Genomic DNA, 114,417 nt, shown 5'->3' on the forward strand with positions numbered 1-114,417 from the left:
CGAAAACGGGCGGTGCAAACGCAGAAACTGCGTTGAATTCGCTGATTCCGAGTCGCGCTGTTTCATGTCGTGGCAAGCCGCCCGCTATCGGCTGGCGCTAAACGTGTTTTGAACACCATCCCTTGGCCTTGAGGAATTCGATCAGCTCGACCGCGGCCGGCGTGGCAATGACTTTCTCGACCATGACTGTCTCCTTGCGCAAACGGAAAACGCCGGAACGGCAAAAACCGTTCCGGCGCGAAATGCCTGAACCCAGAACGCTTTGGGCCTGGCTTTGCCAGGCCGCACCGCGTTGCCCCCTTGAGGGGGTGACGCGCCGCAGGCGCGGCGCGGGGGTGGTCAGAAGAAGCCGAGCTTTTGCTCGCTGTAGGACACCAGCAGGTTCTTGGTCTGCTGGTAGTGACCCAGCATGTCCTTGTGGTTCTCGCGGCCGATGCCCGACTCCTTGTAGCCACCGAAGGCCGCGTGCGCCGGGTAGGCGTGGTAGCAGTTGGTCCACACACGACCGGCCTTGATGGCGCGGCCCATGCGGTAGGCCACGTTGCCATTGCGGCTCCACACACCGGCGCCCAGGCCGTACAGCGTGTCGTTGGCGATGGCCAGGGCTTCGGCTTCGTCCTTGAAGGTGGTCACGGCCAGCACCGGGCCAAAGATCTCTTCCTGGAAGATGCGCATCTTGTTGTGGCCCTTGAACAGGGTCGGCTGCACGTAGTAGCCACCGTCCAGGTCACCGCCCAGCGTTGCCTGTGCACCGCCGCACAGCACTTGCGCGCCTTCCTGCTTGCCCAGGTCGAGGTACGACAGGATCTTGGTCAGTTGTTCCTTGGAAGCCTGCGCACCCATCATGGTGTCGGTGTCCAGCGGGTTGCCCTGCTTGATCGCGGCCACGCGCTTGAGCACGCGCTCCATGAACTTGTCGTAGATGCTTTCGTGGATCAGCGCGCGGCTGGGGCAGGTGCAGACCTCACCCTGGTTGAACGCGAACAGCACCAGGCCTTCGATCGCCTTGTCGAGGTACCCATCGTCCTTGTCCATCACGTCGGCAAAGAAGATGTTGGGCGACTTGCCGCCCAGTTCCAGCGTGGCGGGGATCAGGTTGTTGGCGGCGGCCTGGGCGATCACACGGCCGGTGGAGGTCGAACCGGTGAAGGCGATCTTGGCGATGCGCTTGCTGCTGGCCAGCGGCATGCCGGCTTCGCGGCCGAAACCGTTGACCACGTTCAGCACGCCCGGGGGCAGCAGGTCGGCGATCAGTTCGATCAGGATCAGCAGGCTGATGGGGGTCGACTCGGCGGGCTTGAGCACGATGCAGTTGCCGGCGCCCAGTGCCGGCGGGATCTTCCACGCGGCCATCAGGATCGGGAAGTTCCAGGGAATGATCTGGCCCACGACGCCCAGCGGCTCGTGGATGTGGTACGCCACGGTGTTCTCGTCGATCTCGGAGATGCCACCTTCCTGGGCGCGCAGGGCGCCGGCGAAGTAGCGGAAGTGGTCGATCGCCAGCGGGATGTCGGCGTTCAGGGTTTCGCGGATCGGCTTGCCGTTGTCGATGGTTTCGGCGTAGGCCAGCAGCTCGAGGTTGGCTTCCAGGCGGTCGGCGATCTTGAGCAGGATGTTCGAACGCGTGGTGGCGTCGGTCTTGCCCCACTTGTCGGCGGCGGCGTGCGCGGCGTCCAGCGCCAGCTCGACGTCTTCGGCCGTGGAGCGTGCGGCCTGGGTGTAGACCTTGCCGGTGGTCGGCGTGACCACGTCAAAGTACTGGCCCTTGACCGGAGCAACCCACTTGCCGCCAATGAAGTTGTCGTAGCGCTGCTTGTAGGCAATCTTGGCGCCTTCGGTGCCGGGAGCTGCGTAGATCGTCATGTGTCTTCCTCTGAAAGGGTGGTTGGAAAGAGAAGCCAGATCGGCTGGTCTCTCTGTTCACAACATCCGTGCCACCGGCCAGAAGCGACTCAAACTGAGACGACTGCTCTCTTTTTTGACACTTGGGTGATCCATCCGGCGCGGCGTGCGTGACACTGCGCCAGCGCGGTACGGCACCGCCGTGCATAAGTGACGGTCCGCCCGCGCTCAGCCCGCGAGACCCACCACCAGCGCCGACCCCCCCATCGAAGCCCAGGCCCTCTGCCCCTTGCGCGCCACAAACGGATGCCCGGCAAAGCCCACCCACTGACCGCCGCCGTCCAGCGCCAGCACGACTTCGTCGCGTCCCTGCCCGCGCGCCAGCCGCTCGATGCGGCCCGGCAGCACACTGTGACCGGGTGCGTCTTCCACCGCCCCCCGGCCGATGCGCACCGCCGTCGCCTTGCACAGCACCAGCACCGCCAGCCCCGCGCGCAGCCCCAGCAGGTCGGCGCTCTCGCGTGTCACGCTCGAGGTCAGCAGCGCCTGCCCGGGCGTGCGCAGCCGCACCAGCACCGTCGGGTCGCCCTGCCCCAGCGGCTCCACCGCTTCGACGTCGCACGGCAGCTGGTTGCGCATGCTCGTGCGCAGCCCCAGGCCGAACGACAGCGAAGAACCGCCGGCAAAGCGGGACAGCACCGCCTCGCGCGCCAGCGCCAGCTCGTCCGCCAGAGAAAGCAGTTGCTGCCCCTGCGGCGTGATGACCGCACCACCACCGCCCGAGCCGCCCACGGTGCGCGCCACCAGGAGCTGCCCGCTCAGGTTGCTCAGCGTGTCGATCGCCTGCCAGGCCGCCTTGTAGCTGATGCCCGCGTCGCGCGCGGCCTGCGAGATCGATCCGGTTTCGGCGACGCGGCGCAGCACCTCCAGCCGCTTGTCGCTGGGGGCGTGGCCGAGGGCGTCGGAGAGGGCGGCGTGCGACGGCGCCTTCAGGGCTGGCTTCATGGCTTGAGGCACTCTCAGGCCCGCCATGCGGGCAGGTCCTCAAAGCGCCAGACCCCCAGGTGCTTGTCCGCATAGATGCCGCCGGTGTGGTGGCAGCGTTCATCAATCAGCGAGAGGGGCTCTGGAAAATTGAAGGGCGGACGCTGCATGTTGAGCGGGCGCCACGCTCCGGTCGGAATGTCCTCGTTGCCGCGGTCGCCCACGAAGGTCGTTGCCACCAGGTACCTCGCGCCCGTGCGCCGGAGATTGGCGACCGCACGCATGACGTCTTCTTCGCAGAGGTGCACCAGGGCATCGCGAGACAACACCAGGTCGGCCGCCGGCAGACGCTGGCGAACCATGTCGCGGCAGAGGAATTGCCGGCGGGGAGAGGCCCAGCGCTTCTCGTTGTCACTGACGAGCGCCGGAACCACATCCACCCCGACATAACGATCCACCGCATCGGCCAGCGGCGCCGCCCAGTTGAAGTCGCCACACGGCACATCCAGCAGGCATCTGGTGCCCAGCGACCGCACCAGCGCGATGAGATCCGGGAGAAACTGGGCCGCACGCTCCCGCGTCGAGCCAGGCCCCGAACTCGATTCACAGTCGCCCCAGGTTCTGTTGGAATGGATGGCACCGAAGACCCGCCGCATTTCGCGGGTCTTGCTGGAAAGCGGGGGCAGATCAAAAAGAGACATCTGAATGGCTGGCGTCCGGACCTTGCGTGTGCCGACAGATTAACGCAGTCACGCGGGCGGCCCAGGCACCGCGTGGCACTGCATCCCGGGTCCACACCCGCTACACTCGCTATTCCAATTCGGGATAACGAACTCCGTCGCGTGTCCCGCCCCACACCGAGGTCACCATGCACATCCCTGCTCACCGCCTGGCCGCCCTGCTCTTCGTCACCGTCGCCCACGGCGCCACCCAGGCCGCCGAAGCCCAGGTCGCTGTCGCCGCCAACTTCGCCGAGCCGATCAGGGCGATTGCCGCGGTGCTGCAGAAAACCACCGGCCACACGCTGAAGATCTCGACCGGCGCATCGGGGGCGTTCTACACGCAGATCCGGAACGGCGCGCCGTTCGACATCTTTCTCTCGGCCGACAACGAGCGGCCCGAGCTGCTGGAGAAGGACGGGCTGGCGCAGCCGGGCACGCGCTTCACCTACGCCACCGGCAAGCTGGTGCTGTGGTCGGCCGACGCGAACAGGGTCGATGCGAAGGGCGAGGTGCTGAAGTCGGCGGCGCTGGGCAAGGTGGCCTACGCCAACCCCAAGACCGCGCCCTATGGCGCCGCGGCGGTGCAGGTGATGGAGCGGCTGGGCCTGGCGCCTTCGCTCACGCCGAAGCTGGTGCAGGGCGAGAGCATCGGGCAGACCTACAGCTTCGTGAAGACCGGCAATGCGGACGTGGGCTTCGTGGCACTGTCGCAGGTGCTCGACGGCGGCCGGCTCAAGGAGGGTTCGGTCTGGATGATCCCGCAGGCGCACTACGACCCGATCCGCCAGGACGCCGTGGTCCTGAAGAAAGGTGCTGGCAACGAGGCGGCGCAGGCGCTGGTCAAGCTGTTGCAGAGCACGAACATCAGGGACCTGATCCGCTCTTACGGCTATGACATTTGAAACACCCCCGCGCCGCTTCGCGTCACCCCCTCCAGGGGGCAACCCGTTGCGCCCCGGCCAAGCCGGTTGCGCCGGGTTCTGGACCTGAAACCCCATGCTTCTTACTCCCGACAACTGGCAAGCGCTCTGGCTGACCTTCCAGGTCGCGGCGCTGACCACGCTGATCCTCTTGCTGCTGGGCACGCCGCTGGCCTGGTGGCTGGCGCGCTCGCGCAGTTGGGTCGCGCGGCCGGTGGGTGCGCTGGTGGCGCTGCCGCTGGTGCTGCCGCCATCGGTGCTGGGCTTCTATCTGCTGGTGGCGCTCGGACCGAAGGGGCCGGTGGGCGAATGGATGCTGGCGCTGGGCCTGCCCACCCTGCCCTTCACCTTCGCCGGGCTGGTGGTGGCGTCGGTGTTCTATTCGCTGCCGTTCATGGTGCAGCCCATCTTCAACAGCATGCAGGCGCTGGGCGAGCGTCCACTCGAAGCCGCGGCCACGCTGCGCGCCTCGCCGCTGGACCGCTTCCTGCACGTGGTGCTGCCGCTGTGCCGGCCGGGTATCGTGACGGGCTGCATCATGAGCTTCGCGCACACGGTGGGCGAGTTCGGCGTGGTGCTGATGGTGGGCGGCAACATCCCGGGCGTGACGCGCGTGGTGTCGGTACAGATCTTCGACCACGTCGAGGCACTCGAATACGCCGACGCGCACCGGCTGGCCGCCGTCATGCTGGTGTTCGCGTTTGTGGTGCTGCTGGCGCTGCAGGTCTACAACGGCCGGCAGGCGCGGGGGGTCAGAGCATGAGCGACGCGCCGCTGATCCTCAAGGCACAACTCGCGCGCCAGGACTTCGCGCTCGACGTCGCGCTCGAACTGCCCGCGCACGGCATCACCGCCCTCTTCGGCCCCTCGGGCTCGGGCAAGACCACCTGCCTGCGCGTGCTCGCCGGGCTGGAACGGCAGGCGCGCGGCGCGGTGGTTGTCGACGGCCAGACCTGGCAGGACAGCGCGCGCGGCGTGTTCCTGCCCACGCACCGCCGCGCCGTCGGCTACGTGTTCCAGGAAGCCAGCCTGTTCGACCACCTCACGGTTGAGGGCAACCTGCGCTTCGGTTTCGACCGCACGCCTGCGGCCGAGCGCCGCCACGGCTGGGACCACGGGCTGGACCTGCTGGGCATCCGCCCGCTGCTGCCACGCCGCCCGCGCGAACTCTCCGGCGGCGAGCGCCAGCGCGTGGCCATCGCGCGCGCGCTCGCCACCAGCCCGCGGCTGCTGCTGATGGACGAGCCGCTGGCGGCGCTGGACGCTGCGCGCAAGGCCGAGATCCTGCCCTGGCTGGAGCAGTTGCACGAAGCGCTGGACCTGCCGGTGGTGTACGTGACCCACGCGACCGACGAGGTGGCGCGGCTGGCCGACCACGTGGTGCTGCTGGACCAGGGGCGCGTGCAGGCCCAGGGTGCGCTGACGGAGGTGCTGACCCGCACCGACCTGCCGCTCTCGCGCGGCGACGCCGCCGTGTCGGTGATCGTGGCGAAGGCCAGCGGCTACTCGCCAGAGGACCAGCTGCAGGTGCTCGATTTCGACGGCGGCCAGCTGATGCTGCCCCGGGCGCGGCAGCAACGTCTCGCGACCGGCACGCGGGTGCGGCTGCACATCCAGGCACGCGACGTGAGTCTGTCTCTGTTGAAACCGGAGCAGACCAGCGTGCTCAACGTGCTGCCCTGCACCGTGGTGCAGGTGGTGGACGACGCCCCCGGCCAGGTGCTGGTGAGCCTGCGACCCGGGGACGACACCCAACTGCTCTCACGCATCAGCCACCTCTCCGCCCGCCGGCTTGGCATTGCACCAGGCCTGCGGGTCTACGCCCAGATCAAGGGCGTGGCGATGGTGCGCTGAAGGCCTGCGCGTCCGGCGCGAGGTGCCTGATCCAGAGGTGCGGTGGAACCGGCTTCGCCGGGCCACTCGCGCCGTCCCCCTGGGGGGAAGACGCGAAGCGGCGCAGGGGGGCATCACTTGCTAGCGTTGGGGAAAAACAGCTGCTCGCCGCCGATCTTGTAGTCGGCGATCACCTTCTGGCCAGCGGCGCCGGTCACCCAGTCGACAAACTTCTGGCCTTCAGCGGCCTTGACGTTCGGGAACTTGGCCGGGCTCACCAGCATGACGCCGTACTGGTTGAACAGGCGCTTGTCGCCCTCGACCAGCACCGCCAGATCGGCGCGGTTCTTGAAGTTCAGCCAGGTGCCGCGGTCGGCCAGCACATAGCCGCCGGTCGAGGCCGCCATGTTCAGCGCCGGGCCCATGCCGCAACCGCACTCCTTGTAGCCGCTGCCCTTGGCGGCTTCGTTGTCGGTCATCTTCCAGAAACGCAGCTCGGCCGCGTGCGTGCCGCTCTTGTCGCCGCGCGAGACGAAGGGCGCATTGCCGGCGGACAGCTTCTTGAAGGCGGCCACGATGTCGTTGCCCTTGGTGGCGGCCGGATCGGCCTTGGGCCCGACCAGGATGAAGTCGTTGTACATGACCTCGAAGCGCTTGGCCGCGAAGCCGTCGGCGACGAACTTCTCTTCGGCCGGCTTGTCGTGCACGAACAGCACATCGGCGTCGCCGCGGCGCGCCATGTCGATGGCCTGGCCGGTGCCCAGCGCCACCACCTTGACGTCGATGCCGGAGGCCTTCTTGAACTCGGGCAGCAGGTGCGCGAACAGGCCCGACTGTTCGGTCGAGGTGGTCGAGGCAATCACGATGCTGGATTGCGCCATTGCAGCGGTGCTGACCAGCAATCCGGTCGCGAAGGCCGCCACGAGCGAAGCTGCCCGAACCAGGGCTGCGCCGGGCCGGCTTTGCCGGACGGCCAGTGCCGCCCCCTTGAGGGGGTCGCGCGCAGCGCGGCAGGGGTGATTCATCTGATTTTTCATGCGGTTTCTCCTTTGACAAAAGCACTGGCCTGCGGGAAGCGGGCTTCCAGCAGGGACTGATCGAAAAACTGGAGCACCGGCAGGTCGGCGAGCACCTGGCCCTGCTCCATGTAGATGACGCGGCTGGCCAGTCGCTTGACCTGGCCCAGGTTGTGGCTGGCGAACACCAGCGTGGGCGCGGGCCGGCCGGTGGGCGCGGGCTCGGACGCGAAGTCGGCGATCAGGGCTTCGACATCGCGCTTGGCGTGCGGGTCCAGGCTCGCGGTGGGCTCGTCGAGCAGCCACACGTCGGGCCGCAGCGCCCAGGCCCGCGCCAGCGCCAGCCGTTGCTGCTGGCCACCGGACAGCGCACGGCCGTTGCGCTCGGCCAGGTGCGCCAGCTGCACGCGCTCCATCGCCTCGGCGGCCCGCGCACCGGTCTGCGCCCAAGGCACACCGGACAGCCACAGCCCCAGCTGCAGGTTGCGCCGCACCGACATGCGCAGCATGTGTGGCCGCTGGAACAGCATCGCCAGCCGCACGCCCGGCGCGCACACCAGTTCGCCGCCGCTCAGTGGCAACAGGCCGTGCAGCGTGCGCAGCAACGTGCTCTTGCCGCAACCGTTGGGCCCGACCAGCGCCACCCGCTCGCCGGCCTTCACCTGCAGCGCCATGCCACGCAGGGCTTCGACCTGCGCGGCCGGGCCGAGGCTGACGTTCACGTCCCGCAGCGCCAGCACGACGCTGCTCACCATCGACGCGCTCATGTCGTGGCCATCCGCAGATCCCCACCATCGAGGTGTTCGCGCCAGCGCCGCAGCAGCGACACCGCGGTGTTGAGCGCCAGCACCACCATCAGCAGCACGATGCCCAGACCGAGCGCCAGCGGCAGGTCGCCCTTGCTGGTTTCCAGCGCGATCGCCGTGGTCATGACGCGTGTGAAGCCGTCGATGTTGCCGCCGACGATCATCACCGCGCCGACCTCGGAAACCGCTCGGCCGAATGCCGTGATCAGCACCGTGAGCAACGCATAGCGCTCATCCCAGGCCATCAGCAGGCTGCGCAGGCCGGTGCGCGCGCCCAGCGAGGTCAGCTGCTCGCCGTGCTGCCGGTCGGCGTCCTCGACCACCTGGCGCGTCAGCGCCGTCACCAGCGGCAGCACCAGGATCGACTGCGCCACCACCATGGCCTTGAAGCTGAACAGCCAGCCGAGAAACCCCAGCGGACCCGAGCGCGACAGCAGCAGGTAGATCACCAGACCCACCACCACCGAAGGGATCGCCAGAAAGGTGTTGAGCAGCGTCAGCAGCGCCGGGCGGCCCGGAAAACGCGCAACCGCCAGCCAGGCCCCCAGCAGCAGCCCCAGGCTGCAGGCCAGCAGGCAGGCGGTGGCGCTCACCGACAGCGAGCGCAGCACGATGGCCCAAAGGGCCGCATCTCCGGAGACGATGAGTTGCAGCGCTGTGGCCGCGCTGTCGGAAAACGTGTTCATAGGTTCTCTTGAGCTTAAGCGACGCGGGACCCGCCATTTCTCGGGACACACCATGTATGAAGACCATTTCATAAGCATCGATGACGTGTCCTTCCGGCTTTGGCACACTCGCTCGATGCGAAAGATTCAGCTGTCCTATTCGATCACCCAGCAACGCGCCAGCGGCCCCGCTCTCGGGGCGGCACTGCTGCGCAATCCCCTGATCGACATGCTGCAGGCCGTGCGCAACCAGGGTTCGATTTCCGGCGCGGCGCGACTGATCGGCTTGTCCTACCGTCACGTGTGGGGACAACTCAAGGAATGGGAGCAGGAACTGGGCCAGCCGCTGATCCTCTGGGAACGTGGTCAGGCGGCGCAACTCAGCCCTTTTGGTCAGCGCCTGCTGATGGCCGAGCGGCTGGCGCAGGCCCGGCTGGGCCCGCAGACCGAAGCGCTGCGTGCCGAGCTGGAACGGGCCTTTGCCCTGGCCTTCGAGGACAGCGAAGCCGCGCCCAGCGACCTGCTCACGCTCTACGCGAGCCACGACCACGCGCTGACCGTGCTGCAGGAAGTGGCCGCCGGCATGACGCCGGCCAAGCTGCCGTCGCGCCCGAACCTGCATCTGGACATCCGGTTCACCGGCAGCGTGGACGCGATCCGCGCCCTCAACGAAGGGCGTTGCCAACTGGCGGCGTTCCACACCCAGCCGTTCGCGGCCGCCGGCAGCCTCAGCGCCCGCACCTACCGCCCGCTGCTCAAGCCCGGCACCCACAAGATCATCGGTTTCGCACGCCGTGCGCAAGGCCTGATGGTTGCGCCGGGCAATCCGCTGCGGCTCAACGAACTGCGCGACGTGATCGCCACCCGGGCGCGTTTCGTCAACCGTTCCCGTGGCACCGGCACGCGGCTGCTGCTCGATGAACTGCTGGCGCAGGGCGGTCTGGCGGCCGGGGCCCTGCAGGGCTACGACCGCGACGAAGCCTCACACGCCGCCGTGGCGCAGGCGATCGCCGCCGGCGAAGCCGACGTCGGCCTGGGCACGCTGTACGCGGCGCGCGACTACGGACTGGGTTTCGTGCCGCTGACCGACGAGCGCTACCTGCTGGTGAGTCTGAAGTCCGCGCTGGAACAGCCGGCGATGCTCAAGCTGCTGGCCCTGCTGCGCAGCCGCGCCTGGCAGGACACGCTCAACGCCCTGCCCGGTTATGCCACCGACCACTGCGGCGAGGTGGCCGCGATGAAGCGGCTGCTGCCCTGGTGGGATTGATGGTTTCCGGCCGCGGCCGGATTCAGGCGGTCACCGGAGCGACCGGAGCCGCGGGCGCCTGCACCGGCAGCGGCGAAGGGTTGGGCAGCCGGCGCGCGATCTCGGCCACCAGCTGACGCGCCAGGTCCAGCTTCGAGGCCCGCGGCAGCTCGGCGCTGCCCTGGTCGTCGATCAGCAGCAGTGCGTTGTCGTCCTGACCGAAGGTGTCCGGACCGATGTTGCCCACCAGCAGCGGCACGCCCTTGCGCACGCGCTTGGCCTGCGCGTGGGCCAGCAGGTCTTCGCTTTCGGCGGCAAAGCCGACGCAGTACAGCGACTTGTTCAGGGCGCGCGGGCTGTTGGCAATGCCGCTGAGGATGTCGGGGTTCTCGACAAAAGTCAGCGGCGGCACCTGCCCGGTGCCGTCCTTCTTGATCTTCTGCACCGCCGATTCGGCCGGACGCCAGTCGGCGACCGCCGCCGCTGAGATGAAGACCGTCGCGTTCTGGCTCAGCACGTTGAGGGTCTTCTGCATGTTCAGCGCGGTCTTGACGTTGATGCGCCCGACCCCGCGCGGCGTGGCCAGGCTGACCGGGCCGGCGACCAGCGTCACGTTGGCCCCCGCCTCGTGGGCCGCACGGGCAATGGCAAAACCCATCTTGCCGCTGGAAAGATTGGTGATGCCACGCACCGGATCGATCGCTTCGAAGGTGGGACCGGCGCTGACCAGCACATGCTGCCCCGCCAGCAGCTTGGGCGTGAAGAAGCGAATCAGCTCGTACAGCAGTTCGTCGGGTTCGAGCATGCGGCCGTCGCCCGTCTCGCCACAGGCCTGCTCGCCGATGCCCACGTCCAGCACGGTCGCGCCGTCGGTGCGCAGCTGCGCCACATTGCGCTGCGTGGCCGGGTGGGCCCACATCTCGCGGTTCATGGCCGGTGCCAGGATCAGCGGCACCCTCTCCAGCGGGCGGGCCAGGCACATCAGGCTCAGCAAGTCGTCGGCCCGGCCGTGCAGCAGCTTGGCCATGAAATCGGCGCTGGCGGGCGCGATCACGATGGCGTCGGCGTCGCGGCTGAGGTTGATGTGGGGCATGTTGTTGTCCACACCCGCCGCGCTGCGGTCGTCCCACTGGGAAGAAAACACCGGGCGTCCCGACAGCGCCTGCATGGTCACCGGCGTGATGAACTGGCCGGCCGCCTCGGTCATCACGACCTGCACCGTCGCACCGGCCTTGATCAGGGTGCGACAGAATTCGGCCGCCTTGTAGCAGGCAATGCCGCCCGACAGACCGAGGACGATGTGTTTTCCGGAGAGCTCGTTCATGGGAGGGCAATGTATCAGGTGGATACGAATTTCTACACCAAAAACCGGAGCCCGGAAGGTTCCCGGGCGGTGGGTGGACCGGGGGGTGCCGCCTATAATCGGCATTTCCACCTCCTGCGAGCTAACGGCTCGCCCGAGACATGACCAAATTCGTGTTCGTCACCGGCGGTGTGGTGTCCTCCCTCGGCAAGGGCATTGCTTCTGCTTCCTTGGCTGCGATCCTTGAATCGCGCGGCCTCAAAGTCACCCTCATCAAGCTCGACCCGTACATCAACGTGGACCCGGGCACCATGTCGCCGTTCCAGCACGGCGAGGTGTTCGTCACCGACGACGGTGCCGAAACCGACCTGGACCTTGGTCACTATGAGCGTTTCATCGAAACGCGCATGAAGAAGACCAACAACTTCACCACCGGCAAGATCTACCAGTCGGTGCTGGAGAAGGAACGCCGCGGCGACTACCTCGGCAAGACGGTGCAGGTCATTCCTCACGTCACCAACGAGATCCAGGAATTCATCAAGCGCGGCGCCGGCATCGGCACCCCCGACGCGGTGGACGTGGCCATCGTCGAGATCGGCGGCACGGTGGGCGACATCGAGTCCCTGCCCTTCCTCGAGGCCGTGCGCCAGATGAGCCTGCGCATGGGCCCGAATAACTCGGCCTTCGTGCACCTGACCTACCTGCCGTGGATCGCCGCGGCCGGCGAACTCAAGACCAAGCCGACCCAGCACACGGTGCAGAAGCTGCGCGAGATCGGCATTTCGGCCGACGCCCTGCTGTGCCGCGCCGACCGCCGCATTCCCGAAGAGGAACGCGCCAAGATCTCGCTGTTCACCAACGTGCCCGAATGGGGCGTGATCAGCATGTGGGACGTGGACACCATCTACAAGGTGCCGCGCATGCTGCACGAGCAGGGCCTGGACGGCCTGATCTGCGACAAGCTGCGCCTGAACACGCCGCCCACCAGCCTCAAGCGCTGGGACGATCTGGTCTACGAGACCGAGCACCCGCAAGGTGAAGTCAGGATCGCCATGGTCGGCAAGTACGTCGACCTGTCGGACAGCTACAAGTCGGTCAACGAGGCCCTGCGCCACGCCGGCATGCGCAACCATGTGCGCGTCAAGATCGACCACGTCGATTCCGAGACCATGGAAGGCGCCGACGCCGCCCAGAAGCTGGCGCAGTACGACGCGATCCTCGTGCCCGGCGGCTTCGGCCAGCGCGGCGTGGAAGGCAAGATCAACACCGCCCGCTTCGCCCGCGAGCACAAGGTGCCGTACCTGGGCATCTGCCTGGGCATGCAGGTCGCGACCATCGAATACGCGCGCCACGTGGCCGGCCTCGAAGGCGCCAACAGCACCGAGTTCGACGCGGCCTGCCAGCACCCGGTGATCGCGCTGATCGAGGAGTGGAAAGACGCCGACGGCAGCATCCAGAAACGCGACGCCAGCTCCGACCTCGGCGGCACCATGCGCCTGGGTGCCCAGAGCTCCGACGTGGCCAAGGACACCCTGGCCCACAGCATCTACGGCGACGTCGTGACCGAGCGCCACCGCCACCGCTACGAAGCCAACGTGAACTACCTCGACCAGCTGCGCAAGGCGGGTCTGGTGATCTCGGCGCTGACGCAGCGCGAGCAGCTGACCGAGATCGTCGAGCTGCCCAAGGCCGTGCACCCCTGGTTCATCGGCGTGCAGTTCCACCCCGAGTTCAAGTCCACCCCGTGGAACGGCCATCCGCTGTTCAACGCGTTCATCAAGGCCGCGGTGGAGCACCACGGTCGCCAGAAACTCAAGGCCGTGGCCTGATCGGCTGAGCGTCCCATGCCCATGCAACTCTGCGGATTCGACGTCGGCCTCGACAAGCGCTTTTTCCTGATCGCGGGCACCTGCTCGATCGAGGGGCTGCAGATGTCCCTGGACGTCGCCGGCCAGCTCAAGGAAATCTGCTCGGCGCTGGGCATTCCGCTGATCTACAAGGGCTCGTTCGACAAGGCCAACCGCTCGTCGGGCACCAGCCAGCGCGGTGTCGGCATCGACGCCGGCCTGAAGATCCTCGATGAAGTGCGCCGGCAACTGGGTCTCCCCGTCCTGACCGACGTACACGACGAAGCCCAGGTGGCCGATGTCGCGAGCGTCGTGGACGTGCTGCAGACCCCGGCCTTCCTCTGCCGCCAGACCGATTTCATCCGCGCGGTGGCCCAGTCGGGCAAGCCGGTGAACATCAAGAAGGGCCAGTTCCTCGCGCCCTGGGACATGAAGAACGTGATCGACAAGGCCCGCGCCGCCGCCAAGGACGCCGGCCTGTCGGAAGACCGCTTCCTGGCCTGCGAACGCGGCGTGAGCTTTGGCTACAACAACCTCGTGGCCGACATGACCAGCCTGGCCGAGATGCGCAAGTCCGGCGCGCCGGTGGTGTTCGACGTGACCCATTCGGTGCAGAAGCCTGGTGGACTCGGCTCAGTCAGCGGCGGCGCCCGCGAGATGGTGCCGGTGCTGGCCCGTGCCGGCGTCGCCGCGGGTGTGGCTGGCCTGTTCATGGAAACCCACCCCAAGCCGGCCGAGGCCTGGTCCGACGGACCCAACGCCGTGCCGCTGGGCCGCATGAAGGCGCTGCTGGAAACCCTGGTGGCCCTGGATTCCGTAACCAAAACAAACCCGCTGCTGGAGAACGATTTCCAATGAGCGGGTACATCATTGCGGACGTGACCGTCACCGACGAAGCGCAGATGAAGGTCTACCGCGAGTGGAGCACGCGCGCCATGCAGCAGTTCGGCGCCGAGGTGCTGGTGCGCGGTGGCCGCGTCGAGCCGCTCGAAGGCGACTGGAACCCGCAACGGGTCGTGGTGCTGAAGTTCCGGGACCTCGCCACCGCGCAGGCCTATTACCGCTCCGAGACCTACACCCATGCGCGCACGCTGCGTGAGGGTGCGGGCTCGATCCGCATGTTTGCTGTCGAGGGCGCGTGAGCGCCTTCCCCTGTTTTCTTGTTTGACTTGTTCCAAAGGTAGAAAAGATGAGTGCAATCGTTGATATCGTCGGCCGCGAAGTCCTGGACAGCCGTGGCAACCCCACCGTCGAATGCGACGTGCTGCTGGAATCGGGCGTGATGGGCCGTGCGGCCGTGCCCTCCGGCGCCTCCACCGGCTCGCGCGAAGCCATCGAACTGCGCGACGGCGACAAGAAGCGCTACCTGGGCAAGGGCGTGCTCAAGGCCGTTGAAAACATCAACACCGAAATCAGCGAAGCCGTGCTGGGCCTGGACGCCTCCGAGCAGGCCTTCCTGGACAAGACCCTGATCGACCTCGACGGCACCGAGAACAAGGGCCGCCTGGGCGCCAACGCCATGCTGGCCGTGTCGATGGCCGTGGCCCGTGCCGCGGCCGAAGAAGCCGGCCTGCCGCTGTACCGCTACTTCGGCGGCATGAGCGCGGTGCAGATGCCCGTGCCGATGATGAACATCATCAACGGCGGCGCGCACGCCAACAACTCGCTCGACCTGCAAGAGCTGATGATCATCCCCGTGGGCGCTCCATCGTTCCGCGAAGCCCTGCGCTGGGGTGCCGAGGTGTTCCACGCGCTCAAGGCCATCCTGCACGACAAGCACATCAGCACCGCCGTCGGCGACGAGGGCGGTTTTGCCCCGTCGGTCGAGAACCACGAAGCCGCGCTGCAACTGATCCTGCAGGCCATCGACAAGGCCGGCTACACCGCCGGTGAACAGATCGCCCTGGGCCTGGACTGCGCCGCCAGCGAGTTCTACAAGGACGGCAAGTACGTGCTCGAAGGCGAAGGCGGCATCGCGCTGACGGCCGAGCAGTGGACCGACATGCTGGCCACCTGGGCCGACAAGTACCCCATCATCTCGATCGAAGACGGCATGGCCGAAGGCGACTGGGACGGCTGGAAGGTGCTGACCGAGCGCCTGGGCAAGAAGGTGCAGCTGGTGGGCGATGACCTGTACGTCACCAACACCAAGATCCTGAAAGAAGGCATCGACAAGGGCATCGCCAACTCGATCCTGATCAAGATCAACCAGATCGGCACCCTGACCGAGACCTTCGCCGCCATCGAGATGGCCAAGCGCGCCGGCTACACCGCCGTGATCTCGCACCGCTCGGGCGAAACCGAAGACAGCACCATCTCCGACATCGCGGTGGGCACCAACGCCGGCCAGATCAAGACCGGTTCGCTGTCGCGCTCGGACCGCATGGCCAAGTACAACCAGCTGCTGCGCATCGAGGAAGACCTGGGCGACGTGGCCGTCTACCCCGGCCGCGCTGCGTTCTACAACCTCAAGTGAAGCCCTGCTGAGCGCTAAACTCCGCCCATGGCAAACCGCTTCGTCCCCGGCCTCCTGATCACGCTGCTGCTCGTCGTGCACGCGCAGCTGTGGTTTGGCCGGGGCAGCGTGCCCCAGGTGTCGCGCATGAAGGCCGAACTGGCGCTGCTCGAATCGGTCAACCGGCAGGCCCAGTGGCGCAACGACCGCCTGGCCAACGAAGTGCGCGACCTGCACGAAGGGCTGGGCATGGTCGAAGAGATGGCCCGTCAGGATCTGGGCATGGTCCGGCCCAACGAGATCTTCGTCCAGATCGCCCACAAGAAGCCCTGAGCGAGGCCGTGGCACTGGTTGTCACGCTGCTCGGCGGCGAATCCACCGGCAAGACCACGCTTGCGCACGCCCTGTGCGCCCAGCTTGCAGCGCGAGGTCTGTCCACCCTCCTGGTTTCCGAACACCTGCGCCACTGGTGCGAGGCGCATGGCCGCGCGCCCCGTGCCGACGAACAGGCCGACCTGGCCCGCGAACAGGCCCGGCGGATCGACGATGCGGCCCGCCAGGCGTCCCCGCAGATCGTGATCGCCGACACCGCCCCGCTGGTGATCGCAGCATACAGCGAGCTGTACTTCAATGACGGTTCACTGCTGCCCGATGCCCTGCGCTGGCAGCAAACCGTCGGTCTGACACTGCTCATGGGACTGGACCTGCCCTGGGTGTCGGACGGGTTCTTTCGCGACAGCCCGGCGGTGCGGGACGCCACCGACGCGGTGCTGCGGCGCGAGCTGCAGTCTGCCGGCCTGCCGTTCCAGACGGTCTATGGCCAGGGAAAAGCCCGCGAACAGCAGGCACTGCGCGCCATCGGTCGTGCACTCGGCCCCGCTCTCGGCCGCGACCTGCTGGCCAGCGATCCCGACTGGGCGTCAGGCCGCCGCCCCTGGAGCTGCGAGAAGTGCAGCGACCCCGGATGCGAACACCGGCTGTTCAGCGCCCTGCTCGCGCGTGGTGCCGGCAACAGTTCGACACACTGAGATTTCTTAAATTTGGGATTAATTCCCAAATCATGATCCAATAGCGGCCTTGCCACCCCACGGAGAGCCGCCATGCGCGTTCGGTCACGTGGCTGGACATTGCGCCTGCTCGGCGCCCTGTTCGGCCTGTTTGCCCTGTCTGGATCTGTCCTTGCCGAGGACTTCCTGCCGCCCGAGCAGGCCTTTGTCCTGACGACCACACCACAGCCGGACCAGACCGTCCGCGTGCACTGGCAGGTGGCGCCCGGTTACCACCTCTACCGCGACCGGATCTCCTTCCAGGGCGAAGGACCGGCGACCGAATGGAAGGCCGTCGCCCTGCCGAAGGCCAAGGAGGTTTTCGACAGCAACTTCAACCGTTCGATGGCGGTCTACACGGCTCCGGTGGACATCGACGTGCGCCTGGTCCGCGGCACCAGCCGCAGCCTGACCATTGGCTGGCAGGGGTGTGCCGACGACGGCCTGTGTTACCCGCCCGAGTCGCGCGAACTGAAGCTGGAAGCGGCTTACACCGCCAGGCCCGCGGCGGCGGCCACCCCAGACGACGGCAACAACGCAATCGCCCGCGCTCTGGCTTCGGGCAGCCTGCTCAAGGTGGCCGGTGCTTTCCTCGTGGCGGGGCTGCTGCTGGCCTTCACGCCCTGTGTGTTGCCAATGGTGCCCATCCTCTCGTCATTGATCGCCGGCCAGGGCGCTCCCGTGGGACGCGCCAGGGGCTTTCTGCTGTCGCTCTCGTATTCGGTTGGCATGGCCTTGGTCTACGCAGCGTTTGGCGTGGCCGCCGGGCTGGCCGGCGAAGGGCTGGCCGCCTTCCTGCAGAACCCCTGGGTGCTGGGTGCCTTCGCGGTCCTGCTCAGCGCGATGGCGCTGTCGATGTTCGGCGTGTACGAATTGCAGATGCCCAGTTTTGTCCAGACCCGCGCCACCCAGTGGTCCAACCGCTTTTCAGGTGGTTCCTTCATCGGCGTGTTCCTGATGGGTGGCGTGTCGGCGCTGGTCGTGGGGCCTTGCGTGGCGGCGCCGCTGGCGGGTGCGCTGGTCTACATCAGCCAGACCAAGGACGTCGTGATGGGCGGTGTTGCGCTGTTCGTGATGGCCATGGGCATGAGCGTGCCGCTGTTGCTGGTCGGGCTGTCGGCCGGCAGCCTGTTGCCCCGCGCGGGCACCTGGATGGAACAGGTCAAGAAGGTCTTTGGCATGGTGCTGTTCGGCGTCGCCATCTGGCTGGTTTCGCCGGTGCTTCCGCCGTCGGTGCACATGCTGCTGTGGGCGGCCTGGGCACTGGCGGGCGCCGCGCTGCTGGGCCTGTTCGGTCACCATCCGGACCGCCATGCCACCCGCCCGGCGGCACGGGCTGTTGCCGTCGCCCTTGGCGGCATCGCGGCCATCCTGCTCGTTGGTGCCGCATCCGGCGGCAACTCGGTGCTGCAGCCGCTGGCCCATCTGCGGCCCGGCAACGGCACCGGATCGGCCACCGCCACCGAAGCCAGCCTGCCGTTCCAGCGCATCAAGGACCTGCGCGAACTCGACGCGACGCTGGCCAAGGCGGGCCAGGAAGGTCAGCGCGTGATGCTCGATTTCTACGCCGACTGGTGCGTCGCGTGCAAGGAATTCGAGACCCTGACCTTCAGCCAGCCGGAGGTCCGCCAGCGTCTGTCGCCGGTCAAGCTGCTGCAGGTGGACGTCACCGCCAACAACAGCGCCGACCGGGAACTGCTCAAGCGCTACGGCCTGTTCGGTCCGCCGGGCGTGCTCTTTTTCAACCCGTCCAGGACCGACGGTGTTGTGCACAAGGTCATCGGTTTCCAGAACGCCCAGGCGTTCCAGGCCAGTCTGGACCGTGCCCTGACGCCCTGACGCCCTGACGCCGGGGCAGGGCCGCGAGGACCTCAGTCGTGGTCCTCGTTCTCGATCTTGGTCGCCACCAGGACCGAGCCCTGCCAGCTGCCATAGACCTCGATCTCCTGCCCGACCTGCAAGGCCGCCGCCGCACCGGCCACCGCCGAGGCGTCGACCTGCACCGAGCCCAGCATGAAGTAGGCGCCGGACAGCGCAGAGGTCACCACGCCCTCGATTTCCACGACCTTGCCGGAACCGGTGTCGCCGCGCACATCGATGCGCCGCACCGCACCGACTTCCAGCTGCTGCTTCTCGGCGTCCCATTCCCCCGTCAGGCGGTAAAGACCACTGCCGAGACCGGACGCCTTGTCGCCGGTCAGGCGGATCCCGTTGACCGAGCGGTTCTCGCCCGAACCTTCGACGCGGCCGGTCACCGTCGCCCGATGGCCTGATGCGGCATCCACCCGCGTGGCCACCCACTGGCGACCGTCGGCGTCGGCCTGCAGCCCCCACACCACGACCGTCTGGCCCACGGAGGGAGCCACGTCGGCAAAGGTCGAGGCCTTCAGCGCGATGTTCATGCCCATCACGGTGAAGCTGTCACCGCTGGCGCCGGTCACGGTGCCTTGCGCGATCGACCAGATGTCGATCGCCTGCGCCACACCGGTCAGGCCGTCGGGGGAGCGTGTGCCACTGATGCCGGCCACCATGCCCAGCCGCAAGGCTCCACTGCTGGCGCCCGCGCCGTCGATCGTGATCCGGGCGCCGCTCTCGTCGTAATGCACGCCGTTGATGATCACGCTGCCGAAACCCGAGATCGCGCCGAGCACCGAAATGCCGGTGCCACCCGTACCTGGGGTGCCGGCCGTCTGCGTGGAACCATCGTTGCCTGTCGGGCCGGCAGAAGCGGTCGACCCAGAACCGCCCGACGCAGCGCCGCCAGTGGCCGCACCGTCGCCAGAGGTGTTCGAACTGCCGCCGCAACCCGTCAGCGCAGCCACCGCCAGCGCGATCCAGTGACGGCGACTGACCGTGGCGGCGGGAGTGGAAACCTCTCTCATGGCTTGCTCTTTCTTTTGTGACGCCGGGCGGTGGACTTCGGCGCAGCTTCCGCACCGACCTCCTCCTGGTCCACCTGGCTGAAATAGACACCAAACCGGACCCGCACCTTGGGAGCGTCCTGCGCCTGGCTGCGCTGCTCGGCCACGGTGGCCGAGACCAGAAACTGCTGCAGCACGTCGGCCCACAGCCGACGGGCAGCCTGCTGCAGGGCGGCGGCCTGCTCCACCGTCAGGCCATCGGAAAACGCGCTTTGTTCGAGCAGCGGTGGTCCCACGCGGTGCGGGGAGAGGTTGTGCGCGGCGGTGGACAGGTGGTCACCCACGTTGTTGGCCAGGAAGTGGAAGGAGTCATTCAACCCCTCCTTGGGCACAAAAGCGGTGTCATTGAGTTGCACCATGCCGTCCTCCTGCACCGTGGCCACGCCCAGCCGCTGCAGCTCTTCCAGCACGGCCCGGGCACCCACGTCGCGGCTGACCTCGGCGATCAGCATGGAGAAGTCCGGCTCGCCCGGATGGCCAAGACGCGGGGTGCGCGCCAGCGGCAAGGGCGTGCGGTCGGCGCGCAGAAAGCGCGGGTCGCTGATCCAGCGGGCGACCACCGCGGTGGCGATCGGAACCATGGGCGGCGTCAGGCCGGAGTCGTCGGGCACCTGCTCGCGCAGGCGCCGCACATCCTTGCGGTGCACACCAGTCTGGATCGCGATGCGCGAATCGGAGTTGCTGCGGTCGGTCGGACCGTAACTCGCCACGGCCTCATCGACCAGGGCTTTCTTGAGCAGTTCCACCATCGAAGGCAGCTGCAGGCCGTGGTCGATCATGAGCCGCGCCAGCGGCCGCAGCAGGCGCAACACCGCCGCAGCCGCCAGTTCGGGCTGGGGCAATCCGGCGCCTGGCGAAGCGCTGTCGGGATCGGGTGGCTGGCTCATGACCGGGGTGTTCTGCGCCCTGAGGCGTTTCTGGCGCGGACGCCGAATGACACAAGTTTATGGGTTTATTTACCAAATTTCCAGGCGAAACCTTGACATCACCGGGAGCGAGGTTAACATTTAAGGGAAATTTTCCCAAATTTAAAAGTTGTCTGGAATCACATGCGCCAAAGACCCCGCCTCCTGAGGGACATCGCCTCCCTTTCCCTGACCGGCCTGCTGACCTGCAGCGCCTTCGCCATCGAGGTCGGGCAACCGGCGCCCGCTTTTGAACTGCCCGGCCCGCAGGGCTCGGTGCAGCTCGCCGCCTACAAAGGCAAGACGGTGTACCTCGATTTCTGGGCTTCCTGGTGTGGCCCCTGCAAGCAGTCGTTTCCGTGGATGAACGACATGCAGAAGCGCTACGGCGCCAAGGGCCTGCGTGTGGTTGGCGTGAACCTCGACCAGAAACCCGAGGACGCCAGGGCCTTCCTGGCCGCCACCCCGGCCCAGTTCGACATCGCCTTCGACAGCGCGGGCCAGGCGCCCAAGCAGTACGGGGTCAAGGGCATGCCCACCTCGATGCTGATCGGTCCCGACGGCAAGGTCCTGATGGTCCACCAGGGCTTCAAGGCCGAAAACCGGGACGAACTCGAAGCACAGATCAAGCAAGCCCTCCACATCAAGGAATGACGATGCGCACCCAACTTTTGATCGCACTGGCGGCCGGCGTGACCCTGCTGACCGGCTGCTCCAGCCTCGGCCAGGTGCAGGCCTGGGAAAAGGGCCAGCTGGCCAAGCCGGCCATGACCTTTGAAGCCGATCCGCTGGACCAGCGCTTCATGCAACACATCTACGGCAGCAAAGAAGCCGCCAGCGGCGGCTACGGCGTGGGCGGCGGCGGCTGCGGCTGCAACTGAGGACCGGAACATGAATGAACAAGCACAACACAACACCGCCGGCAGCGTCCTGCTCGCCTCGCTGATGCTGCCGGGTCTGGCGACCCTCGCGCTGGCCCTTCCCTCCGAAGCCCGGGCGGAATCGCCACCGGAAAAATCCACGCTGTCGCTGAAATACGGCAACTACCAGGACAGCGAGTCCGGCTGGACCCGCGTCACCGTCAACGCGCCGCAGGTCTACCTGATGACCCCCATCGGCGAGCAGTGGTCGGTCGAAGCCTCCGGCGTGGTTGACAGCGTCTCGGGCGCGTCGCCGCGCATGCACACCTCGCGCTCGGGCGCCAGTCGCATGGAAGACGACCGCAAGGCCGGCGACGTCAAGGTCACGCGCTACTTCAGCCGCGCGGCCGTCTCGGCCAGCTTCGCGCTGTCGGACGAACACGACTACAACTCCAGGGCGCTCGGACTGCAGACCCGCTGGTCGAGCGACGACAACAACCGCACCTGGACCATCGGCACCGGCTTCTCGCGCGACCGCATCGACAACCAGTCCAACGGCGTCAACACCGCCATCAACCAGCGCAAGCGCGTCAACGAAATCATGGGTGGCGTCACGCAGGTGCTGACTGCGTCGGACATCGTGCAGTTCAACCTGACGCGCTCCATGGGATCGGGTTACTTCAACGACCCCTACAAGCTGTTCGACAACCGCCCGGACAAGCGCAACAGCTGGATCGGCCTGGCGCGCTGGAACCACCACATCGCGTCGCTGGACACCACGGCCCGCACCAGCTACCGCTATTTCTCGGATTCCTTCGGGGTTCGTGCCCACACCGTGGATCTGGAGCTGGTCAAAGCGGTCGGCCCCTGGACCTTCACGCCCGGGGTGCGCTACTACATGCAAAGCGCGGCCTCGTTCTACTTCGACCCCGTGCTCGACAGCAACGGCAACTACAACACGGCGGCCACCATGCAGCGCGCGGCGGCGATCTCGGGCTACCGGTCCGCGGACCAGCGGCTGTCGGCCTTTGGCGCCTGGAACTGGTCGATGAAGGTCGCCTATGCACTGTCCAAGGACACCACGGCCGACGTCAAGCTCGACCTGTACCGGCAGTCCTCCAGCCTGCGCATGGGAGGCGGCAGTCCCGGCCTGACGCCGATGAACGCCCGCACCATCCAGGTCGGCGTGACCCACCAGTTCTGACCGGAACGCTGCCGCCATGCAGACCCTGCTGTTCGAGTTCCGCGCCATGGGAGGCCCCTGCAGCTTCCACCTGCGCGGAACCACCGGCTCGCATGCGGAGCTGGCGGCGCGCAAGGCCATCGCCGAGGTGCAGCGCATCGAAGCGAAGTTCTCGCGTTACCTCAAAGACAGCGTGGTCTCGCGCATCAACCGCGCGGCTGGCCAGAGCGCGGTCGAGGTGGACGACGAGACCCGGCAGCTGCTGATGTTCGCGGACCAGTTGTGGAGACAAAGTGATGGCCTGTTCGACATCACTTCCGGTGTGCTGCGCAGGGCCTGGGATTTTTCGGCCGGAGCGCTGCCTTCGCCACAACAGCTGGCCGAGGCCCGGTCGCGCATCGGCTGGGAGCGGGTGCAGTTCGACGGTGAGCGCGTCCGCCTTGTGGAGACCGGCATGGAGATCGACTTCGGCGGCTTCGGCAAGGAATACGCGGCCGACCGCGCGGCGTTCGTGCTGCGTGAGGCGGGTGTCCAGAGCGCGCTGGTGAACCTCGGTGGTGACCTGCATGCCCTGGATGTCCCGTCGGGGGAGCAAAGGCCACCATGGTCCATCGACATCCAGCACCCGCGCCCGCCGGCCACCCAGCCACTGGCCCGCATCGCCCATGCATCGCTCAAGCAAGGGGGCCTGGCCACCAGCGGCGACTACGAACGCTTCATCGAAGTCGATGGCCGCCGCTACTGCCACATCCTCAACCCGCTGACTGGCTGGCCGGTCAGTGTCCACCAGTCCATCAGCGTGCTGGCGCCCAACGCCACCGCAGGCGGCGCCCTGACCACCATCGCCATGCTCAAAGAAGAAGGCGCCATCGACTGGCTGCAGAGCCAGGGCGCCAGCTACCTCGCCGTCGGTCGCGACGGGCAGGTCTCCACCAACACCCCCCGGTTTCACCTCACCGCGCCACAACCATCCACCGCCACGAGCCCACTGCCATGAACACCAGTCTCCAACGCCTGACCCTGATCGCCCTGACCGCCAGTCTGGCCACCCTCACCGCCTGCGGCGGCGGTGGCGGAAGCGACACCACCACGCCCGCGGCCACGACCACGGCCAGCACCGACACCGCGGCCGCTCCTGCAGCCGCTCCCGCACCGGCACCCGCCGCCGCGCCTGCCGCGTCGTCGTCGGCCCTCAACGGCAAGTCGCTGTACCAGGCCAACTGCGCCTCCTGCCACGGTGGCAACCCGGCGCAGAACATCAGCAAGGTGCTCAAGGGAAGCTCTGCAGGGAACACGCTCAATGCCATCGCCGGCAACACGGGCGGCATGGGCTACCTCGGCGGCACCATCGGTGCGGCACAGGCCAACGACATCGCGGCCTATCTGACCCAGCCCAACATCTGACGCCACCAGGAGCACACCATGTCATCCGCCACCAGCCTGCACCTTTGCGCCCTGACTCTTGCCATTGCCACCCTCAGCGCCTGCGGCGGTGGCGGCGACACCACCGTGACCGAAAACGAATGCAGCACCAGCGCGCCCGCGCCGGCCGCTGCAGCGACGCCGGTCGCAACGCCGGCGGCCGCGCCCGCCAGCCATGGCGACGATGACAACGACGACGAACACGAGAGCGAGCGCGAGCACGACAAGCGCGTGCTGACCAGGGCCAGCAGTTGCCCGGCACCGTCGACCGGGACCACCACCGCCGCTGCGCCGGCAGATGCCGGCTCCACCACACCGGGCTCACCGGCACCGGCTCCCTCCCCCGCTCCGGCTCCGGCGCCTGCCCCGGCACCGGCGGCCAGCGCTTCGGCGCTCAACGGCAAGAGCCTCTACGCCGGCAACTGCGCCTCTTGCCACGGCGGTGATCCGACGCAGAACATCAGCAAGATCCTGCGAGGCACGTCTGCGTCCAACACGCTCGGCGCCATTGCCAGCAACAAGGGCGGCATGGGCTTCCTCGGCGGCTCCATCGGCGCCGCCGAAGCCAACGACATCGCGGCCTACCTCGCCCAGCCAGGAATCTGAGAATGCCCCCCACGCTCCACCGTGCACGGGTCGCTGCCCCCCGAGGGCGCTGATCCGGCTTGGGGCGGCCCTGCGCCGGATCGCCGGTTCAGTGCACGCCGGGGGAACCTGGCGGCTGGCTGGCGGCCTGCAGGAACACCTGCGCGGCATCGACCGGGTCGAAGCGGTATTGCGCTCCGCAGAAATCGCAGCCGACCTCCACCTGGCCCTGCTCCGCGATGATCGATTCGATCTCGTCGCGACCCAGCGAACGCAGCATGCCGCCCACCCGCTCGCGCGAGCAGGTGCAGGCAAAACGGGGCCCTTCGGCACCGGCCAGCGGCTCGAAACGGCGCACGTCTTCTTCCCAGAACAGGCGGTGCAGGATGGTCTCGGCGTCCAGCGTCAGCAGCTCTTCGCGTTGGAGGCTGGCGGCCAGAATCGCGATGCGGTTGTAGTCCTCGTTCTGGCCGATCTGGTCTTCGTCGCGCGCCACGGCGCCCGCGCCCGACAGGTTGTCCTGGCCCTGCAGCGGCAGGCGCTGGATCAGCAGGCCGGCAGCGACCTGGTCGTTGGCGGCCAGCACCAGGCGTGTGTCCAGCTGTTCGCTCTGCAGCATGTAGTGCTCGATCACCTCGCTGAGCTTTTCCAGCTTCTCGCGTTTGTCGCCGAACAGTGGCACCACGCCCTGGTAGGGCTGCTGGCCGGGCAGGCGGTCCTTGGGATCGAGCGTGATCGCGCAGCGGCCCTGGTTGTTCACGTTGACCATGTGCGAGAGCGGCGCGTCCTCGGCCACCTCGCCCATCACGTTGGCGGTGGCGCGCAGCGTGAGGTCGGGCTGCACCTCGGCCACGGCCAGCTTCACCGGGCCGTCGCCCTGCACCTGCAGGATCAGCGCGCCGTTGAACTTGATGTTGGCCTGCATCAGCGTGGCGGCGGCGGTCATCTCGCCCAGCAGTTCGGTCACGGCCGCGGGATAACCGCCGGCCTGCTGGCGGCGGCGCAGGATTTCCTGCCAGCCATCGGTCAGGCGCACCAGCATGCCGCGCACCGGCAGGCCTTCAAACATGAATTTGTGGAGTTCGGACACGCGGGTCTTTCTGCGAAACAAAAGCCGACAGCTGCGGCTCAACCGATCTTTTTCAAGCCCTGGCGGTACTGCCGGGCGTTGTCCATGTAGTGCTGCGCGCTCTTGCGCAGCCCCTCGATCTGCTCGGGCGTGAGCTGGCGCACCACCCTGGCCGGGCTGCCCATGATCATCGCCCCGTCGGGAAACTCCTTGCCCTCGGTGACCAGCGAGCCGGCGCCGACCAGGCAGTTTCTGCCGATCTTCACGCCGTTGAGCACGATGGCGCCAATGCCGATCAGCGACTCGTCGCCGATGGTGCAGCCGTGCAGCATGACCTGGTGGCCCACCGTCACGCGCTCGCCCACCACCAGCGGCAGGCCGTCGTCGGCGTGCAGCACGCAGCCGTCCTGGATGTTGCTGCCCGCGCCGACCACGATGCGGTCGGAATCGCCGCGCGCGATGGCGCCGAACCAGACGCTGGCCCCCTCGCCCAGCGTGACGTCGCCCATCACCTGCGCGCTGTCGGCCACCCAGGCCGATTCCGCGATGTCGGGTTTGCGTCCGTCGAGTTCGTAAATCGCCATCCGTGTCTCCGTCGGGTGCGCGCCTGGGGCGCAGGTTGCAAACCTAGAATTGTAGGGATGCCCTCCCGTGACGCCTCCACCGCTCCGCTTTCCCCTTTGCCCGGCCTGCCCGGCCTGCGCGGGCGCGCGCTCGCGGCGCTGTGCCTGCCCGATCCGCAGGCCAAGATGGAGGCCACCCACGCACTCTGGAGCGCACTGTCCGCCCTGCCCGACGAGGCCCGACGCGAACAGGCCCTGTCGCCCGGTGCGGCGATTGCCGCTCCCATGCAAGTGCTGCCGGGCCGGCCGGAGCGCCCGGTGCTGGTGCCGCCGACCGAGGTGCCGCACCGCTCTCCCTTCACCGACGAAGGCCTGGCCGCGCTGCTGCACGCGGTCTGCCACATCGAGTTCAACGCCATCAACCTCGCGCTCGACGCGGTCTGGCGCTTTGCCGGCATGCCGGCCGACTTCTACCGCGACTGGCTGCGCGTGGCCGACGAGGAAGCCACGCACTTCGGCCTGCTGCGCACCCACCTGCGCAGCCTGGGCCACGACTACGGCGACTGTCCGGCCCACGACGGCCTGTGGGAGATGTGCGTCAAGACACAGCACGACATCACCGCACGCATGGCGCTGGTGCCACGCACCCTCGAAGCGCGCGGGCTGGACGCGACGCCACTGATCCAGGCCCGGCTGCGCAAGGTCGGCACACCGGCCGCGCTGCAGGCGGTCGAGATCCTGGACCTCATCCTGCGCGACGAGATCGGCCACGTCGCGATCGGCAACCACTGGTACGGCTGGCTCTGCGAGCGCCAGCAGCTCGACCCGGTCGCGCACTACCGGCACCTCGCACGCACCCACAGCGCACCGCGCCTGAAGCCGCCGTTCAACGACGCCGCGCGCCGTGCCGCCGGCTTCAGCCAGCTGGAACTGGACTATCTGCTGACCGCGTGACGGCGCCATGAGGTGCTTGGTACTACCCGGTCTCGCAGTTCGCCGGCCGAGGGAGTTTTTCACGTGCATGCACCCTGAATCCGGCTTAGTATTTTGTGGATGAGCCAACAGCACATCCGGCTGGACGAATACCTCGGTCAGGCGTTTGACAGAATTCCCGTGGCGATGGTGGTCGTCAACCAGCAAGGAATCATCACCCGCCTGAACCGCCTGGCCGAGACCACATTCGGTTATCCGAGCGAAGAGCTGCTGGGTCAACCGGTGGAAGTGCTCGTGCCCGAACGCTACCGCCACGCACACCCCGGCTACCGCCGGGGTTTCCAGAAAGAGGCCACCGCGCGTCCCATGGGGGCCGGCCGCGACCTCAGCGGCCTGCGCAAGGACGGCAGCGAATTCCCGGTCGAGATCGGCATCAACCCGGTGGACACCGGCGAGGGGCCGATGATCCTGTCGGTGATCCTGGACCTGAGCGAGCGCAAGCTGAGCGAACGGCGCATCCATGAGGCGCTGCGCGAGAAGGAGCTGCTGCTCGAAGAAGTTCATCACCGCGTGAAGAACAACATGCAGGTCATTCACAGCCTGCTCGATCTGCAGGTGCTCAAGATCAAAGACCCGGACGTGGTGACCATGCTGCGCGACAGCCAGAACCGCATCCGGTCGATGTCGATGATCCACCAGACGCTCTACCAGTCGCACGACTTCGCCCAGGTCGACTTCCACCAGTTCCTCGGCGATCTGCTGCCGACCCTGATGGACTCCTACGGCATGGTGGCCGGCCATGTGCGCATCGAGATCTCGGCCAACAACGTCAAGCTGCCGATCAATGAAGCGATCCCCTGCGGCCTGATCGTCAACGAGCTGGTGAGCAATGCGCTCAAGCATGGCTTTCCGGGCGGGCGGCGTGGCACCATCCAGGTGGACCTGCGGCAGGCGCCGAATGGCGACGTCGAACTGTCGATCAGCAACGACGGCATCGACATCCCGACCGACCAGAACCTTGACCGCTGCGGCTCCCTGGGCCTGCAGCTCGTGCAGCTGCTGACCCGGCAATTGCAAGGCTCGCTGGACATCCGGCGCGCCGATCCGACCCGCTTCACCCTGCGCTTTTCCCTAGGACATCGCCCATGAAAAATCCCGCCCGCATCCTGGTGGTGGAAGACGAGAGCATCGTTGCCTTCAACCTGCAACAGCGCCTGTCCCAGCTGGGCTATGACGTGCCGGCCATTGCCGTCTCGGGCCAGGAGAGTTTCGATCTGGTGACACAGACCCTGCCCGATCTGGTGCTGATGGACATCCACATCCAGGGCGACATGGACGGCATCGAGGTGGCCGCCCGGCTGCAGGAAACCCATGCGATCCCCGTCATCTACCTGACCGCCTACTCGGAAGACTCGACCCTGGAACGGGCCCGGAAGACCCGTCCCTACGGCTACCTGCTCAAGCCCTTCTCCGAACGCGAACTGCACGCCACGATCCAGATGGCCTTCGAGCGGCACAAGCTGGAAACCGAGCTGAGCGACAACCGGCGCCTGCTGCAGCAGGCGCTGGATGCGGCCAGCATGGGCGTGCTGGAACTGGACACCGGCAGCCAGGCCATCACCACCTCGCCGCGCTCCGCCGACCTGATCGGCTGGCAGCAGGACCAGCCCCACACCGTGGCCGACCTGCTGGCGCGCGTGGATGCCGGCGAACGGGCCACGGTCCAGTCCAGACTCACGGAAAGCCTGGACGCGCTCAAGCACTTCAGCGAGGAGTTCCGTGTGCTGGCCGAAGGACTGCCTCCGCGCTGGATCAAGCTCGATGCCGGCCACGCCTCCCAACAGCGCATGACCGGCGTGGTCCAGGACATCTCGGAACGCAAGCAGAGCGAAATCCGGCTCAGGATGCTCAACGAAGGGCTCGAGAACCTGGTCACCGAACGCACCTCCGAGCTGCACCAGAGCCTCAAGGAGCTCGAATCGTTCAGCTATTCGGTGGCGCACGACCTGCGGTCACCGGTCCGCGTCATCGTGAGCTTCTGCCAGGAGCTGATCCGCAACCATCCCGAGACACTGGGACAGGACGGACTGGACCTGATCCACCGGATCGCCACCTCCGGCCAGCGCATGGGCGCCCTGATCGATGCCCTGCTGCACATGTCGCGCCTGAACCAGGTGCCGATGCAGCTGCGGGTGGTCGACATCAGTGCCATCGCCAGCGAGATCGCCGCACAACTCCTGGAGTCGGACCCCAAGCGGGTTGCCCAGGTGCGGGTTTCGCCCAAGCTGGAAGCCATGGCCGACCCTGCCCTGATGCACAGCCTGCTCGACAACCTGATGCGCAATGCCTGGAAGTTCTCTGCGCGCAGCGAGATCACGCGCATCGATGTTGGCGCCAAAAGCGTCAACGGCGAAACCGTCTTCTTCGTGCGGGACAACGGCTGCGGCTTCGACATGGCATCGGCCAACCGGCTTTTCGGGCCGTTCCAGCGCCTGCACCGCGACGACGAATACGCCGGTACCGGCATCGGCCTGACCATCGTGCAACGCATCGTGATGCGCCATGGGGGAAAGGTCTGGGCGTTCTCCGAACCCGGGCTGGGCGCCGCGTTTCACTTCACCCTGGGCTCCTGAGCCGTGCCCGCGGAGGTGCTGCGCCGATAATCGGGGATGACCTCAGCCTCCCCCGCAGCCCCCCGCCCCTCCAGCACCGACTTCGGCAGCCTTGCGCTGCCGCCCGCCACCCTGGCCAACCTGCAGCAGCTGGGTTACCTGGCCATGACGCCGATCCAGGCGGCCTGCCTGCCACCCGCCCTGCTGGGCAAGGACCTGATCGCGCAGGCCAAGACCGGCAGCGGCAAGACCGCCGCCTTCGGCCTGGCCCTGCTGGCCAACCTCAATCCCCGCCGCTTCGCCGTGCAGACCATGGTGCTCTGCCCCACGCGCGAACTGGCCGACCAGGTGACCACCGAGATCCGCCGCCTGGCGCGCGCCGAAGACAACATCAAGGTCGTCACGCTCTGCGGCGGCGTGCCGCTGCGCGGGCAGCTGGCCACGCTGGAGCACGGCGCGCACATCGTGGTCGGCACACCGGGCCGCCTCATGGACCACCTGGAGCGCGGCAGCCTGCAGCTCGATGCGCTCAATACCCTGGTGCTCGACGAGGCCGACCGCATGCTGGACATGGGCTTCTTCGACGACATCGTGAAGGTCGCGAAGCAGTGCCCCAAAGAACGCCAGACCCTGCTGTTCTCGGCCACCTACCCCGAAGGCATCGGCAAGCTGGCCGCGCAGTTCATGCGCGAGCCGCTGACCATCAAGGTCGAGGCGCAGCACAGCGGCGGACAGATCGAACAGCGCTGGTACGAAGTCAGCGAGAAGGAGCGCCTGCACGTGGTCAGCCAGTTGCTGCTGCACTTCCGCCCCGCCAGCACGCTGGCCTTCTGCAACACCAAGGCGCAGTGCCGCGACCTGGTGGCCGTGCTGCAGGCGCAGGGATTCAGCGCGCTGGCGCTGTTCGGCGAGCTGGAGCAACGCGAACGCGATCAGGTGCTGGTGCGTTTCGCCAACCGCAGCTGCTCGGTGCTGGTGGCGACCGACGTGGCCGCCCGCGGGCTCGACATCGCCAGCCTGGCCGCGGTCATCAACGTGGACGTGACGCCCGACCCCGAAGTGCACATCCACCGCATCGGCCGCACCGGCCGTGCCGGCGAGAGCGGCCTGGCGCTGAACCTCGCGAGCATGAACGAGATGGGCTACGTGGGCCGCATCGAACAGCTGCAGGGACGCGAGTCCGCGTGGCATCCGGTCAGCGAACTCACCCCCGCGAGCAAAGAGCCGCTGCAGCCGCCCATGGTCACGCTGCACATCCAGGGCGGGCGCAAGGAGAAAATCCGCCCCGGCGACGTGCTGGGCGCGCTCACCGCCGACCTGGGCTACACGCGCGAGCAGATCGGCAAGATCAACGTCAACGAATGGTCCACCTATGTCGCGGTGGACCGCGGCATCGCCGAACAGGCCGCCAGCCGGCTCAACGCCGGCCGCATCAAGGGCAAGAGCGTCAAGGTACGGGTGCTTACAGATTGAGGCCGCGGCCCCGCGGCGCCTCACTACACTGACCCATTCGGACGACACGGAGGTTTTACATGCGCACCCAGATCCGCCTTTTCTCGCTGCTGCTCGGCGCCCTCGCGCTGACCTCGGCCAGCGCCCGCGACAACGATGCAGCCGAGTGGGTGCCCTGCGCCCGCGAAGGACAGACCTGCTTCGTGCCTGGCCTGGCGCAGGTCCGGTTCGGCGCCAACAACCAGTTCGCCGTGAAGAACGTCGACGGCCGCATCGAATGCGACACCAGCGTGTTCGGCGACCCGTCGCGCCGGCAGGCCAAGTACTGCGAATACCGCCTGGGCTGGGACCGCAGCCTGCCGCGCCCCGACCGCGAAGACCGCGAGCGCGGCTGGGAAGATTGCGCACGCGAAGGCGAGGTCTGCCGCTTCCGCGGCGCGCGCGTGGTGCGCTTCGGGGCCGAAGGCGCCTACAACTTCCGCCGCGAGGTCGGCCAGATCGAATGCAGCATCGACGAGTTCGGCGACCCGGTGTACGGCGTGCGCAAGAAGTGCCAGGTCCGCAACGAGCCCGACCGTCCGGGCTATGGCGGCCGCCCTGACGACAACCTTCCGGGCGGCGTCGCCGTTGCCGGCGGCGACCGGCCCGACTTCGGCCGTCCCGCCAACCGCTGGGCCTACTGCGCCGACGAGGGCAAGACCTGCACCACGTCCATGCCGACGGTGATCCGCTACGGCGTGCCCGGCAACTACCACTACCGGCAGGTGAGCGGCACCGTGCGCTGCGATGGCCACCTGTTCGGCGACCCCCAGCAGGGTGTACAAAAAACCTGCGAGGCCAACACCGTGCCGGTGAACCGGGCCGTGTCCCGCCAGCCCGACGCCGACGAGATCCCGCCGCTGGACGACCGCTTCTGGACCGAATGCGCGCGCGAGACGCAGGATTGCCGCTTCCGCGGCCCGGCGCACGTGCGCTTCGGCGCCAACGGGCTCTACCGCGTCATGCCGGCCCGCGACGGACTGGCCTGCGACACCCGCAGCTTCGGCGGCGACCCGACACCCAATGTGCGCAAGACCTGCTCGGTCTACCGGCCCTGAGGCGGAGACAATAGAGGCATGAACGACACCACCTCCAAACCCGCCCTGCCCGACCGGCTGGCCATCGACCCGCGCAGCCCCTTCCATGTCCGTGCCGTGTTCGAGCACGAGATCGGCATCCGCTACAACGACAAGGAACGCTTCGACGTCGCCGAGTACTGCATCAGCGAAGGCTGGATCAAGGTCCAGTCGGCCAAGACCGTCGACCGCCGTGGACAGCCGGTGCTGATCCAGCTCAAGGGCCGGGTCGAGGTGTTCTACAAGTAAGCCCACGGCATGCAACGGCGGCACCTTGTCTGCTCCGGCCTGCTGTTGGGCGCGGGCGTGGCCTCCGCCCAAACGGCCGCAACACCGGCAGCGCCCGCCGAAAACGGCACAACGGCCGCGCTGCCGCGTTTCACCGTGCCGCTGGACCTGCTGCAGGCGGAAGTGGCCAAACGCTTTCCGTTGCGCTACCCGGTGGCCGGACTGGTCAACCTCGATCTGTCCGCGCCGCACCTGGGCCTGCTGCCCGAGCAGAACCGCATGCGGGCACAGATGCCCGTGACCGCGGCCGGCCCGGCGCTGGCGCGCACGCAACAGGGCAGCTTCACTGTCGACTTCGGGCTGCGCTACGAACACAGCGACCGCTCGCTGCGCGCCCACCAGCTCAAGGTCTACCGCTTCCGCTTTCCCGGCCTGCCGGCGGAGGCGCTGGACATGCTCAACACCTACGCGCCCGCACTGGCCGAGCAGGCCTTGCGCGAGGTCGTGCTCTACCAGTTGCAGCCGCGCGAGACGGCGATGGCCGACCTGCTGGGGCTGCGCCCCGGGCGCATCAGCGTGACCGAACAAGGGCTGCTGGTCGAACTGGCGATCAAGTCACCGTCCTGAGCCAGCCCGCGCTGGGTCAGTCTGTTCGACGGACCGCGCCGAAGCGGCGCATGAGCTGACCCTGGACATTGGCCGGCGACAGGCCCAGTGGCGCGAACTCGGCAGCAAACGCCATGGAAGCGGCTTCGTCCGGGTCGAACTTCAGATACAGGCGCCGCAACTGTTCTTCGTCGCACAGGCCCAGCTCCACGCGCTCGTCGATGCGGCCGGCGCGGATCAGCGCCTCGTCCAGCCGGTCGGCGTGGTTGGTGGTCATGAACAGCACATTGCCTTCCTGCGTGGCCACGCCGTCCAGCGCGTTGAGGAAGCCCGAGAACGACAGCCTGACCTGCGCATGCGCCGCGTCGCGCTGGCGGAAGAAGGCGTCGACGTCCTCGATCAGCAGCAGCGAACGCTGCGGCACGGCCGCCAGCAGGGTGTGGATCTTCTCGTCCGTCACGATGGGCGAGGCCAGGCTGAGCGTGCACACATTCAGGTGCAACTCGGACGCCAGCGCCGTGACCAGCGAGGTCTTGCCGGTGCCCGGCGGGCCGTACAGCAGATAACCACGCCGCCAGGGAATGCCCAACTCGGCGTAGCGCTCGTGCGCGCCGTAGAAGCGTTGCAGGTCCCCCAGCAGGGCCTCGGCCTGCCCGGCCTTGAGCACGACGGACGACAGCGGCCGGCGCGAGCCCAGACGTGCGCGCATCCAGTCGCCGCCGTGGAACGGGTTGGGGATGTAGACCGAGAGCGTGTCGCTCTCGCGGTTGGCGCGCGCCTGGATCGCGCGTTGCAGGAATGCGGCCAGCCAGTCGCCCGAGCGGCCGAAGTGCGACAGGCTGATGCGCTCGAACACGCTCTGTGTCACCTGCAGATCGCGCCGGATCCAGACCAGCCGGCCATCGATCCAGAGGATGTGCAGGCCTTCACCGGGCGAGAGATAGGCGCGCGGGGCCTGGCCGGCGCGCAGGTCTTCTTCCAGGCTCTGGTAGGCCGTGCCCTGGCGCACGCTGCGCGCGGTGAACTGGTTGACCTGGCGCAGCGAAGGGTGGGCGTCCATGTATTCGACCAGCGCCGAGAACAGGAACTCGTCGCGCGAATCGATGCTGAGGGTCGAGATGAAGAAGCGCTTGCCCCAGGACACCAGCAGGCCCGGCACGTCCTTGAGCCAGAACGCGAGGGCACCCGCGGCAGCGATCAGGGCGGCCTGGGCGACGGATGACTGAAAGAGCGGGTCCATGACGCTTTATACCCCCCGGGCCATCGCGGTCAGCCGCGCGGATGGTGCTGCGCCACGATGCTTTTAAGCCGCTCGCGCGCGACGTGGGTGTAGATGGTGGTGGTCGAGATGTCGGCGTGCCCCAGCAGCATCTGCACCGCGCGCAGGTCGGCGCCATGGTTCAGCAGATGGGTCGCGAAGGCGTGGCGCAGCGTGTGCGGCGACAGCGGCGAGGTGATGCCGGCGGCCAGCGCATAGCGCTTGACCAGGTTCCAGAACATCACCCGGCTCATGGCCTCGCCCGCCTTGGGGCCGCGCGCGGTCACGAACAGGTCCTCGCTGGCGTGCGCGCCGAGGATCTCGGGCCGGGCATCCTTGAGGTAACGCCGCAACCAGTCGCCCGCGATCTGGCCGAAAGGCACCAGCCGTTCCTTGTTGCCCTTGCCGGTCACGCGCAGCACATGCTCCTGGTGGCCGACGTGAAAGGTGCGCAGGTTCACCAGTTCGCTCACTCGCAGGCCGCTGGCGTACATCAGTTCCAGCATCGCGCGGTCGCGGATGCCCAGCGGGGTGGACGTGTCGGGCGCGTTGAGCAAGGCCTCAACCTGGGCTTCGGACAGCGTCTTGGGCACCCGCATCGGCTGGCGCGCGGCCAGCAGGCGCAGGGTCGGGTCGGCGTCGATCAGGCGCTCGCGCAGCGCCCATCGGAAGTAGCGCTTGAACACCGTCAGGCGCCGGTTGGCGGTGGTGGCGCGGGTCTGGGCATGGCGGCTGGCGAAGTAGCCGTGGATGGCCGTTTCGTCGGCCTGCAGCAGCGAACGTGCACCGTTTTCCGCCAGCCATTGCCCGAACAGCACCAGATCGCGCCGGTAGGCGTCGAGCGTGTTGCGCGAGAGCCCTTCTTCCAGCCAGAGGGCATCGACGAAGGCGCCCGCGCTGTCCTCGCTGCGCGCGAGCGCCGCCGCGTCCATCACTCCAGCGAGAGCTTCTGCTTGGTGACCACGTCCTTGTAGACCTCGAATTCGGCCTTGATCTGGGTCGTGAACTGCTCGGGCGTGTTGGCGACGATCAGCGAGCCGGTGTCTTCGATGCGCTTGCGCACGGCCGGGTCAGCGAGCGCCGTCTTGGTCGCGTTGTAGATCTTGTCGACCACGTCCTTGGGCATGCCCTTGGGGCCGATGAAGCCGTAGTAGGCCATGCGGTTGACCGGCTCCAGACCCACTTCCTTGAAGGTCGGCACGTCGGGCAGCACCGGCAGGCGCTGGGGCGCGGCCACCACGATGGCGATCAGGCGGCCGGCCTTGATGTGCGGCAGTGCCGAAGGCAGGTTGTCGAAAATGATCGGCACCTGGCCGCCGACGGTGTCGTTCAGCGCCGGGCCGGCGCCGCGGTAGGGAATGTGGGTGATGAAGGTGCCGGTCAGGCTCTTGAACAGCTCGGTCTGCAGGTGGCCGATGCCGCCGGTGCCGGAACTGGAGTAGCTGTACTTGCCCGGGTTCTTCTTGATTTCTGCAATGAAGCCCTTGTAGTCCTTGGCCGGGAAGCTGGGGTGCACCGCGATCACGTTGGGCGTGGCGGCGATGTTGATGATCGGCGTGAAATCGGTGAGCGTGTTGTACGGGATCTTGGGGTTGATCGCCGGGTTCGCGGCCGTGGTCGAGACCGTCGCCATGCCGATCACGTAGCCGTCGGGCGCGGTGCGCGCCAGCTCGGTCGCGCCAACCACGCCGCCGCCGCCGGCCTTGTTTTCCACCACCACGCCCTGCCCCAGGGTCTTGCCCAGCGGCTCGGACATCACGCGCGCAATGATGTCGGTCGTGCCACCCGGCGCGAACGGCACCTGCAGACGGATGACCTTGTTCGGGTAGGCCTGCGCCCACAACGGCCCTGCGGCGCCCAGCGACGCGGCAGCCAGACCCAGTGCAAACAGACGACGGCGATCAACCATGGCAATCACTCCTTGTGTGGTCAACAAAACGATAGCAACAGGCATGTTACCCCTGCCCACCTCGCCGCGAATGTAGAGAGCACCCGCCGGCTTGAACAGCGGGAGACTACATAAGTACAAACCCCGGGAAGGGACATGCCGGCCGCGCTATGCTGCCCGCGTGAACTTCGCCCAACTGCTCTTTCCCGACTTCTCGCTGATCCTCTGCGGCTACCTGGTTTGCCGCTTCACGGCCCTGAACCGATCGGTCTGGGAGCCGCTGGAAAGCCTGGTGTATTTCTTCCTGTTCCCGGTGCTGCTGTTTCACTCGATCGTGAAGAGCCCGCTGGACCTGCATGCGGCGTCCAGCCTGATGGCCGCCGGCCTGACCCTGGGCGTGGCGGGCATTGCCCTGTCGTACTCGCTGCCGCACTGGCCCTGGCTGGGGCGCCGGCTGGATGTGCGGCTGCATGCGGCCAGCGCGCAGGTCGGGTTCCGGTTCAACTCCTTCATTGCCCTGGCGCTGGCCGACAAGCTGGCCGGCCCGCAAGGTCTGCTGATGATCGCGGTGCTGATCGGCTGCTGCGTGCCGCTGTTCAACGTCGGTGCGGTCTGGCCGATGGCGCGCCACGCCAAGCGCGGCTTTGCCCGCGAACTGCTGCGCAACCCGCTGATCCTGGCTACGGTCGGCGGCCTGGTGGCGAACCTGCTGGGCTTTCACATCCCGGTCTGGCTGGAGCCGACCGTCAACCGCATCGGCCAGGCTTCGCTGGCGCTGGGCCTGATGGCCGCCGGGGCCGGCATGCAGCTGGGCACCCTGTCCAAGGCCAAGACCCTGGGGCTGGCGGTGCTGACGGCCAAGCACCTGGGCATGCCGCTGCTGGCCTTCGGCGTGGCCCACCTGTTCCGGCTGGACCCGGCCCAGACGCTCATCCTCCTGATGTTCTCTGCCGTGCCCACCGCCTCCAGCTGCTACGTGCTGGCCGCCCGCATGGGTTACGACGGCCCCTACGTCGCCGGGCTGGTGACACTGTCGACGCTGGCCGGCATGCTGAGCCTGCCCTTTGCACTGGGTCTGCTTTCCTGAGTGGTTCCTGACGGGTCCGCCAGGGGCCTTGTGGCAAAATCCTCGGGTTTTACCTCGCGCGAATAAGGGTTTTTCATGAAGATTGCGGTTGCTGGCACCGGCTATGTCGGTCTGTCCAACGCCGTGCTGCTGTCCCAGCACCACGAAGTCGTCGCCCTGGACATCCTCCCCGAGAAGGTGGCCCTGATCAATGCTCGCAAGAGCCCGATCGTCGATGAGGAAATCGAGGATTTCCTGGCCAACCAGCCGCTGAACCTGCGCGCGACGCTGGACAAGCACGATGCCTACGAAGGCGCGGACTTCGTCATCGTCGCCACCCCCACCGACTACGACCCCGAGACCAACTACTTCAACACGAAGTCGGTCGAGGCCGTGATCCGCGACGTGATGCAGATCAATCCCAAGGCGGTGATGGTCATCAAGTCGACCGTGCCGGTGGGCTACACCGCCAAGGTCCGCCAGGACACCGGCAGCCCCAACCTGCTGTTCTCGCCCGAATTCCTGCGCGAAGGCAAGGCGCTCTACGACAACCTGCACCCCTCGCGCATCATCGTCGGCGAGCGCTCGGAGCGCGCCCGCGTGTTCGCCGGCCTGCTGGCCGAAGGCGCACGCAAGAAGGACATCCCGACGCTGTTCGTCGACTCGACCGAAGCCGAAGCGGTCAAGCTGTTCTCCAACACCTACCTCGCGATGCGCGTCGCGTTCTTCAACGAGCTGGACACCTACGCCGCCGCCCACCATCTGGACACCCGCCAGATCATCGAAGGCGTGGGTCTGGACCCGCGCATCGGCAGCCACTACAACAACCCGTCCTTCGGCTATGGCGGCTACTGCCTGCCCAAGGACACCAAGCAGATGCTGGCCAACTACCAGGATGTGCCGCAGAACCTGATCCACGCGATCGTGCAGTCGAACTCGACGCGCAAGGACTTCATCGCCGACGACATCCTGCGCCAGGGCGCGAAGACCGTCGGCTTCTACCGCCTGATCATGAAGACCGGTTCGGACAACATCCGCCTGTCCAGCATCCAGGGCGTGCTCAAGCGCATCAAGGCCAAGGGCGTGAAGACGGTGATCTACGAACCGCTGATCGATGGCGACGAGTTCTACGGCTCGCCCGTGGTCAAGGATCTGGACGCGTTCATGAACAGCGTCGACCTGGTGGTGACCAACCGCAAGTCGCCCGAGCTGGACCACTACGGCAAGCCGCAGTACTCGCGCGACCTGTTCACCAAAGACCTCTGAAAGCACCGCGCGATGACGGTTCGATCGGGTCGCCTGCCCACGGTGCATGTCCTGCTGGCCAGCTACCGGGGTGAGCGTTACATCGGCGAACAGCTGGCATCGATCGCGGCCCAGACGCACCCCGACTGGAACCTGCTGATCAGCGACGACGGCTCCAACGACGCCACGATCGCGATCTGCCAGGCCTTCGTGGCCAGCCAGCCGCAACACCGCGTGCGGCTGATTGCCGGCCCGAAGCGCCGCTCCACGGCCAACTTCTTCCACCTGATCAACACCATCGACGGCTTTGAGGAAGGTGACCTGTTCGCCTTCTGCGACCAGGACGATGTCTGGCTGCCCGAGAAGCTCGCGCGCGCCGTGGCCGTGCTGCAGGAAGCACCGCTGCACGACGGCCAGGCCGCCCTGTACGGCGCCCGCACCCGGCTGGTGGACCACAAGCTGCAGCCCATCGGCATCAGCCGGCTGCCGGCACGTGCCCTGGGCTTTGGCAATGCGCTGCTGCAGAACATCGCCAGCGGCAACACCATGGTGTTCAACACCGCCCTGCTGCGGCTGCTGCGCCGCATCGACCCGGCGCACGCCGTGCTGCACGACTGGACGGCCTACCAGGCCGTGACCGGCTGCGGCGGCTGGATGCACTTCGATCCGGAGCCCTGCCTGCTGTACCGCCAGCACGACCACAACCTGATCGGCTCGCAGGGCCGCTCCCGCGACCAGGTGCAGCGCGTGCGCATGCTGCTGCGCGGCCAGTACCGCGCCTGGGGCGACCTGACCGAAGCCGCGATGAACGACATCAGGGACCACCTCACGCCGGAGGCCACGCGCCTGCTGCGCAACTACCAGCACATGCGCCACCAGCCGCATGTCGCTGCGCGGCTGCGCGCCGGTGCCGGCAGCGGCCTGTGGCGCCAGACCCGGGCCGGGCGGGCCAGCTTCTGGCTGGGTCTCGCGCTCAACCGGATGTGAGCCAGGGCCCTGGCCCGCTTGCGATGAACGTTCCGCCGTCTCCCTCCTCCTCTGCCGCCGACGCATCCCTGCCATGGGTGCTGGTGCTGCTGCCGGTCTACAACGGTGCGACCTATCTGGCCGAGCAGGTGGAATCCATCCTGCGCCAGGACGGTGTGCACGCGCTGGTGCTGTGCCGCGACGATGGCTCGACCGACGACTCGGTCCGCGTGCTGGAAGACCTCCGGGCCCGCTGGCCAGGCCGCATCGAACTCGTGGCAGACGGCCTGGGCAACCTGGGCGCCAGCGGCAACTTCTCGCGCCTGATGGACCTGGCGCTGGCCTTTGCCGCGCCTGCTCCATGGACCGGACCGGTGCGCTACGTGGCCCTGTCGGACCAGGACGACCTCTGGCACGCCGACAAGCTGAGTTCCTGCCTGACCGCCATGCGCCAGCTGGAACAGGCACGACCCGGACAACCTGCCCTGGTGCACAGCGACCTGCGGGTGATTGCCGACGACGGGCGCGAAATTGCACCGTCGATGGCGCGCTACCAGGGCCTGCAGGTGGGACGCCCCAGCCTGGCGGCACAGGCGCTGAGCAACACACTCACCGGCTGCACCAGCCTGATGAACCGCGAACTGCTTGAACTCGGTCTGCCGGTGCCGCCGGAGGCCATCATGCACGACTGGTGGCTTTCCCTGGTGGCCAGCGCGCTGGGCTCCCGGACCTACCTGGACCGCGCCCTGATCGACTACCGGCAGCACGAACGCAACGCCATCGGCGCCAAGGCCAAGGACGACAACCCGCGGGAAAAACGCTTCCTCAAGCGGCTGGCCGGCTTCTTCGACCAGCGCCACCGCCAGATCTTCGGCCTCAATGCCCGCCAGGCCGGCGCCTTCCTGCGCCGCTACCGCCGCCAGCTGGGCCTGAAACAGACCATGGCACTGCGCTGCGTCCAGCTGCTGGCCTGGCCGATCCCGCCCATGCAGCGGTCGATCTTCCTCATCCTGAGGCGCCTGTGAGCCCGGACATGAGCCTGCGCCTGTCCATGGTCAGCCACGGCCAGTCCCTGCTGGCCAACCGGTTCCTGCAGGACCTGCGGCAGACGCCGGAGGTCGACGAACTGGTGGTGACGGAAAACATTCCCGACGCGCCGCTGGCATTGCCCCCCGGAATGCCCGCCCGGCGGCACGCCAATGCGGCGCCGACCGGTTTCGCCGACAACCACAACCGCGCCTTCGAGGGCAGCCAGAAGCGCTTCTTCTGCGTCGCCAATCCGGACATCCGGCTGACATCCAATCCGTTTCCCGGCCTGCTGGCCGCCATGGACGATCCGCGGGTCGGGCTGGTCGCTCCGCTGGTGTTGTCGCCCGACGGCCTGCCCGAAGACAATGCGCGGCGCTTTCCGACCCCCTGGAACCTGGGACTGAAACTGGCCGGACTGGACGACGGCCGCTACCACCTGGCGCCAACCCCGCAGCCATCGCCCCGACCGGTGGAATGGACGGCCGGCATGTTTCTGCTGTTCCGGGCGGAGGCCTTTCGGGATGTGGGAGGCTTTGATGCTAAATTCCACCTCTACTACGAGGATGTGGACATCTGCGCCCGGCTGTGGAAAGCGGGCTGGAAGGTGGTCTGCGACCCGGGGGTCACGGTGGTGCACGAAGCCCAGCGTGCCAGCCGGCACAACCCGCGTTACATGAGATGGCACGCCGCGAGCATGGCCCGCTACTTCTTCAAACACCTGGGCCGACTGCCGCCCGTGCCCGCCGAGGCGCACGGGAGCATTTCCCCTTGAAACACCCATTGCAACCATCAGGGTTGAACCGCGGGTGCGCCCTGGGTGCACCCCCACATTCCAAGCAGGAGCAAAGATGATTCTGGTTACCGGCGCCGCGGGCTTCATTGGCGCGAATTTCGTGCTTGACTGGCTGGCCCAGTCCGACGAGCCCGTGGTCAATCTGGACAAGCTGACCTACGCAGGCAATCTGCAGAACCTGGCCAGCCTGCAGGGCAATCCGGCGCACCTGTTCGTGCAGGGCGACATCGGCGACCGTGCGCTGGTCGACAGGCTGCTGGCCGAACACCGCCCGCGCGCGGTGGTCAACTTCGCAGCCGAGAGCCACGTCGACCGTTCCATCCACGGCCCGGAAGACTTCATCCAGACCAACGTGGTCGGCACCTTCCACCTGCTGGAGTCGGTGCGTGCGTACTGGGGCTCGCTCGAAGGCGAGGCCAAGGATTCGTTCCGCTTCCTGCACGTCTCCACCGACGAGGTCTACGGCACGCTGGGCCCGAAGGACGCACCCTTCACCGAGACCACGCCCTACACCCCCAACAGCCCGTACTCGGCCTCCAAGGCCGCCAGCGACCATCTGGTGCGCGCCTACCACCACACCTACGGCCTGCCGGTGCTGACCACCAACTGCAGCAACAACTACGGCCCGTACCACTTCCCCGAGAAGCTGATCCCGCTGATGATCGTCAACGCCCTGGCCGGCAAGCCGCTGCCGGTGTACGGCGACGGCATGCAGGTGCGCGACTGGCTGTTCGTCAAGGACCACTGCAGCGCGATCCGTCGCGTGCTTGAAGCCGGCCGTGTGGGCGAGACCTACAACGTGGGCGGCTGGAACGAGAAGCCCAACATCGAGATCGTCAAGACCGTCTGCGCCCTGCTGGGCGAGTTGCGCCCGCGCGCCGACGGCCAGAGCTACGAGACGCAGATCACCTACGTCAAGGACCGCCCCGGCCACGACCGCCGCTACGCCATCGACGCCACCAAGATCCACCGCGAGCTGGGCTGGAAGCCGGCCGAGACCTTCGACACAGGCATCCGCAAGACCGTGCAGTGGTACCTGGAGAACGCCGACTGGGTGACCAGCGTGCAAAGCGGCGACTACCGCAACTGGATCGGCCAGCAATACGGGGCGCTTGCATGAAGATTCTCCTGACCGGCAGGAACGGCCAGGTCGGATTCGAATTGCAGCGGGCACTGGCGCCGCTGGGACAGGTGCACGCGGTCGACTCGGGCGACTGCAACCTGGCCGATGCGGACGCCCTGCGCGCGCTGGTGCGCAAGCTGCAGCCGCAGGTCATCGTCAACCCCGCCGCCTACACCGCGGTGGACCGCGCCGAAAGCGATGCGCAGCAGGCGATGGCGGTCAACGCCGTGGCGCCGGGTGTGCTGGGCGAAGAAGCCGAGCGCCTGGGCGCCAGCGTCATCCACTACTCCACCGACTACGTGTTCGATGGCAGCAAGGCCACACCCTATGTCGAGAGCGATGCCCCGGCCCCCCTGGGGGCCTATGGCCGCAGCAAGCTCGACGGCGAGCGCGCGCTGGCCCAGTCCACGGCGCGCCACCTGATCCTGCGCACCAGCTGGGTGGTCGGCGCCCACGGCAGCAACTTCGCCAAGACCATGCTGCGTCTGGCGGCCGAGCGCGACGAACTGCGCGTGGTCAGCGACCAGCTGGGCGCGCCCACCTCGGCCGCGCTGATCGCCGACCTGACGGCGCATCTGGTGCGTCAGCTGCAGCGGCCGGGCACCGAGCCGTTTCCCTACGGCCTGTACCACGCGACGGCCAGCGGCGAGACCAACTGGTGCGAGTACGCCCGCTTCGTGATCGGGTACGCCCTGCGCACCGGGCACGCCCTGCGCGTCACGCCCAACGAGGTGCATCCCATCGGCTCCGACCAGTACCCCACGGCCGCCCGGCGCCCGGCGAATTCGCGCCTGGACACCGCGCTGTTTCGCTCCACCTTCGGGCTTGAGCTGCCGCACTGGCAGGAAGGCCTGGGACATGTCCTGCAACAGATCCTGAGAACGCCATGAACAGAAAAGGCATCATCCTCGCCGGCGGTTCCGGCACCCGGCTCTACCCCGTGACCCAGGCCGTGAGCAAGCAGCTCATGCCGGTGTACGACAAGCCGATGATCTATTACCCGCTGACCACGCTGATGCTGGCCGGCATCCGGGACATCCTGATCATCTCGACGCCGCAGGACACGCCGCGCTTTGCCGAGCTGCTGGGCGATGGCAGCCAGTGGGGCCTGAACCTGCAGTACGCGGTGCAGCCCAGCCCCGACGGTCTGGCGCAGGCCTTCATCATCGGCGAGCAGTTCATCGGCAACGATCCGTCGTCGCTGGTGCTGGGCGACAACATCTTCTACGGCCACGACTTCGCGACGCTGCTGGGCAATGCCTCGGCCCGTCCGGACGGCGCGACCGTGTTCGCCTACCACGTCAACGATCCGCACCGCTATGGCGTCGCGGAGTTCGACCCCCATGGCAAGGTGCTCAGCCTGGAAGAGAAGCCCGCACAGCCCAAGAGCAACTACGCGGTGACCGGCCTGTACTTCTACGACAACCAGGTCGCCGCCCTGGCCAAGGACCTCAAGCCCTCGCCGCGCGGGGAACTGGAGATCACCGACCTGAACCGGCTGTATCTGGAAGCGGGCAGGTTGCAGGTCGAGGTGATGGGCCGCGGCTACGCCTGGCTGGACACCGGCACGCACGACAGCCTGCTCGAAGCCGGCCAGTTCATCGCCACGCTGGAAAAGCGCCAGGGCCTCAAGGTCGCCTGCCCCGAAGAGATCGCCTTCCGCAGCAAGTGGATCGACGCCGAGCGCCTGAACGCCCTGGCCAGACCGCTGGCCAAGAACGGCTATGGCCAGTACCTCCTGCAGCTTCTGAAAGAAGCGTGACCGTCGCTGGCGGTCCAGCGCCATGCCCGTCCCGGGCATGGCCTTTTGTTTTGTCTGCCTGAACGCATGTCGACAACACCCCATCTGGACAACTACCGCCCCGACATCGACGGCCTGCGCGCCATCGCGGTGTCGGCCGTGGTGCTTCACCACGCCTTCCCGCAGTTCATCCACGGGGGCTTCATTGGCGTCGACATCTTCTTCGTCATCTCGGGTTACCTGATCAGCTCGATCCTGCTGGACAACCTGGCCAAGGACCGGTTCAGCTTCGCCGACTTCTACGCACGGCGGGTCAAGCGGATCTTCCCGGCGCTGTTCCTGGTGCTGGCCTTCACGCTCGGTTTCGGCTGGTATGCACTGACGCCCAACGAATACCAGGCGCTGGGCAAGCACACGGTGGCGGGCAGCTTCTTCCTGTCCAACTTCGCGTTCTGGTCCGAAGCCGGTTACTTCGATGCCTCTGCGGTCGAGAAGCCGCTGCTGCACCTGTGGTCGCTGGCGATCGAGGAGCAGTTCTACATCTTCTGGCCGCTGATCCTGTTCGCATTGCACCGCTTCGGCCAGGCCAAGCGGATCTGGATCCTGGGTCTGCTGCTGCTGTCGCTCGGCTTCAATCTCTGGCTGGTGCGCCACGACCTGAACGCCGCCTTCTACAACCCGCTGGGACGCTTCTGGGAAATGATGATGGGCGCCTTCCTGGCGGCCAGCCGCCCTGCCCCTGGCAGCACCGAACCGACATCAACCACCCGGGCGCAATGGCTATCGACCCTGGGTGCCTTGCTGATGGCGGTGGTTCTGGTCAAACTGACCCCGGAGCGGCGCTTCCCGGGCGGATGGGCCTTCGTTGGTACCCTGGCCACCTGCCTGCTGATCGCGGCCGGACCCCGGGGCTGGTTCAACCGTTTTGTGCTGTCGAGCAAACCCATGGTCTGGATCGGATTGATCAGCTACCCCCTCTACCTCTGGCACTGGCCGCTGCTGTCCTACGCCCACATCGACATTGGTTCGATGCCCCGCATCCGCGAGCAGATCGGCTGGGTGTTGCTCGCCGTCGCACTGTCCTGGCTGACCTACCAGCTGGTCGAGAAGCCGATCCGGTTCGGCCAGTGGCGCAAGCACCGGTTCATGACCGTCGTCCTGTGCGCCACCGTGGCGATGACGGGTCTGACGGGTTTCGCCATCCTCAAGAAAGATGGCGTGCCCGAACGCTTCCCCGAGCTGCTGTCCAACCTGACCACCAAGGGCGGCCGCGCCGCCATCGTCGAAGGCTGGCGCGATGGCGACTGCGTGCTGGACTACGACCTGCCGCCCAGCAACTACAAGCCCTTCTGCGTCGAAAAGAAGCGCCCGCTGATCTTCTTCTGGGGCGACTCGCACGCCGGTTCGCTCTACCCGGGTTTCAAGGCCCTGCAGGACAGCGGCAAGTACAACTTCGGTATCGGTCAGCGCGCTGGTGCGATCTGCCCGCCGATCCTGGGCATCGAACCACGCCCGCTGTGCAAGAGCCTGAACGACGACACCATCCGCGTGATCCGCGAGACCAGACCCGACGTGGTGGTGCTCTACGCGTGGTGGCACGAAGGCAAGGTGCATGGCCGCTACACGGACATTTCCGGCCTGGAAGCGACGGTTGCGGAGATCAAGAAGGCGGGCGTGCCGCGCGTGATCCTGCTGGGCGCCGTGCCGTACTGGAAGGAAGACCTGCCGCAGCTGCTGCTCAAGGTCTGGAAGGACAAGAAGACCATTCCGCTGCGGCTGGGCGACGAATATCTCGATCCGCTGGTGCGCACGACCACCGCCGAGATGCGGCAGCGCGCCAAGGCCATGGGCATCGAGTTCATTTCGGGCATGGACTACTTCTGCAACCAGGAAGGCTGTCTGACCCGCATGACGCCCAAGTCCACCGAACCGCTGAGCTACGACTACGGCCACCTGTCGATTCCGGCGGTGAAGTACTACGCCGAACAGATCGCCCCGATCGTCCTCGGCAAACCCTGAACCCGATCGCTCCGACATGGCCCTGCACGTTTTTCTGTTCCCGCACCAGGACGACGAAGTTCCGGTCCTTCTGGAAATCGAACGCCTGCTGAAGGCCGGGGAGCCGATGGCCCTGGTCTACCTGACCTCGGGTGCGCGCAGCGGCGAGCCCGAGCTGCGCCGCACGGCGGAGAGCCTGTCGGTGCTGGGAGACCTCGGCGTGCCGCGCGACGCGATCCATTTCGTGGGCTCGGACATGCGGGTGCCCGACGGCGACCTGATGTCGCACCTGGAGGCCCTGCACGGCTGGCTGAACGGGCTGATCGCCCGCAACGGGGGTCTGGCCAGCCTGCACATGCCGGCCTGGGAAGGCGGCCACCAGGACCACGACGCGGCGCACCTGCTGGGCGTGGCGCTCGCGGCCGAACACCAGGCCCTGCCCCGCGCCCGCCAGTTCCCCTACTACCACGGGCGCAACCTGCCGGGCATCCTGTTCCGCACGCTCAGCCCGCTGGCGCCCAACGGCCCGGTGCAGCACGACCGCATCGGCCTCGGGCAGCGACTGCGCTACCTCGGCTACCTGACCCGCTACAAATCCCAGCTCACCACCTGGGTCGGGCTGGGTCCGTTCTTCGTGCTGCACTACCTGTTCCGCGGCACCCAGGTGCGCCAGCCGGTCAGCACGGCGCGCGTGTTCGAGCGGCCGCACGAAGGGCCGATGCTGTACGAGCGCCGCAACTTCAGCGACTACCAGCGCTTCCAGGACAAGGCCGACACCTACCGCCGGCAACACCTGGCGCAGAACTGAAACGGGGCCCATCGGGCCCCGTTCTTCATGCTGCGCTGCTCGCCGGGTCCGACACCCAGGTGTGCCGGGTCCGCGGTGGCCAGGCGATGCCGAAGTCTTCCGCATCCAGCGTCAGGTTCGGGCTGTAGTACGGGTCGTTGGCCATCAGCTTGGGCCAGCGCTTCCACATGTAGGCCACTTCCTTCGCGAAACGCTCCTTCTTCTCGGGCGTGTCTTCAAAACCGCGGGTGGCCGACTCGTGGTGATACAGCGAGGCGAACGGCGTGTAGAGGTTGCGCAGGCCCAGCTCGGTGAGCTTCAGGCACAGGTCCACGTCGTTGCAGGCCACGCGCAGGTTGACTTCGTCGAAGCCACCGACCTGCATGAAGTAGGTCTTCTGGACCGCCATGCAGGCGCCCGTCACCGCGCTGAAGTTGTTCTGCAACGTGAGGCGGCCGACGTAGCCGTGAGCCAGCGACGAGAACGACTTGTGCGCATGGCCGGCCCAGCCGCCGATGCCCAGCACGATGCCGGCGTGCTGGATCGTGCCGTTGGGGTAGATCAGGCGCGCGCCGACCGCACCGATGCCCGGACGGCAGGCGTGGCTGATCAGCTCGTCCAGCCACTCGGGGTTGATGACCTCGATGTCGTTGTTGAGGAAGACCAGGATCTCACCCTTGGCCTGCTCGGCCGCGCGGTTGTTGATCGCCGAATAGCAGAACGGCTGCTCGTCGCGGATCACGCGGATGTTGTCGAGCTTGTTGATCTCGGCAAAGTAGGCCAGTGCCGCAGGATCGTCCGAACCGTTGTCCACGAGGATGACCTCGTAGTTGCGGTAGCGTGTCATGTCGCGGATGCTCTTGATGCAGACCTCGACCAGCTTCAGCGCGTTGCGCGTCGGGATGATGATGCTGGCCATCGGCGGCTCGTCCGGCAGGCGGAAGCGGGCCCGGAAGCCGTGGCCCACGAACTGGGCGCGCGCGCCGTTGCCGATGCGGCGGAAGTGGTCGTTGAGCGCGCGCTCGCCAGCGAGCATGGCGTAGGGCTTGATGGTCAGGTCGGCCTTGGCCGTGCTGGCCGCGTGGGCGCGCCAGTGATAGAGCAGGAACGGCACGTGCACGATCTGGTCGGCCGAGATCTTCTCGATCACGCGCAGCACCAGGTCGTAGTCCTGCGCGCCGGCGTAGGCGTCGCGCAGACCGCCCACCTGGTCCATCACCTCGCGGTGGTAGAAGGCCAGGTGCGTCACCAGGTTGTGGGCGTAGAACAGGTCCGGGTTCCAGTCGGACTTGAAGTACGGGTCGTGGCGGCGGCCCTGCTCGTCGACCTTGTCTTCGTCCGAGTAGATCATCCGCGCCCGAGGGTTCTCGATCGCGGCCTTGACCATGTAGTACAGCGCCTGCGGCGGCAGCAGGTCGTCGTGGTCGAGGAAGGTGATCCATTCGCCGGTGGCGACTTCCAGCGCGCTGTTGGTCGCGGCCGAGATGTGGCCGTTGGTCGGGCGGAACACGACCTTGAGGCGCGCGTCCGCGGCGGCCATCTTTTCGAGGAAGGGGCGCACCTCGGCACTGGTGGATGCATCGTCGGCAATGCACAGCTCCCAGTCGCCGTAGACCTGGTTCTGCACCGAGACGATCGCCTCTTCCAGCCAGACGAGGTTGGCGTTGTAGGTCGGCATCACCACCGACACCCGCGGGCGCCGGGGCATGGCCGCCACCTGGGCGCGCATCACCTCGACCGCCTTCGCGTCTGGCGTGTCGTACAGACGCACCCAGGTCTGGTAGTTGCGCTGCTCCAGCGAGGAGGTCTCCGCGCCTTCCTGTGGCGCCGCGGGCTGGTGGCGGTTGCCGGCTCGCCGTGCATCACCCAGCGCGCGACCGAAGCCGTGGCCCGCCCGCATGCCCTGGCGGAACACGCCGATCGAGTGGCTCAGGTCCTGCACCGCCTGGCTCACCGCGCGCATCGGCGCCGTGACGCGCCAGCTGGTGGACTGGTAGACCTTCTCGAGCTCCTTGAGCTCCAGAATTTCCTTGTTCTGCCGCGCCAGCGCCTGGTAGGCGTGCACCAGCTGCTGGCTGCGCTCCTGGTAGTCGTTGAGCAGGTCCAGCAGGTGCTCGTCGCGCGCCTTGAGCTCCTCGATCAGCAGCTGCGGGTCCGAGGGGTATTTCTCGGGCTTGGAAAACAGGGGCGGGGTCGCGTTGTCGGTGGTCATGGTGTTTCTTGGCGAGATGTTCAGATCGTTCCGGCCGCGCGCAGCTCGCGCAGACGCTGCCCGTAGGCCTTGGCCACTGCCTGGATCGAATAGTCGTTCTGGATCAGCTGCTGGGCCTGGCTGGCGGTGCGCCGCGCCAGCGCGCGGTCGTCGACCACCCGGCGCATCTGCGCCACGGCCTGCGGCACGTCCGGGTCGCACCAGTACTGGCCCTCGTGCAGGATGTAATCGTCGGCGGTCAGCGGCACCATCGGCCCGTGCACCAGGAAGCTGGTGTCCTCGCGGCAGAAGTCGGCATTGCCCGAGAAGGCGGTGGTGATGGTCGGCAGCCCCAGCAGCATCGACTCCGCGATGATGCGGCCGAAGCCCTCGGAGCGGTGCAGCGAGACATAGGCGTCGCACGACGCCATCAGCTGCACCAGCTCGACCCGGCCCAGCGTCTTGTCGATCACCGTCACGCGGTCGTCACCTTGCAGCTCCTGCTCGACCGCCTGCCAACCCGCCGACTGCCGGTCCAGGCTGATCGCCTTGATCACCAGACCCACATTCGGATCACTGGGGAACGCCTGCTTGAACGCGCGCACGGCCGCGATCGGGTTCTTGCGCGACAGCCAGGAATTGCCGTCGAACATGATCAGAAAGTGGAAACGTTTCGGGGACAGTCCGAAGCGTTCCCGGGCGGGCGCCGGACGTGCCGGCAGTTCCACCGCCAGCGGCATCTTGCGCACCGGCTTGTCGGTCTTGCCGTCGAAGGCGTGCCGCACGAATTCGCTGAACACCCAGATTTCGTCCACCGAACCGATCACCCCCATCAGGTGTTCTGGCCACACCGGCAGCTCCCAGTGCCAGGCGCCCACGATGTGGTTGCCGCCGTCGAGCAGCTGGCGCCCGCCCTCCATGCCCAGGCGGATGATTTCCGTCGGCGGCAGGCAGACCAGCGACAGCGGCCAGCGGGCGCGCTGGGTGAGCCGGTCGTCCAGCGTGTGGTCCAGCTTGGCGGGACCGGGCATCGGCACGTCGATCACGCCGTACGGCACACCCGCGATCTCGGCCGAACGCGCGGCCATGCGCACGTCTTCGGCGATGCCGATCACGCTCTGCGCGTAGCCCAGGATGTTGATGCCTGGCAGCTCCTGGTCCGGATCGTCGAACAGCTGCGGGAAGCTGCCGTACTCGGCCTGCCGGTTCTGCTCCCACCAGGCCAGCAGGTTGCGGCAGCCTTCGGGGGTCTTGAGGTCGAACAGCGTCGGCAGGTCGCTGCGCGTGCTCCAGACCAGGTACAGCGGGTACGGCAGCCGGATGTCGGCGCAGGGGTAGAAGGCCGACCGGTCGGACTCGAACGCGCTCACGCGCCGCTGCATGAGGCGGCGCAGCGCCACCTGGCGCTCCAGCGCCCATTCGTCGATATCGAACTCGCCAGCGCCGTAGAGGTGCCACCACAGCAGGGCATTGACCCAGTTGCCGTCGGACACCGGCGCATACAGCTCGGGCGAAAGGTCGCGGCGACCGCCGAGGATGAGCGAGAGGAACTTCGGCACCGGCCAGCGGCCCTCGCCGTGCGGCTGCACCTCGCGCAGGGCCGGGTCCACCGACCAGCGCACCCGGGTGTATTCCTGTTGCCCGAACTTGCGCCACCAGCCCAGCAGGGCGAAACGGCCCTCGGTCGTGTCGATGGGATAGGCGCCCTGCAGGTCCAGGCGGTCGTGCCAGATCAGCCGCAGCGGCGGCGGCAGCTCGGTGGTGAGCGCCCGTTCGTCCAGCACGAACGACAGGTACTGGTCGCGCCACTCGGGCATCAGCCCCACGGCGGTGGGCCAGTTGCCCTTGAGTACATAGGAAAGTCCGCGCCCGCCCTCACCGACGAAACGGGACACGCCGTGGCCGCGCAGAAATTCGCGGTCGGCGTCGCTCAGGGTCCACTCGATCTGGTGGTACTCCTGGTGCAGCTGGCGCTCCCACCAGGTGAACAGGACGATGCGGTCCTGCACCCGGCCGAGGTCGAGATGCATGAGGTCGGGGCGGATGGCCACCATGGCCTGGAGACCGGCGGGCACGCCGATCGGCCAGTCCGCCTGTCTGGCGGGCGCCCGGGCAGACCAGGCGGTATGAGAAATCACCACGTTCCTGTGTTCAGAAGCCCTGTCGGGCCGGCCGTCGAGCCTATGGAAACGTCCTGCGCACCCGAGCGCAGGGCAACAGAGGATTATAGGTTCGGGGCCTTGCCGGGCCCCTGCCCGGGCGCCGACGCCTTGCGCAGGCAGGCGTAGTAGGACAGGCCGAAACGTCGGCGGGTCTGCGGCGTGAAACCGGCCACCTCGTCCAGAAACACCGAGGAGAGCAGACGACCCGCCATGCCCTGCCCCGGCACGCCCTGCTTGTCCTCGGGCGGCGTGCCCAGCAGACGGTGCTTGGCCACCCACAGCGCGCGGGCAGCGACCGCGACCGGAAACAGGCGGGTGTTGAAGTGGCTGCCGGACAGCCATTCGAGCCCGTCGGGCACGATGGACCGGAACGAGGCCGCCGTGTAGCGCCGGTAGTGCCCGACCGCCACATCGTGCCGGGTGAAAAACCAGGGGTGGGCCGGCACGGTCGCCAGGAACAGACCGCCCGGATGCAGGTGGTCTGCGATCCAGCGCAGCGCGCCGCGGTCGTCCTCCAGGTGCTCGATGACGTCGAACGCGCAGATCAGGTCGTAGCGCCGGTCCAGGGTGCAGGGAATCGGCTGGTCCAGCAGGGTGCGCAGGTCGGCGCGCTGGCGCAGTGCCGCCAGGCCCAGCGGATCGATCTCCAGGGCATCGACCGCACCGTGGCGCGCCAGGGTCGGGATGTTCTGGCCCACGCCGGCCCCCAGTTCGAGGATCTCGCGCTCGCGGTCCAGCAGCGGCAGGTGAAAACCGAGCAGGCGATCGATCAGCGACCGGCGACCCTCGTGCAGCCAGCCGTTGGCCTCATTCACATAACGCAGGTAGGCGGCTTCTTTCATGCGGCAGGGTCCTGTGGTCCGCCGACGCGCTCGGCGATGAAGCGGCGCTGCTCCGCCGGCTGGTTGAACTTCACGAAAAACTCCACCACGATCCCCAGCGACAGCAGGTGCACGCCGACGATGACCGCCAGCACCCCGAACAGCAGCAGCGGGCGACCGCCGATGGGGCCGTGACCGAGCAGCCAGAGCCCGGCGAGATAGGCCAGCACGGCCGATCCGGCCAGCCCCAGCAGCAGGCCGAGCCCACCGAACAGGTGACCCGGCTTGTGCAGCCAGCGGGTGGTCGACAGCACGGTCAGCAGGTCCAGCAGGCCGCGCGCGCAACGCTCCCAGCCATAGCGGGACACGCCGTGGCGCCTGGGGTGGTGCACCACCGGAATCTCGGCCACGCGAAACCCCAGGTCGTGGGCGAGCACCGGGATGTAGCGGTGCAGTTCGCCGTACAGCGACAGGGACTCCACCACCTCGCGCCGGTAGCACTTGAATCCGCAGTTGAAGTCGTGCAGACGGACGCCGGTCAGGCGGGCGGTGATGCGGTTGAAGACCCCGGACAGCAGCCGGCGGGACGCCGGGTCCTGGCGGTCCTGCTTCCAGCCGGACACCAGGTCATGGCCCTCCTCCAGCTTGGCCAGAAACCGGGGGATCTCGCCCGGATCGTCCTGCAGGTCGGCGTCCAGCGTGAACACCACATCGCCACTGCAGGCCTCGAAGCCGGCCGCCAGGGCCTGGGCTTTGCCGAAGTTGCGCCGCAGCCGGATGCCCCTGATGCTGGCGGGATCGCCCTGGGCCAGCGTCCGGATCACACGCCAGCTGCCGTCGGTGCTGCCATCGTCGACCAGCAGCACCTCAAAGGAGGACACCCCCGCACAGCCCTGCACCGCCGCACGGATCTGCTCCACCAGCAGCGCCAGGCTGGCTTCTTCGTTGTGGGCGGGGACGACGAAGCTGAGCTTCATGGTGGTGTTCCGGTATCGGGTTCCAGGCGCAGGCTCCGCAAGCCCAGGCCCAGCGGGCGTTCATCGGGTCCCAGCCCGTAGGCGTCCGGGGACCGCGGTTGCCGGACCGTGATGCCCAACCGCAAGACCCCGGTCGGGCCCAGGGGAGGCACCGCCAGCCGCAGGCGTTGCAGGTCGGCGTTCGGGAATCGCCAGGACGTGGGAGGCCCGCCGTTGACCGAGACCTCGAACGATGGCGCCGGCGCTCCCGGCGGCACGAAGGCGGTGGCCTCCAGCACCAGGCGCATGGGCACTTGCGCCGGCGCGGGCGACAGGGACAGTTCGGCGTAGTGCCCCAGCGTCCAGATGCCCCAGGGTTCGAGCGCGGCCCAGCCAAAGCGGGTGGCAATGCCGGACTCTCCGAACGCGGCCGGCCGGATGTCCTGCGCCCATGGTGTGCGGGCCGAAGTTTCCGGTGCCGCAAAGCCGACCTCGGCCACCGCCACCGGCCCGGCACTGGCGGTCCGCACCTCCAGCGCGAACGTCTCCCAGCGCACGGGCTTGTTGCTGATCATGTCGAAGGCCTGCCGGGACAGCGCCGCCTGCGGCACCGGAATGGGTACCGGCAGCCCTGCCTGAAGAGTGCCCTGCCAGACCGGGCGGCCTGCCTGCGTCAGCACACCCGCGGCATCGACCGAGGACACCAGCGACAACACGGGCAGCGGATCCCGGCTGTCGTGCTGGAACACCGTGATCCGGGCCGGGTTCACGGGCTCCCGCAGCGGCAGCAGCCCGTTGTCGAACCCCTCGATCCGATAGAGGCTCGTGGCCGACCCTTCGGGGCGCCACTCAAACCCCGGACGGTCGATCGGCATGTACGGCAGCAACGAGGTCTCCAGGGGAAACCACTGTGCCGGAGCCTGTGTCAGGAAGATGGTGGGCCGGGCCACCAGCGCCGACGATGGCGGCAGGGTTCCATGCTGGAACAGGCCGGTCAGGCCCAGCGCACCCGCCACCGGAAGATGGCGCCACATCCCGCCAGCGACCGCGGCGGAGCGCCGCACGAACAGCAGCGCCAGGATCAGCACCGGCATCGCCTGCAGCAGGTAGCGCGAGCCGTAGCTCTGTGCGCCACCAAAACCATTGGTGGGAAAGGCCAGGGTATTGATCAGCCAGTAGATCCCGAGCCCCGCGCACAGCAGGCGCGCCGCCGAACGACCTCGCCACAACGCTGTCACGAGAAACAGCAGGGCCACGGGGTAGTACAGCAGGATGCCGGTCTCGCGCCCGACCAGGAAGTCCAGCAGCTTTTCCGGCAGCAGCGGCCAGTTCGCCTGCACCGCCATCCACAGCCGGCGCAGCTCGAAGATGTGGTTGTAGTCCCGCCCCTGCGGCAACACCCAGCCGGGCTCGAACGGAAAAGGCCTGGACCAGACACCGAAGCGGTTGCCCTGGTAGGCCAGCAGATGGGCATCCTGCAGCAGATTGACCATCGACGGCCCGGCCCAGCCGACGAAGGAACCGAGCAGCACCCACCCGAGCCTGCGCCCCAGCAAGGACCCGGCGACGATCAGCAGGGTCGGATACACCGCCATCAGCGGCGGGCGCTCGTAGAAGACCATCCCCAGCAGCAGCCCGCCCAGCCAGAGGCGCCACGCCGGCCCCGATCGCAACACCAGGTAGCCGCCCACCGCCAGCAGGGCCGCGGCGAACAGGTCCGGATGGATGACCCCGGCCCAGACCACCGCCGGCCCCACCAGGAACAGGCCAGCGGCCAGCCACTGCCCCGGAACCCGACCAAACACCGGCGTGGCGCAGCGCACGGTCACGAACACCAGGGCTCCCAGCGCCAGCAGGTTCAGGACGATGAAGCCGGCCGTCCCGAACAGCCCGTAGAGCGGCGCAGCGAACACCGCGTACAGCACCGGTTTGGCGAAATGGAACTGCGACTCGCCCACCTGCTTGAAGTACGCGCCTCGGGGCCCATCCGCCTTGGGAAACTGCGCATCGAACCGCTGCAGGTCCACCGCATCGAACCGCAGGTCGTGGTCGTGCCACAGGCTCATGGTGGCCAGCAGGTGCGCCGACTGGTCGCCGTAGGGCCGCCATTCCCGGTCGGGAACCCGGGTGGACAGCAGCGAGACACCGACGGCCAGGGCCAGCAGCGCCCAGACCATCCGCCCGATCGCCGACCTCATGCGCCTGCCGCGGTCACGCGGCGCCCAGCATGCTGCGCAGGGTGTCGCTCAGGGAGTAAGCAGGCAAGGGACCGATCGCGGCCTGCAGGCGCGCGGGATCACCGCAGAGGCGGTGCACCTCGTTGGCACGCACGAAGGCCGGGTTGACCGCCACCTCGATCTCGTGCCCGGTGAGGTCGCTCAGGGCATCCAGCACCTGCCGGATCGAATGGGTCTGCCCGGTGCAGACGTTGACGATCGCCGGTGCCGCCACCGCACCCAGCAGGCGCAGATAGGCCTCGCAGACCATGCGCACATCGTTGTACTCGCGCTCGACGTGCAGGTTGCCCAGTTCGATGCGCGGTGCGCGCCGCACGAAGTGGTCGACCAGCTTCGGGATCAGAAAATGGCCCGCCTGCCCGAGGCCGGTGTAGTTGAACGGCCGGGCCAGCACCAGCGGCAGGCGGTCGGCGCAGGTCAGCGCCATGTGCTCCATGGCCAGCTTGCTGGCCGCGTAGTGATTCACCGGCGCGGGTGGCGTGGACTCGGCGATCGGAGAGGCCTCGCAGTTGCCATACACATTGGCACTGCTGGCGACCAGCACCCGCCGGGGCCGCTGCGGCAGGCGGCACAGGGCATCGAGCAGGTTCATGGTGCCCACGACGTTCACGGCGTACAGGGCCGTGGCGTCCTGGTGCGCCACAAAGGCGATGGCGGCCAGGTGGACCACCGCCTCGGGCCGGATCGCGTCCACCTTCGCGGCGACCGCGTCGGCATCGGTCAGGTCGCAGCCCAGCGCGGCGATCTCATGTCCGCCAGCCTGCGCCAACCGGGCAAACGCCCGGCCGGTGAAGCCGTCCGCGCCGGTCAGCAGAATCTTCAAAACGAGAACCCGGCTTCGTTGCGGCGCATGTCGGCCTCGACCATCATCTGGCACAGCTGCTCCAGCGTGGTCCTGGGCTCCCAGCCCAGCTTGGCCTTGGCGTGCGCGGGATTGCCGATCAGCAGATCCACTTCCGCCGGGCGGTAGAAGCGCGGGTTGACGCGCATCACCGTCTTGCCGGTGGCGACATCGACCGCGGTTTCGTTCTCGGCCTGGCCACGGAAGTCGACCTCGACACCGGCCCCCTTGAAGGCCATGCGCACGAAGTCGCGCACGGTTTCGGTCCGGTTGGTGGCCAGCACGAAGGTGTCGGGCTGGTCGGCCTGCAGCATGCGCCACATGCCCTCGACGTATTCCTTGGCGAAACCCCAGTCGCGCTTGGCGTCGATGTTGCCCAGCTCGAGCACATCGAGCTTGCCCAGCTTGATCTTGGCCACCGCGTCGGTGATCTTGCGGGTGACGAACTCACGGCCGCGCAGCGGGCTTTCGTGGTTGAACAGAATGCCACTGCTGCCGAAGATGTCGTAGCTCTCGCGGTAGTTCACCGTCATCCAGTGCGCGTACAGCTTGGCCACGCCATACGGGCTGCGCGGATAGAACGGCGTGTCTTCGACCTGCGGAATGGCCTGCACCTTGCCGAACATTTCGGAGGTGCTGGCCTGGTAGAAGCGGATCTTGCGGTTGACCAGACGGATGGCTTCGAGCAGGTTCAGCGCGCCGACACCGGTGATCTGCGCCGTCGTGGTCGGCTGGTCGAAGCTCACGCCCACGAAGCTCTGCGCTGCCAGGTTGTAGATCTCGTCGGGCTGGACCTTCTGCACCAGGGCAATGTTCGACCCCAGATCGGTCAGGTCGTATTCGACCAGGTGCAGATTGGGGTGGTTCTGGATGCCCAGTTCTTCGATGCGCCAGAAGTTGACCGAGCTGGTGCGGCGGTATGTCCCGTAGACCGTGTAGCCCTTGCCCAGCAGGAGCTCTGCCAGGTAGGCGCCGTCTTGGCCGGTGATGCCGGTGAGGATTGCGGTTTTCATGTGGTGTTTGGGTGTCGCGGAGGCAAACTTTGATTTTAGGCGCCCCGCCATGCCTCCACCGTCCTTTCCCCCATCAGGGGGACGGTACGGACCGGATGTCGATCAGCCCTAGGGCGATCCCCAGTTTCCGGGCATCCCCGGAAATGCCCTGCTGGCGGGGCGAGGTCGCCTGCGGAACGGACAGACGGATTTCGTCGACCCCGGCACCACCGTCCAGCGGCAGACGACCGACGAACCCGGCTCCCGACGGCAGGTGCCAGGTCACGGCAGCGCCGGTGCGGACGTGGGTGGCGGTCACGGACACCGGATGTGCAGGGCTCGCACCAAAGGCAAAGAATTCCAGCAGGACCTCGCACGCCGCCGCTTTGCAGCGGGAGGGAACAGGCAATGACAGCGTCGCCTGCCCCGTGGACCAGACATGCCCCGGTTCCGGATCGTGCCAGCCGTCCAGCAGCACCATGGCCTGTCGCGGCTCCGCGCTGTTGGTGCGCAAGGGAAACGACAGAAGCTCGGCGAGCGCGGCGTTGCGCTCTAGCACGCCCGCGGCCCTCAGCCGTGGCGCCGGCCGGACCACCGAGAAGAACGCGGCTTCCCGCACCTCGAACGCGGGGTCGGCACGCAGCTCCTGCAGCACAGGGCGAAGCGCCTCGCGCATGGGCTCCGGGCATTCGGGACCAATGTTGGTGAACATCACCTCATCGGCCGCCACAGCGCCTTCGCTCCACCCCAGGCTCACCTCCTGAGTGCAGGTCCTGGTGCGACAGGCCGGTGGGGTAGCCAGCAGCAGTCTCGCCTCGGGTGTCACGGCCAATCGAACCGATGAAACGGTTTCCCAACGACCGCTCGCCAAGCGCTGCTGCAACACAGCACCTGCCGGTGCGGACCGCAGCGACAGCGCGGGCAGCGGGGCATGGGTGTCCGGGTGTGTCCTGAGCAGATAGGTCGCATGCTCGTTGTGCCGTGCGTCGATCGGCACCGCCACCCGCAGGCGGTTGTCTTCTACCGTTCTGCCCGGTTGGCCCGGTTTGCGCCAGGGCGCAAACCGGGCCAACGGACTCTGCGCCTCGCACGGCCATTCAAAGGCGGCCTCAATCAGCCCCACATGTGGCAACACCACGGCATCGGCATCGCCCCGGAGCAGGATATTGCGGACTTCCAATGCCAGACCCGGACCGCTGTGCGCCTGCGCCCGACGAATGGACGCTGGCCAGCGATCGCGAGCCAGTTCCAGATTCTTGTCGCCGCCGATGTTGTAGGCCTTGAGCCGATAACGCGCAGCGATGTGGTTGACGAGGAAATCGTTGCCGGTGGGCAGAAGCACCGTCCGCTCATCCTTCAGACCAAGGACCCCCATGTCCTGCGCCACCGCCTGGTCCATGGTGAGAAACATCGCGCGCAGCCCGCGTTTGGTCTGCCAATGCACGGACAGGTCTGGCACCTGAAGCGCGATCACGGTGGCCAGAAGCAGCATGGGCACCGTCTGGCGGCCGCTCCAGCGCCGCCCCATCCAGACCGCAATCAGCATCCAGAGGCAGCAAAGGGACAGCGCCGTCCAGCGGTAGGCCGCCCGCATGGATGAGAAACCCGGCAGCGTCCGGGAAATCCAGGCATTGCCCGTCTCGATCCATCCGGCACTCGCAGGCATATGACCCGACGCAATGTGGCCGGGAGCGAAATGCCCGGCACTGAGCACCTTGAGCGACGGACCCAGCGAGAAATACATCGACACCACCGCGATGGCGCCGATGGCAATCACCAGTCGGCTGTTCCCGCCACGATCCAGCCAGGCCACCCCCGCCAGAACCACCAATGGCAGGGCGAAGGTCGTGGTCCAGACCGACGTGTCCCCGAACTGGTCCAGCTGGCTGCGGGCAGAAGACCATCCGAAGAAGTCGAAAACCGGCTGCAGCCCCTGGGTCGGCACGACAAGGTAGTGCAGATCCAGACCGAACGCCCGGAACGTGTCCAAAGAACCCGGGTCGAATGGCAATCCCCCGACATAGCGCTTGTAGGCCAGATAGGCGACCGACAGTGAGACCAGCTGGGTCGCGAGGGCTGTCCACACCGCGCTCTGGCGCTGCTCCGAACCCGGCAGCGCCGACAGCGCGATCAGACACAGCGAGCCCACGCCATACATGACGAAGGTGTACCCGTCCATGAAGACGGCCACGAACGCGACAAGCATTGCCAGCACAGCTCTGGCCGCCCCCGCCCACCGTCCACTCCCGTGTGCCTGCAACAGCGACAGCGTCATCAGGGAATAGGTGGGCAGCAGTGCGATGCCCAAGGCGAGCATGCTGTATCCCGCGTGGCCCCACACCATGGGCAGCGTGAGCCAGCAGGTGGCCAGCAGGATGGCAGTCCGGCGGTGGGTACCAAGCCGGGCGGCCAGGCTAGCGGCGCCGCCAAATGCGACCACCAGCCACAGCATCACGGTCATGGCGTAGGCATCCGGCATGGCCAGCCCCAGCCGGATCAAGGCGGCCATGGGCAGGACACCGCTCAGGCCGAACGCAATCGGCGCCGGCGACGGCGCGCCAAAGTCGTTGGCGTACAGAGCCAACCATCCCTGGTGGGCCAGCGACTCGGCAAAGCCCCCGCTCCAGAGCATCTGCAGGTGTACCGGCAGCATCCATCCGGGAATCGCACCGTGCACCGAACAGGCCAGCGCCAGTCCACACAGCGCCAGCAGCACATCGGGCCACCGCCAGGACGCCTTGGTCGACAGGAGCGGGTCAGCCATGGGTGCGATCAACCCGGGTATGACCGGCAGGCACCCCAAGGACCAGCCGGCGCGCCAGCCAGAGGCTGGCGACGAAGAACCCCACATCGCCCAGGATGTTGACCAGCCTGGCCAGCAGCACGGCCAGCACCAGATCGGCCTGCGGCACCCACAGGCCCAGGATCAGCAGCATCACCGCCTCGCGCACGCCCAGCCCGGCGGGGGCTCCGGGCGTCACCAGCCCGACCAGCCAGGCCGCGATCGCGGCACCCGGCACCACGCCGGCCGGCACCCGGGACACCGCCTCGGGCGCCAGGGCGGCCAGCACCGCCCAGTACACACCGGCCGAAAACAGCAGAAACAGCGACTGCCCGATCAGTGCCCTGCCCGCACAGAACCACCGCCAGCGCAGCACGGCGCCAACCACCAGGACAGCCAGCCCCGCCGGCACCACCCAGGCCAGCACCCCCACCTGCCCGGCCAGCCAGCGCTGCAACAGCAGACCGACCAGCACGACGGCACACACCACCAGCAGCCCCAGCTCCAGTCCGATCGACTTCGCCAGCGGCTGCGCCGGCACGCCCTCGGCCATGCCCAGCACCTGGCGCCCCGCCAGATGGAACACGTTGCCTGGTGCGTACTTGGCGATCTGCGAGCGTCCGTAGACCGCGACGCTCCGCGCCACGGACAGCCGCCCCCCCAGTTCCCGCAACAGGTCCCGCCAGGCCAGGGCCAGCAACACATTCGCCAGTCCATAGCCCACCGCCAGCGCCAGCAGCAGGGACACCAGCGCGCCGGACAGCGGGACCGCCTTCAGTTGCGGCCAGTAGTCGGCCAGGCGGACACCGACAAAAGCCAGCCCCGCCACCGCCAGCACCGAACCGAGACGGGCCAGGATCGGCTTGAGCGACCTGGCCATTCAGCGGTCCGCTTTGGGGCGGCAGAGCAGCATCGTCCATGGCAGCGGCGAGGCCACCGCCAGCACGTCGAAGTGCGCCGAGACGGCCCGCACGAACCCGGCCTTGCTCCAGTGCTGCAGATGGCCCGGCGTGTTGCCGAGCGCACCCAGGTACTTGCCGCGCACCAGGTTCAGGGCGCACCACAGCGGCTCGCGCGGCACGCTGAGGATGTAGTGCCGCGCGGGAATCTGCCGCAGCTTCTGCAGGGCCAGTTCCGGTTGTTCGAGGTGTTCCAGCACCTCGCAGCACATCAGCAGATCGGCTGCCTCCTGCTGCGGGTCCAGCTCGTAGATGCTCTTCACGGCAAAACACGACGGGTCGATGCCGTGCCCGGCCGCGTTCTGCCGGGCCAGCTCGATGGCCGTGCCTGAGTAGTCGCATCCCCGGACGCGATAGCCCATGTCCTGGCAACGGATGACCCAGTGACCCTCGCCGCAACCGATCTCGTTGATCGATTCGGGCGCAGCCTGCCGGATGAAGCCCTCCAGCGACTGCGTGAACCCGCTCATCAGGTACCGGACGACGGGATTGCGGCTGCCGTACTTGTCGAAGGTGTTGCCGACGACCACACCCCCCTCGCTGGTGCCGCCCGTGACGCGCGTGTTCATGGCTTCTCCTGGTCCGGATGCGCATCCGGCGCCGCTGCGGTGTCGGCGGACCACACGGCGGGGCTGATGCGCTGGTCGGAGACGTTGAGCTTGTAGCGGATCTCTTCCAGCAGCATGCGGTTGGCGGCCAGGATGTCGGCGACGAAGGCCACCAGGAAAGTCTGGAATCCCATGCCCAGCAGCACCGAGGCCAGGATCAGCGACTGGATGTGACCGTTGCCGTCCCCGGTGAGGTACTTCCAGAGGAAGCGCAGACCGATCAGCAGGCCGGTCAGGAACAGCACCATGCCGATGGTGAAGAAAAAACGGAACGGCCGGTAGATCACGAAGATGCGGATGATCGTGATGACGCTGCGCCGGATGTAGGAGGGAATGCTCTTGACCAGCCGCGAGGGGCGCAGGTCCTCATTGACGCGGATCGGCACCGACACCGTGCGGATGTTCTTCTGGCCCGCCTGGATGATGGTTTCCAGCGTGTAGGTGTAGTCGTTGAACACCATCAGGCGGCTGGCGGCCGCCCGGCTGATCGCGCGGAACCCGCTGGGGGCATCGGGGATCGTCGTCTTGCTGGCGACCCGGACGGCCCAGCTGCCCAGCTTCTGCAGGCTCTTCTTCACCGGAGAGAAATGCGCGATGTCGCTGATCGGTCGGGCACCGATGACCATTTCCGCCTGCCCCCGCACGATCGGGCCGGTCAGCGCAGGAATGTCCGCGGCGTTGTACTGGTTGTCGGCATCGGTGTTGACGATCACGTCGGCGCCCAGCGAGAGCGCGGTTTCGATGCCGGTCATGAACGCCCGGGCCAGGCCCCGGTTGCCGGAGTGGCGCACGATGTGGTCCACCCCGTTGGCCCGCGCCACGTCCACCGTGTCGTCGCTGCTGCCGTCATCGATCACCAGCCAGTGCACCGCGTCGAAGCCCGGTACCTGCCGGGGCAGCGCTGCCAGGGCCACGGCCAGCGTCGCGCCCTCGTTGAAGCAGGGGATCTGAATGAAAAGCTTCATCTGGTGCCTCTCTTTGCCCGAGGCCGCGGCCTCACTGCCCCAGTCCCGACAGGCGATCCAGCTCTGACCGGTAAGCCGCGACCAGGCGCTCCGAACAGAAGAAATCCAGCACATGCGCGCGGGCAGCGACCGCCCTGCGCCGCACCTCGGCAGGGGATTCCAGCACGAACCTCAGGTTCTCGGCAAGCGAGTCCACATCGGGGTCGGCCCAGACGAATCCCTGCGGATACGGGAAGTAGTCGGACGGCAACTCGAGCCGGTGGAAGCGCACCGGCAAGGCGGTTTCCGGCGAGATGAAATGGCTCAGCCCGCCGAAGGAAATCGTGATCACCGGAACCTCCGCACCCATGGCTTCCACCACCGTCAGACCCAGCCCCTCGGACCGGTGCGGCGACACGTAGGCGGACGCGGTGCCGATCAGGTGGTGCAGTTCCTCGTCGCCGAGCAGGTAGTCGATGATGCGCACACGCGAGTCGGCCGCAGCCGCTTCGTAGAGCCGCTTGACCTCGGGATTGGTGTGGTCCGGGTAGGTGATCTTGAAGGTCAGCTGGACGTCGTGCCCGCCGCCTGCCGGAAAGGCCTGACAGAACGCATCGAGCAGGGCGCCCGGGTTCTTGCGCTCGAGAATGCTGTTGGCGTCGAAGCAGTAGACGAAGTTGTGCGTGCCGGAGGCCTCCGATTCCGGACGGATGCCGTCCAGGTAGGCCAGGTACGGCGGCAGAAGGGTGACCCGCTTGGCGGTGGAGCGCCGCAGGGTCTCGGCGATGAAGGGGGTCGGCGCCCAGAACTCGTGGAAGTACTTCATCGACACCTGCCACTCGGGCCGCAGCGTCGGCAGCTCCCAGTACCAGACCGCGATGTTGTAGGTGTCCCGGAACAGGGCGTCCCCGCCCTGCTCCAGCATCATCGGCAGCGTGTCGCCGTTCATGTGCACGATGTTGACCCGCGCACCCTCGATGAACGCCGGCAGTGTCAGCTGGTCGCTGCCCAGGCTGGTCTGGCGAGGGAACTCCCGCTGCTGCGCGCGCGTGCCCAGTTTCGGCGCGCCGGCCAGCGTCAGGCCTTCGAGATAACCACGCGCACTGACCCCCAGTCCGGAAATCTTGTCCAGCGGACCGACGACGTTGATTCCCTGCTCCGGCTGCAGCGGCAAGGGCAACGGCAACACCGACCGCTCGGGCACGCCCACGCGCTGGTCACTGGAAAGGCGGATGCGGTGGTGCAGAACCAGTCCGGCCGGCTTGCCCAGGTGGAGAAAGTGGGTCAACGGCCGGTCGACCCAGCCCTGCAGTTCGGGGTTGGACGACAGGTAGCGCCGCGGTGCGAACGCCGTGGGCGAATCCAGCCCCAGGTCTTCGCCGAACACGGCGTAGTGATACAGCGAGCACAGCCCGTCCAGCGCCCCGGGGGCGAAGTGATGGCGATAGGTGGTCGGGTTGAAATGGGCGTTCGGCCACCGGCCTTCCCTGTCGCCGTACTGCACGTAGTGCATGAGCGCATCGGCTCCGCAGGACGCGATGTCGGGATAGGTGGTCAGGTAGTGCGAGGGATCGAACAGGCCCAGCAGGACAAGTGTCAGCGCCTGACGGAGCACCGAGGGAGTCCCGTCGGCAGCACCCATGACCACATTCCAGTCGGCACCACGGCGCGCCGCTTCGTCGCGGGCCTGCTCCTCGAGGGTGTCGAGCAGCAGGTCATAGGCGACCGGATCGTAGGGGTCGGCCACCATCAGGGATTGGTCGTCGCTGGCTGGCGTCATGGTGTGACCTCGGAGTGCTGCTGTTCGGCGCTGATGCTGCGCAGGTGCACGCCACAGTACGGATCGCGATCCACGAGGTGTTGCCAGCGGGAGAGGAACTCCTGCCGCTCCGCGCTCTTGTCGTGCTTGCGCTTGAAGCTGGAGTTGTGGAAGTGATAGAGCAGCGCATGCGGCGTGTAGACGACGCGGTAGCCGTCGCGCACACAGCGCAGGCAGAAGTCGATGTCGTTGTAGTCCACCCGGAAAAACTCGTCGAAACCGCCCATGCGGTCGAAGAACTCCTTGCGGTAGGCCATGACCGCACCGGTGACCGCGCCGTAGTTGCGGTCCACCGACGCATAGCCGCCGTACTCCAGTTCGTCCACGGGACGGTTCATGAACACGTGACCGGCCGAGCCATTGAGGCCGGTCGAGATGCCGGCGTGCTGGATGCGGTTGTTCGGGAACAGCAGCTTGCCGCCGACCACGCCCACCTCCGGCCGCACCGCGTGGCTCACGAGGGCTTCGATCCAGTCGGGTGCGATGACTTCCAGATCGTCGTTGAGCAGCAGCGCGACCCCGGACTTCACCAGCGATGTCGCGAAGTTGGACTTGCCGGCGAACGAGAAGTCGCCGTCCTTGACGAAGGTGGCCGTGGAGTGGCCATGCTGCGCCAGCAGGGCACGCAGGTCGTCGGGCACATGCCCGTCGTCAACCACGATGATCTTGTAGCCCGGGTAGCTGGACCTGGCGATGATGGATTCGACGAAATTGGTCGCCAGCACCAGCTTGCCGCGGCCCGGCACCTCGCGCTCCTGCATGTTGGTCAGGATGAGCAGGGTGACTTCGAGGCCTTCGGGAATCGGCCAGCGGACCTGCAGACTGCCCGGATGCGCATGGGCGGTCACCTGCACGCCCGGATCGGTCGTGGCCAGGTGCGCCTGCAGCGCCGTCCGCGCCGGCTCCAGCGCGCCGGGCGAGAAGAAGCCACCGGCGGGCACATCGCTTTCACGCCGTCGCACATACAGCAGGTCTTCGAGGTGCCCGATGCGGCGCGCCTGGCCCGACACCGCCAGCGAAAGGGCATATTCGTCGGCCTCCGGCGAGCCGCTGCCCGGCACCTCGAGGTTGAGCAGCAGCGACTTGCGCACCGCCAGGAAACGGCCCAGCAGGTTGACCGAGTGGTGGTGTTCGGGCGACCAGTCGGGCTTGAAGAAGGGCGACACGACCGAACCGTCGTCGAGCAGGGTCGCCTCGTCGGTGTACACAAGGTCCAGTCCGGGATCGGAGGCCAGCGCCTGGCTGAGGTGTTTGACGAGATCGTCGTCGACGCCATCGCCCTGGGTGAGCAATCCCATGAAGGCGGTGGTGCACTGGCCGCTGGCCCTGAGCAGGTTCTGCACCTCGTCGTCCGTGGCGCCGGTGACGCGCCGGATGCGCCAGTCGATGTCGAGCCACTCGTCGACCAGCGGCTGCAGCGCAGGGGCGGCGCACAACAGCAGTTCCCACGCCGGATCGGTCTGGCGCAGCACCGACTGGACGCTGCGCACCAGGGCATCGCGGTCGCCGTGGTGAATGGTCAGCACGAACGCCACCGAAGTGGCGCTGCGCCGCATCTGGCCCAGCGTGGTCACGGCCTCCAGGGACTCGTGCTCCCGCCGGAACCGGGCCAGGGAAAGACAGGACTCGAGATCGAGCGGACGGGCCATCTCCAGCAACAGCGGGTCCGCGAGCAGCACGGCAGGCTTGGTGGCGGCGCTGCGCTTGAACGCGCCACGGGGAAGCTCCGGTGCGGACACCACGGCCGCAGGGGGATCGGGCTGTGCAGGCTCCGGCACCCCACCGGCACGCAACAGCGCCAGCCGACGGTGCAGCCCTGGGACCCTGGCGGCCAGCCACTGGCCGGCGCGCAGCCGCACACCGGGGAAAGGCGCCAGCACGGCAGCCCCCAGCGCGAGACCCGCCACGAGGGCTGGCCGCACCAGGCCGTACTTGATCCATGCCGAAGGACCACTGCGTTCGAGACGGTTCAGACGCTCCACCGCATTCGCGATGCTGGCGTCGGCGCCCGCACGCCATGCCGCCAGCTGCTGATCCAGCGACGCCGCGATCGACCAGGTCTGACCGAGCTGGGAGGACATGTCCTTCAACCTCCGCCCGGAGACTTCCTCCATGCGCGCCACTTCCGACTGCAGTCGCTCGACCGAAGCGGACAACTGCTGCACCGTGCGGGCAGCCTGTTGCAACGCCTTGCGGGATTGCGCCACCTCGACGGCCAGCGCGTGAAGCCCTTGCTCGCGCTGGTTGCGAGCATGTACCTCGTGACGCACGGCCAGCGACTCCAGGGACAGGCCGTACTCGCGGCCAAACGCGGCATCGAAGCGCGCCAGGTCTTCCGCAGCCCCGCCCTTCTGGGCCACCACCGCGTAGTCGGGACTCGCGCCGGCCAGCACATCCCAGAGCGTGGGCGACGGATCGCTGACCGCGGATTCGTGCTCCTGCAGCCGCAGGATCTTGTTGCGGACAAAGCCGTGGTACTCGGCGAGAAAACCCAGCAGCTGGTGCGGAATCGGCTTCTGGTGCGTCGGGTCCAGGTAGAAATGGCTGGTGCCGACCACCAGGTTTTCCGAGTTGGGCGTCTCCAGAATCAGCAGGCCACCGGGCCGGAGCACGCGCAGGCTCTGGGACACCAAGGTCTGCAGCGCATCGAACGGCAGGTGTTCGATCAGATGAAAGGCGGAGACCACCGCCTGGCTGTTGTCCGGCAGGGACAACAGGTGCGCGAGCGCATCGCCCCGCACCACCGTCAGCCCGCGCTCGCGGCTGGCGGCCAGCATGCCTTCGTCCAGATCGATGCCGGTGGCATCAAACCCGGACTCCACCAGCAGCTCCAGCCACTCGCCACGGCCACAACCCAGGTCGACCGCCTTCGGCCTCTCCGTTTCCTGACCGGTCAGCGGCCGAAGGAAATCCAGGTAAACCGTCAGACGCGCCTTGATGACTTCGCGGCTGCCGCGGTACCGGTCCTCGAAGGCCCGGTAAAAAGGGACGGTCGTGCTCATGAACGCATCGGCGCCGGAGCCGTCGATGACACGTTCACCTTGTGATCGAGCCAGGAGACGCCGACGAAATGGGGCTTGCTGGTATTGATGACGTTGAACACCAGCGAGCGCTCCCGCCACTCGTAGTTGTTCACCAGATGGGTGTCCGTGCTGTGCAACGCGGTCTGGATGGAATAGGTGCCGAACCCGAAGTTGGCGGGAAAGCTGATGTCGAAACGGACCACGCTGCCGGCGGGCACATCCTCGACCGCCTGGTTGGTGTGGTGGGTGTTCGAACCGAAGATGATCTGTCCGAGCCGGTCCTTGATGCCAAAGCCCAGCACCAGCCGCTCGATGGGCTCCCTGGCCGCCACCTCCACCCGCAGCGTGACGCTCTGCCCGACATTGACGTGCTCGATCGGATGCCCGTCGGCGTTCAGCAGCGCGATCTCGGTCACATTCGCTTCGCCGGTGCCGGAGACCGTCTGGATCTTGCCGCCGGAGACCACGTCCTGGCGCACGCTCTGGCTCTGGTGCGAGGCCAGCATGGCGTTGTAGTAGTCCATCACCGCCTCGGGCTCGCCTTCCATGGCGATGGTGCCCTCATTGAGCAGGATGGCGCGGTCGCAGATCGCCTGGATCGCACCCTTGTCGTGGCTGACGATGAGCAGCGTCGTGCCCTGCTCGCGGAAGGCGCGGATGCGCGCGAAGCTCTTGTGCACGAAGTACGCATCCCCCACCGACAGCGCCTCGTCGACGATCAGCACGTCGGGACGGATCGCCGTGGCCACGCTGAAGGCCAGCCGCATCTGCATGCCGCTGCTGTAGACCCGCACCGGCTGGTCGATGTAGTCACCGATCTCGGCAAACGCCTCGATCTCGGGCATGTGTTTCTCGATATCGCTGACCGTATAGCCCAGCAGCTGCCCGGCCATGAAGGCGTTCTGGCGCCCGGTGAAATCCGGGTGGAAGCCCATGCCGAGCTCCAGCATGGCGGCCACGCGACCGGACATGCGCACGCTGCCGGTCGTGGGCTGCGTGGTGCCGGTGATGAGCTTGAGCAGCGTGCTCTTGCCGGCGCCGTTGATGCCGATGATGCCGACGGCCTCGCCCTGCCCGACCGAGAAGTGGATGTCGTTCAACACCCACTTGAGTGTGTGGCGCTGTTTGTGAAACGGGCTCAGCCATTCCAGCAAGCGGGCCCAGCGTGTGGGGTACTGCTTGTAGGCCTTGCCCAGATTGTTGACAGAAATCGTTCCCATGGATGCCGGTCAACCCTTCAAAGCTCGTCGACCATTTCGCCGACATGGCGGCGGAACTGCCAGAGGCCATAGACACACAACAGCGCCGTCAGCAGGGCCACCGGCCAGAGGCTGTACCAGTTGGGCATGCTGGCGTGCAGCAGCACCTGCTGGTATCCCTCGATCACCCGCGCCATCGGGTTGTAGCGCATCAGCGACTGCACACTCTCCGGCAACACGCTGACCGGGTAGACGATCGGAGTGAACCAGAACCAGAAAGACAGGAAGAGCGCGAAGAACTGCCCGACGTCCCGGAAGAAGACGTTGAGCACCCCCAGACTGATGCCGACCCCGATGGCGAACAGCACCTGCAGGATCAGCAAGGGAATGACCGCCAGAATCACCCAACCGGGGAAGTGCCCCGAAATGACGAGAAACAGCAGGAACAGCCCGAAGAGGATGCCGAAATTCACCAGGGAGTTCGCCACCACCACCACCGGCAGGCACAGGCGCGGGAAGCTGAGCTTCTTGATCAGGTTGGCGTTCTCGATGAACATGCCGGTCGCCCGGTTGGTGATCTCGGCGAACAGGCCCCAGGTCAGGATGCCGGCACACAGGTAGATGCTGAACGAGAACTGGTCCTGGGCACCGGGCAGGCGGGTGCGCATCAGGTTGGCGAAGATCACCGTGTAGACAATGATCATCGACAGCGGGTTGACGATGTTCCAGGCCGCGCCGAGCAGCGAATTGCGGTACTTGCTCTGGAACTCCCGCTGGACACTGCCCAGGATGAAGCCCCGGTAGCGCCACAGCGCCATCAATGCATTCATCAGACGCGCCCGTAGGTGTCGGCCAGGCGCACGATGTCGTCCTCGCCCAGATAGTCGCCACACTGCACCTCGACCAGCACCAGTTCGTCGTGGCCGGTGTTGGTCAGTCGGTGCTTCTCCTGCAGCGGGATGTAGCGGTACTCGCCGGGACGGGTCGGGAACTCCTTGTCACCGACCTGCACCAGTCCGCGGCCGTGCACCACCACCCAGTGCTCTGCGCGCTGGTGGTGGTACTGCAGGCTCAGGCTCTGCCCCGGCCTGACCGTGATCCGCTTGACCTTGTATCCCTCTTCTTCCTTGAGCGTGGTGTAGGTGCCCCAGGGCCGGTGAACGATGGCCGGCTGCACCGTGCTCTGGTGCTGGTGGCTGCTGGCGTGGCGCTCCTTGAGCGCATCCACCACCTTCTTGACGTTCTGGGCTTCCTGTTTGCTGGCGACCAGCAAGGCATCGGGCGTGTCCACGATCACCAGATCGGAAACCCCCACCGTGGCCACGACCTTGGGGCCATGGCTGTCCACGTGCACATGGGTGCCGGTGGTCTTGACGGCCACCCAGTCGGTACCGTCGGTCAAGCCCAGCGTGTTGCCGCTGGCATCGGGTGTGTGGGCCTGCGCCACCGCCGGCCACGCACCCACGTCGCTCCAGCCAAAACGGGCAGGCACCAGGACCACGTTGGTGGCCCGCTCCATCACGGCGTAGTCGATGCTGATGTCGGGCTGGCGGCCAAACGCATGGGCCTCGAAGCGGGTCACCATGGGGGCCTTGCTGGATTCCGGCAGAGGCAGCGCCTTGGTTTCGGCGGACGCCATCGCGTGCTGCGCCGCGGCCAGCACGTCGGGTGCATGCTCGGCCAGGGCCTTCAGCAACCCGCCCGCCGTGAAGCAGAACATGCCGCTGTTCCAGTAGAAACGCCCGGTGGACAGGTACTCCTGCGCGGTGGCCAGATCGGGCTTTTCAACGAACTTCAGCACCGGCTGCACCTCGCGGCCGACCTTGGGCACCTCGATGTAGCCAAAACCGGTTTCCGGTCCCGTCGGATGGATGCCGAACACCACCAGGTGGCCCTCCTGCGCCTGCCGCGCGGCTTCCAGCGCATTGGCGACAAAAGTCTCCGTGTCGGGGATCAGGTGGTCGGCCGGCAACACCAGCATCACCACCTCGTCGCCATGCGACTTCTGGCAGGCCAGCGCCGCCAGGGCGATGGCCGGAGCGGTGTTGCGCCCTTTGGGTTCCAGCAGGTAATGCGCGTGGGGCGGATCGGTCATCTCGCCCAGCAGACCCTGGGTCAGGAACAGGTGATCCTGGTTGGTGACGATCATCAGGTCGTCGGTGCCACAGGCCTGGCCGCGGGAAATCGCCTGCTCCAGCAAGGCACTGCCGCCACCGAGTTTCATGAACGGCTTGGGCAGCGCCTGCCTCGACGCGGGCCACAGTCGCGTGCCCGCACCACCGGACAGAACCACAGAAACGATTTTCATCAAAACACTCAATCGTAGATTTCGGCGTTGCGGAAAGCGGTCCCCGCCTGGTCTTTGGCCGAGAGCGCCGGCTGGCCGGCGAACTGCCAGTCGATGGCCAGGTCGGTGTCGTTCCAGAGAATGCTGCGCTCGTGGGCCGGCGCGTAGTAGTCGGTGGTCTTGTAGAGAAACTCGGCGGTCTCGCTCAGCACCACAAAACCGTGTGCGAACCCGGCCGGCACCCACAGCTGCTTCTTGTTTTCTGCGCTCAGGCGTTCGCCCACCCAGCGGCCGAAGGTCGGCGAAGACTTGCGCAGGTCCACAGCCACGTCAAACACCTCGCCCTGAACGACACGCACCAGCTTGCCCTGCGCCTGCTGGATCTGGTAGTGCAGGCCGCGCAGCACGCCCTGCACCGACTTGGAATGGTTGTCCTGGACGAAGTTAACCGGGTATCCCACGGCGGCTTCGAAGCGCGCGTGGTTGAAGCTCTCGAAGAAGAAACCTCGCTCGTCCCCGAACACCTTGGGCTCGAAAACGATGACTTCCGGGATCTGCAGGGGGGTGAAGTTCATTTGGTGGGTGGCCGCGGCGGGTGGTCCGTCCGGCGCAGGTGAGTGGTCTGGCGTCCATGAGGACGGAGCGTCGATGGGTGACAGGCTGCGCGCATTGGAAGCAATCGAGCATTATATGAAGGCAAAAGTGGCACCCGTTGACACACTGTTAAACTAGCGAGCTGCCCCAAAACCACCCGTTCCGCCCTGCCATTCATGAGCCCTGTCAACGCCAAAGTGGGGGTTGTCATTCCAAGCTACCGGGTGACGGCCCACATCCTGGACGTGGTCTCGCGGGTGGGTCCGCGGTGTCATGCGATCTATGTGGTCGACGACGCCTGTCCGGACGGATCGGGCAGATTCGTGCAGGAGCACTGCCGCGACCCGCGGGTCAAGGTGGTCTTCAACGCGGTCAATCTGGGCGTCGGCGGCGCGGTCATGCATGGCTACCGCGCGGCCGTGGACGATGGCTGCGACGTCATCGTGAAGATCGATGGCGACGGCCAGATGGCGCCCGAGCTGCTGCCGCAGTTCATCGACCCCATTCTGGAAGGGTACGCGGACTACACCAAGGGCAACCGCTTCTTTGACCTGAGCGAGATCAGCCAGATGCCGGCGGTGCGCCTGTTCGGCAACGCGGTACTGTCGTTCATGTCCAAGATCTCCAGCGGCTACTGGGACGTGTTCGACCCGACGAACGGCTACACCGCCATCCACGCCCGGATCGTCGAGCACCTGCCTCTGGACAAGATCAGCCGCCGCTACTTCTTCGAAAGCGACATGCTGTTTCGGCTCAACACGCTGCGCTGCGTGGTGCTGGACGTGCCGATGGATGCCAACTACGGCGACGAAGAGAGCAACCTCAAGATCAAGTCGATCGTCTTCGACTTCCTCTTCAAGCACATCCGCAACTTCTTCAAGCGGATCTTCTACAACTACTTCCTGCGCGACCTGTCGCCCGCCTCGCTGGAGTTGCTGGCCGGCCCCCTGCTGCTGTGCATGGGGTCTGTCTACGGCGTGACGCAGTGGCAGTCCTCGGCCCAGCAGAACGTCATGACGGCTCCCGGCACGGTCATGCTGGCCGCATTGCCGGTGCTGATGGGCTTCCAGCTGATCCTGGCCTTTCTCTCGCACGACATGCAGTCGGTTCCCAAGGTGGCCATTCACCAGCGCCTGCACCGCAAGCGCAAGGCACTTTCCCAGACGCCGCTCTGATTTTTCTCTCCCCCCATGCAAGTCATCCTGCTGATCATTCTTGTCACGTCCTTCACCATCACCAGCCAGATGGTGCTGAAGAACGCAGTCAATGCCATTTCGCCCATCCTGAAGAACGAAGGCATCATCCAGTTCCTGATTGCCGCGATTTCCTCTCCCTGGGTGTATGCGGCCCTGACCCTGCAGGTCGGCGGCTACGTGCTCTGGTTCTTCGTGCTGGCACAGGAACGCCTGTCGGTGGCCTTCGCCATCAACGGCTCGTTCTTCTACCTGATGGTGGCCGCGGCCAGCTGGGTGTTCTTCGACGAACGCCTGAACATGTGGCAATGGTTCGGCCTGGTGCTCATCAGCCTGGGCGTGGTGATCCTCAACCTCGCCGACAAGGCCGGAACCTGAGCGTCCGCCTCCCGCTCCCGCGGCATCCTCACTTCAGGCGGAAGTAGCGCACCGCGCCGTCGGAAACCGGTGCCTGCAAAGGCTCCAGGCAAGAGAGTTCCGCGGCCGACGGCGCGTAGGTGTAGGCCACATGCGTCACGCCGGTCGCCCGGATGTGCCGGCCACAGACGTCCAGCGCGATCTGGTAGTGGTCCGGGAACATCAGGTCGAAGGACGGCTCGGCTCCGGCCCGCCCCGAGACGTACTCCACGTGCGCATACCGGTTCCAGATGTCCTGGCCGTTTTTCTGCGGGTCGAGCACATCGAGCACCTGCATCCGCGGCGCGTAGTTGGTGCCGTTGACGACACGCAGTCCCACCGCCTTGAACCCCTGCGCCACCCGCAGGTCGCCGTAGACCGCCCACACACCGCCATCACCGCCAAGCTGGCGCGCGTTGGCAAACACGTCCTTCTGCAGGTAGAGCCGCAGGCCGTTCTGCACCGGGTTGACATGCAGCGGCGGAATGGCCGCCGCCACCATCAGACCCAGGTACAGCCAGCGGTTGCCCCGGTGCACCGCCCAGACCACCGCCGCCACGACCACGGACGCCAGCAGGATCCGGTTGATGTCGAAGAACTCCGGATCGATGGGTGCCAGCGACAGACCGTAGGACAGCACCAGGGCCAACGCCACCAGCGCCAGCAGCCAGCTTGATGGCCGCAGCACGGTCAGCTCGCCGCGCGCCCGTTCGGCCACCATCACGGCCAGCAGCAACGCAGAGGCCACCCCCATGCCGAAGGCACTGTCCCAGGGGTCGGACATGGACCAGCCCAGGTGCGCCAGCCCCAGGCGGACCGCCTGCGGCAGGGGCACGGAAGCCCAGCACAACACCAGCAGGCAGTAGGCCAGCAACGAAGCCTTGACCCGGTACGACGGCTTCAGCCAGTGCCACACCGGCACGATCAGCAACACCAGCGGAAACAGCACCCAGAAGCGGCTGGCCTTGGTCTGGTTGGTGGGCGGGAACGGCACCGGCCACTCTTCGATCTTCCAAGACTCGAAGATGCCATGGAAGTCCAGGTACAGTGGCAGATCGCCCCCCAGGAAGAAGCGCTTGCCCGGGTAGACCGTGTTCATCATCAGCCGCACGGTGTCGGCCGTCGCCGCATACCAGACCGACACCAGCCAGCCCATCAGACCGAGCGCCATCGCCACCATGACCAGGCGGGGCCGCCAGCGCACCAGGATGCCCGCCAGGGCGCCAGGGCGCAGCAACAGGCCGCCCGTCAGGAACACCGCCAGATAACCCAGCGGCAGCAGGTGCGGCGGGTACAGGTGCATCAGCAGGTTGGGCACCACCAGCGCCACCGACACGGCACCGAACACCATGCCCCCGGTCTTGCGCGCCCACAGCAGGTACGTCGCGCCCACCACCGCCACGCTCAGCCCGATGATCATTTCCGGCGCAAACCCGGAGAACCACCACTGGACCGTGGACGAGCCGAACAAAGCGACCGCGCCCGCCAGCGACACCAGCACATCGCCCCGCGTCAGCGCCAGCAGCAGGGTGAACACCGCCGCGATCATGCCGAAGGTCTTGAACGCCCAGTACCAGGAATAGCCGTGCTCGACGTCCAGCAGTTCGAAACCCCAGTACTTGGGTTGCGCCAGCATCAGGGGACCGTCGACCGGGACCCCGGCCAGGATGGTCGCGGCGGGCGCGCCCATGTTCGGGTTGTCCACCCGCATGCCGGTCTGCACCTGGTTGAGCATCCAGGGGGTCAACACGTCCCACTCGTCGCTGCGGATCTCCTTGGGGTAACCCAGCGAGATGGAGCGCTCCGCGGGCCTGGTGCTGTAGATCTCGTCCCACACCCCGATCGAGGACTGGTACAGACCCAGCGCCACCCAGATCCCCGAGAGCACCAGCAGCAGCGCGTAGACCATCACCGCCCAGGCCGAAAAGACGATGGTGGCTTCATCGCTGAGCCAGTTCGCCACCCGCGCAGCCCCACCATGCACGGCCCGCCCGAGGACCGACAGACGGACCTTCAGCAGGTCCAGCACGATCACCAGCAGACACAGGCCCGCCAGCGCCGAGAACACCTCCACCCGCAGCGTCTTGCGGTCCGGGTCGGGTTGCGACACCAGTTCCGGCGGCACCACCAGCCCGACCTTGGCGTCCACACCGGTCGACAGGAACGACAGCCGCTGCGGGCTGGCGCTTTGCAGCTCCAGCTGGTCCAGCGTCGGTGCCTGGGCCAGCAGCGCATCGCCCCGGTAGTCGACCCTGGCCGCCGGCCCCTGCATGGACAGGGAGTGCCACTCCAGCGCGCCCGCGCGATCCACCGGGTCCAGCCGCAGGGCCTTGACCGGCTTGCGCGAATAGACGCGCCCCAGGAAGCTCTGCTGCCCGGCCTCGAAGATCCGGACCATGCCGACGATGTTCTGCGGGAAGAAGCTCTTGCCGTCCAGCGAGAAGTAGATCTGGGCCGAGCTTCCGACGGGGGTTTCAGCCTGGAGTTCGACATCCAGCACATAGCGGTTGGGCAGCGCCCGGTGGGCCGCCGTCGCCAGCAGGGCAAACACCAGCAGCGTCAGCAGCGCGCGCACCCAGGTGCGCGCCATGAGCGCCGACCACAGCCTCGCCGGACGAGCCAGAAAACCACCAAACCGATCCATGCCAATGTCTTTCAATGTGCTCCTGGGACCGCCTGCACCGCAGCCGGTTCCCGCAGCCTGAGCAGATACGCCCCACCCTCGTTCAGCACCACCTGCTCGGTGCCGATCAGCGTCTCCATGCCGGCCAGGCAGGCCTGCGAGCGCTCGGACGGCAGGTACACGTAGGCGATGCCCTTGGACTGGAGCCAGCCGCGGTCCAGCCGTTCACAGACATGCGCCAGGTACGCGGCGGTGCCGTACTCCGCATCGCCCTGAAAGTAATAGAAGGCGGCGGGCAGCACCTTGAAGTAAGGCAACACCCGTGCGGAAGACACCGGAAAAATCCAGGTTTCCAGCTCCATTCTGGCCACCGCGTTCGGAATCAGCACCCTGGGTGGCTTGCCGGACGCCGCCGCCAGTTCGCCACCGGCCACCAGTTGCTCGAACTTGCGCAACAGCACCAGGTCATCGTCTTCGATGCAGCCGAGGGCTCCGCAGTCGTCCCGCCGCGGCTCCAGCACCATCGGCTGCGCACTGCGCACCAGCCACGCAGCCGGCAGCGCCAGACAGATGCCGGCCAGCACCAGCCACACCACATGGCGCCCGGCCCGCATCAGGGTGACCAGCACGGCAGCGGCCATGAAGATCAGCAGCAGGGCCTTGTACTGCGCCAGATTGAAGAAGATGTAGGGCGCCAGCAGGAAGGTGCGGATGTCGGTCGCCAGCGCCTGCGTGAAGGCATGGACTCCGTACATCGACAGCAGCAGCGCCAGCAGCGACAGGAACGCCGCCCTGGAGATCCTGGTCCTGGGCGACAGCCCGAACAGGCAGGCCGCATAGAACACCAGCAGGGACAGGAAGACCTTCCACTGCTGTTCGGTCAGCAACACCGACAGCTGTTGGAAAAATGCCGGATAGCCGTGCTGCAAAAAACCGACCGTGCCGCGCACGATGGCGGGCAAGGTCTTGATCGTCAGCGCGTCGCCGTAGATGACGGTGTCGGTGCGTGCGCCCTGCGTGTAACCCACCATCTTCTGATAGAAGGGGTCGAGCACACCCAGCGCCAGGCCGCCCAGCAGGACCAGCAACAGGCTCCAGCTCCTGCGGCCGGTGAAGAAACCGTACACCGCCAGCGCCACCAGCACGCAGGCGGGCAAGGCCGCGTGGGCCGGGTTCAGCACCATCAGCACAAAGAACGCAAGCACGGGCAGCACCAGCCAGCGCCAGGCACCCGCACCGGGTTCGCGCACGCTGGCGATCACCCAGGCCAGCAACAGCGCCACCACCAGGATGCCCATCTGCCGCGCACCACTTTCCATGTGCGCGTACTGCACAAACAGCGGAAACAGGAAGCCGCCCACGGTCATGCCCAGCGAGCACAGCAGCAGGATGACGCGGTGGGACGTCTTCACCAGCCCCGGCATGAGCTGTTCCACCACCACAAAGCCCGCCACCACCTGGAACAGGATCGGCAAGGCCGTCAGCAGGTTGCGCAGATCCAGGCCGCTGAGCTGCCGCCACACGAAGAGCATCACGCCCGAGCCCGCCGGATAGTTGAAGGCCTGGTCGCCCCAGTCGCGCTGGTGGTAGGGAACGCCGCCAAAGCGCTCGACCTGCAGGCCGAAGAACACGTGGAAATCGGGGTCGCTGGAGAGCAGGACGGTGCGCGGCAGCTCCCGGTCCGCGATCACGACGCAGACCACCGCGAGCAACACCAGCTCCAGCACCAGGCGCCAGACATCCTGCCCGCGGTCCCCACCGGACGACCACCGCTGGCGGGCGCCGCGCAGCGCCAGGACGCCCGCGACCAGGACCAGGCCCACCAGCTCCCAGCGCGACACCGGAACATCGCGCACGAACTGGCTGAACAGCGACCGGACATACACGTAGGCCATCAGCAGGACGAGCCCGGTGGCCATCGACGTGAACAACGGAAATCCGGGACCGTCGCTGTCCCGGGGCCACACCTGTCGCAGAAACACCCAGCCCGGCAGCGCCAGCGCGACACCGGCCAGCAGCAGGGCCGCGCCGAAGCGGTAGCCCCACGGATGGCAGACCAGATTGTCGCAGCCGAAGGACAGCGTCCGCAACAGCAGCAGCGCCAGCAGAAACAGTGCGCCGGCGGTCAGCCCCGCCCGGACGGCAGACCGCGCAAGCCCCGGGGCGCTCATGACCCGCGGGCCAGGGGACAGGGGGTGCGTCCGCGCATCGCTCAGCGCTGGTCCTGGTTCAGCAGCTGGCGCTCGAAGTTGCGCCGGTCCTGGTGCGCGATCGAGTCGAGCAGCAGGGCAATGGCAAACACGACCGCGGCCACGATTTCCAGCCCGGTCGCCAGGATGGCCAGCGGCACATGCAGGATGTAGCGGTACTCCAGGAACTCCAGCAGCACCGGCAGACCGGCCAGCAGCCCTGCCAGCGCCATCAGGCAGCCGACCGCGCCGAAAAAGAGCATCGGGCGGTAGTAGCGCAGGATGTTGCCGATGGTGAACAGCACCTTGAGCCCGTCGCTGAAGGTGTTGAGCTTGGACACGCTGCCATCGGGCCGGTCCTTGTAGTTCACCGGCAGCTCGATGATGCGAAAGCGCTTGTCCAGCGCGTGCAGCGTCATGTCGGTCTCGATCTCGAAACCCTCGACGAGGATCGGGTAGTTCTTGACGAAACGCCGGCTGAAGATCCGGTAGCCGCTCATGATGTCGGCCAGCTTGCTGCGGAACAGCACGTTGACCAGATCGCGCACGATCTTGTTGCCAAAACCGTGGAAGGCGCGCTTGTTCTCGGCCGCGTAGTGGCCGGCCGAGTGGCGGTCACCCACCACCATGTCGGCGTTGCCCGAGACCACCGGCTCCATCAGGCGCACGACCTCGCTGGCCGGATAGGTCATGTCCGCATCGGCCAGGATGTAGACATCGGCGTCGATCTCCAGGAAGCCGCGCCGCACCGCGTTGCCCTTGCCCGGACGCATCTCGTTGATCACGCCACCACGGCAGCCCAGCGATGCGATCGTCTCGCGCGCAATCGTCTCGGTCCGGTCGGCCGAACGGTTGTTGATCACCCAGATGCTGGCCTCGGGCAGTGCCGAATGAAAGTCGCGGACCGTCGCCTCGATGGTCAGCTCTTCGTTGTAGGCCGGCAAGACGATGGCCACGTCGTTGCGCACGGCGGGGGGGCTGTTCAGAGAATCCTGCATTCACGTCACCTCAGTTCAAATCCGCACCGGCCCATCAGAGGTCCGGCAGAAAACGGCACAGTCGCGGCCCCACGGCATCGACCAGCATGCGCGGCAAGCGCTTCCACACATTGGCCGCCAGCGTGTACTTCGAATACACGTCCGACTGGCTCGAAGACAGGGTCAACACCCGCACCGGCTCGGCGCCCCACTCTTCCTTGAACACGAAGGTTGGTGCCTGATAGCCCGAACGACCGAAGTCGAACACCGGCCGGCCGGCCTCCAGCGACATCCGAATCGCGTGCCAGTACAGGATGTGGTTGGGACTGACGTTGCGGTATTCCATCAGCGACCCGGCCCACGGCACCCAGGCCACCGTCTCGTCCAGCACCAGGCAGACACCGGACACCGGCTTGCCGTCCAGGTAGCCCACCAAGTAGCGGGTGTCGACGTGTTTGGGCAGCAGCGAGAACAGGCGGCGCGCGAACACCGGCGTGCCGAACCGGTGCATGGTCGTGCCCCAGACCCGGTAGAAATCGTCGATCAGGTCTTCTTCCACCCCGACGCGGATCTGGATGCCCGACTTCTCCGACTTGCGGATGTGGTTGCGGCACTTGGACGGGATGATGCCGTTGAAGACCTCGTCCTCGGAACCCGAGGCCAGGTTCAGGCGCATCGTCACCGTCTCGTTCGGCTGGAACGAAGTGACCTCACCATCGAGCACACGGATCTGGAAACTGCCGCCGCCCAGCCGACCCTGGAGCGCCCGGGCCTCGGTCATCGACAGCTCGGAATAGCTCAGCAGCGGCACATGCACCGCCGTACGCCCACCGGTGACACCCGGCACGAGCAGCACGCCCTCGCGCTGCTGGTAGCCATACAGCTCGACCAGCATGTTGCGCCAGCGCGCCACGAAATCGGCACTGTGCAGCGCCGTCGACACCTGCGACTCGGGCACCACATCGCCCTGGGTCTGCGAACGGTGCCGCGCCGCCCGGGAACGCACGTTCCGGGGCGGAGGCAGCGGCGGCAACTCGGTCACGGCGCCGTTCACGGACCCACCCGGTTGAAGATGTGCTCCAGCTGGATCGGCACCGACGACCAGCGCCGCTGCACGATGGCATTGCACAGGATCCACAGCGCATTGCCACGCGAAGTCAGGTGCCAGCGCGCCGCGCGCTCGGCCTTCCGCCAGCCGGCCTTCTCGGCCTGCGCCCGCGCGATCGCGAAGTACTGGCGCTCTTCCTTGAAGCGGCGGCCGTCGAACAGGCTGTTGGTCGAGGCGCTGTTGGAGTGGCGGCGGTAGGAGAAACACACCGTCGGGTCGACCAGCAGCGACTCGCCGGCAAACACCAGCTCCAGCACGAAGGCCAGGTCGTGCGTGATCTTGAGCTCGGGGTTGAATTGCGCCTTGTGCAGCCGGTCGGCGCGGAAGGTCAGCGCCGGCCAGTACATCCAGTCGCCCACCAGCAGGTTGGTCGCCAGCGACTCGCCGCGAAGCAGCTGCGGCTCCTTGCTCTGCGGCATGACCAGCTTCGTCTTGGCCCAGTCGGTCAGGGTCGAGACCACCGTGCCGTTTTCGTCGATGGTCTGCGTGCCGGGATGGATCACCGCGGCGTCGGGAAACTTCTCGTGCGCCTTGAGCACCGTGCTCACGTAGTTGGGCAGCAGCACGTCGTCGCAGCCCAGCCACATCACCAGCTCGCGCGTGGCCATGGTCAGCATCTTCTGGTAGTTGCCGACGATGCCCAGGTTCTTTTCGTTGCGCAGGTATTTGACCCGGGGATGGTTCAGGGTCTTCATCCAGTCGCCGATGGCCGGATCGGAATAGCAGTCGTCCAGCACGGTCAGGAACCAGCGGTCGCAGTCCTGCGCCAGCACGCTTTCCACGGTCTCCCGCATCAGGCGCGGATCGCCCCAGTAGGGAACCAGAATGTCCAGAGAAGTCAAGATTGTCCTCAGTTCAACGCCCGCAGGCGGTACAGACTCTCGCCGCTGAAGTCGTTGACGATCAACGGCTCCATGCAGGCTTGTTCGCGCGCGCTCGGCGCGTAGGTGTAGGCCACGTGGGTCACGCCCGCGGCGCGGATGTGCGGGCCACAGACGTCCAGGAAGATCTGGTAATGGTCGGCGTACTTCAGCTCGAACCGGGGCTTCTTGCCTTCCTCGCCACTGACCAGTTCGACGTGCGCATAACGGTTCCAGACTTCCTTGTACTGCCCGTCCGGATCAAGCTGGTCGAGCAGATCGGCCCGCGGGGAATAGTAGGTGCCGTTGATCACATGCAGGCCCAGCGAGCGGTAGCCCTGTGCCAGCCGGAGATTGCCGAACACCGCCCACTTGTCGTGCGTTTCCCCACCGAACTGCCGGGCCAGCTGGAAGCTGCGCTTGTTCAGGTAAGGCCCCAAACCGTTCTGGACCGGGTTGACGTACATGGTCGGCAGAGCAATCAACACCATCAGCGCCAGATACATCCAGCGCAGCCCACGGTGCACCGCGTACACCAGCAGCCCGACCACCGACGCTCCCAGCGCGATCCGGCCATTGGAGAAAAACACCGGATCGTGTGTCGCCAGGTACTTGCCGTAAGCGGCCACCACCAGCGCCAGGGCGAGCGCGAGCAAGACCGACGGCACCTTCACCAGCTTGAGTTCGCCACGCGCCGTCGCCGACGCCAGCAGGGCCATCATCAAGGCCGAGGCCACCGCAAAGCCGATCTGGGTGCGCGAAGCCGGCACCAGCGACCAGCCCAGGCCCGAGAGAAGCGTCTTCACCGCATGCGGCAGCGGCAGACAGGTCCAGGCCAGCAACAGCAGGCAGTAGGCCATCAGCAGCGTCACGATCCGCAGCGTCGGCTGCCGCCAGCGTTGCCAGGGCACCATGAACGCCACCAGCGGGAACAGGATCCAGAAGGTGCTGGCTTCCGAGGGGTTGACCGGCGGGAACGGAATGACCGAGTCGTCGATCTTCCAGGACTCGAACACGCCGTAGAAGATCGCGTACCAGGGGTAGTCGCCGCCCAGGTTGACGCGCTTGCCCGGATAGGCCGTGTTCATCATCACCTGGGCCGCATCGCGCACCTGCCCGTACCAGGAACCCGCGAGCAGCGCCACGATCAGCACCGACAGGCCCATGAACATCCAGCGGTGCGGCTGGCGGAAGCGGAAATTCTCCAGCGCAGCCTTGTGGCCCAGCAGCCCCACCAGCAGGAACGCCGCCAGATACCCCATCTGCAGCAGGAACGGCGGATAGAGCTGCAGCAGCAGGTTGGGCACCGACAGCGCCGCCAGCACCGCCCCCACCGCCATGGCCTTGGCGCTGCGCGCCTGCAGCAGGTACACCGTGCCCACCACCGACATCACGAAGCCGGAAATCACCTCTGAGGGCACGCTGGAAGCCCACCACTGGACGTAGGACGCGCCAAACATGCCCAGCGCCCCCGCCAGCGAGACAACCGTGTCGCCCCGGGTCAGCAGCAACAGCAAGGTGAAGAACGCCGCAATGAGGCCGAAGGACTTGTAGGCCCAGTACCAGGAGAAGCCGCGCTCGATGTCCAGCAGCACGAAGCCCCAGTACTTGGGCTGCGCCACCATCACCGGGGACAGGACCGGCGCCCCCGCCAGCATGGGCGAGCCGGGCGCACCGATGTTGGCGTTGTCGTTCTTCATCCCCGTCTGGGCCTGGTTCAGGATCCAGGGCGTCAGCGTCCCCCATTCGTCGCTGCGGATGGGTTTGGGCGAGCCCAGACTCACCGCACGCTCCACGTATTCGGGCGGGTACATGCCGTCCCACAGGCCGATCGACGACTGGTGCAGCTTGGCCCCGACCCAGACACCGGCCAGCAGCAGCAGCACGGCATAGACACCGATGGCCGACGCCGGAACCGTCAGCACCGAAGGATCACTCACCGCCTTCGCGATCCGCGCCAGACCGGCATCGACGGCACGGCGGAACCGCTGATCCGGGCGGAACAGCCGGAGCAGCAGTTCCAGCAGCACGCCCACCAGCAGGCTCCCGGCCAGCGCCTTCAGCCAAGGCAGCGCGCGCTGGCCCCACGACAGGTGCATCAGCCCATCCGGCACATCGATCAGCAGCTTGGAGTCGATGCCCGTGGCTTCCAGCCGCAGCCCGGCGCCGTCCGAGGACACGATCTTCAGCTGGTCCAGATGCTGCAACAGGCCCTGCAGCTCGGTCCCGTGGCGTGTCCAGGTGCCGGAGTTGCCATGCAGGGTCATGCCGGACCAGGTCAGGGACCCCACCTCGTTCAGCGGGTCGATGCGGAGGGTCTTGACCGGCTTGGCGGTGCGCAGCGGAAAGACGATGGCCATGCGGCCGTCGACCATCTTGTGCGACATGATCTGGCTGTTCTCGGGGTAGTACGAGAGACCGTCGAACGAATAGAAGACCTGCGCGGTGGCGGTCACGGGAATGCTGGCATCCAGCACCACATCCAGCTGGTAGGGCTTGGAGCGCACGCCCAGATTGAACGTCAGCAGCCCGCTGATGAGCACCAGCCGGAGCACCCGGAGCGCGCCCCGCCAGCGGGGCAGCACCGACAGGCACCACGCCAGAAATGCTTCAGGGCGCAATAACGGAGAAAGCGGGCGAGAGGTGCGCAAGGGACTGATGGATACTGGAAACCGGATCGCCCGGGGTCTTGCGGAAAAAAGGGACCCGCAAGAGATGGGGGAAAATCGGCGTGGACAGACGCTGTGATGCACGCACCGGGCGACCGGGCGGACAAACGGCAAATTGTAAGTCGTCCCCCACCATGCACCCGCCCCAGCCCATTCCCCCGCTGATTCCCCATGTGCGCTATGGCAGCCGGCCCAGCGAGTCCGGGTGGCTGTTCTTCGGCGCGGCCCGGCAGGGGATGAAGTTCCTGTCGCAACACCTGCTGCGCCAGCACCCCGATCTGCTGTTCATTGTTCCCGCCTACACCTGCGACTCGGTGGTGCAGGCGCTGGACGAAGCCGGGGCAGAAATGGCGTTTGTGGATGTCGCTCCAGACCTGGATCTCGATCTGGCGGCCGTGCGCGGCTGGATCGAGCGGTCGGCAGGAAGAACGGTGGCCCTGGTGCCGACGCCGCTGTTCGGCGCACCGGTGCGCCCCTACAAACAGCTGTTTCCAGACTGCATCGTGATCGAAGACCGGGCGCAGACCCTGCCCGATCCCGCCAGCGGGGCCGACTTCCAGCTGCTGAGCTTCGGTCCCGGCAAGCAGGTCTCCGGCATGGGCGGCGGAGCCCTGCTGGGCGGCGGGGCCTTGCGCAACGGATACGCCGCGCTGGAACAGGAGTGCGGCGCGGTCCGGCACGTGGTCCTGTCGCTGGTGGGCAACCTGCTGTTCGGGCCGGCCTGGGCCTTGTTCGGACAGAAGGTGACCCAGCGCCATTCGGCCAATGCGATCGACAAGGAGTCGCGGTCCATCGACATCCGCGCCCTGTGCGAAGACCGGGCCCGCTGGATCACGCACAGCCTGCAGACCTGGGACGGCACCGGCCGGACCCGCATCGCGGACGCCTACCACCGCAGCATTCCCCAGGCGCTCCGGTTCGACATGCCGTGCGGCCTGCCCTATCTGAGATACCCCGTGCGGGCCAGCCTCGAAGGTCCGGGCATCAGTTCGGGGCGCATGTACGAGAAAGTGGTGCAGCGCGCGGAAGAATCCTCCCGGCGCCAGTTTCCGGGCGCCCGTGCGGTCATGGAAGCCAGCTTCCTGCCGACGCACCACCGCGTGACCGCGGAACACATGGCCTGGTACGCCGACCGGCTGTCCGGTCTGGCAGGGCCGGCGGCCGCATGACGCCGGTGATCGCCGTCACCGGTGCCAGCGGCTTTGTGGGCAGCGCCCTGTGCCGCCACCTGCAGACGCTCGGTCACCCGGTGGTTCCGCTGCTGCGGACGCCAAGGCCGGAATGGCCCGGGGCCAGGATCGTGGGCGAACTCGGGCCGGAGACCGACTGGACGAACGCCCTCCAGGGCGTCGATGTCGTCGTGCACTGCGCCGCGCGCGCCCACATCCCGCTGCGGCCCGGCCCGCAGGATCTGGAGATCTGCCGGCGCATCAACGTCGAGGGCACCCGCTCGCTCGCCCAGGCGGCGGTGCGGTCCGGCGTGCAGCGCCTGGTGCATGTCAGCTCCATCAAGGTGCTGGGTGAAAGCTCCCCCCCCGGAGCGCCCTTGCGTGCCGACAGCCCGCCCGCTCCGGAAGACGCCTACGGCGTGTCCAAGCAGGAGGCCGAACTGGCGCTCCAGGCCGTGACCGCGCAAACCGGGCTGCAGACCGTGATCGTGCGACCGCCGCTGGTCTACGGCCCTGGCGTCAAGGCCAACTTCCTGCGCCTCATGCAGGCCGTCCACCGGGGTGTTCCGCTGCCCCTGGGCTCCGTCCACAACCTGCGCTCCATGGTGGCGCTGGACAACCTGACCGACCTGCTGGCCCTTTGTGCCGTGCACCCGGCCGCCGCGGGCCAGACCTTCCTGGTGTCCGACGGACAGGACCTGTCGACACCCGACCTGATCCGCGGCATGGCCCAGGCGCTGGGGCGACCGGCCCGGCTGCTGCCCTTCCCGCCATCCTGGCTGCGCCTGGCCGGCCGCCTGACCGGGCGCGCCGACCAGGTCGAGCGCCTGATCGGCAGCCTGCAGGTGGACATCGGGCATACTCGCCGGGTTTTGCAGTGGGCGCCTGGTTGCACGGTGCAGCAGGGCCTGCAATCAGCGACACGGGACGTCCGGTGATCAAGCGTGCCTTCGATGTGACTTTTGCACTGCTGGTGGGACTGGTGCTGCTGCTGCCGATCGGCCTGATCGCGCTGTGGGTGCGCCTCTCCTCCCCTGGCCCCGCCCTGTACTGGAGCGACCGGGTCGGGCGCGACAACCAGCTGTTCAAGATGCCCAAATTCCGCAGCATGCGGCTGGACACCCCCGCCGTGGCCACCCACCTTCTTTCAGATCCTGAAAAGTATCTGACTTCTGCGGGCTCCTTTCTGCGAAAATCCAGCCTGGACGAATTGCCGCAGCTGTGGAGCATCCTCAAAGGCGACATGAGTCTGGTCGGCCCCAGGCCGGCGCTGTTCAACCAGACCGATCTGATCGAAGCCCGTACTCAGGCTGGCGTGCACCGCCTGCCCCCGGGCCTGACAGGTTGGGCCCAGATCAACGGACGCGACGAATTGCCCATCCCGCAGAAGGTTCGACTGGACGCCGAGTACCTCGCGAAGCAGTCGTTCTGGTTCGACATGAAGATCATCTTCCTCACGGCGTGGCGCGTGCTGCGCCGTGACGGCGTGACCCACTGAGGCGCCTCCGACACCCATGCTCAACCGAGTTGCCCTTCCGATCCTGGCCATGCCCCGCCCCGCCAAGCGCGTGGTGGTGCTCTCCGTGGATGCCGCGCTGTGTGTATTGACTGTCTGGCTGGCCTACTACCTGCGGCTGGGTGAATGGGTCAAGCTGTCCGGCGACAGTTTCTGGCAGCCGATGTCAGCGGTCGGCGTTTCCCTGGTGCTGGCCCTGCCGATCTTCATCGTCAACGGCTTCTACCGCGCCATCTTCCGCTACTCGGGCATGGCGGCGCTGATGACGGTGCTCAAGGCCTGCGCGGTCTACGCCCTGCTGTTCGCGACCGTCTTCACCGCCTTCGGCATCGACGGCGTGCCCCGCACCGTGGGCCTGATCCAGCCGCTGCTGCTGCTGTTCACCGTCGGCGCGTCGCGCATGCTGGCCCGCTTCTGGCTGGGCGGCCTGTACCGCAACCAGCTGCGCCTGATCGCCCTGCCCCGCGTGCTGATCTATGGCGCCGGCAACGCGGGCCGCCAGCTGGCGGCTGCGATGGCCAACAGCCACGAGATGCGCGTGGTCGGCTTCATGGACGACGACGACCGCCTGCACGGCCACGTGCTCAACGGCCTGTCGATCTACAGCCCGGCCGACCTGCCGGGCCTGGTGAGTTCGCTGCAGGTCAGCACCGTGCTGCTGGCCATTCCTTCGCTCAGCCGCCACCGCCGCAACGAGCTGATCGCCCAGATGCAGCGCGCCCACGTGCAGGTGCGCACCCTGCCGGCCGTGAGCGAACTGGCGCAGGGCGTGGTCAGCACCTCGGACCTGCGCGAACTGGACATCGACGACCTGCTCGGCCGCGAAGCGGTCAGCCCCAACCACATCCTGCTGGGCAAGAACATCACCGACAAGGTCGTGCTCGTGACCGGCGCGGGAGGCTCCATTGGCAGCGAGCTGTGTCGCCAGATCCTGGCCGTCGGCCCCAGCACCCTGGTGCTGGTCGAACAGAGCGAGTTCGCGCTCTACGAAATCCAGCAGGAACTGCAGGAGCGCCTGGAATCGGAAAGTGTGCTGATCGTGCCGGTGCTGGCCTCTGTGCGCGATGGCCAGCGGCTGCGCGAAGTCATGGCCGACTGGAAACCAGACACGGTCTATCACGCCGCCGCCTACAAGCACGTGCCGCTGGTGGAGCACAACCCGATCGAGGGCATCCGCAACAACACGCTGGGCACGCTGACCGCCGCCCAGATCGCCGCCGAGTTCGGCGTGGCCGACTTCGTGCTGATCAGCACCGACAAGGCCGTGCGCCCGACCAACATCATGGGCGCGAGCAAGCGCCTGGCCGAGATGACGCTGCAGGCGCTGGCCGACGCTTCGCCCAGGACCCGTTTCTCGATGGTGCGCTTTGGCAACGTGCTCGGTTCGTCCGGCTCGGTGGTGCCCAAGTTCCGGCGCCAGATCCGCGACGGCGGGCCGATCACGCTGACCCACCCGGACATGACCCGCTACTTCATGACCATCCCCGAAGCCGCGCAACTGGTCATCCAGGCCGGAGCCATGGCCAAGGGCGGTGACGTGTTCGTGCTGGACATGGGCGACCCGGTGAAGATCCTCGATCTGGCGACCCGCATGATCGAACTTTCGGGCCTGTGCGTGAAGGACGAGATCAACCCGGACGGCGATATCGCCATCGAGATCACCGGCCTGCGCCCCGGCGAAAAGCTGTTCGAGGAACTGCTGATCGGCAACAACCCGCGCCCGACCTCGCATCCCCGGATCATGAAGGCCCATGAAGAATTCCTGGCCTGGCCTGTGCTGCAGGACAAGCTGACCCAGCTCGAAGCCGTGCTGGACCGCCGCGACGTGGACGGCACCAAGCTGCTGCTGGTGGAGCTGGTGTCCGGCTACGCTCCGCAGGACCAGAATTTCGACGCCCCGGACAGCCGCCTGCGCTACAGCGTCTGACACCTCCGGCCGAGACCGTGCCGCTGGCAGCGGTCCCGGAACACACACGCAAGACCCAAGAAAGTCACACGGAATGAACAGCCCGAAAAAACGGATCGGCCTCGTCGGCACAGGATTCATCGCCAGCGGTTTCGCCCGGCTGGTGCACAACCACGCCCCCGACCTGGAGCTCAGCGTCGTGCTCACCCGCCGCAAAGGCGGCGTCGATTTCTTCCCCTGGACCGACCGTTTCACCCACTCCGAACAGGAGCTGCTGGACAAGTCGGACCTGATCGTCGAGTGCAGCGGTGACGTGCTGCACGCCACGCGCATCATCGACATCGCCCTGCGCGCCGGCAAACCCGTGGTCACCATGAACTCCGAGTTCCACGTCACCACCGGCTCCTGGTTCGCCGACAAGGGTCTGCTGACCGAAGCCGAGGGCGACCAGCCCGGCTCGATCGCCGCCCTGCGCGAAGAGGCCGTGATGATGGGCTTCAAGCCGCTGGTCTACGGCAACATGAAGGGCTTCCTCAACCACCATCCGACGCCCGAAGAAATGGCCTACTGGGCCGGCAAGCAGGGCATCAGCGTCGAGCAGACCACCTCGTTCACCGACGGCACCAAGATCCAGATCGAACAGGCGCTGGTGGCCAACGGCTTTGGCGGCACCATCACACGCCAGGGCATGGAAGGCCCCAAGGCCACGGACGTGACCAAGGCCGCCATCGAACTGGCGCGCACTGCCGCCGAGCGCGGCCAGGCGATCTCCGACTACGTGCTGGCGCCGGGCAACGCCGGCGTGTTCGTCGTCGGCACGCACGACAAGTCCGAATGGAAAGCGCTGAACTACCTCAAGCTCGGCGATGGCCCGTACTACGTGCTCGTGCGCCCGTTCCACCTGTGCCAGTACGAGATCATCAAGACGGTGCGCCGGGTGCTGGGCGGTGGCGGTGTGCTGCTGAACAACTCCAGCAAGCCGAGCATTTCCATCGTCGGCATTGCCAAGGTCGACCTGCCGGTGGGCACGCGCATCGATCGCGCAATTGGCGGCTTCCAGGTGCGCGGTGAAGCCGCGCGCATCACCGACGTGAAGGGCCATGTGCCGATCGGCCTGATCCAGGATGCGGTGATCACGCGCCCCGTGAGCGCCGGCCAGACCCTGAGTTTTGACGATGTCGAGCTGCCGGACACGCTGGCGCTGAAGATCGCGCGCGAACTCTACGCCTGAGGCCTGGCGATCGTCTGATCGCTTGAGAGGAAGCCATAAAAAAAACCCCGCATCGCGGGGTTTTTTTGTTGGTCTTAGCGGGGACGGCGCTGCGGTCCAGCCGGACGGCCCGGAGCCCGTTCGCTGTTGGACCAGCTGCCACCACCGTGACCCTGGTGCGGACGGGCTGCACCACCACTGCGGGGGCCACGATCGTCACCGAAACGGCCGGCCGGACGCGCGGTGTCGCGGTCATGGCGGCCTTCAGGGCGCGAATCGAAACGCACATCGCCGCGCGGTGCGAACTGGTCACGGCCTTCGAAACGCGGAGCTTCGCGGCGTCCCTCGAAACGGGGCGCGTCCTGCCGGCCTTCAAACCGGGGTGCCTCATGACGACCTTCGAAGCGCGGAGCTTCGTGGCGGCCTTCAACGCGGGGGCCACGGGGCGGGCGATCGCCGAAGCGGTCGCCGCCGGAACGCTGGAAACGGTCACCGCCCGGACGACCACCACCAGGGCGGCCACGGCCATTGAATTCCGGCTGCGGCGGGCGCTGACGGGGTTCCAGACCAGGCACCACCTCGGCCGTCAGGCGCTGGTGGGTGTAGGCCTCGATGTCACCGATCTTGCGGCGGTCACGGAACTCGGCGAAGGTCACGGCCAGGCCATCGCGACCGGCACGACCGGTGCGGCCGATGCGGTGCGTGTAGTCCTCGGCCTTCATCGGCAGACCGAAGTTGAACACGTGGGTGATCGTCGGCACGTCGATGCCACGGGCGGCCACGTCGGTGGCCACCAGGATCTGCACCTGACCGCTGCGCAGCGCCATCAGACGGCGGTTGCGCAGGCCTTGGCTCAGCGCACCGTGCAGGGCCACGGCATGGAACCCGACCTGCTGCAGGTCGGTCGCCAGACCGTCGCATTCCACCTGCGTGCTGCAGAACACCACCGCCTGGTTGATGGAAGAATCGCGCAGCCAGTGGTCCAGCAGGGCACGCTTGTGCTGGGTGTTGTCGGCCCAGAACAGCACCTGCTTGATGTTGGCGTGTTTTTCCTGGGGCGAGTCGATCTGCACCTTCTGGACGTGCTTGCCGCCGTCGTGCATCACGCGCATGGCCAGTTGCTGGATGCGCGGGGCGAAAGTCGCCGAGAACATCATGGTCTGGTCGCGCTGGCTGGTCAGCTGGTTGACTTCGGCCAGGTCGTCCGAGAAGCCCAGGTCGAGCATGCGGTCGGCTTCGTCAACGACGAGGAACTGCACCTGGTCCAGCTTGATCTGCATCGAGCGCTGCAGGTCCAGCAGGCGGCCGGGCGTGGCCACCACGAGGTCGGCGTTCTGCAGCTTGGCTATCTGCAGCTGGTAGGGCATGCCGCCCACCACGTTGGCGATGCGCAGGCCGCGGCAGTGGCGCACCAGGTCGATGGCGTCGTGCGCCACCTGCTGGGCCAGTTCGCGCGTCGGGCAGAGCACCAGGGCGCCGGGCGTGGCGGCCTTGAAGTTGCGCGGGTTGGTCGGGTCCTTGCGCTTGCTGCGCTTGGGTGCGGGCTTGCCGGCGGCCAGGGCCTCGGCGGTTTCCTGCTCGAAGGCCACGCGCTCGGCTTCGACGCGGGCGTCTTGCTGCTTGAGCAGGGTGTGCAGCACGGGCAGCAGGAAGGCCGCGGTCTTGCCACTGCCGGTCTGGCTGGAGACCATCAGGTCGGCGTAGCGTTCGTCGGCCTGGTGTTCCTGGCGGATGGCCTTGGGAATGACCAGGGATTGCACCTGGGTCGGCTGGGTGTAGCCCAGATCGGTCACGGCCTGGATCAGTTCGGGAGCCAGACCCAGCACCTCGAAGGCATTGGGTTCGGTCGCGACCGTCTGGTCGGTCACCTGTTCGGGGGAAAGGGTCTCGGGCGTGAATTCGCCGCGATCTTCAAAAGCGTCGCTCATGTTCGTCCTGGCGCCATCAAAGGCGTCATTGAGCAGAACAAACGCAGAGAGGCTTCCCAGCCTGAAAGCTGGAACCCGCTGGCGTCTGGTCCGTTCGTGGTTACAAAACATCAACCACAAACGGTCCGCGCGGTTCCGCAGGGAAGACCCTGTCCGGTTCAGCGAGTGGTCTCATTCCGTGCCGGCAGGAACTCGTGGAGCTCTTGCACCGGGCGCCGTGAAGACGCCTGAAGGCATTCGGGAGACCTCTTGTGTGAGGCAGATGCACAAAAACTGTCCATCGATTGAAGGACAGCCAGCGATTATCACACAGATCCGGGTTTTCCCCAAGCACGGCTTTCGGGGCCGTGGCCACACGCACCGAACTCTCCCCGGGATTCCATGTGCCGGGGGATAAAATCCGGCGACTTGACACACCGCTGTCATCACAACTTCAACATCCCGTACTGGAGACGCCATGTTTTTTGGCAAGCTGTTGCCCAAAGAGGGCAATTTTTTTGAGCTGTTCAACCAGCATGCCGAGCAGATCGTCAAGGCCGCCCACGCCTTCTCGCAACTGGTGGCCCACTACGCCGACCCCCACCTGCGCGACAAATACAACCAGGAAGTCGACCACGCCGAGCGTTCGGCCGACCGCATCACGCACGAGGTCAACCGCCTGCTGCACACGACCTTCATCACCCCGATCGACCGCGAGCAGATCCACTCGCTGATCAACACGATGGACGACGTCGCCGACCTGATCCAGGACTCGGCCGAAACCATGGCGCTGTACGACGTGCGGCACATGACGGAAGAGATCACCCGCCTGACCGACCTGGGCGTCAAGTGCTGCGAGCGCCTGAAGCACGCCGTCAGCCTGCTCAAGGACGTCAACGACCCCAAGACGGCCGAGGCTGCCGTCAAGACCTGCGAAGAGATCGACCGCCTCGAATCGGATGCCGACCGCGTGATGCGCTCGGCCATGAGCAAGCTGTTCCGCGAAGAGCCCGAGGTCCGCGAAGTGATCAAGCTCAAGGCGATCTACGAACTGCTGGAAACCATCACCGACAAGTGCGAGGACGTGGCCAACATGATCGAGGGCATCGTCCTCGAAAACTCCTGATCGGAAGGGACCTCTCATGACGTCCGTTCAGGCGGCCCTCTGGGTCGTGGTCATGCTGGTGGCGCTGGCGCTGATTTTCGACTTCATGAACGGGTTTCATGATGCCGCCAATTCGATCGCGACCATCGTTTCCACCGGCGTGCTCAAGCCCGCCCAGGCGGTGGTGTTCGCGGCCTTCTTCAACGTGGTCGCGATCTTCATCTTCAAACTCAGCGTGGCGGCCACCGTCGGCAAGGGCATTGCCGATCCCTCGGTGATCGACACGCACGTGGTGTTCGGAGCCCTGACAGGCGCCATCACCTGGAACCTGATCACCTGGTACTACGGCATTCCCAGCAGCTCTTCGCACGCGCTGATCGGCGGCATCGTGGGTGCCGTGATCGCCAAGGCAGGCGCCAGTGCGCTGGTGGCGGCCGGGGTGTTCCGTACCGTGGCCTTCATCTTCGTGTCGCCGCTGCTGGGTTACCTGCTGGGCTCGCTGATGATGGTGCTGGTGGCCTGGGTGTTCCGGCGCGCACGCCCGCTCAAGGTGGATGGCTGGTTCCGGCGCCTGCAGCTGGTGTCCGCCGGCGCCTACAGCCTGGGCCACGGCGGCAACGACGCGCAGAAAACCATCGGCATCATCTGGATGCTGCTGATGGCCACCGGCTACGCCTCCAAGACCGACGCATCGCCGCCGACCTGGACCATCGTGTGCTGCTACATGGCCATCGGCCTGGGCACCATGTTCGGCGGCTGGCGCATCGTGCGCACCATGGGCCAGAAGATCACCAAGCTCAAGCCGGTGGGTGGCTTCTGCGCCGAAACCGGTGGCGCCATGACCCTGTTCCTGGCCACGGCCATGGGCGTTCCTGTCTCGACCACCCACACCATCACCGGCGCCATCGTCGGCGTCGGCTCGGTGCAGCGGGCCAGCGCGGTGCGCTGGGGCGTGGCCGGCAACATCATCTGGGCCTGGGTGCTGACCATTCCAGCCTCGGCCTTCGTCGCCGCGGTGGGTTACTGGGTCAGCCTCACGGTGTTCTGACCATTCGGTCCGCACCAGACAAAAGGGGCCTCACGGCCCCTTTTGTCTTGCTGCACGAGCGCGTCACTCCATGCGCAGGAAATGCTCGCGGTAGTGCGCCAGTTCGTCGATCGACTCGTGCACGTCGGCCAGTGCCGTGTGCTTCTGGTGCTTCTTGAAGCTGTCGTATACCGCCGGCTTCCAGCGTTTGGCCAGCTCCTTGATGGTGCTGACGTCGAGGTTGCGGTAGTGGAAGTACGCCTCCAGTTTGGGCATGTACTTCACCAGGAACCGCCGGTCCTGTCCGATGCTGTTGCCGCACATCGGTGAACCGTTCTTGGGCACGTACTTGCCGATGAAGGCCAGCAGTTCGGCTTGCGCCTGCTCTTCGTCGATGGTGCTGGCCTTGACCTTGTCGATCAGGCCGCTCTTGCCATGCGTGCCCTTGTTCCAGGCGTCCATGCCATTGAGCACGGCGTCGCTCTGGTGGATGGCGAACACCGGGCCTTCGACCCGCGGCTCCAGGTTCGGCCCGGTGATCACGACGGCGATCTCCAGCAGACGCTCTTTTTCAGGATCCAGTCCGCTCATCTCGCAATCGAGCCAGACCAGGTTCTGGTCGCTCCGGGTGAGCGTGGCGGGAGCGGTGGGGGTGGAAAGTTCGGTTTCGGCGGTGGAATTTGGACTCATGGCGTGATTTTCGCCGAAGCCCCGCTTGACCTCGGGCACCAGAGGATGGCGCCGCTTCGATAGACTCTCGCCATGGACAGCAGCTCTCTCGCCTTCACTTATGTTTTTTGCGCCCTTCTGGTCGGAGGGCTCGTGGTGCGCACGCTGCTTTCCAGCCGGCAGATCCGCCATGTCGCCCGGCACCGCGAACAGGTGCCCGCGCCGTTTGCCGCCACCATCCACCTCGATGCACACCGCAAGGCCGCCGACTACACCATCGCCAAGGCACGCTTCGGCATGGTCGAGGCCGCGGTCGAGGCCGCGCTGCTGCTGGGCTGGACCCTGCTGGGCGGACTGGACGCCCTGAACCGGGTGCTGCTGTCGTGGATGGCACCGGGGCTGCTGCAGCAGCTGGTCCTGCTCGGCGCATTCGCGCTGGTCGGTGCGCTGCTCACGCTGCCCATGGGCTGGTGGGCGACATTCCGGCTCGAAGAAAAATTCGGCTTCAACAAGATGAGCCTGGGCCTCTGGCTCGCCGACCTGGTCAAGGGCGGCGTGGTCGGCGCAGTGATCGGCCTGCCGATCGCGGCATTGGTGCTCTGGCTCATGGGCGCGGCCGGTCCGGCCTGGTGGCTCTGGGCCTGGGGCGCGTGGATGGCGTTCAACCTGCTGCTGCTGGTGCTCTACCCCACCCTGATCGCCCCGCTGTTCAACAAGTTCGAGCCGTTGCCGGACGAGAACCTCAAAGCCCGTGTCAACGCGCTGATGCAGCGCTGCGGCTTCGCCGCCAAGGGGCTGTTCGTGATGGACGGCAGCAAGCGCAGCGCACACGCCAACGCCTATTTCACCGGCTTCGGTGCGGCCAAGCGCGTGGTCTTCTTTGACACCCTGCTGCAACAGCTGAACCCGCCCGAGATCGACGCCGTGCTGGCCCACGAACTGGGTCACTACAAGCGCCGCCACATCCTGCAACGCACGGTGCTGATGTTCGCGCTGAGCTTGGTCGGCTTCGCCCTGCTGGGCTGGGTGTCGCGGCAGGCCTGGTTCTACACCGGCCTGGGCGTGCAGCCCTCACTGGACGCGCCCAACGACGCACTGGCGCTGCTGCTGTTCATGATGGTGGTGCCCCTGGTCACCTACTTCCTCTCACCGCTGCTGGCCCAGCTCTCGCGCAAGCACGAGTTCGAGGCCGACGCCTACGCCTGCGCCCACACCAATGGCGCCGATCTGGCCAGTGCGCTGCTCAAGCTCTACAAGGACAACGCCAGCACCCTGACGCCGGACCCGGTGTACGCGCGTTTCTATTACTCGCACCCGCCGGCCAGCGAGCGCATCGCGCGCCTGCAGGGCGCCGCCGCATGAACCATTCGCGCAGCCGTGTGCAGGCCGCCGGACGGGCACCGGAGTCCGAAGGCGCGCTGGACCTGGGGCTGGTGGTCGCTGCGCACGGACGGCATTGCCTGGTCGAGAGCCCGGACGGCCAGCGGCGCATCTGCCACCCACGCGGCAAAAAAAGCCAGGCCGTCGTCGGCGACCGGGTGCGCTGGATGCCCACCGGCGACGAAGGCAGCATCGAGGCCGTCGACGCCCGCCGCAACCTGTTCTACCGGCAGGACGAACTGCGCACCAAGTCGTTCGCCGCCAACCTGGACCAGGTGCTGGTGCTGCTGGCGGCCGAACCCGAGTTTTCCGAGAGCCAGCTGACCCGGGCCCTGGTGGCCGCGGAGGCCGAGAACATCGCCACGCTGATCGTGCTCAACAAGGCCGATCTCGGAGTGACCTTCGAGCGCGCCTGGCAGCGCCTGTCGCCGTACCGGGACATGGGCGCGAGCGTGTTGCCGCTGTGCCTCAAGGGGGGAGATGGCAAGGAGTCGGGCGTCAATGAACTGCTCGAGCGCCTGCACGGCAGGACCACGCTGGTGCTCGGCCCTTCCGGCGCCGGCAAGAGCACGCTGGTGAACCGTCTGGTGCCACAGGCCAGAGCCCTCACCGGCGAGATCTCGAAGGCGCTGAACTCCGGCAAACACACCACGACCAGCACCACCTGGTACTGGATGGACGAGGCCCGCACGACGGGGCTGATCGATTCCCCCGGTTTCCAGGAATTCGGCCTCAACCACATCGAGGCGGCGCAGCTGGCGTCGCTGATGCCCGACCTGCGTGCACACCTGGGCGAATGCCGCTTCTACAACTGCACCCACCTGCACGAACCCGGTTGTGCGGTGCGTTCGCAGGTGCAGACCGCGGACACGGAGAGCGCCGGCAGCATTGCCGCCAACCGCTACCGCATCTACCAGGAACTGTTCGCCGAGCTGTCATCGAAGCGGACCTACTGAGGCGGCCCGCCTGGCCGCTCAGGCCAGCAGGCGCGCCAGTGTCAGCAGGGCCAGCAGCAGCAGCCACAGCACGACACTGCGCCAGACCAGGCCCACCGCACTGGCCAGATGGGCCAGTTGAGGCTCGGGACGCGCCGAGACGGCATCCTCGCCCCGCCCCTCGCGCCCATGCAGCCGGACGTTGATCGCCCCCGAGGTCGCGGCCAGCACCACCCCGTCGCTGCCTTCGGCGAAACGTTCCGATTCGCCGCGCCAGCTCGCCACGGCTTCCTCGAAGTTGCCGACCACGGCAAAGCCGAGTGCCGTGGCCCGCGCCGGCACATGGTCGACCCATTCCCAGCCCTTGGCCGCCGCTCGCCGCAGGGCCGCGCTGGGTGTGCCATCCGGACGGCCGCGCCAGTTGCGCGAGACGTACTCGGCCATGCGGTAGAACACGGCGCCCGCCGGACCCAGCCCCAGCAGCCAGAACACCACAAAACACGCGAGCACGCCAAACACATGGCGGTGTGCGGCCAGCACCGACTGCTCGATCACCTGCCGCAGCAGTTCGGCACGCGGCAGGCTGGCGGTGTCCACATGCAGCCATTGCGCGAGCTTCTCGCGGGCCTGCGCGTCGTTGCCTTCTTCCAGCGCCTGGCGGATGTCGGTGAAGTGGTGGCTGAACTGGCGGAACCCCAGCGTCACGTAGAGCACCGCCACCAGCCAGGCAAACGACAGCACGGTGCTGAAAGGCCAGAGCCCCCAGTACACCAGCGCCGCGAGCAAGGCCGGCACCACCGTCGCCAGCACCCAGGCCAGCCAGCCGTGCGCGACCTGTCCGGTGTCCAGGTTGCTCCGGACCAGGCGCGCCCAGCTGCGCAGACCGGCGAAGACCGGGTTGCCGATCGACAGGGGACGCGCCTGTTCGATCATCAGGGCCAGCAGGATGGCAAAGAAGCTCATGGTCCGATCATAGCCAGCAGCGCCGCCGAAGCACCCACTCAGGCACTCAGGAAGCGGTAAAGGTTGCGCAACATGCCGGCGGTGGCTCCCCAGATGAAGCGCTCCGTGGCGCCGTCCTGGTAGGGCATCGAGTACCACTCGCGCAACTCGCCGCCCCACTCGAAGCCATGCCGGCGGTGGTTGGCCGGATCCATCAGGAAATCGAGCGGCACCTCGAACACATCATCGACCTCGTCCGGATTGGGCTGCAACGTGAAGCCGGGTCGCACCAGCGCCACCACCGGCGTGATGAAGAACTGCGTGCCGGTGACGTACTGCGGCAGGGTGCCAATGACTTCGACATGGGAAGGTGGCAACCCGGTTTCTTCTTCCGCTTCGCGCAGCGCGGCCGCCGTCGCGTCCCGGTCTTCGGCATCGACCTTGCCGCCGGGAAAGGCAATCTGCCCCGAGTGCGTCGACAGGTGCGCCGTGCGCTGGGTCAGCAGCAGGCTCAGGCGGTCGCGCTGCACCAGGGGCAGCAGCACGGCGGCTTCGGCCGGCGCCCGGTCGGTGAAGCGGCGCTCCATCACCAGTTCGGGGGTCCAGATCGGCGGATGGGCAAAGTGCGTGCGCAGGCCCTCGGGTGTCAGGCGCCGGGCGGGGGCGGCGTGCAAACCGTCTGATGCTGCACCGGGAAGCACCGGGATCTGGCGGGGATCGAAGGCGGGTGGGTAACGCTGGGACATGGCGGCGAGTATGGAACGGGCAAAAAAAAACCGCTCTGGCGAGCGGTTTTTCCGGAAGCGGGCGATCAGGCGCCCAGCTTTTCCTTGATGCGGGCCGACTTGCCGCTGCGCTCGCGCAGGTAGTACAGCTTGGCACGGCGGACGTCACCGCGGCGCTTGACTTCGATCGCGGAGATCAGCGGGCTGTACAGCGGGAAGGTACGTTCCACGCCTTCGCCGTTGGAGATCTTGCGGACGATGAAGCTGGAGTTCAGGCCACGGTTGCGACGGGCCACCACCACGCCTTCGTAGGCCTGCACGCGCTTGCGGGTGCCTTCGATCACGTTCACGCTGACGATCACGGTGTCGCCAGGGGCAAACGACGGGATGGTCTTGTTCAGGCGAGCAATTTCTTCTTGCTCAAGGGTCTGGATGAGGTTCATGGTTTCCTGTTCAACGATCGTGTCCGCGCTGCACTAAAGGCTGCGATTCCCTGATCACCGTGGACAAGAATGTCGGGGCGATCACCGGTCGCAGCGGCCGGACAGAGGATCGAAAAGCTTTGGATTATAGCTTTTTCTGCGCGCGCAGGAAAGTTTCGTCCGCCCGACTCAGCAGGCCGAACGCCTTGGCCTGATCCAGCAGATCGGGCCGCAGGCCGGCCGTCAGCGTCAGGCTCTGCTCGCGCCGGTAGCGGGCGATGCGCTCGTGGTGCCCGCCCAGCAACACCTCGGGCACCGGCATCGGCCCGTTCGGCCCCTGCCAGACCTCCGGCCGGGTGTGGTGCGGGCTGTCCAGCAGACCGTCCAGCGCCGGGTTGAAGCTGTCCTGCTGGTGGCTGCCCTCGTCGCCCAGCACGCCCGGCATCAGGCGCGCCACCGCGTCAAGCAAGGCCAGGGCAGCGATCTCGCCACCCGAGAGCACAAAATCGCCGAGGCTGATCTGCCGATCCACACAGGCATCGATGAAACGCTGGTCGATGCCCTCGTAACGGCCACAGACCAGCACGGCACCGGGGCTGTCCGACCACTGGGTGGCCATGGTGTGGTCCAGCCGCTGGCCGATGGGAGAAAACAGCACCACCGGCGCCCTGCCCGCCTCCGGCTCGGCCCGGTCGGCACGGATGGCCTGCAGACAGCGCCACAGTGGCTCGGCCATCATGACCATGCCGGGACCGCCACCAAACGGCCGGTCGTCGACGCGGCGGTAGTTGCCTTCGGCGAAGTCGCGCGGATTCCACAGGCGCACATCGACCTGCCTGGACTCGAACGCACGCCGGTTGATGCCGCTCTTGAAAAACGGCTCGAACAGCTCGGGAAACAGGGTGATGACGTCAAAGCGCATGGCGCGCTCCGGTCAGTAGTCGGGTTGCCAGTCGGCGGTGATGCGGCGAGCCTTCAGGTCGACATCGTCGATGTAGGCGCCGACAAAAGGGACCAGGCGTTCGGCGGTCTTCTCGGCGCCGTCCACGGTCTCGGTGTACTCCATCACCAGCACCGAGGTCGGGCCGGTGGGCATGAGGTCGCGCACCACACCCAGGTGCACACCCTCGCGGTTGACGACCTCCAGGCCGATCAGGTCGACCCAGTAGTACTCACCGTCGGCAGCCGCCGGAAACGCACTGCGCGGCAGGCTGATGCGCACACCCTTGAGGGCTTCGGCACCATTGCGGTCTTCCACACCTTCCAGGCGCGCGACGATGCCATCGGCATGGGTCTTGATTTCCGCGATCTGCACCTGCACGCTGCCGGAGAACGCCGAAAAACCGCGCGCGAAGCGGGCTTCGGGCGGTTGCAGGAACCATTCTCTGGATTCAAACAGGGCCGAGGTATCGGCACTGTGGGGCTGGATGCGAACCCAGCCCTTGATGCCCCACGCTTCCTGGATGCGGCCCAGTTCGACGGCGTCGTCCGGCAGGGACTTGGCGGCAAATGGGCTGCTGGACATGCGCGGGGGCACCGGCTGGCCAGCCCGCTGGGCTGGCCGGAGCGGGATCAGGCAGCGGCCTTGGCGGCTTGCTGCTTGACCAGACGGGCCACGGTGTCCGACGGCTCGGCGCCGACGCCGGTCCAGTAGGTCAGGCGGTCCAGGGCGATGCGCAGGGGCTCTTCGCCACCGCGGGCCAGCGGGTTGTAGAAACCGATGCGCTCGATGAAGCGGCCATCGCGGCGGTTGCGCTTGTCGGCGACCACGATGTTGTAGAACGGACGGGCCTTGGCGCCGCCGCGGGCAAGTCGAATGACGACCATGATTTATCCTTCGGTGGATGAAGCCCGCACACGGGGAATCCGGCACAGGTCTTCGACGGGTTTCTTGGGGTGAACAACCCGGGCTCATTGCAGCGCTTGAGACACACGACTGACCACCCGATCAGCGAAACGCCACGAAACCATCGATTATAGCCCGCCCGAACCATGCCATTGATCCGCCCCAGCACCGACCACGATCTCGACGCCATCACCCGCATCTACGGCCACCACGTGCTGCACGGCACCGGCACCTTCGAAACCACCCCGCCCACGCTGGCGGAAATGACCGCCCGTCGCGCCGATGTGCTGTCCAAAGGACTGCCCTGGCTGGTGGTGGAGGACGGCGGCCAGGTACTGGGCTACGCCTACGGCAACTGGTTCAAGCCGCGCCCGGCCTACCGTTTTTCGGTCGAGGACTCGATCTACATGGCGCCCGAGGCGGCCGGCAAGGGCCTGGGCCGCGCCCTGCTGACCGAACTGCTGGCGGCGCTGGAGCGCGCCGGCATCCGCAAGGTGATGGCGGTGATCGGTGATTCGGCCAACGCGGGCTCGGTCGGTGTGCACACCGCACTCGGCTTCGAGCGCGTGGGCGTGGTGCCGTCCTGCGGCTGGAAGTTCGGCCGCTGGCTGGACATCGTGATGATGCAGCGCAGCCTGGGCCAGGGCGACCGCACGCCGCCCGAAGAAACCGCGGGCCAGGCATGAGCCGGCCGAAAAACAAGACCCTCACCGTCTGGCTGGCCGTGCTCGGCGGTCACATGGGCCTGCACCGCTTCTATCTGCGCGGACTGGGCGACTGGATCGGCTGGCTGCACCCCATCGCTTCGGCGCTGGGCTGGTGGGGCATCGAACGGGTGCGCGCGCTTGGACAGGACGATCCGCTGTCCTGGGTGCTGATTCCGTTCCTGGGCATGAGCATCGCGGTCAGCTGTCTGGCCGGCATCGTCTATGCGCTGGCGCCACGCGCACGCTGGAACGGCTGGTTCAATCCGGGGCTGGACGGCGAACACGCGGCGGGCGCCACCAACTGGTTCACCATCGGCGCGCTGATCCTGAGCCTGCTGATCGGCACGATTGCCTTCATGAGCAGTCTGGCGTTCGGTTTCCAGCGCTACTACGAATACCAGGTCGAGGAATCGAAGAAGCTCAGCCAGTGAATGGCCCACTCCGGGCCGCGGGCGGGTCAACCCACGTAGGACATCAGCAGCATGACGATGCTGAGCGTGAACAGCGCGAGCACGGTCGACAGGCCCATCGCCGCCGTCGTCAGCCCCTGCGCCACCTCGTAGCGCTGGGCGAACAGAAAGACGTTGGCGCCGGTGGGCAAGGCGGCTGCGACCACGATCACGGTCAGCGGCAGGCCGGTGATGCCCCAGAGCCAGGCCGAGACACCCACCATCAGCGGCAGCAGCAGGTTCTTGGACAGGCTGATCCAGAGCGCAGGCCGCAGGTGCCCGGTCAACGGTGTGCGCGCCAGCGTCACGCCGACCAGCACCAGCGAGATCGGACCGAACGCGTTGCCCAGCAGTTGCAGCGGCTTGTCCACCACCGCCGGCAGGCCCCAGCCGGTCTGCGCATACAGAAGGCCAGAGAGGATCGGCAGCGGGATCGGATGGATCAGCGCGCCCTTGAACGCCGACCAGGCGGTCTGCAGCACATGCGGCGCCCGCTCGCCCCCTTCGCGGGCCTCACGCGCCACCACCAGCTCCAGCACCACCGACCCCACCGTCAGCAGGATCAGTGCATGCACCGACACCAGGGTCAGCAGCGTCACCAGGGCTTGTTTGCCATAGGCCAGCTCGACCAGGGTGATGCCGATCATCACCATGTTGGAGAACACCCCGCCCAGCGCCATCACCACGCTGGCGCGGTGGAACCCGCGCCAGGCAATCGATGCCATCAGCAACAGCAAGGCCGCCGGGAAATAGGCCGCCAGCGGCCGCAGGTCCAGCGTCTCGACGTGCACCGCGCTCATGGTGCGGAACAGCAGCGCCGGGATCAGCAGCAGGAAGACCAGATTGGAAAGATCGCGGACCGCCTCGTCGCGGATCCAGTTCACGCGGCCGGCCAGGTAGCCGAGCGCGATCAGGAGGAACACCGGGGTGAGGGAGACGACGACGGGGTGGCTGGCGAGATTCACCGGCCGATGCTAACCGCGCGCCCTCAGCCCTGCGACGGTATGGCCAGCATCTGGCGCGCGAACGGTTCCAGCACCGACCGGGCAAACGTCCGCCGATCGTCCGAACCCGGCAGTTGTTCGCCGACCGGCCCATCGACGATCAGGCAGGCAAGGCCATGCACCTGCGACCAGTAGACCATCGAGAGCGAGGCCACCAGCGCCTGGCCGTGGATCGCAGCCACCAGGCGCTCCAGCTCCGCGTAGGCGGATGAGCCCGACTGCTGGGCCTGGGGGTAACGCGTCACGTCGCAGAGTTCGGGCCGGAACATGACCCGGAACACACCGGGGTGGTCGATCGCATACCCCACATAGGCCAGCCCGGCCGCGACGCCCGCTTCCATGCGTCCCGTCGCAGGGCCCAGGTCGTTGGCCTTCGCCAGGCGCGCCGCCAGTTCGTCGAAACCACGCACCACCAGCTCGGCCAGGATCGCCTCGCGGTCGGCGAAATGGTGGTACGGCGCCTGGTGCGTGACGCCACTGCGCCGCGCCACTTCGCGCATCGAGAGCGCGGTCAGCCCCTCGGTCTCGATCAGCCGCTCGGCGGCGTCGAGGATGCGCAGGCGCAGGTCGGGCGTGGTGCTGGATGGTCGCGGAGACATGGGGATGGTTTGGACTTGACACTGTCTACTCCGGACTTTAGCATCCACGAACCTGACAGTGTCTAGTCTGTTCCGGAGGACCTGAAATGACGCCCGACCTCGTATTCCGGCTGAGCAACAGCCTCGCCCTGATGGGCTGGATCGCTTTGATCCTGTCGCCGGGCAGCGCCCGCTGGAGTGACCGGGTGCGCCAGATCACGGGGTATGGCCTGCCGCTGCTGCTGAGCGCCATCTACGGCCTGATGCTGCTCTCCCACTGGCGGGGCGAAGGCGGCTTCGGGACGCCAGCAGAAGTCAAGGCGCTGTTCGACGTGCCGGGCGTGCTGGTCGCTGGCTGGGTGCATTACCTGGCGTTTGACCTGTTCGTCGGCAGCTGGGTCGCCGGCGAGGCGGCCCGGCGGCAATGGCCGCACGCGCTGCTGGTGCCGGTCCTGGTCCTGTGCTTCCTGTTCGGGCCACTCGGATTGCTGGCCTTTGCGGTGCTGCTGGGGCTGCGCAGCGCGTCATTCACACCCGCGGCCTGGCTGCGGGAGGCGCTCACACGGCAGCGCGCGCTGACGCTGGCCGCCCTGCTGCTCTGGGCCGCCATGCTGCCCACGCTGCTGGCCTGGGGTGTGGACGACCGGCTGGTGCGCGGTGTCAACGTCTGGGTCAAGCCGCTGAAGTTCATGGCCTCGATCGGTCTGTTCTGGATCAGCACCGCCTGGTTCATCGGCCTGCTGCCAGAGGGTGAGCGCCGCCACCCGACGGTGCGCCGGCTTGCCGCTGTCGCGATCGCGGCCGGGCTGTTCGAGATCGGCTACATCACCTGGCAGGCCGCGCACGGCGAGGCCTCGCATTTCAACTACAGCAGCCAGAGGCACCAGATCCTGTACACGCTGATGGGGCTGGGCGCCCTGGCGATGACAGCGACGCAACCGGTGCTGGCCTGGCGCATCGCGCGCCACGGGCGCAACGACCTGCACCCGCTGTGGCGCGAGGCGGTGGTGCTGGGGCTGGCGGGGACCTTCGTGATGGGCGCCGGGGCCGGCGGCGTGCTGGGTTCGTTCCAGCCACCGGGCGGCGCCGGTCTGCCGGTGGTGGGCTGGCACCTGGGCGGTGGCGATCTGCGGCCGGCGCACTTTCTGGGCATGCACGCGCAGCAGTTCATTCCCTTTGCAGGCGCGCTGCTGGTCGCCTGGGCACCGTCGCGGGGACGGCTGGTGCTCCGGGCCTTGGTCGCGGTCTATGCCGTGCTGTGGGTGTGGGCCATGACGCAGGGCCTGCACGGCGCCGTGCTGAGCACGCCGCCCATGGCCTTCCCGCGTTGATGCACGGCTTCTGCGCTCAGGCGCGCAGGGCGCCGCGCGTCAGCGGCCGCTGGCCGAAACCGGCGGACCAGCGCGAGAGTTGCGCCCGCAGGCCCAGCGCCGCGCCGGCGCCGTCGCCGACATCCAGCGCATCGCTGGCGTCCAGCGCCGAGTAGATCGGCGAACTGTCGGTCAGCGCCCACGGCCCGCTGTGGGCCACAGGATGGTCCGCCGCGTCCGCGTCTGTGCTGGTGGCCACGCGAATGGCCGGCTCGGCCTGTGGTGCCACGGTCTCGACCGCCACCGGCGTCACCGGCGCGGCCACGGCGACCGACTGGTCGACCGAGTTGCGCAGCACCGCCTCCAGAGCCTGCATGCGCTGCACCCGCACCGGTTCCGCCGTGCCGCCCGCCGACGCCATCTTGGTCTCCGGGTCCGTGTGCGAGATCAGGTTGATCTGTGCCACCTGCTTGTCCACCGCCACCCCGTCAGGCTTGCCCACGTTGAGCGTGTGGACCCAGTTGGCGGGTGCCAGCGTGCTGGCGTCGACCGTGCCCACCGTGGCTTCCAGCACCCAGTCGCCGCCCAGGCTGGCGTCGCCCGTGGTGTCGGTCGAGGCGGCGACATCGGCCGAGGTGTACTGCGCCAGCAACTGCAACACGTTCTGCGCATTCGCGCTCGAGGCGAAGTCGCAGGCGTAGATCAGGATGTCGCCGTCGGCCGAGAGCGACGTGGCCAGCGTCTGCAACGCGGCCAGGTGGTAGGACTGCACCGAGTCGGCGTCGATGTTGGCGTTGCCCACCGTGAGATAACCGTCGCCGCCGTGGCTGACGATGTGCACCGCCGCCACGCCACTGCGACCGCTCAGGGCCGCGGCCATCTGCACCAGACCATCCTGGTCCAGCGTCAGAACCACCACCTCGCGGCCACCGGTTGCAAACGACTGCGGATCGGGCACGCGCGAGTCGACGAACACGATCTCGTTGGGATGGGTGGGTTCGACCGGTGTCACCGCCACGCCGTGCACGGTGACGGTCGCGACCGCGTAGCTCACGCCACCGTTGCCGTCCTGCACCGCGTAGGTGAAGCTGGTGTCACACGACTGGCCCTCGGCCAGATCGTCGAAATCCCCCGCCGGGTTGAAGACCAGGCGACCGCTGTCGTCGATGCCGAACAAGCCACCGTTGGAGCCGGCGGTTTCCACAAAGGGCACAACACCCAGGCTGTCGTCTTCGACATCGGTGTCGTTGTCTGCGGGGTTGCCCAGCACCGTCGCCACGTTGGCGTCCGCATCGTAGGCATCGGCCACGCCCACCGGGGCGTCGTTCACCCCCATGACCGTCACGGTGACCTGTGCCTCGGCCGAGCCGCCGTGGTCGTCGCTCACCACGTAGGTGAAGCCGGTGTCGCGGGACTGCCCCACCTGCAGGTCGTCGAAGTCGCTGCCGGCGATGAAGTACAGGGCACCGGAGTCGTCCGCAAACAGCGTCCCGCCACCGGACCCTGCCCCCAGCAGCGCCGACTGCGACAGAGTGTCGCCATCGTCGACATCGCTGTCGTTGGCCAGCAGGCTGCCCAGCGCCAGCGGTGTGTCTTCGTCCGCGATGAAGGTGTCGTCGCCACCGACCGGCGCGTCGTTGATGCCCTGCACCGTGATGGTCACGGTGGCCAGGGAGCTTCCGCCCTGGCCGTCGCCGAGGGTGTACTGGAAGCTGGTGTTGCGGCTCTGGCCCTCGCCCAGGCCGTTGAAGTCGCCCTGGGGGTTGAAGATCAGGTTGCCCGCGTCGTCGAACGAGAACACGCCGCCGTTGTCTCCGCCGTGCACCGCAGCCGTGTCGGCCATCACCACGCCGCCGTCGACATCGCTGTCGTTGGCGGTGACGCTGCCCAGCATGACCGCGGCGTCTTCATAGACGCTGAAGTCGTCGTTGACACCCACCGGCGCGTCGTTGACGCCGTGCACGGTGATGGTCACCGTGCCCACGGCCCGGGCGCCATCGCCGTCGCTGACCGTGTAGGTGATGCTGGTCTCGCGGGTCTGGCCGACCGCCAGGTTGTCGAACGCGCTGCCCGCCGCGAAGATCAGGTTGCCCGCGTCGTCGGTCCCGAAGCTGCCGCCGCTGCTGCCTGTGTCGCTGTCCAGCGTCATCGTGAGCGTGCTGGTGTCGGGGTCGCTGTCGTTGGCCAGCAGATCGCCCAGCAGAACGGCCCCCTCCTCGTCGGCATCGAAGACATCGTTGGCCGTCACCGGCGCGTCGTTGACACCCTGCACCGTGATGGTCACGGTGGCGGTGTCGCTGGAGCCGTGGCTGTCGTAGGCGGCGTAGGTGAAGCTGGTGTCGCGGGACTGACCGACCTGCAGGTCGTCGAAGTCGCTGCCCGCGATGAAGAACAGGGCGCCGGAATCGTCGGCAAAGAGCGTGCCTCCCGCGGAACCGGCCCCCAGCACCGCCGACAGCGACAGGCTGTCGCCCGCATCGACGTCGCTGTCGTTGGCCTGCAGGCTGCCCAGCGCCAGCGGCATGTCTTCATCCGCGATGAACGCATCGTCCCCCGCCACCGGCGCGTCGTCGATGCCCTGCACCGTCACCGTCACCGTGGCCACCGAACTGCCGCCCTGCCCGTCGCTGAGCGTGTACTGGAAGCTGGTGCTGCGGCTCTGGCCTTCGCCCAGGCTGTTGAACTCGCCGTTGGGGTTGAAGATCAGGTTGCCGTCGCCGTCGAACGAGAAGATGCCCCCGTTGTCCCCGGCTTGCACCACCGCGGTACTGGTGCTGACCACCCCGCCGTCGATGTCGCTGTCGTTGGCCGTGATGTGGCCCAGCTGGACCGCGTCGTCTTCGTAGACGCTGAACGCGTCGCTGGCGCCCACCGGCGCGTCGTTGGCGCCGTGCACCGTGACGGTCACGGTGCCGATCGCCTGTGCGCCCTGAGCGTCGCTGACGGTGTAGGTGATGCTGGTCTGGCGGCTCTGGCCCACCGCCAGGTCGTCGAAGGCGCTGCCGGCCACGAAGATCAGGTTGCCCGAGTCGTCGGTGCCGAAGCTGCCGCCGTTGCTGCCCGTCGTGCCGTTGAGCACCATGCCCAGGTTGCTGCTGTCGGGGTCGCTGTCGTTGGCCAGCGGGTTGCCCAGCCAGGCCGCTCCCTCTTCGTCGACGTCCAGCGCATCTCCCACCGCCACCGGCGCGTCGTTGGCACCCTGCACCGTCACTGTCACCGTCGCGCTGCTGCTGCCTCCATGGCCGTCGGACACGGTGTAGCTGAAGCTGGTGGTGCGGGTCTGACCAACCGCCAGGTTGTCGAATGAAGCGCCCGGAATGAAGACCACATTGCCCGAGTCGTCCAGACCGAAGCTGCCGCCGTTGCTGCCGGTGTAGCTCGGGAAGCCGATGCCGAGCGTGTCACCGTCCGGATCGCTGTCGTTGGCCGTCAGGTTGCCCAGGACCGTGGCGCCCGTTTCGCTGACCGTGTAGCTGTCGGCCACCGCCGTCGGCGCATCGTTGACACCGGTGATGGTGAACGTGACCGTGGCCGAGGAGTTGCCGCCGTGGCTGTCGGTGATGGTGTAGCTGAAGCTGTCGGTGGCGGTGGCACCGGCGGCCAGGCTGGTGAACTGGCCGTTGGGGTTGTAGACGTAGCTGCCGTTGGCGTTCATCGTCAGCAACGCGCCCGAGGGCAGCTCGATCGGCGTACCGGGCGTGAACTCGGTCAGGTTGACCTGCACCACCGTCAGGGCATCGCCATTGGGATCGGTGTCGGCGCCGAAGCCGTTGTTGCTCAGCACGCTGTCGCTGTGCGTGGTGTTGGCGAGCATCGCCTCGGCGTCGTTGTGCGCCACCGGCGGGTTGTAGTTCGGCGCCGTGATGTTGACGTCCACCGTGGCCGAGGCGACGCCGCCCAGTCCGTTGGAGACCTGGTAGGTGAAGGTGTCGTGCACGGCGCTGCTGCCGTTGCCGGTGACCGTGATCTGGCCACCCGCACCGACCGTGAGGTGGATGCCCGAGCCGAGCGTGATGCTCTGGCCCTGGGTCACGGCCTGGCCCTGGATCTGGGTCAGCGTCAGGTCGGCCCCGGCGAGGTTGTAGTCGTTGGCCGTGAGGTCCACCGTGATCGGCAGGTTGGCGGCGGTGGTGACGCTGTCGTCCTCGGCCACCACGACGGTCTGCGCGGAATCGGCGCGCACCAGCAGCCACGAGTCGTACACCGCATCGCCGGCGTCGGCGACCGCCAGCCGGATCGTGTTGACCTGACCCAGGTTGACGTTGAACGTCATCGGGATGGTGACGGTGAAGCCATCCATCTGGGTGTTGTAGGTGCCACCCGTGTTGTTGATGAACAGGGAGGGGTTCTGGGTGGTGTTGACGCTGTTGATGCCGATGGTCGATTCGCCGCCGGAGGCGTTGGGCACGAGCGACACGAGCTGCCCGTTGACCGTCACCTCCAGCACGTCGTTCATCTGGTTCACGTATTCGATGTACTCCTCGGAGCCGAACACGATTTCCAGCGTCATGCGTCCCGCGCTGCCGGCGGTGGCGCCCGGCGGCAGATCGGGAATGAAGCTGATGTCCAGGATGGCCGCATCGAAGGTGGCGTTGCCGGCCAGGGCATTGAGCGATGCATCACCGTCCACCCCCGGCGCGTCGCTGCCAAAGCCGCCGCTGCTGTTGGGCCCGGCAATGCCGGTGGCGCTGGTGCCGGTGGAGAGGATCGTTCCAGAGGTGAAACCCAGCACGTTGCTGCCGAGGGTGACGCCGGAGCCGGCGGAGAAAGTGCCGGACTGGCTGCCGCCGCCCTGGTAGGTGGCCGAGACCACGGTCACGCCCGCGCCCATGATGTTGTTGGCCATGCCCAGCGCGCCGGTGGTGCTCTCGGGTGTGAACGTGAAATCGAGCGCGTGGTTCCAGTTTTCGGGTGCCAGTGCGGCGGTGTCGACCGCGCCGGTCGACTGCTCCAGCGTCCAGTCGGCGCCGAGCGAAGTGCTGCCGGTGGCATCGGTCGAGGCGGCCACGTCGGCGCCCGTGATGTCGGCCAGCAGGTCCATCGCCGCCAGGCCCGTGCTGCCCGCGGCGTAATCGCAGGCGTAGATCAGGATGTCGCCGTCGGCCGTCAGCGACTGGCCGATGCTCTGCAGGTAGGCCAGTTGGGTCGACTGGATCGATTCGGTCGTGACCTCGGTGCTGCCCAGGGTCAGCACGCCGTCGCTGCCGTGGCTGACGATGTGGATCGCGTCGACGTCGCTGCGGCCGGCCAGCGCGTCTGCGATCTGCGACAGGCCGTCCTGCTCCAGCGTCAGCACCACGACCTCGCGGCCCTGGCCCTGGAACGCGGAAATGTCGGGCACGCGGCTGTCGACGAACACGATCTCGTGGCTGCTGGCGGCGGCGGGCTCGATGACAGCCAGCGGGGCGGTGGTTTCTTCGGCGCCGGTGGTGGTCGGGGAGGTGGTGACCGCCGTGTCGCGGGTGGTCTCGGTGCCGGCGAGTGCCGGGGTGGCCACCGGGCTGTCCGTGGTCGGGGTGTCGGTCTTGAGGTCGGTGGTCGTGACCACCGGTTCGGAAGCCGTGGTGACCACGGCGGGTGCTTCGGTGACCGCCGTTGCGGTCGGTGCCACGGTGGTGTCGGCCGGATGGTCCGCCACCGGAGCATCCGCCACCGGCGCTTCGGCGACCGGGACCGTGCTGTCCTGCTCGATCGCGGTGACCAGCAGCGCGCCGTCGAACACGATGCGCGTTTCCATCACCATCGCGGAACCCGACTGCTTGGGCAGTCCGGCGCGCACCGAGCGCGTCCGGGAGGTGCCCACGCTGTGAGCCATCGCCGACTCGGGGGCCGCCACGTAACAACCCAGGCTGGCGTTCCAGATCGATCGGTAGGTCTTGTTCATCGCGGTGATCTCCGGACCGGGCATCGATCTGCGGTCTGCAGATCCCCAAAACGGAATGCCGGTACACCTACCTCATCGGCAGGTGTCACCGCGAACTGAAACCAGAGCGGGGAAAATCTTGAGGAAAATCAACATTCAACGGGGATTGAATGCTTTGGTTGCAGCCCTTTTCGACCGACTGAAACCTCTTGCCTGACGCCGGGGTGGAACTAATTCACACCGGCGTCAGGTGCCTCAGGCGCGCAGGGCGCCGCGCGTCAGCGGCCGCTGGCCCAGGCCGGCAGACCAGCGCGAGAGCTGTGCCCGCAGGCCCAGTGCCGCGCCGTCGGTGAAGCCGACGTCCAGCACATCTCCTGCGCCCAGCGCCGAGTAGTCCGGCCGGCTGTCGGCCAGCGCCCACAGATCGCTGTGGACCGCGTGGCTGCCCGCGGCGACCGACTGGTCGACCGAGCTGCGCAGCACCTCCTCCAGGGCCTGCACACGTTGCATCCGCACCGGCTGGGCATCCCCACCGGCCACGGCCAGCTTCGTCACCGGCTCCGCATGCAAGACCAGGTCGATCTGTTGTGCCACCGGCTTGTCCACCGCCGTGCCGACGGGGGTGGCCATGTTCAGCGTGTGCACCCAGCCGGTCGGCACCACCGTCGTCGCCTCGACAGCGCCCACCGTGGCTTCCAGCGTCCAGTCACCACCCAGGCTCGCGTCGCCCGTGGTGTCGCTGGAGGCGGCCACATCGGCCGAGGTGTACTGCGCCAGCAGCTGCAGCGTGCTCTGCCCGGCCTCGCCCGAGGCGAAGTCGCAGGCGTAGATCAGGATGTCGCCGTCGGCCGTCAGAGAGGCCGCCACCGTCTGCAGCGCAGCGGCCTGGGTCGTCTGCACCGAGTTCGCATCGATGTTGCCGTTGCCCAGCGTGAGGTAGCCGTCGCCGCCGTGGCTGACGATGTGCACCGCCGCCACGCCGCTGCGTCCGCTCAGGGCCGCGGCCATCTGCGCCAGGCCGTCCTGCTCCAGGCTCAGCACCACGACTTCGCGGCCATTCACCGCGAACGACTGCGGATCGGGTACCCGCGCATCGACGAACACGATTTCGTTGGCATAAACAGGCTCGCCACCCGCGTCCCCATTCATCACGACCGGCACAGGCGGGTCCACCGGCGTGACGGCCACACCGTGCACCGTGACCGTCACCGTCGCGCTGGCCACCCCGCCGTGACCATCCTGCACCTCGTAGGTGAAGCTGGTCTCGCACGACTCTCCCTGGGCCAGGTTGTCGAACGCACCGGCCGGATCGAAGCTCAGGTTGCCGCCCTCGTCCATGCTGAAGATCCCGCCGTTGCTCCCCGTGCTGGCCTCGAACGCCACCAGGCTGAGGCTGTCGCCTTCGACATCGGTGTCGTTGTCCACCGGGCTGCCCAGCACGCCGGCCATGTTGGCGTCCATGTCGTAGGCATCGGCCACGCCCACCGGCCGGTCGTTGGCTCCCATCACCGTCACCACCACCTGCGCCTGCGTCGAGCCCCCGTGCTGGTCGTTCACCGTGTAGGTGTAGCTGGTGTCGCGGAACTGGCCCACCTGCAGGTCGTCGAAGTCGCTGCCGGCGATGAAGAACAGCGCGCCGCCGTCGTCCACCGCGAACATGCCACCGCCCACACCGGCCGCCGAGCTCAGCTGCAGGCTCAGGCCATCGCCCTCGTCGGCATCGCTGTCGTTGGCCAGCAGGCTGCCCAGCACCATCGGCATGTCTTCGTCCACCACGAAGTTGTCGTTGCCCGCCACCGGCGCGTCGTTCATGCCCTGCACCGTCACCGTCACCATGGCCACCGAACTGCCGCCCTGTCCGTCGCTGAGCGTGTACTGGAAGCTGGTGCTGCGGCTCTGGCCTTCGCCCAGAGTGTTGAACTCGCCGTTGGGATTGAAGATCAGGTTGCCGGCGTCGTCGAAGGAGAAGACGCCGCCGTTGTCCCCGGCTTGCACCACCGCGGTACTGGTGCTAACCACCCCGCCGTCGATGTCGCTGTCGTTGGCCGTGATGTGGCCCAGCTGGACCGCGTCGTCTTCGTAGACGCTGAACGCGTCGCTGGCGCCCACCGGCGCGTCGTTGGCGCCATGCACCGTGACGGTCACGGTGCCGATCGCCTGCGCGCCCTGAGCGTCGCTGACGGTGTAGGTGATGCTGGTCTGGCGGCTCTGGCCCACCGCCAGGTCGTCGAAGGCGCTGCCGGCCACGAAGATCAGGTTGCCCGAGTCGTCGGTGCCGAAGCTGCCGCCGTTGCTGCCCGTCGTGCCGTTGAGCACCATGCCCAGGTTGCTGCTGTCGGGGTCGCTGTCGTTGGCCAGCGGGTTGCCCAGCCAGGCCGCACCCTCTTCGTCGACGTCCAGCGCATCTCCCACCGCCACCGGCGCGTCGTTGGCACCCTGCACCGTCACCGTCACCGTCGCCGTGTCGGTGGCGCCCTGATCGTCCGTCAGGGTGTAGCTGAAGCTGGTGGTGCGCGACTGGCCGACCGCCAGGTCGTTGAAGGCGCTGCCCGGCGCGAACACCAGGTTGCCGGAATCGTCCTGGAAGATGGTGCCGCCGGCGCTGCCCGTCGTGCTGTTGGGGCTGATCGACATCAGGCCACCTTCGGTGTCGCTGTCGTTGCCCATCAGGTTGCCCAGCGGGGTCGCGCCTTCTTCGTTCACGGTGACGGCGTCGTCGACGGCGTCGGGTGCGAAGTTGATGGCCCCGGTGAAGGAGGTGATGCGCACTTCCTGGTCGTTCATGGCCCCGCCAGTGGCGCCCGTCCAGCCGAAATGGACCGTGTCGCCGGAACCGAAGCGGCCCGCCGAGACCAGCCCGGAGGCGCTGCCCATCGACACGCCGTTGAACGAGTAGGACAGGGTCTGCGTGGACGCCGTCCAGGTGACGGTCACCGGATACCAGACGCCGTTTTCAATGTTGCCCAGGTCGGAGGCGCCCACGAGGATGTCGGACATGTTGTCGGAGTCCCACATGGCCGTGTGGTCGTTGACCAGGTCCGGCGCGCCGTTGTAGTAGGTGTCGAACTCGATCACCACACCGTCGACGATGCCCTGGGCGCCCAGGCCGCCGCCCATGAAGCCCAGCGCCTGGGCGCCGGCCGGATCGTTGTGCATGATGAAGGTCACGCCGTCCGCACCCGCGTCGCTGGTGCCCAGGTAGACACTGAACGACAGGCTGAAGTCGGTGTTCAGTGCGACCTCGAAGGTGGATTGCGCGGCGCCGCTCTGGCTGCCGGCGTTGGGCGTCAGGCGGATGGTGTCGGACGACACCGACGTGGCGCTGCCCGAAATGGTCAGGTGCGAGGCCAGGACACTGCCGGTGTAGGTGGCCAGTTCGCCCTGCCAGCTGGGCAGGTCGATCGCCTGCACGTCGACGGTGCCGGTGGATTGTTCCAGCGTCCAGTCGCCGCCCTGTGCGGCATTGCCGGTGGTGTCCGTCGAGGCGGCCACGTCGGCGCCCGTGATGTCGGCCAGCAGGTCCATCGCCGCCAGGCCCGTGCTGCCCGCGGCGTAATCGCAGGCGTAGATCAGGATGTCGCCATCGGCCGTCAGCGACTGGCCGATGCTCTGCAGGTAGGCCAGCTGCGTCGACTGGATCGATTCGGTCGTGACCTCGGTGCTGCCCAGGGTCAGCACGCCGTCGCTGCCGTGGCTGACGATGTGGATCGCGTCGACGTCGCTGCGGCCGGCCAGCGCGTCTGCGATCTGCGACAGGCCGTCCTGCTCCAGCGTCAGCACCACGACCTCGCGGCCCTGGCCCTGGAACGCGGAAATGTCGGTGACCCGGCTGTCGACGAACACGATCTCGTGGCTGCTGGCGGCGGCAGGTGCAATGACGGCCAGCGGGGCCGGCGCCGTGTCGGCGGCGGTGGTCGACACCTCGGTGGTCGCTGCCGCCTTGGTGTCGGTCGTCGCGGCCGGCTCGGTGGTGCTGCCCGTGTCGGTCGTTGTCGCGGCGGGTGCGGTCGCGGTGGTGTCGGTGGGGGCCGTGACGGTCGGTTCGGCGGTGGCCACGGTGGTGGTGTCGGCCGGATGGTCCGCCGGGTGGTCGGCCACCGGCGCCTCTGCCACCGGCGCTTCGGCGGCCGGGACCGTGCTGTCCTGTTCGATCGCGGTGACCAGCAGTGCGCCGTCGAACACGATGCGCGCCTCCATCACCATCGCGGAACCCGACTGCTTCGGCAGTTCGGCCCGCTCCGCCCGCGCCCTGGAGGTTCCTGCGCCGTGCGACACCGCACTTTC

General features: G+C 67.1%; 97 protein-coding genes (1 of these 97 only partly in view). 48 read left to right on the plus strand and 49 right to left on the minus strand.

What is annotated here, in order from left to right; genetic code table 11:
- Window positions 1-339: 339 nt before the first annotated feature.
- From exaC to ACS5NL_RS18210, 3 genes are all read right to left on the minus strand, one after another.
- The gene (gene exaC, locus ACS5NL_RS18200; protein WP_439355362.1) at window positions 340-1,863 is read right to left on the minus strand and encodes an acetaldehyde dehydrogenase ExaC; all 1,524 of its coding nucleotides are present in this window, start codon (window positions 1,861-1,863) and stop codon (window positions 340-342) included.
- Window positions 1,864-2,070: 207 nt separating this feature from the next.
- Window positions 2,071-2,847, minus strand: a complete 777-nt coding sequence (locus ACS5NL_RS18205) for a TOBE domain-containing protein (RefSeq protein WP_439355363.1) — start codon at window positions 2,845-2,847, stop codon at window positions 2,071-2,073.
- 14 nt (window positions 2,848-2,861) lie between these two features.
- Window positions 2,862-3,527 (minus strand): class I SAM-dependent methyltransferase, encoded by a 666-nt coding sequence (locus tag ACS5NL_RS18210; protein WP_439355364.1) that lies wholly within the window; start codon window positions 3,525-3,527, stop codon window positions 2,862-2,864.
- 167 nt (window positions 3,528-3,694) lie between these two features.
- On the opposite strand from ACS5NL_RS18210, the gene modA reads away from it, so the two are divergent.
- From modA to modC, 3 genes are all read left to right on the plus strand, one after another.
- Entirely contained in the window at window positions 3,695-4,450 is a 756-nt protein-coding gene (gene modA / locus ACS5NL_RS18215; protein ID WP_439355366.1) for a molybdate ABC transporter substrate-binding protein, read from the plus strand.
- A gap of 94 nt (window positions 4,451-4,544) precedes the next feature.
- Window positions 4,545-5,231 carry a molybdate ABC transporter permease subunit gene (modB, locus tag ACS5NL_RS18220; RefSeq protein ID WP_439355368.1) on the plus strand — a complete coding sequence of 229 codons (687 nt, stop codon included), beginning with the start codon at window positions 4,545-4,547 and terminating at the stop codon, window positions 5,229-5,231.
- Window positions 5,228-6,322, plus strand: coding sequence for a molybdenum ABC transporter ATP-binding protein (modC, locus tag ACS5NL_RS18225; protein WP_439355370.1), 1,095 nt, complete (start codon window positions 5,228-5,230; stop codon window positions 6,320-6,322). Before modB ends, modC begins: the two co-directional genes overlap by 4 nt.
- Window positions 6,323-6,435: 113 nt before the next feature.
- On the opposite strand, the gene ACS5NL_RS18230 is transcribed toward modC, so the two are convergent.
- The 3 genes from ACS5NL_RS18230 to ACS5NL_RS18240 all read right to left on the minus strand — a co-directional run bounded on the left by ACS5NL_RS18230 (window position 6,436) and on the right by ACS5NL_RS18240 (window position 8,809).
- Window positions 6,436-7,182 carry an ABC transporter substrate-binding protein gene (locus tag ACS5NL_RS18230; RefSeq protein WP_439355540.1) on the minus strand — a complete coding sequence of 249 codons (747 nt, stop codon included), beginning with the start codon at window positions 7,180-7,182 and terminating at the stop codon, window positions 6,436-6,438.
- Window positions 7,183-7,334: 152 nt separating this feature from the next.
- Entirely contained in the window at window positions 7,335-8,084 is a 750-nt protein-coding gene (locus ACS5NL_RS18235; protein WP_439355372.1) for an ABC transporter ATP-binding protein, read from the minus strand.
- Window positions 8,081-8,809: an ABC transporter permease gene (locus tag ACS5NL_RS18240; RefSeq protein ID WP_439355373.1), complete on the minus strand. Its 729-nt coding sequence runs from the start codon at window positions 8,807-8,809 to the stop codon at window positions 8,081-8,083. Before ACS5NL_RS18240 ends, ACS5NL_RS18235 begins: the two co-directional genes overlap by 4 nt.
- Before the next feature lie 115 nt (window positions 8,810-8,924).
- On the opposite strand from ACS5NL_RS18240, the gene ACS5NL_RS18245 reads away from it, so the two are divergent.
- The gene (locus ACS5NL_RS18245; protein WP_439355375.1) at window positions 8,925-10,055 is read left to right on the plus strand and encodes a substrate-binding domain-containing protein; all 1,131 of its coding nucleotides are present in this window, start codon (window positions 8,925-8,927) and stop codon (window positions 10,053-10,055) included.
- 22 nt (window positions 10,056-10,077) lie between these two features.
- Here the strand turns inward: ACS5NL_RS18245 and coaBC are convergent, their stop codons facing one another.
- Entirely contained in the window at window positions 10,078-11,358 is a 1,281-nt protein-coding gene (coaBC, locus tag ACS5NL_RS18250; RefSeq protein ID WP_439355377.1) for a bifunctional phosphopantothenoylcysteine decarboxylase/phosphopantothenate--cysteine ligase CoaBC, read from the minus strand.
- A gap of 140 nt (window positions 11,359-11,498) precedes the next feature.
- Here coaBC and pyrG point away from each other — a divergent pair, with 140 nt between their 5' ends.
- The 7 genes from pyrG to dsbD all read left to right on the plus strand — a co-directional run bounded on the left by pyrG (window position 11,499) and on the right by dsbD (window position 18,524).
- Complete coding sequence (gene pyrG, locus ACS5NL_RS18255) at window positions 11,499-13,166, plus strand: CTP synthase (protein ID WP_439355378.1); 1,668 nt, start codon at window positions 11,499-11,501, stop codon at window positions 13,164-13,166.
- 21 nt (window positions 13,167-13,187) lie between these two features.
- Window positions 13,188-14,042: a 3-deoxy-8-phosphooctulonate synthase gene (gene kdsA / locus ACS5NL_RS18260; protein ID WP_439355541.1), complete on the plus strand. Its 855-nt coding sequence runs from the start codon at window positions 13,188-13,190 to the stop codon at window positions 14,040-14,042.
- On the plus strand, window positions 14,039-14,326 hold the full coding sequence (locus ACS5NL_RS18265) for a DUF1330 domain-containing protein (protein WP_439355380.1): 288 nt from the start codon (window positions 14,039-14,041) through the stop codon (window positions 14,324-14,326). The genes kdsA and ACS5NL_RS18265 overlap by 4 nt, the downstream gene beginning before the upstream one ends.
- Before the next feature lie 47 nt (window positions 14,327-14,373).
- Window positions 14,374-15,660 carry a phosphopyruvate hydratase gene (gene eno, locus ACS5NL_RS18270; RefSeq protein WP_411367124.1) on the plus strand — a complete coding sequence of 429 codons (1,287 nt, stop codon included), beginning with the start codon at window positions 14,374-14,376 and terminating at the stop codon, window positions 15,658-15,660.
- Window positions 15,661-15,687: 27 nt separating this feature from the next.
- Window positions 15,688-15,972, plus strand: coding sequence for an FtsB family cell division protein (locus ACS5NL_RS18275; protein ID WP_439355381.1), 285 nt, complete (start codon window positions 15,688-15,690; stop codon window positions 15,970-15,972).
- An 8-nt stretch (window positions 15,973-15,980) separates the two neighbouring features.
- Window positions 15,981-16,667, plus strand: a complete 687-nt coding sequence (locus tag ACS5NL_RS18280) for an AAA family ATPase (RefSeq protein ID WP_439355382.1) — start codon at window positions 15,981-15,983, stop codon at window positions 16,665-16,667.
- 72 nt (window positions 16,668-16,739) lie between these two features.
- Entirely contained in the window at window positions 16,740-18,524 is a 1,785-nt protein-coding gene (gene dsbD, locus ACS5NL_RS18285; RefSeq protein WP_439355383.1) for a protein-disulfide reductase DsbD, read from the plus strand.
- A gap of 32 nt (window positions 18,525-18,556) precedes the next feature.
- Here dsbD and ACS5NL_RS18290 read toward each other — a convergent pair whose 3' ends face one another.
- Together ACS5NL_RS18290 and ACS5NL_RS18295 are read right to left on the minus strand one after the other, a co-directional pair.
- On the minus strand, window positions 18,557-19,567 hold the full coding sequence (locus ACS5NL_RS18290) for a DUF5666 domain-containing protein (protein ID WP_439355384.1): 1,011 nt from the start codon (window positions 19,565-19,567) through the stop codon (window positions 18,557-18,559).
- Window positions 19,564-20,493 (minus strand): DUF6502 family protein, encoded by a 930-nt coding sequence (locus ACS5NL_RS18295; protein ID WP_439355385.1) that lies wholly within the window; start codon window positions 20,491-20,493, stop codon window positions 19,564-19,566. The genes ACS5NL_RS18290 and ACS5NL_RS18295 overlap by 4 nt, the downstream gene beginning before the upstream one ends.
- A 162-nt stretch (window positions 20,494-20,655) precedes the next feature.
- Here ACS5NL_RS18295 and ACS5NL_RS18300 point away from each other — a divergent pair, with 162 nt between their 5' ends.
- Genes ACS5NL_RS18300 through ACS5NL_RS18325 form a run of 6 tightly spaced genes read left to right on the plus strand, consistent with a single transcriptional unit; the run spans window position 20,656 to window position 24,582 of the window.
- Window positions 20,656-21,165, plus strand: coding sequence for a TlpA family protein disulfide reductase (locus ACS5NL_RS18300; protein ID WP_439355386.1), 510 nt, complete (start codon window positions 20,656-20,658; stop codon window positions 21,163-21,165).
- Window positions 21,166-21,167: 2 nt separating this feature from the next.
- Window positions 21,168-21,392 (plus strand): DUF4266 domain-containing protein, encoded by a 225-nt coding sequence (locus ACS5NL_RS18305; RefSeq protein ID WP_439355388.1) that lies wholly within the window; start codon window positions 21,168-21,170, stop codon window positions 21,390-21,392.
- A gap of 10 nt (window positions 21,393-21,402) precedes the next feature.
- On the plus strand, window positions 21,403-22,575 hold the full coding sequence (locus ACS5NL_RS18310; RefSeq protein ID WP_439355389.1) for a DUF3570 domain-containing protein: 1,173 nt from the start codon (window positions 21,403-21,405) through the stop codon (window positions 22,573-22,575).
- Between the two features lie 16 nt (window positions 22,576-22,591).
- Entirely contained in the window at window positions 22,592-23,551 is a 960-nt protein-coding gene (locus ACS5NL_RS18315; protein ID WP_439355390.1) for an FAD:protein FMN transferase, read from the plus strand.
- Window positions 23,548-23,958 (plus strand): c-type cytochrome, encoded by a 411-nt coding sequence (locus tag ACS5NL_RS18320; protein WP_439355392.1) that lies wholly within the window; start codon window positions 23,548-23,550, stop codon window positions 23,956-23,958. The genes ACS5NL_RS18315 and ACS5NL_RS18320 overlap by 4 nt, the downstream gene beginning before the upstream one ends.
- Window positions 23,959-23,976: 18 nt before the next feature.
- Window positions 23,977-24,582, plus strand: coding sequence for a c-type cytochrome (locus ACS5NL_RS18325; protein ID WP_439355393.1), 606 nt, complete (start codon window positions 23,977-23,979; stop codon window positions 24,580-24,582).
- Window positions 24,583-24,670: 88 nt separating this feature from the next.
- On the opposite strand, the gene hslO is transcribed toward ACS5NL_RS18325, so the two are convergent.
- Together hslO and ACS5NL_RS18335 are read right to left on the minus strand one after the other, a co-directional pair.
- Window positions 24,671-25,651: an Hsp33 family molecular chaperone HslO gene (gene hslO, locus ACS5NL_RS18330; protein WP_439355394.1), complete on the minus strand. Its 981-nt coding sequence runs from the start codon at window positions 25,649-25,651 to the stop codon at window positions 24,671-24,673.
- Between the two features lie 38 nt (window positions 25,652-25,689).
- Window positions 25,690-26,214, minus strand: coding sequence for a gamma carbonic anhydrase family protein (locus tag ACS5NL_RS18335; protein ID WP_439355395.1), 525 nt, complete (start codon window positions 26,212-26,214; stop codon window positions 25,690-25,692).
- 57 nt (window positions 26,215-26,271) lie between these two features.
- Between ACS5NL_RS18335 and ACS5NL_RS18340 the strand changes: the two genes are divergently transcribed.
- The 7 genes from ACS5NL_RS18340 (at window position 26,272) to ACS5NL_RS18370 (ending at window position 33,160) form a co-directional block, all read left to right on the plus strand.
- Window positions 26,272-27,147 (plus strand): ferritin-like domain-containing protein, encoded by an 876-nt coding sequence (locus ACS5NL_RS18340; protein ID WP_439355396.1) that lies wholly within the window; start codon window positions 26,272-26,274, stop codon window positions 27,145-27,147.
- A 99-nt stretch (window positions 27,148-27,246) separates the two neighbouring features.
- Window positions 27,247-28,275, plus strand: coding sequence for a sensor histidine kinase (locus tag ACS5NL_RS18345; protein WP_439355397.1), 1,029 nt, complete (start codon window positions 27,247-27,249; stop codon window positions 28,273-28,275).
- A complete protein-coding gene (locus ACS5NL_RS18350) occupies window positions 28,272-29,759 on the plus strand; it encodes a response regulator (protein ID WP_439355398.1) in 1,488 nt (495 codons plus the stop codon). Before ACS5NL_RS18345 ends, ACS5NL_RS18350 begins: the two co-directional genes overlap by 4 nt.
- 36 nt (window positions 29,760-29,795) lie before the next feature.
- A complete protein-coding gene (dbpA, locus tag ACS5NL_RS18355; protein WP_439355399.1) occupies window positions 29,796-31,211 on the plus strand; it encodes an ATP-dependent RNA helicase DbpA in 1,416 nt (471 codons plus the stop codon).
- Window positions 31,212-31,270: 59 nt separating this feature from the next.
- Window positions 31,271-32,287 carry a hypothetical protein gene (locus ACS5NL_RS18360; RefSeq protein ID WP_439355401.1) on the plus strand — a complete coding sequence of 339 codons (1,017 nt, stop codon included), beginning with the start codon at window positions 31,271-31,273 and terminating at the stop codon, window positions 32,285-32,287.
- An 18-nt stretch (window positions 32,288-32,305) separates the two neighbouring features.
- The gene (locus tag ACS5NL_RS18365) at window positions 32,306-32,554 is read left to right on the plus strand and encodes a DUF3297 family protein (protein ID WP_439355403.1); all 249 of its coding nucleotides are present in this window, start codon (window positions 32,306-32,308) and stop codon (window positions 32,552-32,554) included.
- Between the two features lie 57 nt (window positions 32,555-32,611).
- Window positions 32,612-33,160, plus strand: coding sequence for a DUF1439 domain-containing protein (locus tag ACS5NL_RS18370; RefSeq protein WP_439355404.1), 549 nt, complete (start codon window positions 32,612-32,614; stop codon window positions 33,158-33,160).
- 16 nt (window positions 33,161-33,176) lie between these two features.
- Here ACS5NL_RS18370 and ACS5NL_RS18375 read toward each other — a convergent pair whose 3' ends face one another.
- Genes ACS5NL_RS18375 through ACS5NL_RS18385 form a run of 3 tightly spaced genes read right to left on the minus strand, consistent with a single transcriptional unit; the run spans window position 33,177 to window position 36,306 of the window.
- Window positions 33,177-34,379 carry an AAA family ATPase gene (locus tag ACS5NL_RS18375; protein WP_439355405.1) on the minus strand — a complete coding sequence of 401 codons (1,203 nt, stop codon included), beginning with the start codon at window positions 34,377-34,379 and terminating at the stop codon, window positions 33,177-33,179.
- Window positions 34,380-34,408: 29 nt separating this feature from the next.
- Window positions 34,409-35,329 (minus strand): site-specific tyrosine recombinase XerD, encoded by a 921-nt coding sequence (xerD, locus tag ACS5NL_RS18380; protein WP_439355406.1) that lies wholly within the window; start codon window positions 35,327-35,329, stop codon window positions 34,409-34,411.
- Window positions 35,329-36,306, minus strand: coding sequence for a tripartite tricarboxylate transporter substrate binding protein BugE (locus ACS5NL_RS18385; RefSeq protein ID WP_439355407.1), 978 nt, complete (start codon window positions 36,304-36,306; stop codon window positions 35,329-35,331). The genes xerD and ACS5NL_RS18385 overlap by 1 nt, the downstream gene beginning before the upstream one ends.
- 160 nt (window positions 36,307-36,466) lie before the next feature.
- Between ACS5NL_RS18385 and ACS5NL_RS18390 the strand changes: the two genes are divergently transcribed.
- The 10 genes from ACS5NL_RS18390 to ACS5NL_RS18435 all read left to right on the plus strand — a co-directional run bounded on the left by ACS5NL_RS18390 (window position 36,467) and on the right by ACS5NL_RS18435 (window position 47,054).
- Window positions 36,467-37,372: an AEC family transporter gene (locus ACS5NL_RS18390; RefSeq protein WP_439355408.1), complete on the plus strand. Its 906-nt coding sequence runs from the start codon at window positions 36,467-36,469 to the stop codon at window positions 37,370-37,372.
- 75 nt (window positions 37,373-37,447) lie between these two features.
- Window positions 37,448-38,617: a nucleotide sugar dehydrogenase gene (locus ACS5NL_RS18395; RefSeq protein WP_439355409.1), complete on the plus strand. Its 1,170-nt coding sequence runs from the start codon at window positions 37,448-37,450 to the stop codon at window positions 38,615-38,617.
- A 12-nt stretch (window positions 38,618-38,629) separates the two neighbouring features.
- The gene (locus ACS5NL_RS18400) at window positions 38,630-39,583 is read left to right on the plus strand and encodes a glycosyltransferase family 2 protein (RefSeq protein ID WP_439355410.1); all 954 of its coding nucleotides are present in this window, start codon (window positions 38,630-38,632) and stop codon (window positions 39,581-39,583) included.
- Between the two features lie 23 nt (window positions 39,584-39,606).
- Window positions 39,607-40,587: a glycosyltransferase family 2 protein gene (locus ACS5NL_RS18405; protein ID WP_439355411.1), complete on the plus strand. Its 981-nt coding sequence runs from the start codon at window positions 39,607-39,609 to the stop codon at window positions 40,585-40,587.
- A gap of 8 nt (window positions 40,588-40,595) precedes the next feature.
- Entirely contained in the window at window positions 40,596-41,363 is a 768-nt protein-coding gene (locus ACS5NL_RS18410) for a glycosyltransferase family 2 protein (RefSeq protein ID WP_439355412.1), read from the plus strand.
- A 76-nt stretch (window positions 41,364-41,439) separates the two neighbouring features.
- Window positions 41,440-42,504 carry a dTDP-glucose 4,6-dehydratase gene (rfbB, locus tag ACS5NL_RS18415; protein ID WP_439355413.1) on the plus strand — a complete coding sequence of 355 codons (1,065 nt, stop codon included), beginning with the start codon at window positions 41,440-41,442 and terminating at the stop codon, window positions 42,502-42,504.
- Entirely contained in the window at window positions 42,501-43,397 is an 897-nt protein-coding gene (gene rfbD, locus ACS5NL_RS18420) for a dTDP-4-dehydrorhamnose reductase (RefSeq protein WP_439355414.1), read from the plus strand. The genes rfbB and rfbD overlap by 4 nt, the downstream gene beginning before the upstream one ends.
- Window positions 43,394-44,269, plus strand: coding sequence for a glucose-1-phosphate thymidylyltransferase RfbA (rfbA, locus tag ACS5NL_RS18425; protein ID WP_439355415.1), 876 nt, complete (start codon window positions 43,394-43,396; stop codon window positions 44,267-44,269). Before rfbD ends, rfbA begins: the two co-directional genes overlap by 4 nt.
- Window positions 44,270-44,335: 66 nt before the next feature.
- Window positions 44,336-46,267: an acyltransferase family protein gene (locus tag ACS5NL_RS18430; protein WP_439355416.1), complete on the plus strand. Its 1,932-nt coding sequence runs from the start codon at window positions 44,336-44,338 to the stop codon at window positions 46,265-46,267.
- Window positions 46,268-46,283: 16 nt separating this feature from the next.
- On the plus strand, window positions 46,284-47,054 hold the full coding sequence (locus tag ACS5NL_RS18435; RefSeq protein WP_439355417.1) for a PIG-L deacetylase family protein: 771 nt from the start codon (window positions 46,284-46,286) through the stop codon (window positions 47,052-47,054).
- A gap of 25 nt (window positions 47,055-47,079) precedes the next feature.
- Here ACS5NL_RS18435 and ACS5NL_RS18440 read toward each other — a convergent pair whose 3' ends face one another.
- The 17 genes from ACS5NL_RS18440 to rfbC form a co-directional block, all read right to left on the minus strand.
- Complete coding sequence (locus ACS5NL_RS18440) at window positions 47,080-49,245, minus strand: glycosyltransferase family 2 protein (protein WP_439355418.1); 2,166 nt, start codon at window positions 49,243-49,245, stop codon at window positions 47,080-47,082.
- Window positions 49,246-49,265: 20 nt separating this feature from the next.
- The gene (locus ACS5NL_RS18445) at window positions 49,266-51,362 is read right to left on the minus strand and encodes a glycosyltransferase family 4 protein (RefSeq protein WP_439355419.1); all 2,097 of its coding nucleotides are present in this window, start codon (window positions 51,360-51,362) and stop codon (window positions 49,266-49,268) included.
- A gap of 86 nt (window positions 51,363-51,448) precedes the next feature.
- Entirely contained in the window at window positions 51,449-52,228 is a 780-nt protein-coding gene (locus ACS5NL_RS18450) for a class I SAM-dependent methyltransferase (protein ID WP_439355420.1), read from the minus strand.
- Window positions 52,225-53,184 carry a glycosyltransferase family 2 protein gene (locus tag ACS5NL_RS18455; protein ID WP_439355421.1) on the minus strand — a complete coding sequence of 320 codons (960 nt, stop codon included), beginning with the start codon at window positions 53,182-53,184 and terminating at the stop codon, window positions 52,225-52,227. Before ACS5NL_RS18455 ends, ACS5NL_RS18450 begins: the two co-directional genes overlap by 4 nt.
- Window positions 53,181-55,361 (minus strand): hypothetical protein, encoded by a 2,181-nt coding sequence (locus ACS5NL_RS18460; RefSeq protein WP_439355422.1) that lies wholly within the window; start codon window positions 55,359-55,361, stop codon window positions 53,181-53,183. Before ACS5NL_RS18460 ends, ACS5NL_RS18455 begins: the two co-directional genes overlap by 4 nt.
- A 13-nt stretch (window positions 55,362-55,374) precedes the next feature.
- Window positions 55,375-56,223, minus strand: a complete 849-nt coding sequence (locus ACS5NL_RS18465; protein WP_439355423.1) for a GDP-mannose 4,6-dehydratase — start codon at window positions 56,221-56,223, stop codon at window positions 55,375-55,377.
- Window positions 56,220-57,254 carry a GDP-mannose 4,6-dehydratase gene (gene gmd, locus ACS5NL_RS18470; protein ID WP_439355425.1) on the minus strand — a complete coding sequence of 345 codons (1,035 nt, stop codon included), beginning with the start codon at window positions 57,252-57,254 and terminating at the stop codon, window positions 56,220-56,222. Before gmd ends, ACS5NL_RS18465 begins: the two co-directional genes overlap by 4 nt.
- A 73-nt stretch (window positions 57,255-57,327) precedes the next feature.
- The gene (locus ACS5NL_RS18475; RefSeq protein WP_439355427.1) at window positions 57,328-59,997 is read right to left on the minus strand and encodes a hypothetical protein; all 2,670 of its coding nucleotides are present in this window, start codon (window positions 59,995-59,997) and stop codon (window positions 57,328-57,330) included.
- Window positions 59,990-60,895, minus strand: a complete 906-nt coding sequence (locus tag ACS5NL_RS18480) for a hypothetical protein (RefSeq protein WP_439355429.1) — start codon at window positions 60,893-60,895, stop codon at window positions 59,990-59,992. Before ACS5NL_RS18480 ends, ACS5NL_RS18475 begins: the two co-directional genes overlap by 8 nt.
- Window positions 60,896-61,543: a class I SAM-dependent methyltransferase gene (locus tag ACS5NL_RS18485; protein ID WP_439355430.1), complete on the minus strand. Its 648-nt coding sequence runs from the start codon at window positions 61,541-61,543 to the stop codon at window positions 60,896-60,898. It lies immediately after the preceding gene.
- Window positions 61,540-62,547 (minus strand): glycosyltransferase family 2 protein, encoded by a 1,008-nt coding sequence (locus ACS5NL_RS18490; RefSeq protein WP_439355431.1) that lies wholly within the window; start codon window positions 62,545-62,547, stop codon window positions 61,540-61,542. The genes ACS5NL_RS18485 and ACS5NL_RS18490 overlap by 4 nt, the downstream gene beginning before the upstream one ends.
- 31 nt (window positions 62,548-62,578) lie before the next feature.
- Window positions 62,579-64,306: a glycosyltransferase gene (locus ACS5NL_RS18495; protein ID WP_439355432.1), complete on the minus strand. Its 1,728-nt coding sequence runs from the start codon at window positions 64,304-64,306 to the stop codon at window positions 62,579-62,581.
- Window positions 64,303-67,347, minus strand: a complete 3,045-nt coding sequence (locus tag ACS5NL_RS18500) for a methyltransferase domain-containing protein (RefSeq protein WP_439355433.1) — start codon at window positions 67,345-67,347, stop codon at window positions 64,303-64,305. The genes ACS5NL_RS18495 and ACS5NL_RS18500 overlap by 4 nt, the downstream gene beginning before the upstream one ends.
- Window positions 67,344-68,588 (minus strand): ABC transporter ATP-binding protein, encoded by a 1,245-nt coding sequence (locus ACS5NL_RS18505; RefSeq protein WP_439355434.1) that lies wholly within the window; start codon window positions 68,586-68,588, stop codon window positions 67,344-67,346. The genes ACS5NL_RS18500 and ACS5NL_RS18505 overlap by 4 nt, the downstream gene beginning before the upstream one ends.
- 17 nt (window positions 68,589-68,605) lie before the next feature.
- On the minus strand, window positions 68,606-69,397 hold the full coding sequence (locus ACS5NL_RS18510) for an ABC transporter permease (protein WP_439355435.1): 792 nt from the start codon (window positions 69,395-69,397) through the stop codon (window positions 68,606-68,608).
- Window positions 69,397-70,875, minus strand: a complete 1,479-nt coding sequence (locus ACS5NL_RS18515) for a mannose-1-phosphate guanylyltransferase/mannose-6-phosphate isomerase (RefSeq protein ID WP_439355436.1) — start codon at window positions 70,873-70,875, stop codon at window positions 69,397-69,399. Before ACS5NL_RS18515 ends, ACS5NL_RS18510 begins: the two co-directional genes overlap by 1 nt.
- 8 nt (window positions 70,876-70,883) lie before the next feature.
- Window positions 70,884-71,429, minus strand: coding sequence for a dTDP-4-dehydrorhamnose 3,5-epimerase (gene rfbC, locus ACS5NL_RS18520; protein WP_439355437.1), 546 nt, complete (start codon window positions 71,427-71,429; stop codon window positions 70,884-70,886).
- Window positions 71,430-71,624: 195 nt separating this feature from the next.
- On the opposite strand from rfbC, the gene ACS5NL_RS18525 reads away from it, so the two are divergent.
- Both ACS5NL_RS18525 and ACS5NL_RS18530 read left to right on the plus strand, forming a co-directional pair.
- A complete protein-coding gene (locus ACS5NL_RS18525; protein WP_439355438.1) occupies window positions 71,625-72,623 on the plus strand; it encodes a glycosyltransferase family 2 protein in 999 nt (332 codons plus the stop codon).
- 15 nt (window positions 72,624-72,638) lie between these two features.
- Window positions 72,639-73,019 carry a DMT family transporter gene (locus tag ACS5NL_RS18530; protein ID WP_439355439.1) on the plus strand — a complete coding sequence of 127 codons (381 nt, stop codon included), beginning with the start codon at window positions 72,639-72,641 and terminating at the stop codon, window positions 73,017-73,019.
- A gap of 28 nt (window positions 73,020-73,047) precedes the next feature.
- Here ACS5NL_RS18530 and ACS5NL_RS18535 read toward each other — a convergent pair whose 3' ends face one another.
- From ACS5NL_RS18535 to ACS5NL_RS18560, 6 genes are all read right to left on the minus strand, one after another.
- Entirely contained in the window at window positions 73,048-75,627 is a 2,580-nt protein-coding gene (locus tag ACS5NL_RS18535; RefSeq protein WP_439355441.1) for a DUF7657 domain-containing protein, read from the minus strand.
- 65 nt (window positions 75,628-75,692) lie between these two features.
- Window positions 75,693-77,831 (minus strand): hypothetical protein, encoded by a 2,139-nt coding sequence (locus tag ACS5NL_RS18540; protein WP_439355443.1) that lies wholly within the window; start codon window positions 77,829-77,831, stop codon window positions 75,693-75,695.
- Window positions 77,832-77,872: 41 nt separating this feature from the next.
- Complete coding sequence (locus ACS5NL_RS18545; protein ID WP_439355444.1) at window positions 77,873-78,847, minus strand: glycosyltransferase family 2 protein; 975 nt, start codon at window positions 78,845-78,847, stop codon at window positions 77,873-77,875.
- Window positions 78,848-78,881: 34 nt separating this feature from the next.
- Complete coding sequence (locus tag ACS5NL_RS18550) at window positions 78,882-79,880, minus strand: GNAT family N-acetyltransferase (RefSeq protein WP_439355445.1); 999 nt, start codon at window positions 79,878-79,880, stop codon at window positions 78,882-78,884.
- Window positions 79,877-80,776 carry a glycosyltransferase gene (locus tag ACS5NL_RS18555; protein ID WP_439355446.1) on the minus strand — a complete coding sequence of 300 codons (900 nt, stop codon included), beginning with the start codon at window positions 80,774-80,776 and terminating at the stop codon, window positions 79,877-79,879. Before ACS5NL_RS18555 ends, ACS5NL_RS18550 begins: the two co-directional genes overlap by 4 nt.
- Before the next feature lie 8 nt (window positions 80,777-80,784).
- Window positions 80,785-83,379, minus strand: coding sequence for a DUF7657 domain-containing protein (locus tag ACS5NL_RS18560; protein ID WP_439355447.1), 2,595 nt, complete (start codon window positions 83,377-83,379; stop codon window positions 80,785-80,787).
- A gap of 218 nt (window positions 83,380-83,597) precedes the next feature.
- Here ACS5NL_RS18560 and ACS5NL_RS18565 point away from each other — a divergent pair, with 218 nt between their 5' ends.
- From ACS5NL_RS18565 to ACS5NL_RS18585, 5 genes are all read left to right on the plus strand, one after another.
- Window positions 83,598-84,632 (plus strand): DegT/DnrJ/EryC1/StrS family aminotransferase, encoded by a 1,035-nt coding sequence (locus ACS5NL_RS18565; RefSeq protein ID WP_439355448.1) that lies wholly within the window; start codon window positions 83,598-83,600, stop codon window positions 84,630-84,632.
- Entirely contained in the window at window positions 84,629-85,570 is a 942-nt protein-coding gene (locus tag ACS5NL_RS18570; protein ID WP_439355450.1) for a UDP-glucose 4-epimerase family protein, read from the plus strand. The genes ACS5NL_RS18565 and ACS5NL_RS18570 overlap by 4 nt, the downstream gene beginning before the upstream one ends.
- Complete coding sequence (locus ACS5NL_RS18575) at window positions 85,570-86,130, plus strand: sugar transferase (RefSeq protein ID WP_439355542.1); 561 nt, start codon at window positions 85,570-85,572, stop codon at window positions 86,128-86,130. Before ACS5NL_RS18570 ends, ACS5NL_RS18575 begins: the two co-directional genes overlap by 1 nt.
- Window positions 86,131-86,146: 16 nt before the next feature.
- On the plus strand, window positions 86,147-88,075 hold the full coding sequence (locus ACS5NL_RS18580; protein ID WP_439355452.1) for a polysaccharide biosynthesis protein: 1,929 nt from the start codon (window positions 86,147-86,149) through the stop codon (window positions 88,073-88,075).
- 73 nt (window positions 88,076-88,148) lie between these two features.
- Window positions 88,149-89,285 carry a hypothetical protein gene (locus ACS5NL_RS18585; protein ID WP_439355454.1) on the plus strand — a complete coding sequence of 379 codons (1,137 nt, stop codon included), beginning with the start codon at window positions 88,149-88,151 and terminating at the stop codon, window positions 89,283-89,285.
- Between the two features lie 74 nt (window positions 89,286-89,359).
- On the opposite strand, the gene ACS5NL_RS18590 is transcribed toward ACS5NL_RS18585, so the two are convergent.
- Window positions 89,360-91,192: a DEAD/DEAH box helicase gene (locus tag ACS5NL_RS18590; protein WP_439355455.1), complete on the minus strand. Its 1,833-nt coding sequence runs from the start codon at window positions 91,190-91,192 to the stop codon at window positions 89,360-89,362.
- A 457-nt stretch (window positions 91,193-91,649) separates the two neighbouring features.
- On the opposite strand from ACS5NL_RS18590, the gene ACS5NL_RS18595 reads away from it, so the two are divergent.
- Both ACS5NL_RS18595 and ACS5NL_RS18600 read left to right on the plus strand, forming a co-directional pair.
- Window positions 91,650-92,297, plus strand: a complete 648-nt coding sequence (locus ACS5NL_RS18595; RefSeq protein WP_439355456.1) for a DUF47 domain-containing protein — start codon at window positions 91,650-91,652, stop codon at window positions 92,295-92,297.
- Between the two features lie 16 nt (window positions 92,298-92,313).
- Window positions 92,314-93,324, plus strand: coding sequence for an inorganic phosphate transporter (locus ACS5NL_RS18600; protein WP_439355457.1), 1,011 nt, complete (start codon window positions 92,314-92,316; stop codon window positions 93,322-93,324).
- A 63-nt stretch (window positions 93,325-93,387) separates the two neighbouring features.
- Here the strand turns inward: ACS5NL_RS18600 and orn are convergent, their stop codons facing one another.
- Window positions 93,388-93,993, minus strand: a complete 606-nt coding sequence (gene orn, locus ACS5NL_RS18605; protein WP_439355458.1) for an oligoribonuclease — start codon at window positions 93,991-93,993, stop codon at window positions 93,388-93,390.
- A gap of 72 nt (window positions 93,994-94,065) precedes the next feature.
- On the opposite strand from orn, the gene ACS5NL_RS18610 reads away from it, so the two are divergent.
- Together ACS5NL_RS18610 and rsgA are read left to right on the plus strand one after the other, a co-directional pair.
- Window positions 94,066-95,334 (plus strand): M48 family metallopeptidase, encoded by a 1,269-nt coding sequence (locus ACS5NL_RS18610; RefSeq protein WP_439355459.1) that lies wholly within the window; start codon window positions 94,066-94,068, stop codon window positions 95,332-95,334.
- Window positions 95,331-96,308, plus strand: a complete 978-nt coding sequence (gene rsgA / locus ACS5NL_RS18615; RefSeq protein ID WP_439355460.1) for a ribosome small subunit-dependent GTPase A — start codon at window positions 95,331-95,333, stop codon at window positions 96,306-96,308. Before ACS5NL_RS18610 ends, rsgA begins: the two co-directional genes overlap by 4 nt.
- 18 nt (window positions 96,309-96,326) lie before the next feature.
- On the opposite strand, the gene ACS5NL_RS18620 is transcribed toward rsgA, so the two are convergent.
- The 6 genes from ACS5NL_RS18620 to rpsP all read right to left on the minus strand — a co-directional run bounded on the left by ACS5NL_RS18620 (window position 96,327) and on the right by rpsP (window position 100,203).
- The gene (locus tag ACS5NL_RS18620; RefSeq protein WP_439355461.1) at window positions 96,327-97,250 is read right to left on the minus strand and encodes a CobD/CbiB family protein; all 924 of its coding nucleotides are present in this window, start codon (window positions 97,248-97,250) and stop codon (window positions 96,327-96,329) included.
- Between the two features lie 38 nt (window positions 97,251-97,288).
- Window positions 97,289-97,975 carry a CoA pyrophosphatase gene (locus tag ACS5NL_RS18625; protein ID WP_439355462.1) on the minus strand — a complete coding sequence of 229 codons (687 nt, stop codon included), beginning with the start codon at window positions 97,973-97,975 and terminating at the stop codon, window positions 97,289-97,291.
- Window positions 97,976-98,040: 65 nt separating this feature from the next.
- Window positions 98,041-98,397, minus strand: a complete 357-nt coding sequence (gene rplS, locus ACS5NL_RS18630; protein ID WP_439355464.1) for a 50S ribosomal protein L19 — start codon at window positions 98,395-98,397, stop codon at window positions 98,041-98,043.
- 124 nt (window positions 98,398-98,521) lie between these two features.
- Window positions 98,522-99,298: a tRNA (guanosine(37)-N1)-methyltransferase TrmD gene (trmD, locus tag ACS5NL_RS18635; protein ID WP_439355466.1), complete on the minus strand. Its 777-nt coding sequence runs from the start codon at window positions 99,296-99,298 to the stop codon at window positions 98,522-98,524.
- Between the two features lie 12 nt (window positions 99,299-99,310).
- A complete protein-coding gene (rimM, locus tag ACS5NL_RS18640) occupies window positions 99,311-99,901 on the minus strand; it encodes a ribosome maturation factor RimM (RefSeq protein ID WP_439355467.1) in 591 nt (196 codons plus the stop codon).
- A gap of 47 nt (window positions 99,902-99,948) precedes the next feature.
- On the minus strand, window positions 99,949-100,203 hold the full coding sequence (rpsP, locus tag ACS5NL_RS18645; RefSeq protein ID WP_411367052.1) for a 30S ribosomal protein S16: 255 nt from the start codon (window positions 100,201-100,203) through the stop codon (window positions 99,949-99,951).
- A 165-nt stretch (window positions 100,204-100,368) separates the two neighbouring features.
- On the opposite strand from rpsP, the gene ACS5NL_RS18650 reads away from it, so the two are divergent.
- Both ACS5NL_RS18650 and ACS5NL_RS18655 read left to right on the plus strand, forming a co-directional pair.
- Complete coding sequence (locus ACS5NL_RS18650; protein ID WP_439355468.1) at window positions 100,369-100,908, plus strand: GNAT family N-acetyltransferase; 540 nt, start codon at window positions 100,369-100,371, stop codon at window positions 100,906-100,908.
- Window positions 100,905-101,360, plus strand: coding sequence for a hypothetical protein (locus tag ACS5NL_RS18655; protein WP_439355470.1), 456 nt, complete (start codon window positions 100,905-100,907; stop codon window positions 101,358-101,360). The genes ACS5NL_RS18650 and ACS5NL_RS18655 overlap by 4 nt, the downstream gene beginning before the upstream one ends.
- Before the next feature lie 26 nt (window positions 101,361-101,386).
- On the opposite strand, the gene ACS5NL_RS18660 is transcribed toward ACS5NL_RS18655, so the two are convergent.
- Together ACS5NL_RS18660 and ACS5NL_RS18665 are read right to left on the minus strand one after the other, a co-directional pair.
- Window positions 101,387-102,343, minus strand: coding sequence for an AEC family transporter (locus tag ACS5NL_RS18660; protein ID WP_439355472.1), 957 nt, complete (start codon window positions 102,341-102,343; stop codon window positions 101,387-101,389).
- A gap of 23 nt (window positions 102,344-102,366) precedes the next feature.
- Window positions 102,367-102,981 (minus strand): TetR/AcrR family transcriptional regulator, encoded by a 615-nt coding sequence (locus tag ACS5NL_RS18665; protein WP_439355473.1) that lies wholly within the window; start codon window positions 102,979-102,981, stop codon window positions 102,367-102,369.
- A gap of 86 nt (window positions 102,982-103,067) precedes the next feature.
- On the opposite strand from ACS5NL_RS18665, the gene ACS5NL_RS18670 reads away from it, so the two are divergent.
- On the plus strand, window positions 103,068-104,291 hold the full coding sequence (locus ACS5NL_RS18670; RefSeq protein WP_439355474.1) for an ABA4-like family protein: 1,224 nt from the start codon (window positions 103,068-103,070) through the stop codon (window positions 104,289-104,291).
- Between the two features lie 16 nt (window positions 104,292-104,307).
- Here the strand turns inward: ACS5NL_RS18670 and ACS5NL_RS18675 are convergent, their stop codons facing one another.
- Window positions 104,308-110,154, minus strand: a complete 5,847-nt coding sequence (locus tag ACS5NL_RS18675; protein WP_439355475.1) for a cadherin-like domain-containing protein — start codon at window positions 110,152-110,154, stop codon at window positions 104,308-104,310.
- A 234-nt stretch (window positions 110,155-110,388) separates the two neighbouring features.
- Window positions 110,389-114,417 carry the 3' portion of a DUF4347 domain-containing protein gene (locus ACS5NL_RS18680; protein ID WP_439355477.1) on the minus strand. Its footprint extends 60 nt past the window's final position, so the window shows 4,029 of its 4,089 coding nt (coding positions 61-4,089); the start codon falls outside the window, past its right edge — the gene reads right to left on this strand; the stop codon is at window positions 110,389-110,391.

The organism is Hydrogenophaga sedimenti, from assembly GCF_051857515.1.
GTDB lineage: Bacteria > Pseudomonadota > Gammaproteobacteria > Burkholderiales > Burkholderiaceae_C > Hydrogenophaga.

What these genes read in the sequence shown, in the direction of transcription:
- exaC (WP_439355362.1), bottom strand. Translation starts at nt 1,863, where the DNA reads ATGACGATCTACGCAGCTCCCGGCACCGAAGGCGCCAAGATTGCCTAC.
- ACS5NL_RS18205 (WP_439355363.1), bottom strand. Translation starts at nt 2,847, where the DNA reads ATGAAGCCAGCCCTGAAGGCGCCGTCGCACGCCGCCCTCTCCGACGCC.
- ACS5NL_RS18210 (WP_439355364.1), bottom strand. Translation starts at nt 3,527, where the DNA reads ATGTCTCTTTTTGATCTGCCCCCGCTTTCCAGCAAGACCCGCGAAATG.
- modA (WP_439355366.1), top strand. Translation starts at nt 3,695, where the DNA reads ATGCACATCCCTGCTCACCGCCTGGCCGCCCTGCTCTTCGTCACCGTC.
- modB (WP_439355368.1), top strand. Translation starts at nt 4,545, where the DNA reads ATGCTTCTTACTCCCGACAACTGGCAAGCGCTCTGGCTGACCTTCCAG.
- modC (WP_439355370.1), top strand. Translation starts at nt 5,228, where the DNA reads ATGAGCGACGCGCCGCTGATCCTCAAGGCACAACTCGCGCGCCAGGAC.
- ACS5NL_RS18230 (WP_439355540.1), bottom strand. Translation starts at nt 7,182, where the DNA reads ATGGCGCAATCCAGCATCGTGATTGCCTCGACCACCTCGACCGAACAG.
- ACS5NL_RS18235 (WP_439355372.1), bottom strand. Translation starts at nt 8,084, where the DNA reads ATGAGCGCGTCGATGGTGAGCAGCGTCGTGCTGGCGCTGCGGGACGTG.
- ACS5NL_RS18240 (WP_439355373.1), bottom strand. Translation starts at nt 8,809, where the DNA reads ATGAACACGTTTTCCGACAGCGCGGCCACAGCGCTGCAACTCATCGTC.
- ACS5NL_RS18245 (WP_439355375.1), top strand. Translation starts at nt 8,925, where the DNA reads ATGCGAAAGATTCAGCTGTCCTATTCGATCACCCAGCAACGCGCCAGC.
- coaBC (WP_439355377.1), bottom strand. Translation starts at nt 11,358, where the DNA reads ATGAACGAGCTCTCCGGAAAACACATCGTCCTCGGTCTGTCGGGCGGC.
- pyrG (WP_439355378.1), top strand. Translation starts at nt 11,499, where the DNA reads ATGACCAAATTCGTGTTCGTCACCGGCGGTGTGGTGTCCTCCCTCGGC.
- kdsA (WP_439355541.1), top strand. Translation starts at nt 13,188, where the DNA reads ATGCAACTCTGCGGATTCGACGTCGGCCTCGACAAGCGCTTTTTCCTG.
- ACS5NL_RS18265 (WP_439355380.1), top strand. Translation starts at nt 14,039, where the DNA reads ATGAGCGGGTACATCATTGCGGACGTGACCGTCACCGACGAAGCGCAG.
- eno (WP_411367124.1), top strand. Translation starts at nt 14,374, where the DNA reads ATGAGTGCAATCGTTGATATCGTCGGCCGCGAAGTCCTGGACAGCCGT.
- ACS5NL_RS18275 (WP_439355381.1), top strand. Translation starts at nt 15,688, where the DNA reads ATGGCAAACCGCTTCGTCCCCGGCCTCCTGATCACGCTGCTGCTCGTC.
- dsbD (WP_439355383.1), top strand. Translation starts at nt 16,740, where the DNA reads ATGCGCGTTCGGTCACGTGGCTGGACATTGCGCCTGCTCGGCGCCCTG.
- ACS5NL_RS18290 (WP_439355384.1), bottom strand. Translation starts at nt 19,567, where the DNA reads ATGAGAGAGGTTTCCACTCCCGCCGCCACGGTCAGTCGCCGTCACTGG.
- ACS5NL_RS18295 (WP_439355385.1), bottom strand. Translation starts at nt 20,493, where the DNA reads ATGAGCCAGCCACCCGATCCCGACAGCGCTTCGCCAGGCGCCGGATTG.
- ACS5NL_RS18300 (WP_439355386.1), top strand. Translation starts at nt 20,656, where the DNA reads ATGCGCCAAAGACCCCGCCTCCTGAGGGACATCGCCTCCCTTTCCCTG.
- ACS5NL_RS18305 (WP_439355388.1), top strand. Translation starts at nt 21,168, where the DNA reads ATGCGCACCCAACTTTTGATCGCACTGGCGGCCGGCGTGACCCTGCTG.
- ACS5NL_RS18310 (WP_439355389.1), top strand. Translation starts at nt 21,403, where the DNA reads ATGAATGAACAAGCACAACACAACACCGCCGGCAGCGTCCTGCTCGCC.
- ACS5NL_RS18315 (WP_439355390.1), top strand. Translation starts at nt 22,592, where the DNA reads ATGCAGACCCTGCTGTTCGAGTTCCGCGCCATGGGAGGCCCCTGCAGC.
- ACS5NL_RS18320 (WP_439355392.1), top strand. Translation starts at nt 23,548, where the DNA reads ATGAACACCAGTCTCCAACGCCTGACCCTGATCGCCCTGACCGCCAGT.
- ACS5NL_RS18325 (WP_439355393.1), top strand. Translation starts at nt 23,977, where the DNA reads ATGTCATCCGCCACCAGCCTGCACCTTTGCGCCCTGACTCTTGCCATT.
- ACS5NL_RS18335 (WP_439355395.1), bottom strand. Translation starts at nt 26,214, where the DNA reads ATGGCGATTTACGAACTCGACGGACGCAAACCCGACATCGCGGAATCG.
- ACS5NL_RS18340 (WP_439355396.1), top strand. Translation starts at nt 26,272, where the DNA reads ATGCCCTCCCGTGACGCCTCCACCGCTCCGCTTTCCCCTTTGCCCGGC.
- ACS5NL_RS18345 (WP_439355397.1), top strand. Translation starts at nt 27,247, where the DNA reads ATGAGCCAACAGCACATCCGGCTGGACGAATACCTCGGTCAGGCGTTT.
- ACS5NL_RS18350 (WP_439355398.1), top strand. Translation starts at nt 28,272, where the DNA reads ATGAAAAATCCCGCCCGCATCCTGGTGGTGGAAGACGAGAGCATCGTT.
- dbpA (WP_439355399.1), top strand. Translation starts at nt 29,796, where the DNA reads ATGACCTCAGCCTCCCCCGCAGCCCCCCGCCCCTCCAGCACCGACTTC.
- ACS5NL_RS18360 (WP_439355401.1), top strand. Translation starts at nt 31,271, where the DNA reads ATGCGCACCCAGATCCGCCTTTTCTCGCTGCTGCTCGGCGCCCTCGCG.
- ACS5NL_RS18365 (WP_439355403.1), top strand. Translation starts at nt 32,306, where the DNA reads ATGAACGACACCACCTCCAAACCCGCCCTGCCCGACCGGCTGGCCATC.
- ACS5NL_RS18375 (WP_439355405.1), bottom strand. Translation starts at nt 34,379, where the DNA reads ATGGACCCGCTCTTTCAGTCATCCGTCGCCCAGGCCGCCCTGATCGCT.
- xerD (WP_439355406.1), bottom strand. Translation starts at nt 35,329, where the DNA reads ATGGACGCGGCGGCGCTCGCGCGCAGCGAGGACAGCGCGGGCGCCTTC.
- ACS5NL_RS18385 (WP_439355407.1), bottom strand. Translation starts at nt 36,306, where the DNA reads ATGGTTGATCGCCGTCGTCTGTTTGCACTGGGTCTGGCTGCCGCGTCG.
- ACS5NL_RS18395 (WP_439355409.1), top strand. Translation starts at nt 37,448, where the DNA reads ATGAAGATTGCGGTTGCTGGCACCGGCTATGTCGGTCTGTCCAACGCC.
- ACS5NL_RS18400 (WP_439355410.1), top strand. Translation starts at nt 38,630, where the DNA reads ATGACGGTTCGATCGGGTCGCCTGCCCACGGTGCATGTCCTGCTGGCC.
- ACS5NL_RS18405 (WP_439355411.1), top strand. Translation starts at nt 39,607, where the DNA reads ATGAACGTTCCGCCGTCTCCCTCCTCCTCTGCCGCCGACGCATCCCTG.
- ACS5NL_RS18410 (WP_439355412.1), top strand. Translation starts at nt 40,596, where the DNA reads ATGAGCCTGCGCCTGTCCATGGTCAGCCACGGCCAGTCCCTGCTGGCC.
- rfbB (WP_439355413.1), top strand. Translation starts at nt 41,440, where the DNA reads ATGATTCTGGTTACCGGCGCCGCGGGCTTCATTGGCGCGAATTTCGTG.
- rfbD (WP_439355414.1), top strand. Translation starts at nt 42,501, where the DNA reads ATGAAGATTCTCCTGACCGGCAGGAACGGCCAGGTCGGATTCGAATTG.
- rfbA (WP_439355415.1), top strand. Translation starts at nt 43,394, where the DNA reads ATGAACAGAAAAGGCATCATCCTCGCCGGCGGTTCCGGCACCCGGCTC.
- ACS5NL_RS18430 (WP_439355416.1), top strand. Translation starts at nt 44,336, where the DNA reads ATGTCGACAACACCCCATCTGGACAACTACCGCCCCGACATCGACGGC.
- ACS5NL_RS18435 (WP_439355417.1), top strand. Translation starts at nt 46,284, where the DNA reads ATGGCCCTGCACGTTTTTCTGTTCCCGCACCAGGACGACGAAGTTCCG.
- ACS5NL_RS18440 (WP_439355418.1), bottom strand. Translation starts at nt 49,245, where the DNA reads ATGACCACCGACAACGCGACCCCGCCCCTGTTTTCCAAGCCCGAGAAA.
- ACS5NL_RS18450 (WP_439355420.1), bottom strand. Translation starts at nt 52,228, where the DNA reads ATGAAAGAAGCCGCCTACCTGCGTTATGTGAATGAGGCCAACGGCTGG.
- ACS5NL_RS18455 (WP_439355421.1), bottom strand. Translation starts at nt 53,184, where the DNA reads ATGAAGCTCAGCTTCGTCGTCCCCGCCCACAACGAAGAAGCCAGCCTG.
- ACS5NL_RS18460 (WP_439355422.1), bottom strand. Translation starts at nt 55,361, where the DNA reads ATGAGGTCGGCGATCGGGCGGATGGTCTGGGCGCTGCTGGCCCTGGCC.
- gmd (WP_439355425.1), bottom strand. Translation starts at nt 57,254, where the DNA reads ATGAAAACCGCAATCCTCACCGGCATCACCGGCCAAGACGGCGCCTAC.
- ACS5NL_RS18475 (WP_439355427.1), bottom strand. Translation starts at nt 59,997, where the DNA reads ATGGCTGACCCGCTCCTGTCGACCAAGGCGTCCTGGCGGTGGCCCGAT.
- ACS5NL_RS18480 (WP_439355429.1), bottom strand. Translation starts at nt 60,895, where the DNA reads ATGGCCAGGTCGCTCAAGCCGATCCTGGCCCGTCTCGGTTCGGTGCTG.
- ACS5NL_RS18485 (WP_439355430.1), bottom strand. Translation starts at nt 61,543, where the DNA reads ATGAACACGCGCGTCACGGGCGGCACCAGCGAGGGGGGTGTGGTCGTC.
- ACS5NL_RS18490 (WP_439355431.1), bottom strand. Translation starts at nt 62,547, where the DNA reads ATGAAGCTTTTCATTCAGATCCCCTGCTTCAACGAGGGCGCGACGCTG.
- ACS5NL_RS18495 (WP_439355432.1), bottom strand. Translation starts at nt 64,306, where the DNA reads ATGACGCCAGCCAGCGACGACCAATCCCTGATGGTGGCCGACCCCTAC.
- ACS5NL_RS18500 (WP_439355433.1), bottom strand. Translation starts at nt 67,347, where the DNA reads ATGAGCACGACCGTCCCTTTTTACCGGGCCTTCGAGGACCGGTACCGC.
- ACS5NL_RS18505 (WP_439355434.1), bottom strand. Translation starts at nt 68,588, where the DNA reads ATGGGAACGATTTCTGTCAACAATCTGGGCAAGGCCTACAAGCAGTAC.
- ACS5NL_RS18510 (WP_439355435.1), bottom strand. Translation starts at nt 69,397, where the DNA reads ATGAATGCATTGATGGCGCTGTGGCGCTACCGGGGCTTCATCCTGGGC.
- ACS5NL_RS18515 (WP_439355436.1), bottom strand. Translation starts at nt 70,875, where the DNA reads ATGAAAATCGTTTCTGTGGTTCTGTCCGGTGGTGCGGGCACGCGACTG.
- rfbC (WP_439355437.1), bottom strand. Translation starts at nt 71,429, where the DNA reads ATGAACTTCACCCCCCTGCAGATCCCGGAAGTCATCGTTTTCGAGCCC.
- ACS5NL_RS18525 (WP_439355438.1), top strand. Translation starts at nt 71,625, where the DNA reads ATGAGCCCTGTCAACGCCAAAGTGGGGGTTGTCATTCCAAGCTACCGG.
- ACS5NL_RS18530 (WP_439355439.1), top strand. Translation starts at nt 72,639, where the DNA reads ATGCAAGTCATCCTGCTGATCATTCTTGTCACGTCCTTCACCATCACC.
- ACS5NL_RS18535 (WP_439355441.1), bottom strand. Translation starts at nt 75,627, where the DNA reads ATGGCGCGCACCTGGGTGCGCGCGCTGCTGACGCTGCTGGTGTTTGCC.
- ACS5NL_RS18540 (WP_439355443.1), bottom strand. Translation starts at nt 77,831, where the DNA reads ATGAGCGCCCCGGGGCTTGCGCGGTCTGCCGTCCGGGCGGGGCTGACC.
- ACS5NL_RS18545 (WP_439355444.1), bottom strand. Translation starts at nt 78,847, where the DNA reads ATGCAGGATTCTCTGAACAGCCCCCCCGCCGTGCGCAACGACGTGGCC.
- ACS5NL_RS18565 (WP_439355448.1), top strand. Translation starts at nt 83,598, where the DNA reads ATGCACCCGCCCCAGCCCATTCCCCCGCTGATTCCCCATGTGCGCTAT.
- ACS5NL_RS18570 (WP_439355450.1), top strand. Translation starts at nt 84,629, where the DNA reads ATGACGCCGGTGATCGCCGTCACCGGTGCCAGCGGCTTTGTGGGCAGC.
- ACS5NL_RS18580 (WP_439355452.1), top strand. Translation starts at nt 86,147, where the DNA reads ATGCTCAACCGAGTTGCCCTTCCGATCCTGGCCATGCCCCGCCCCGCC.
- ACS5NL_RS18585 (WP_439355454.1), top strand. Translation starts at nt 88,149, where the DNA reads ATGAACAGCCCGAAAAAACGGATCGGCCTCGTCGGCACAGGATTCATC.
- ACS5NL_RS18590 (WP_439355455.1), bottom strand. Translation starts at nt 91,192, where the DNA reads ATGAGCGACGCTTTTGAAGATCGCGGCGAATTCACGCCCGAGACCCTT.
- ACS5NL_RS18595 (WP_439355456.1), top strand. Translation starts at nt 91,650, where the DNA reads ATGTTTTTTGGCAAGCTGTTGCCCAAAGAGGGCAATTTTTTTGAGCTG.
- ACS5NL_RS18600 (WP_439355457.1), top strand. Translation starts at nt 92,314, where the DNA reads ATGACGTCCGTTCAGGCGGCCCTCTGGGTCGTGGTCATGCTGGTGGCG.
- orn (WP_439355458.1), bottom strand. Translation starts at nt 93,993, where the DNA reads ATGAGTCCAAATTCCACCGCCGAAACCGAACTTTCCACCCCCACCGCT.
- ACS5NL_RS18610 (WP_439355459.1), top strand. Translation starts at nt 94,066, where the DNA reads ATGGACAGCAGCTCTCTCGCCTTCACTTATGTTTTTTGCGCCCTTCTG.
- rsgA (WP_439355460.1), top strand. Translation starts at nt 95,331, where the DNA reads ATGAACCATTCGCGCAGCCGTGTGCAGGCCGCCGGACGGGCACCGGAG.
- ACS5NL_RS18620 (WP_439355461.1), bottom strand. Translation starts at nt 97,250, where the DNA reads ATGAGCTTCTTTGCCATCCTGCTGGCCCTGATGATCGAACAGGCGCGT.
- ACS5NL_RS18625 (WP_439355462.1), bottom strand. Translation starts at nt 97,975, where the DNA reads ATGTCCCAGCGTTACCCACCCGCCTTCGATCCCCGCCAGATCCCGGTG.
- rplS (WP_439355464.1), bottom strand. Translation starts at nt 98,397, where the DNA reads ATGAACCTCATCCAGACCCTTGAGCAAGAAGAAATTGCTCGCCTGAAC.
- trmD (WP_439355466.1), bottom strand. Translation starts at nt 99,298, where the DNA reads ATGCGCTTTGACGTCATCACCCTGTTTCCCGAGCTGTTCGAGCCGTTT.
- rimM (WP_439355467.1), bottom strand. Translation starts at nt 99,901, where the DNA reads ATGTCCAGCAGCCCATTTGCCGCCAAGTCCCTGCCGGACGACGCCGTC.
- rpsP (WP_411367052.1), bottom strand. Translation starts at nt 100,203, where the DNA reads ATGGTCGTCATTCGACTTGCCCGCGGCGGCGCCAAGGCCCGTCCGTTC.
- ACS5NL_RS18650 (WP_439355468.1), top strand. Translation starts at nt 100,369, where the DNA reads ATGCCATTGATCCGCCCCAGCACCGACCACGATCTCGACGCCATCACC.
- ACS5NL_RS18655 (WP_439355470.1), top strand. Translation starts at nt 100,905, where the DNA reads ATGAGCCGGCCGAAAAACAAGACCCTCACCGTCTGGCTGGCCGTGCTC.
- ACS5NL_RS18665 (WP_439355473.1), bottom strand. Translation starts at nt 102,981, where the DNA reads ATGTCTCCGCGACCATCCAGCACCACGCCCGACCTGCGCCTGCGCATC.
- ACS5NL_RS18670 (WP_439355474.1), top strand. Translation starts at nt 103,068, where the DNA reads ATGACGCCCGACCTCGTATTCCGGCTGAGCAACAGCCTCGCCCTGATG.
- ACS5NL_RS18675 (WP_439355475.1), bottom strand. Translation starts at nt 110,154, where the DNA reads ATGAACAAGACCTACCGATCGATCTGGAACGCCAGCCTGGGTTGTTAC.